The following is a 111,955-nucleotide window of genomic DNA, read 5'->3' on the forward strand; positions in this document are numbered from 1 at the left end:
CCCCGATTTCGCCGAAAAGTTCCTGGCCTTCGTGGTCAAGGAGGTCATCCGGCACCACCAGTCGATCGCGGCGACGCACGAGTCGGCGACCGACACCGAGAGAAAGTAAGACCATGGCCCTCAAGATCCGCCTCACCCGCGGCGGCGCCAAGAAGCGCCCCTACTACCGCATCGTCGTCGCCGACGCCCGCGCCCCGCGCGACGGCCGCTTCATCGACAAGGTCGGCGCCTACGACCCGATGAAGGCCAAGGACGATCCGGCCCGCATCATCCTCGACAACGAGAAGATCCAGAGCTGGCTCGCCAAGGGCGCGCAGCCGACCGACCGCGTCCTGCGCTTCCTGGATCAGGCCGGCCTCGCCAAGCGCCCGACCCGCAACAACCCGCAGAAGGCCGAGCCGGGCGAGAAGGCCAAGGAGCGCGCCGCCAAGCGCGCCGAGAAGGCCGCGGCGCCCGCTGAGGACGCCGCCGCGTAAGGCGCTCCGGTCATGGCGCGCCGCCCCGCAGGTCCCTCTCCCCGCGACGGCGGCCGCCGCGGCCGCACGAGTACGGCGGTCGGCGCGATTGCGCCGGACGCCGCGACCTCGCCCAAGGCGCCGGCCCCGAAGCCGGCCCCGAAGCCCGTGGCGGTCGACCCGAGCCTCGTCCTCCTGGGCGAGTTCGGGCGCGCGCACGGGCTGAACGGCGAGATCCGCCTCAAATCCTATACCGGCGACCCACTGGCGATCGCCGATTACGGCGCCCTGCTGACCACGGACGGGCGCACGCTGACCCTCGCCGACGTGCGTCCCGCGCCGGGCTCCTCCCCCGACATGCTGATCGCCCGCGTGACGGGCGTCACCGGCCGCAACGCCGCGGAGGTGTTGAACCGCGTCGGCCTGTTCGTGCCCCGCGACCGCCTGGCCGCCTCCGAGGACGCGGACGAGGTCTACGCGGCCGACCTGATCGGCAGCACGGCGGTGGACGCGGCCGGAACCCCGATCGGGACGGTCGTGGGCGTGCCGAATTACGGCGGCGGCGACCTCCTGGAGCTGCGCCCCCTGGGCGGCGGCGCCACCGCGCTCCTGCCGTTCACCAAGGCCTTCGTGCCGGTGCTGGATCTGGCCGGGCGGCGCGTCACCGTCATCGCGCCGGAGGATTTGTTCGCGCCGGCCGGCGAGAAGCCGGCGGACGATCCGGGCTGAGCGCGCGACGCCGGGATCGCCCGCTACGGCGCGGGCCCCGTCACGGCCGCCCGCGCGATGATCAGCGGCTCGGCGCTCATCGCCAGCGGGCCGTCGAACGGGCGCTCGTGCAGGGCGATCAGGCCGAGGGTCGCCACCATCGCCAGCGAGAACGTCGTCAGGACCGTCGCCTGTGCGGGCCGGTGCTCCGTATGGACGAGGCCCAGGGCGACAAGGGTCAACGCCGCCAGGATCAGCAGGGTCAGCCATTTCGTCCCGTCGCTCGCGGTCTGGCTCAGCGCCAGCCGCTCGCCGCGATCGGCCCTGAGCGCCATGGCGGCGCTGAGCAGGGCGGCGTGCGTCGGCGCGCCCGCCTCCGCGGTGATCTTCGGATCGGAGACGGCCTCGAGCAGGTGCCGCAGCCCGCTTCCGGCCTGGGGCGCGTAACCGCCCTCGCCCATGCGGGGCCATTCCTGCGTGATCACCAGATCGAGATACTCGGCCAGCGCCGTCCGGATGTTGTGCATGTCGGACACGGAGGCGAGGCTGAGGTCGTAGAGCGCCAGGGCATTGGCGCGCTCAGCCTGCAGCGTACGCGCGGCCGAGCGCTGACGCTCCCAGGCGTCGTTGGCCACGAAGCCGGTGAGCAGGGCCAGCAGGGTCGCGAGCGCGGTGAAATAAGTCGGCACCATCCCGGCGCCGAGCCGGACGATCAGCGGGCGGGTCCGGCGCACGTGGGCAGCCAAGCACAGGAGGGCGCTGAGGGTGGCGAACGGCACCGCCAGGAGGGCGAAGATCGCCCAGACGGGCTGATCGAGCCAGAGTCCGAAGAGCATGCGTCAGCCCGCACCGAGAACGACGGAGCGCGATCCTGAGGCTCGCGGGCTGAGAAAGCATGAAGACGGGACGGCGGCCGTGGAACCGGAGCGCTGGAGTGCTCGCCGCCGAACGGGACACCGGTCCGGCCCGAGCGCGCCGGAACCAAGCCGCAGCGCAGTGCCCGGCTGCGCTGCGACCGAGGATCGCCCTAGCGCGGCGTCGCCGCATCCCGGCAGGGACGGATCGTCTCCGGCCTCGGCTGCTCGTCGGGTGCGGGTGCGGCGAAGACCGCGAGGTAGGCCCCGTCCTTCAGGGGCTGAAACGCGGTCTCGCGGTAGCCTGCGGCCTTGAGTTCGCAGCGCAGGAGCGCCGGCGGGGTGCCGTGCCGAGAGGGGATGGTGTCGGCGTCCACGATGCCGACCCGGCCGCCGGGGCGCATCGCGGCCGCGAGATTGTGGAGCAGCCCGAAGGGCTGGGTGATCTCGTGGTACATGTGGACGAGGATCGCCGCGTCGACGGAGGCCGCGGACAGGCGCGGATCGTGCGGCTCGCCCTGCACCACCGTCACGTTGGCGCGCCCCGCCACGCGCTTCTCCAGGGCCGCGAGGTAATCGGGCGTGACGTCCTCGGCCAACACCCGGCCGCCCGGCCCGACCCGCTGGCTCAGCCGCACCACGTAGTAGCCGCTGCCGGCGCCGATATCCGCCACCGTCTCGCCGGCCGCGATGCCCATTCCCTGCGCCACGGCCTCGAACTCGCCGGCCCGGTCGCGCTCGGCCTCCGAGGACCAGCGCGGGGCGACGATCTCGGCCACCGGCCGGTCCGGCTTCGGGAACGCGCCTGCGGGCGCGCCCGGCGGCGCCATCGGCTCCGCGGCGAGAACCGGCCCTGCAAGGAGCAGGGCGAGGGGAATGGAGAGCGAGGCCACGGCGCGGATCATCGCCGACAACCGGCGAGGGACCCGATCGGTGCCGGCGCCGTTGACCGTGCCGCACCCCGCGCGCGATCAAGCGGCATGACGCGCACGGACACGCCCTGGCGGGCCACGATCCTGACCCTCTACCCGGAGATGTTTCCGGGCCCCCTCGGCGTGTCGCTCTCGGGCGACGCGCTCGCCCGGGGCGACTGGACGCTGGAGGCGCGCAACATCCGGGAGCACGGCCTCGGTCGCCACCGCTCGGTGGACGACACCCCGGCCGGCGGCGGCGCCGGGATGGTGCTGCGCTGCGACGTCCTCGCCGCCGCGATCGACGCGGCCACGGGCGAGCAGGATCGACGGCCCCGGCTGCTGATGTCGCCCCGCGGACGTCCCCTCACGCAGGCGCGGGTACGCGCCCTGGCCGAGGGTCCGGGGGCGCTGATCGTCTGCGGACGTTTCGAGGGGGTCGACGAGCGGGTGATCGCCGGGCGCGGCCTCGAGGAGGTGTCGATCGGCGACTACGTGCTCTCCGGCGGCGAGGTCGCCGCTCTGGTGGTGCTCGACGCCTGCGTGCGGCTCCTGCCCGGCGTGATGGGCAAGATGGCCTCCGGCGTCGAGGAGAGCTTCGAAGGCGGCCTCCTCGAATACCCGCATTACACGCGCCCCCGGGACTGGGAGGGGCGTGCGATTCCCGACGTGCTCTCCAGCGGCAACCACGCCGCCATCGCCCGCTGGCGCCGGGCGGAAGCCGAGCGCATCACCGCCGAGCGGCGCCCGGACCTGCGGGGCGGGAGCGCACCCGATCAGGCCGGCTCCAAATCGATCACCGGGCCGTCGCGGTCGTAATCGATCGGGTCGAGGCACAGCGGCTGCGGCGCCGGGCGTCGGAGGCGGCTCGGGAGCGCGGCGTGGGCCGTTAAGGCTCCAATAACCACAAGCAGAACAGACCAGACCGCCAATATCGCGGCGCTGTGGATAGTCATAGGCGTACCTCGAACACAACACGGCACGCCATTAAGGCTAACGCTCCAGGCTTAATCGTCTGTTCCGCGCCCGCGGAGAGGCTGTCCCGACCAGGGGCATGGGCCGAAGACTGCCCGCCCGGCAGCCGCTTGCCAGCCGCTTGCCAGGCGCGCGGTTTGGGCGCATGCGCGGGCTCGGGAACTCCTCCCCGCCGAGGAGCGCCCATCTGCAAGGATGGACCGTCATGACCAGCCGCCCCGCGCAGCGCCCGCGCGTGCCCCATTTCTCCTCAGGCCCCTGCGCCAAGCGCCCCGGCTGGACCCCCGCCGCCCTGTCCGACGCCGCGCTGGGCCGCTCGCACCGCTCCCCCATCGGCAAGGATAAGCTCGGCCGCGCCATCGACCTGACGCGCACCGTGCTGCAGGTGCCGGCCGATTACCGCATCGGGATCGTGCCGGCCTCCGACACCGGCGCCGTCGAGATGGCGATGTGGACGATGCTCGGGCCGAAGCGCGTGGAGGTCGCCGCCTGGGAGGCGTTCGGCAAGGAGTGGGTCACCGACGCGCTCAGGCAGCTCAAGATCGCGCCGCGCATCCACCAGACGCCCTACGGAATCCTGCCGGACCTCGCGGCGATCGACACGAAGCGCAGCGACGTGGTCTTCACCTGGAACGGCACGGCGGCGGGCGTGAAGGTCCCGGACGGCGCCTGGATCGCCCCGGACCGCGAAGGTCTGACGATCTGCGACGCGACCTCGGCGGCCTTCGCGCAGCCGCTGCCGTGGGACAAGCTCGATGTCGTGACCTTCTCCTGGCAGAAGGTGATGGGCGGCGAGGCGGCGCACGGCATGCTGATCCTGTCGCCCCGGGCGGTGGAGCGGCTGGAGAGCCACACCCCGTCCTGGCCGCTGCCGAAGGTCTTCCGCCTGACCAAGGACGGCAAGCTGATCGAGGGCATCTTCAGGGGCGATACGATCAACACGCCCTCGATGCTGGCCGTGGAGGACTACCTCGACACCCTGGCCTGGGCCGAGCGGATCGGCGGCCTGAAGGCGCTCCACGCCCGGGCCGACGCCAATGCCAGGACGATCTACGACTGGGTCGCCCGGACGCCCTGGATCGCACCGCTGGCGGTCGACCCGGCCACGTACTCGAACACGGGCGTCTGCCTCGTGATCGCCGATCCGGACGTGCTGGCCCGCGGCGACGCGGCGGTCGCGGCCTTCGCGGCCGGGATCGTCGGGCGCCTCGACCGGGAAGGCGTCGCCCTCGACATCGGCGCCTATCGCGACGCCCCGGCGGGCCTGCGGATCTGGTGCGGCGCCACCGTCGAGACGTCGGACCTGGAGGCGCTCACGCCGTGGCTCGACTGGGCTTTCGCGGAGGAGAAGGCGGCTCTGAGCCGGGCGGCGTGAGGCAGCGGATCGTGAGCACCTGATCTTCGGCTCCCTCGAGTGCGCCGCGAAGAAGCCGTCCCGACAGCACCGCACTCCCTGGAGCCCTCCTTCGCGGACTCCGCTGCGCACAGGCGCCTCCGGATGAGGGCGTGGCCGCAGCCTTCCCCCACCGGCCCGCGCCTCGGCAAAGAAAAACCCCGGCCCACATGGAGCCGGGGTTTCCCATGCCGGGGACGCGGCCCCGTCGGACCGCGCGCCGTCCGATCTCAGTAGTTGTAGGCGCGCTCGCCGTGATCGGCGATGTCGAGGCCCTCGCGCTCCTCCTCCTGCGTCACCCGCAGGCCGATCGTCAGGTCCACGAGCTTGTAGAGGATCGCCGAGCCGATGCCCGACCACAGCAGGGTCAGGCCGACCGCCTCCGCCTGCACGATGAGCTGGCTCATCATGTCGTAGGCGCCCACGACCATCTCGCCCGGCTTCGAGCTGTAGTCCGGGATGCCGACGCCGCCGAGGTTCGGGTCGACCAGGATGCCGGTCGCCAGAGCGCCCAGGATGCCGCCGACGCAGTGCACGCCGAAGACGTCCAGCGAGTCGTCGTAGCCCAGCGCGTTCTTCACCGTGGAGCACATCACGAAGCAGACCACGCCGGCCACGAGGCCGAGCACGATCGAGCCCATCGGGCCGGCGAAGCCGGAGGCCGGGGTGACGGCCACGAGGCCGGCCACCGCGCCCGACAGCATGCCGAGAAGCGAGGGCTTGCCCTTGAGGGCCCATTCGGCGAACAGCCAGGCCACCGCGGCGCCGCAGGTCGCCACGAAGGTGTTCAGCATCGCCAGCGCGGCGGTGCCGTTGGACTCGAGGTTCGAGCCGGCGTTGAAGCCGAACCAGCCGACCCACAGCAGCGAAGCGCCGATCATCGTCATGGTCAGGGAGTGCGGGGCGAGCAGGTCGCGGCCGTAACCGATGCGCTTGCCCATGATCAGGCAGCCGACGAAGCCCGCGATGCCCGCGTTGATGTGCACCACGGTGCCGCCGGCGAAGTCGAGGGCGCCCTTCTGGAAGAGGAAGCCCGCATCCTTGTTGACCGCGTCCAGAGCCGCCTGCGCGGCCGCCTTCGAGGCGTCGTCGGTGGCGGCGGCCAGCGCCTTCGCGGCGTTGCCGACGGCATCCGGTCCGCCCCAGTACCAGACCATGTGGGCCATCGGGAAGTAGATGACCGTGACCCAGAGGATCGTGAACACCACCAGGGCGGAGAACTTCATCCGCTCTGCGAAGGCCCCGACGATCAGCGCGGGCGTGATCATGGCGAAGGTCATCTGGAAGCACAGATAGACGTATTCGGGGATCACGACGCCGTTCGAGAAGGTTGCCACCGTCGAGTTCGCGTCGATGCCCTTCAGGAACGCCTTCGAGAAGCCGCCGACGAAGTCGTTGATGCCGCCGCCGTTGGTGAAGGCGAGACTGTAGCCGTAGAACACCCAGAGCAGTCCGACGATCGACACGATCGCGAACACCTGGGTCAGCACCGAGAGCATGTTCTTGGTGCGCACGAGGCCGCCGTAGAACAGGGCGAGGCCCGGAACGCTCATCATCAGCACCAGGGCCGAGGAGATCAGCATCCAGGCCGTGTCACCCTTGTTGGGGATCGGGGACGGCGGGGGCGACGCGGCTTCCGGTACCGGGGTCTGGGCGAGGGATGGCTCGATCAGGAGGGCGGCGACGGCCGCCCCGCCCAAGCCGAGCATGAGGGCATGACGAAGTTTCATGGGCACGTGGCTCCAGGTCTCAAGTCCGTGTTGGTTCAGGAGGTCTACGGTCCGGGCGCGCCGGGCCGCGGGTCAGAGGGCGTCCGCGTCGGTCTCGCCGGTCCGGATGCGCACCGCCTTCTCCAGCGGCATCACGAAGATCTTGCCGTCGCCGATCTGGCCGGTGCGGGCGGCTCCCGCGATGGCATCGATCACGCTCGACGTCAGGTCGGAGGCGACCGCCACCTCGATCTTCAGCTTGGGCAGGAAGCTCACCGCGTATTCCGCCCCGCGATAGATCTCGGTGTGGCCCTTCTGGCGGCCGTAGCCCTTCACCTCCGTCACCGTCAGGCCGTGGACGCCGATGCCGGTGAGCGCGTCGCGCACCTCCTCGAGCTTGAACGGCTTGATGATGGCCATCACGATTTTCATGGGCGACGCCCCCTTCGAAGTCCCTGGGAACCGTTGCCGTCGCCCGGCCTGCGGACGACCCGGCCCGGATCGTCCGCGGGGACGGGAAGGCCCGCGGTTGGACGCCGCTATTCAAGGACTATGCCACGCAAGCTTGACCGCGACTGAGGCCGCGCGGCACCGGTCTGCCCACGGATTAGCCGCGCGCGACCAGATTCAGGGCACGCCTCGGAGAAAATCTGCCGTCGAAATAAACAACTTGCTCAAAAATGCGCATTCCGCCCTGTGGCGGATACGCAACGCACGCGCAGCAAACGACTTTAATCCCGGATCGGACGGATCAAACCCTCCTGCGCCACGGACGCGACCAGACGGCCGGCGCGGTCGAAGATCTGCCCGCGAGCGAATCCGCGGGCGCCCCCGGCCGCGGGGCTGTCCTGCGCGTAGAGGAGCCAGTCGTCGATTTTCACGGGGCGGTGGAACCACAGCGCGTGGTCGAGGCTCGCCGCCTGGATGGTGGGATCGAACACCGACCGGGCGTGCGGGATCAGCGAGACGTCGAGCAGGGTCATGTCGGAAGCGTAGGCGAGAACTGCCCGATGAAGGGCCGGATCATCCGGCAGGGCCGAGGCGGCACGCAGCCAGACGTTGAAGACCGGTTCCGGCGGGCGACCGCCCATCCCGGCCGCGATGTAGCGGTTGAGATCGACCGGCCGCAGCGCGATCGGCCGCTCGCGGCCGAAATAGGCGGCGATCGCCTCGGGCATGCCGGTACCGCCGGCCGCCGCCAGGGCCTTGCCGTCGAGGAGCCCGTCCGGCCCCGCCACCGCCGGCATCGCGGGCTGGTGCGTCAGGCCCTCCTCGGCGACCTGATAGGAGACCGTCGTGGCGAAGATCGCCCGCCCGTGCTGGATCGCCTTGACCCGGCGGGTGGTGAAGCTCCGCCCGTCCCGGATGCGCTCGACCTCGTACACGATGGGCGTCCGGGGATCGCCCGGCAGCAGGAAGTAGGCGTGCAGCGAGTGCGCCGGGCGATCGTCCGGCACGGTCCGGGTCGCGGCGACCAGCGCCTGTGCGACGACCTGTCCGCCGAAGACGCGCCGCCACCCCGTCTTCGGGTTCTGGCCGCGGAACAGGTCGACCTCCAGGCGCTCCAGGTCGAGGATGGCGATCAGCTCGGCGACGGCATCCGTCACCGCATCGGTATTGGCGTCGGTCATGGCCCGCGGGGTTTCCGTTCGTTGCCCGCGTGCGACATAGGCGTTTCCGACGAACCAATCCACGCGTCCCGCACGCGGGAGCCAAGGAGATCCGCCACGATGACGGACGAGACGCCCCGCCCCGGCAGCCGCAACCTCCTGATCGCCGGCGGCGGCCTGCCCAGCCTCGCCCTCGCGCTCGCCCTCAAGCAGGCCCACGGCCCGGCCCTGGCCGTGACGGTGATCGATCCGGGCGCCGCCGATCCCGCGCGGCACCGCGGCCGCGCCTACGCCCTCGCGGCGGGCGGACGCCGGATGCTGACCCAGCTCGGCCTGTGGACGCGCGTGGCGCGCGCGGCGGAGCCGATCGCCGAGATGGTGATCAGCGACAGCCGCCTCGCCGATCCGGTGCGGCCCGTCTTCCTGACCTTCGGGCGGGAGGACGAGGATGCGCGCGCGGCCGACGAGCCCTTCGCCCACATGGTCGAGGCGGAGCCCCTGGCCGAGGCGCTGGCGGAGGCCTGCCGGGCGGTCGGGGTGGCCTTCGTCACGGCAGGGGTGGAGCGCGCCGTTCCGGAGGGCACGGCGATCCGCGCCCGCCTGACGACCGGCGAGAGCCTGCGGGGCGACCTGCTGGTGGCCGCCGACGGCGCCCGATCGCGCCTGCGCGAGGCGGCGCGGATCGGGTGGGTCGGCTGGTCCTACCCACAGGTCGGCATCGTGGCGACCATCGGCCATGCCCGACCGCACGAGGGACGCGCCGTCGAGCATTTCCTGCCCGCCGGTCCCTTCGCGATCCTGCCGCTGCGGGACGGCGGCAATCTGGGCCACCGCTCGTCCATCGTCTGGACCGAGCGGGCGGACGAGGCCGACGCCCTGCTCTCCGGAGACGCCGACGAGGTGCTGGCCGAGATCGAGCGCCGTTTCACCCTGGATCTCGGGGTGCTCGCGCTCGAGCACGGCCCGAGCCGGCACCCCCTGGCCTTCGGCCTCGCCCGCGCCTTTCGGGCCGAGCGCTTGGCCCTGCTGGGCGATGCCGCCCACGTGATCCACCCGATCGCCGGCCAGGGCCTCAACCTCGGCCTCGCGGACGCCGCCGCCCTGGCGGAGGCGGTAACCGGGGCGCTGCGCCTCGGCCTCGATCCCGGCGGCCCCGACGTCCTGCGCGCCTACGAGCGCGCCCGCCGCTTCGACAGCTTTGCCATGGCGGCGGCCACCGACGGGCTGAACCGCCTGTTCTCGAACGATGCCCTTCCGCTGCGGCTCGCCCGCGATCTCGGCCTCGGGATCGTGGACCGGTTGCCGGGGTTGAAGCGCTTCTTCATTGGCGAGGCCGCGGCCGCGCGCGGGTCGCGGCCGCGGCTGATGCGGGGGGAGGCGCTGTAGCGACGCGCAGCGGCGGTGGGCCGAGGCGGCTTCCTCCCGACATGGCGATGCTCGACACCGGCATGGTCACGACGCCGATGACGGCCCGCGACAGCCGCCCTCTCCCAAGCGGGAGCGGGGCTCGACGCCGCTTCGCGCTACCGGGCGCGCCGGGCTGAACGCAGCTCTCAGACCGCCTCCACCCGCAATTCCGTGATCCAGCGCGTCGCGTCGGCCCGGGGCGCGACCACGTCGGTGTCGGTCCGCAATTGCGGGCTGTAGGCGGGATCCTCCGCCAGCACGTCGTGCCAGCGCCGCAGGAAGCGCGCGGTCTGCGAACCGGGCGCGAAGCTGGCCTGCCGCGAGGCGCTCTCGTGGTGCGCCATCTCGGCGAAGGGCGTGTAGACGATGCGGTAGCCGAGCTGGCGCATCTTCAGGCACAGGTCGACGTCGTTGAAGTCGAGGGCGAAGCCCTCGTCGAAGCCGTTCACGGCCTCCAGCACCGCCTTGCGGGTGGCGAACAGCGCCCCGGTCACCGCCGAGCAGTCGCGCTGCGCCAGCGCCCAGTCGCCGTAGGTCGGCTCGGCCGCGTCCCGGTTGTACCAGGGGTGGGCGAACACTTCGAAGATGCCGCCGGTCATGCCGGCATGCTGGATCTTGCTCGTGGGGAACAGCAGCCGGCCGCCGGCGCCGCCGACGCCGCGGTCCAGCGCGAAGGCCAGGAGCGCCTCGATCCAGCCGGGCCGGCGCACGACGAGGTCGTCGTTCATCAGGATGACCAGCTCGGTCTCGGCCGCGCGCCAGAGCGTGTTCATCTTGGCCGCGTAGTTGAACCGCTCGCCCGGGGCCCGGGTCGTCAGCAGGCGGGTCACGGCGAAGCGGTCGGAACGCCCGCGATAGATCGCGTCGTCGGCCACGTCGTCGCCGATCAGCACGCGGATCCTGTCGGCCGGGTAGGTGCTGCGGCCGAGGCTGTCCAGCAGGTTGATCACGTGGGGCTTGGCGCCCTCCACGGCGCGGCCCTGATCGTCCTTCGGGCGGCTCTGATTGGTGGGCACGACCAGGGTCACGGCCGGCCGCGCGTCGAAGCTCCGGCGGATCTCCAACGTGTCCGCAGTCAGCCCGGGGGCGGCGCGGAGCGGCAGGCCGGACGTCTCGAACCACCGGTCGAGGGCGTGGGCGCGCGCCGTGCGCGTCGCCTTCGGGCGCTCCAGCGGCGAGGCGATCAGGGTCTGGGGGATCCGGTCGATGCCGATCCCCGCGGAGATCGCGCCGAGCAGGAACCGGAACCACGCGGCGCTGCCGTGGCGCAGGCCGAAATCCGGGCTCAGACCGGCCAGGGCCGAGACGCGGACGAGGAGCGGGAAGCCGATATAATCGTCGGCCATGAGGAGGGCCGGGTTGAAGGCCGGCTTGCAATGGACGCTGCGGATCTGGCCGGCGCCGTCCACCACGGCGTCGTCGCCGTAGAAGATGCCGATATCGGGCCGCTCCGCCAGCGCGCGCGTCAGGTGCCCCACGAGGTCGGGGCGCAGCTCCGAGGCCGCGGGGGCGACGAAGATCGCCCGGCAGGCGGGGAGCTGACCGGCCGCGACTTGGCCGAGCCGGCGCTCGTCGACGGGGCGGAACTGGGCGTCGAGGGGCAGCGGCAGGATCGCGTCCGGCCACGGGAGCGTGCCCCACGAGGCCGACGGGGCCGGAACCGGCTTCTTCTTCAACACGGGTCGCGTCTCCGGGACGTCAGGAACGTTCGGCCGCCAGCAGACGGGTCAGGCTCGCCTCCATGGCGGAGGCCACCGCGCTGGTGGACAGCCGCTCGCGGATCCGCGCCCGGGCAGCGGCGCCGATCCGGGCCGCGTCGCCGCCGGTCACTGCCCGGGCCGCGTCGTTGAGGGCCCGGGTCAGGTCCGCCTCGTCCACCTGGCCCCACTCGGCGCCGCGCAGGTACGGGCCGTAGGTCTGTTCGAGGGCCGTGACCTCCGCCTTCACGGGGAAGCCGCAGGCGGCGTCGAGGAAGTCGCGGCAGCCGCCGTAATCGGTGGCGACCACGACCTTGCCCATCTCCATCGCCTCGGCGATCGTCAGGCCGAAGCCCTCCGAGGAATGCGACGACGCGTAGACCGCGCAGAGATCGAACAGCGCGCCGAGCTCGTTCTGGGAGAGCGGCTGGTCGATCACCACCACGTCGCCCGACGTGCCCACGAGGTCGAGGAGCTTCTTGCCCTCCTCCGGCAGGTCGAAGACGTGCTTGGTCTTGAGCACGAGCTGCCAGCCCGCCTGTCCCAGGCCGGCCCCCCGGAAGGCCCGGATCAGCGCGTGCGGGTTCTTGCGGGCGAGGTAGCTCGAGCCGTCGAAGGCGTAGAGAATCACCCGCTTGGACGGGTCGATCGCGAAGGCCTTGCGCAGGTTGGCCTTGGCGGCGGCGCTCGCCGGCTCGCCGGCTTCGTTCTCGACCACGTAGGGCACGACGTCGACCGGGATGTCGGTGATCTGCCGGAAGATCGACGCGCAGAACTCCGTGGGCGCCCAGATCGCGTCGAGGCCGTCGACGGTCTGCAGCCAGCCGCCGGGCACGTGGGAGGTCTCCCAGACGAACAGCCCGATCTTCAGCCGCGCCTCCGCGGCGGTCGCCCGCTGCCGGTCGCTCATCAGCGAGTGCCAGCTGTCGCCGTTGAAATGCACCAGGGCGACGTCGGCGGGCCCCGAGAAGGTCCGGGCCTGCCACGCGGGCGCCACCCGGGCATGGACGTGGAACGGCCGCTCCATCGGGTGGACGTTCAGCGCGAAGGGCGCGCGGTGCAGGGCGCGGGCGTAGCTGCGGGCCGCGACGCCGAGCCCGTTGGCGTAGTTCATCGGCGAGACGTAGGCGACGCGCAGCGGCCGGTCCGGCGCCTGGGGCCTGCGCAGGTCCGCCCAGATCCGCCCGCCCGGATACGTGTAGGTGACGTCGAGCCGGTCGAGGTCGAAACCCCGCTCGGCGATCGCCTCGCGCACCGCAGCCCCGCCGATCGCGGCGTGCTCGCCCAGCAGCGAGCGCTTCACGAACGGGAAGCCCTGGCTGAGCATGTTCTCCCAATCGAACAGGGTGCGGTTGTTGCGCGGGTCGTTGACCAGCGACATGTGCTTGTTCTGGGCCGAGAACAGGCTGCGCATGCCGAGTCCGGCCGCACGCATCCGTCCCGAGAAGGTCAGCTCGTACTCGGTGATGACCGCGTTCTTGTCCGGCCAGTTCGCGACGGACAGGAGGAACTGGCTGAACGCGTAGGAGGACAGGCAGCGCCTCTTCAGGGCCAGGAAGAAGCTCTGCAGGTGGTGGCTGTAGTAGAAATTGTCGGCGAGCCCGATCACCGCCTCCGGGAAGGCGTCGATCTTGGCGAGCAGGCCGGCGAAGTCGCCGCGGTCGAGGGGCCCGACGAGGCTGTCGTTGGCGAGGTAGAGCGTCTCGGAATCCAGGAGGTCGGTATCCTCCAGCAGGACATGCGCCCAGGCCGCGAAATCGAACCCGCGGTTGTCGCGCAGGTAGACGGAGGCGCAGAGGTCCAGGATCGCCTGCGGCACGGCGTTCTTCTGCTGGTCGGCGGCGATGATCAGGACGATGTCCGCGCCGTTCTCCGCGAAGGCCCTCAGGTAGGGCTCGACGTGGCCGCGGATCCGCCCCTCGGGGCAGTGGGTGATGAACAGGGCCGTGCGGCCGTGCTGGCGCCTCTCGCGCTTGAGGCACGAGAGGCGCGCGTCGGAGGCTTCCGGCACCGCCGCGCCGGGGACGCGGCGGGTCAGGCGGCCCGCCTCCAGGCCGGTGGTGACGTAGTCGACCAGCGGGTTGAGGCCCAGGGCGGCGACCTTCGGGTAGCGGGCGCGGTACCAGGGCGCATCGAAGCGCGGCGATGGGCTCATCGTGCGCCCGCCATCGGCGAGGAAATGCGCCAGCGGGTTCTGCCCGGCCGCGTCATCGGCCGCGGGGTTCGCCAGGTAGGTCTCGGTGTACCAGCGCGTGTCGAACCAGGGCCCCGGGTCGAGGCCCTCGGCGGCGCCGTGCTCCAGGTAATGGACCAGGGGGTTGAGGCTGTCGGCCCGCACGGCGGCGGATTGGGCCGCGTACCAGTCGGGATCGAACAGCGGATGGGGCGCGGTGCGGCGGTAGCCGCCGGCCATCACGTAGTGCTCCAGCGGCTCGAGCCCGCTGGTCTCGGCCTCCGGGCAGCGGCTGCGGTAGAACGCGGCGTCGAACAGGCCCGACTGGCGGATCAGGTCGACGTGCCGCGACAGGCCGGCGAATTCCTCCGGGTTGCGCAGGTAGCCCTGCTTCCTTCCGGTCTCGAAGAAGTGGCTGAGGGCGCTGCCGCCGGCAGCGCGGGCATCCGGGTAGCGGGACAGGTACCAGGCGGTGTCGAACAGCGGCGACGGGTCGGTGTCGGTCCGGGACAGGAAATCGGAGAACGCCCGGGCGCGGTGCTCGGCGCCGCCGAGATAGCGCGTCGCGTACCAGTCCGGGTCGAACAGCGGGTTGGGCCGGATGCCCGCTGCGGCACCGCGATCGATGTAATGGAGCAGCGGGTTGATGCCCTCGGCCCGGAGCCCCGGAACGGAATCGAGGTAGAGGTCGCCGTGGAACAGCGGGTGCGGCCAGCGCCCCTCGCGCCCGCCATGGACCGCGTAGTGGACCACCGGGTCGATCCCTTCGCCGACCACGTCCGGATAGCGCCGGGCGTACCAGGCCGGATCGAACAGGCCGGATTCCTTGACCGCACAGACGAGGTCCGCCTGGCGGGGCTCGCTGCGGCGGCGACCCTTGAGGCGCCGTGTCAGCGGGCGCGCGAGGGATTGCGCGGCGCCGGCGAGGCCGGCCTTCTCCGACGATCCGACGACGAACACATCTCGAAGGCGCATGGTCAGGTCCGGATACGCGGGAAGCCCGCAAAGCTGCCCACACCGCGATCCGCGAGAGACATCAGAGGGTTCGGCCGGTGGACGGGTCGCGGGCGGAACCGCTCCGGCTTGGGCGCCTTCCTAATGGCCCGGGTCGCCCGCGCCAAGACCCGGGGTTAAGACCCGGGGCGGATCCCCGCGCCGCGGCCGGGGTTGCGGACGAGGTGCGGCGATGTCGGTGGACGGCCGTGCCCGATCCGATCGCCTGCTAAGGGGAGCATCCCCGACCGGCATGCGCTACGACGACCGCGACATGCCCGATCGGGCCGCAACCCAGGGAGCCAATCTCAATGAGTGAACGCATCATCCTCCGCGCCGGCGAAGCACTCGTGGCGGGCGGACCGCCCAACACGGCCTCCGAGCCGGAAGTGATCATCGGCGAGCTCGACGGTCCGGTCGGCACGGCACTCGCCACGCTGACGGGCGACCAAGTGGTCGGCCACAGCCGCGTCTTCGCCCTGCTCAACACCGACATCATGGTCCGCCCCGTGACGCTCTGCGTCTCCAAGGTCAGCGTGACCGAGAGCAAGTACACGTCGATCCTCATGGGCACGGTGCAGTTCGCCATCGCCAACGGCGTGCTCGACGCCGTGCGGGCGGGCTACATCCCGAAGGAGAAGGCCAACGACCTCGGCATCATCTGCTCGGTCTGGCTGAGCCCCGGCGTGATCCAGGCCGAGACGGTCGACCACAAGGCGCTGTTCGAGATCCAGCGCAAGGGCATGACCGAGGCGATCCGCAAGGCCATGACCAACGAGCCGTCGATCGACTGGCTGCTGGAGAACCAGGATAAGATCGTGCACAAATACTACACGATGGGGCTTGAGGGTAAGATCTGACCTTCGACGTCCCTATGATGCCGGGAGCGGTCCGGGCCCGGAGGCCGACCGCTCCCCGATCCGTTACGAACCCGGATGAGCCTGGCGGTCCGCGGCTCCGGGCGGAACGCCGACGACCGCCGCGGACCGCGCTTCCGCGTGCGGCGATCCCGACCTTGCCAGCCCGGTACCATCCGCCCCACACTCACCCGATTCACCCGGGGGCCTTTCCGAAGGCCCGGGCAGGAGATGGACAGCGGCATGACGCAGGGGATCAACCCGGCCACGACCCTCGACGACGGCATCGTGGCGACCGCGGAGAGCTGCCTCGCCGCTGTCGGCGCGGCGCGGGACGCGATCCACGGGGTGATCTTCGGGCAGGAGAAGGTCGTCGATCTCGCCCTCGTGACCATCCTGGCGGGCGGACACGGCCTTCTGGTCGGCCTGCCGGGTCTGGCCAAGACCAAGCTCGTTGAGACGCTCGGTACCGTGCTGGGACTTGACGCACGGCGCGTGCAGTTCACCCCGGACCTGATGCCTTCGGACATCCTCGGGACCGAGATCCTGGAGGAGGATGCCGAGCGCCGCCGCGCCTTCCGGTTCGTGCAGGGGCCGGTCTTCACGCAGCTCCTGATGGCCGACGAGATCAACCGGGCGAGCCCCCGCACCCAGTCGGCCCTGCTTCAGGCCATGCAGGAGGGCCACGTGTCGGTGGCGGGCGCCCGCCACGACCTGCCGCGTCCGTTCCACGTCCTCGCCACCCAGAACCCGATCGAGCAGGAGGGCACCTACCCCCTGCCGGAGGCGCAGCTCGACCGGTTCCTCCTGGAGATCGACGTCGGCTACCCCGACCGCGCCGCAGAGCGCCGGATCCTGATCGAGACCACGGGCGTCGACGAGGCACGACCCCGCGCGGTGATGACGACCGAGCAGCTCCTCACCGCCCAGCGCCTCGTGCGCCGTCTTCCGGTGGGTGAGGCCGTGGTCGAGGCGATCCTCGACCTCGTGCGCGCCGCCCGCCCCGACGGCGGCGACGCCCTGGTGAAGGACAAGCTCCTCTGGGGTCCCGGCCCCCGCGCCAGCCAGGCGCTGACGCTCGCCGCCCGCGCCCGGGCGCTGATCGAGGGCCGGGTCGCGCCCTCCGTGGCCGACGTGAAGGCGCTCGCCGAGCCGGTGCTCAAGCACCGGATGGCGCTGAGCTACACCGCCCGCGCCGACGGCGAGACCATCGAAGGCCTGATCGCCAAGCTCGCGGAGAAGCTCTGACTTTGGTCGCGACGCACGCCCTCGACGCCGGCAGGCGCACCCCCGGCCGGCGCGAGAGCGAGGGCGCGACCGCCCTCTCCGACAGGATGCCCCGCCTCGTCCTGGAGGCGCGCCGCGTGTCCAGCCTGCTGGCCCACGGCCTCCACGGCCGCCGCCGCGCGGGGCCGGGCGAGAGCTTCTGGCAGTTCCGCCCCTTCGTCACCGGCGAGGCCGCCGCGCGGGTCGACTGGCGCCGCTCGGCGCGGGACGACCGGCTCTACGTGCGGGAGCGCGAATGGGAGGCGGCCCACAACATCTGGCTCTGGATCGACCGCTCCGCCTCGATGGGTTTCTCCTCGGACTTGGCTTCGGCGCCGAAGGTCGAGCGCGCCCTCGTCCTCGGCCTGGCGCTGGCCGACGCCTTCGTGGAAGGCGGCGAGCGGGTCGGCCTCCTCGGTCTCACCCGGGCGACGGCCTCCCGCGGCATCGTCGAGCGGCTGACGCAGGCGCTCGTCGCCGACAGGGCCGGCCTCGCGCAGGACCTGCCGCCGCGGGCGAGCCCGGCGCGCTTCGACGAGGTGGTGCTGATCGGCGACTTCCTCACCGAGCCGGACCGGATCGCCGCCTCCGTGCAGAGCCTCGCCGGCCGCGGCAGCCGCGGCCACATCCTGATGATCGTCGATCCGATCGAGGAGACCTTCCCGTTCACCGGGCAGGCCGTGCTGCACGACCTCGAAGGCAGCCTCAGCCTCGATATCGGCGACGCCGACGCCTGGGGCGCCCGCTACCGCGCCCGCATCGGGGAACACCGGGCCGCGTTGGCCTCCATCGCGCGCGGGCAGGGCTGGACCCTGACGATCCACCGCACGGACCGGCCCGCGAGCGAGGCGGCGCTGCGGCTCGCCACGCTGATCGCCGCCCGCGGCACGGAGTGAGGCCGCCATGCTGGGTCTGACCTTCGCCGCCCCGCTGGCGCTCGCCGCCCTCATCGGCCTGCCGGCCCTGTGGTTCCTGCTGCGGGTGACCCCGCCGCGCCCGCGACGGATCAACTTCCCGCCGCTGAAGCTCGTCGCCGACCTGATCCCGCAGCGGCAGACCCCTGCACGTACCCCGCCCTGGCTGCTCGCCCTGCGCCTGCTGATCGCCGCTGCCCTGATCCTCGCGGTCGCCGGGCCGGTCTGGAACGCCGGGGGTGTGGGAGCCGGGGGCGGCCGCAGCGCGCTGCTCGTGCTCTTCGACAACGGCTTCCCGGCCGCCCACGATTGGCGCGCCCGCCTGCGCGTCGCCACCGACGCCGTCGAGGGCGCCGCCCGCGATGGCCGGCCCGTGGCGGTGATCGGGCTGGCCGACGCCGCCGCGGCCTTCGAGGCGAAGACGCCGGCCGCCGCCCTGGAGCGCCTGCGCGCCATCGCGCCGCGCCCGATCCTGCCCGCCCGCGACGCGCATCTCGCGGCGATCGAGACTTTTCTGGAGAAGAACCGGGGTGCCGGCCTCGTCTGGATCAGCGACGGCGTCGCCGGCGGGAGCGACGAGCGCTTCGCCAAGGGCCTCGCCGACCTCGCGGGCGGCAGCGGCGCCGCGCTCACCGTGCTGCGCGCCGACAAACCGCCCGCGCTCGCCCTCACCGCCACCGAGAAGGCCGGCAAGCTCGTCACGCACGCGCTCCGCGCGACCCCGAACGGGCGCGATGTCGGCGTCATCCGGGCGCTCGACCAGAAGGGGCTGCCGCTCGCCGAGCGCGATTTCGCCTTCGCGGCGGATGCCACGGAAGCGGACGCGACCTTCGAGATGCCCGTGGAACTGCGCAACAGCATCAGCCGCCTGGAAATCGCGGGCGAGCGCTCGGCCGGTGCCGTGGTGCTGCAGGACGAGCGCGGCAAGCGGCGCCGGGTCGGGCTCGTCTTCGGCGGCACCCTCGATCAGGCCCAGCCTCTGCTGGCGCCGACCTACTACCTGTCGCGGGCGCTCCAGCCCTTCGCGGACGTTCAGGAGGCCCGGGGCGCCAAGGGTACGGCGGAGTCGATCAACCAGCTCCTCGACAATCAGGTCTCGGTCCTCGTCCTCGCCGATGTCGGCGCGCTGGACGAGAAGACCACCGCCCGAATCGAAGGCTTCGTGAAGGACGGCGGCATGCTGCTGCGCTTCGCCGGGCCCCGCCTCGCGGCCGGCAACGATCCGCTGGTGCCGGTACGCCTGCGCCGGGGCGGCCGGACGCTGGGCGGCACCCTGTCCTGGGACAGCCCCAAGACGCTGGCGCCGTTCCCGCCCGAGAGCCCGTTCGCGGGCCTCACGCCGCCGGCCGATATCGGCGTGCGCCGGCAGATCCTGGCCGAGCCGGACGGCGACCTACCGAACCGGACCTGGGCCTCCCTCCAGGACGGCACCCCGATCGTCACCGCGCAGAAGCGCGGCCAGGGCACGATCGTGCTGTTCCACGTCACCGCCGACACCACGTGGTCGAACCTGCCGCTCTCGGGGCTGTTCATCGACATGCTCCGGCGGGTCGTGGCGCTGGCGGGCGCCTCGGCCCCCGTCCAGGGCGAGACCCCGCGGGCCGCCGCCCCGGTGCTCGCCCCCCGGGTGACCCTCGACGGGTTCGGCGCACTGGGCTCGCCGCCGGCCTCGGCCACCGCGGTCTCGGCCGACTACGCCGAACGCGCGACCATGGAGCACCCGCCGGGTTTCTACGGACCGCCGGACGGAGGCATCAGCGTGAACGCCCTGAAACCGGACGACCGGTTGAAGCCCCTCGACATCGCGGCGATCGCGGACGCCCGCACCGGGTCCCTCGCCGGGGCCGAGACCGTGGACCTGCGCCCGAGCCTGTTCACCCTGGCGCTGCTGCTGCTGGCCCTCGACACCCTGGCGGGCCTGTGGCTCGGCGGCTTCCTGCGCCGCGGCGGCCTCGCGCGCCGCCTGCGCGGCCGGCCGGCGATGCTGGCCTTCGCGGGCCTGCTGCTGTTCGCGGCGCTGCCGGCCTTGCCGGTTCGCGCCGAGGAGCCCGCAGCCAACCGGCCAAACGGCATCGAATCGGCGCTGGTCACGCGCCTCGCCTACATCATCACGGGCGACGCCGCCCTCGACGAGGCGAGCCGGACCGGGCTCACCGGCCTGACCCAGATGCTGTCGTCCCGCACCGCCCTGGAGCCGGGTGAGCCGGCCGGAATCGACCCGGCCAAGGACGAGCTGGCCTTCTACCCGCTGATCTACTGGCCGATCGCGCCGTCGCGGCCGCAGCCGTCGGAAGCCGCGATCCGCAAGATCGACGCCTTCATGCGCAACGGCGGCACGGTCCTGTTCGACACCCGCGATGCGCTCACCGCCCGGCCGGGCGGGCCGCCCTCGCCGGAGGCGACGTATCTGCGCACGATGCTGGCGACCCTCGAGGTGCCGGAGCTGGAGCCGGTGCCCCTCGACCACGTGCTGACCAAGGCGTTCTACCTCGTGGACAGCTTCCCGGGCCGCTACGCCACCGGCCAGACCTGGGTGGAGGCCCTGCCGCCCGCCGCCGAGGGTGCCGAGCGCCGTCCGGCCCGCGCGGGCGACGGCGTGAGCCCGATCATCATCACCGGCAACGATCTCGCCGCCGCCTGGGCGGTGGGCCGCCGCGGCGAACCGCTCTATCCCGTGGTCGGCGGCGACCAGCGCCAGCGCGAGATGGCGTTCCGCGGGGGCGTCAACATCGTGATGTACACGCTCACCGGCAACTACAAGGCCGATCAGGTCCACGTGCCCGCGCTGTTGGAACGGCTGGGACAGTGATGTCTCCTCGAGACGACGCGCGCGACGCCGCTCCCCCTCCCCCCTCTGCGGGGACCACTCCCCTGCGCGACAGGAGGGGCGAAGACGGTCATGAAGGCCGGCCCGTTTCCTGCGCCGTCGGCCCCTTCTCCCGACCCGGCCTGACGGCCGGGCCGCCCTCCTCCGCAGACGGGGAAGGGAACGGTGGTGCCCCATGCTGAGCCTCAGCTTCACACCCCTCCTGCCGTGGCCGGCCATCGCCATCCTGGGCGTGATCGTCGCCGTGCTGGCGGTGTTCGCCGTCCTGGCCCGGGGGCGGACTGCGCTGCTGCGCGTCCTCGTCCTCGCCCTGGTGCTGGCGGCGCTCACCAACCCCGCGCTCGTGCGCGAGGACCGCGAACCCGTGAAGGACGTGGCGGCCATCGTGGTCGACCGGTCCGGATCGCAGGCCCTGGGCGACCGGCCGCAGATGACCGACGCGGTGCGTGCCGAGCTGCAGCGGCGCTTCGGCGCGCTGACCAACATCGAGCCGCGCTTCATCGACGTGCCGGATTCCAAGGACGGGGACGACGGCACCAAGCTGTTCACGGCGCTCGGCCAAGCCCTCGCCGACGTGCCGCCGGAGCGCCTCGCCGGCATCGTGATGCTCACCGACGGCGTGGTCCACGATATCCCGGCCTCCATGGCGCAGCTCGGCATCAAGGCGCCGCTGCACGTCCTGGTCACCGGCCATCCGGACGAGCGCGACCGGCAGATCAAGCTCCTGGAAGCGCCCCGCTTCGGTATCGTCGGCAAGGACCTGACAATCCGGGCCGAGGTCATGGAGCGCGGCGGAACCGGCCACGCCATCGTCACCATCCGTCGCGACGGCGAGGAGATCGGCCGCCGGGACGTCGTCACCGACAAGGCGTTCTCGCTGACCACTCGGATCGAACACGGCGGGCCGAACGTCGTCGAGATCGAGGTCGAGCCCCTGCCGGGCGAACTCACCACGGTCAACAACCGCGCAGTCCTGCCCATCGAGGGCATCCGCGAGAAGCTCCGGGTGCTCCTCGTCTCCGGCGAGCCGCACCAGGGCGAGCGGACGTGGCGCAACCTGCTGAAGTCGGACGCCAACGTCGACCTCGTCCACTTCACCATCCTGCGCCCGCCGGAGAAGCAGGACGGCACGCCGATCTCCGAACTCTCGCTGATCGCCTTCCCGACGCGCGAGCTGTTCGTCCAGAAGATCAAGGACTTCGACCTGATCATCTTCGACCGCTACGCCAACCAGAGCGTGCTGCCGCAGGCCTATTTTGACAACATCGTCCGCTACGTGCGCGAGGGCGGCGCCCTCCTCATCGCGGCCGGCCCCGAATTCGCCGGGCCGGCGAGCCTCGCCCGCACCCGGCTCGCCGGCATCCTGCCGGGCGACCCGGACGGGCGGGTTGTCGAGAAGCCCTACAAGGCGACGCCGACCCAGACCGGCCAGCGGCATCCGGTGACCCGCGCGCTGCCGGGTTCGGACGCGAACCCGCCCGCCTGGGGCGACTGGCTGCGCATCGTCGAGGCGCGGACCCGCGCCGGCATCCAGCCGATCCTGTCGGGGGCCGAGGGACTGCCGCTGCTGGCCCTGTCGCGCGAGGACAAGGGTCGCGTCGCACTGCTGCTGTCCGACCACGCGTGGCTGTGGGCGCGGGGCTATCAGGAGGGCGGTCCCTATCTCGACCTGCTGCGCCGCCTCGGCCACTGGCTCATGAAGGAGCCGGCGCTGGAGGAGGAGGCGCTCCGGGCGCAGATGACCGGGCACGGTCGCGAGGTGCGCGTCGAGCGCCAGACCATGGCGGATCAGGCCGAGCCCGTCACCGTCACCGGTCCCACCGGCAAGGTGACGACGCTGCCGCTGAAGCCCGGCGAGCCCGGCCTGTTCACCGCGACGTTCGACGCCGAGACACTGGGGCTGCACACCCTGCGCTCGGGCAACCTCGTCGCCTTCGTCAGCGTCGGCCCGGCCAACCCGCGGGAACTCGCCGACGTCTTCAGCGACACCGATCGCCTGAAGACCGTGGCGGAGGGATCGGGCGGCTCGGTCCGCCGGGTCGCCGAGACCGGCGGCGGCCTCCAGGTCCCGCGCCTCGCCACCGTGCGGAGCGGGCGCCTCGCGGGCGCGGACTGGATCGGCTTCCGGCCGAGCGACAGCGCCAACATCCGCGGCGTCGAGGTCTACCCACTCGCGCTGGGCCTCGCCGCCCTGGCGGCGCTGGCGGCGGCGGTCCTCGCCATGTGGCTCGTGGAGGGCCGGCGGGGCCGGGCCGCGTGAGGGGGTTTTCCGCGCGCTGCCCTGCCCCCGCAGGCGGGGAGAGAACCCGCGCCTCTCACGCCCCTCGGCGGGGGAGCCAGCGCGCTCGACGGGCGGGGCTCCCCCGGCCTATGAGCCACGGTACTCATCCGCGCTCCGCGCGGCCCGACACAACGGAGACAGCCTGCCCGTGACAGCGCAGACCGCCACCGGACGCCTCCTCGCCGCGACGCTCCTCGTCGCCTGCCTCCAGTTCACCCCTGCGCGCGCGCAGGAGCCGGTCGCGATGCCGTCCACGCCCGCCGCGATGCCGGCCGCCAACGGGCAATGGACCCACGCGATCACGCTGATGGGTCAGCCGAAATACGGCCCCTCCTTCAAGCATTTCGATTACGCCGACCCGGCCGCGCCCAAGGGCGGCATGGTCCGCTTCGGCGCGCAGGGCGGCTTCGACAATTTCAACATCGTCGTCACGGGCCTCAAGGGCGACCTCGAGGGCGGCATCCAGCAGATCTACGATTCGCTGATGACGGAATCGGCGGACGAGCCGTTCACCTCCTACGGTCTGCTCGCCGAGGCGGTGCGGATCGCCCCCGATCTGGGCTCGGTCTCCTACCGGCTGCGCGAGGACGCCCGCTGGCACGACGGCAAGCCGATCACCCCCGAGGACGTGGTCTGGTCCTTCGACGTGCTGAAGGCCAACAGCCCGTTCTACGCCGCCTATTATCAGACCGTCGCCAAGGCCGAGGCGAGCGGGCCGCACGAGGTGACCTTCACCTTCTCGGAGACCGGCAATCGCGAGTTGCCGCAGGTCATCGGGCAACTCCGGATCCTGCCCAAGCACTGGTGGACCGCCAAGGATGCCAGCGGCCGGCAGCGCAGCGTCACCGAGACGACCCTGGAACCGCCGCTGGGCTCCGGCCCTTACCGGCTGGCGAAGTTCGAGCCCGGCCGCACCGCGACCTACACCCGCGTGCCGGATTACTGGGGCAAGGACCTACCGGTGAATGCCGGCCGCTACAACTTCGATACCGAGCGCTACGAGTACTTCCGCGACGGCACCGTGCTGGTCGAGGCGCTGAAGGGCGACCTCTACGATTATCGTGTCGAGAACATCGCCCGGAATTGGGCGACGGCCTACGAGGATTTCCCGGCGGTGCGGGAAGGACGCCTGATCAAGGAGGCGTTCCCCGACCGCGGCATGGGCCTCATGCAGGCCTTCACGTTCAACACCCGCCGGGAGAAGTTCAAGGATCCGCGCGTCCGCCGAGCCTTCAACCTCGCGATGAACTACGAGGAGATGAACAAGGCCCTGTTCTACGGCCTCTACAAGCGCATCAACTCCTACTTCTTCGGCTCGGAACTGGCCTCCACGGGCCTGCCGGAAGGCGACGAGAAGGCGATCCTCGAGAGCGTCAGGGACAAGGTCCCGCCCTCGGTCTTCACCACGCCTTACGCGAACCCGGTGAACGACAGTCCGGAGGCCGTGCGCAAGAACCTCCGCGAAGCCGTCGGCCTGCTGCGCGAGGCGGGTTACGACCTGCGCGGCGGCAAGATGGTCAGCAAGGCGACCGGCGAGCCGCTGACCGTCGAGTTCTTGGAGTTCCAGAGCACCTTCGAGCGCGTGATCCTGCCGTTCTCGGCACAGCTGAAGCTCATCGGCATCGACGCGACGCTGCGCGTGATCGACCAAGCGCAGTACCAGAACCGAATCCGCAACTTCGACTTCGACATCACGACGTCGAACTGGGGCGAGTCGCTGTCGCCCGGAAACGAGCAGCGCGAGTACTGGGGCTCGGCGGCGGCCGACAAGCCCGGTTCGCGCAACCTGATCGGGATCAAGGATCCCGGCATCGACGCGCTGATCGAGAAGGTGATCTTCGCCAAGGACCGGCCCACGGTGATCGCCGCGACCCGGGCGCTCGACCGGGTGCTGCTGGCCCACGATTACGTCGTGCCGCAATGGGCCTCCGACCAGCAGCGGACCCTGCGCTGGAACCGGTTCGGCCACCCGGCGATCCTGCCGCTCTACGCCAGTTCCGGCTTTCCGACGACGTGGTGGTACGACGAGAAGCTCGCCGCCAAGACCGGGGCGCCCCGTTGAGGCGGATCTGGACGCCGAGCCGCCGCGCCCTCGTCCTCGGCGCAAGTGCCCTCGCGGCGATCCGGCCCGGCCGCGCGGTCCGGGCCGCCGATGGGGAGCGGCACGGCCTCTCGAGCTTCGGCGAGCTGAAATACGGCCCGGATTTCGAGCGCTTCGCCTACGTCAATCCGATGGCGCCCCGAGGCGGCCGGTTCTCGGGCCAGCTCGCCGCGTCGATCGGCAATCAGGCACTCAACACCTTCAACACGCTCAACATCTACGTGCTGCGCGGCGAGGGCGCGGCCGGGATGAACCTGACCTTCGACAGCCTGATGGTCCGCGCCCTCGACGAGCCGGACGCGGTTTACGGCCTCGCGGCGCGCTCGGTCGCGGTGAGCCCGGACGGCCTGACCTACGTGTTCTCCCTCCGCCCGCAGGCCCGGTTCCACGACGGCTCGCGGCTCACCGCACGCGACGCGGCCTTCAGCCTCAAGCTCCTGCGGGACAAGGGGCACCCGGAGATCGCCGAGGTAATCCGCGCCATGACGGATGCCCGCGCCGAGGACGACGCGCGGCTGGTCGTCACCTTCGCGCCGGATCGCGCCCGGGATCTGCCGCTGTTCGTGGCGCAACTCCCGATCTTCTCCGCCGCCTATTACGGCGGCCGCGACTTCGAAGCTTCGACCCTGGAGCCGCCCCTGGGCTCGGGCCCGTATCGGGTCGGCACGGTCGATTCCGGCCGCTCCATCGGTCTGGAGCGCGTGCCGGATTACTGGGCCGCGGACTTGCCGGTGAATGTCGGCCAGAACAACTTCGACGCGATCCGCTACGAGTATTTCCGCGACCGCACCGTGGCGTTCGAGGCGTTCAAGAGCGGCGCCTTCACCTTCCGCGAGGAATTCACCGCCCGAGTCTGGGCGACCGGCTACGACTTCCCGGCGCTGGCCGAGGGCCGGGTCGTCCGCGAGACGGTGCCGGATGCCCGACCCAGCGGCACACAGGGCTGGTGGATCAACACCCGCCGCGCGGCGTTCCGCGATCCCCGGGTCCGCGAGGCGATCGGCCTGTGCTTCGACTTCGAGTGGTCGAACCGGAATCTGATGTACGGCGCCTACGCGCGCACGGCGTCGTTCTTCGAGAATTCCGATCTCAAGGCGACAGGCAAGCCGTCGTCCGAGGAACTGGTTCTGCTGGAGCCGCTGAAGGATCTGCCCCCGGAGGTGTTCGGCGAGGCCTGGACGCCGCCCGTCTCGGACGGGTCCGGCCAGGACCGCGCCCTGCTCAAGCGCGCCGACGCGCTGCTGCGGGAGGCGGGCTGCACCCGCCAGGGCGGCAGCCTCGCGCTGCCCGGCGGGCAGCCCCTGACCCTGGAGGTGCTGGACGAGGACCCGGTCTTCCAGGCGGTCACGCAGCCGTTCATCCGCAACCTGGGCCTGCTCGGGATCAAGGCGACGCAACGCACGGTCGATCCGTCGCAGTATCAAGCCCGGCTCAAGGATTTCGACTTCGATCTCACGGCGCGCCGGTACAGCAGCGGCGTGACCCCGGGCGCGGAATTGCGCGAGACCTACGGCTCCCGGGCGGCCGGGACTGCGGGCTCCAACAACCTGTCGGGGATCGCGGACTCGGCCATCGACGCCCTGCTCACGGCGATCGCGGACGCCAAGTCGCGGGCGGATCTGACCACCGCCTGCCGGGCCCTCGACCGGGTCCTGCGGGCCGGCCGCTACTGGGTGCCGATGTGGTACGCCTCGACCCACCGCCTCGCCCTGTGGGACATCTACGGCCGCCCGGCCAACCCACCGAAATACGACCTCGGCGCGCCGGCCACATGGTGGTTCGACGCCGAGAAGGCCAAGCGGATCGGGCGGGACTGAGACCATGCTCGCCTATATCCTGCGCCGCATTGGCCTGATGATTCCGACCCTGTTCGGGATCATGCTGATCACCTTCACCATCGTGCAGTTCGCTCCAGGCGGCCCGGTGGAGCGGGTGCTGTCGCAGCTGCAAGGCCAGCGCGACGGCGCGATGTCGCGCGTGACCGGCGGCTCCGGCGACCTGGGCGGCGCCAGCCGGCCGTCGGCCGGTGGCGGCGAGGCGAGTTCCCGCTACCGCGGGGCCCAGGGCCTGAGCCCGGAATTCATCGCCAAGCTGGAGACGCAGTTCGGCTTCGACAAGCCGGCGCCCGAGCGCTTCGCCAAGATGCTGTGGGACTACGTCCGCTTCGATTTCGGTCGCAGCTACTTCCGCGACGTCACCGTGATCCAGCTGATCAAGGAGCGCCTGCCGGTCTCGATCTCGCTCGGCCTGTGGATGACGCTCCTGTCCTACGCGATCTCGATCCCGCTGGGCATCCGCAAGGCCGTGAAGGACGGCGAGCGCTTCGACCGCTGGACGTCCTTCGTGGTGATCATCGGCTACGCGATCCCGGGCTTCATGTTCGGCCTGATGCTGATCATCCTGTTCGCGGGCGGCTCGTTCTATCAATGGTTCCCGCTGCGCGGCCTGACCAGCGAGGGCTGGGAGGGCTTCTCGGCCTGGCACAAGGTGACCGACTACACGTGGCACATGGTGCTGCCGCTGACCGCCCTGGTGATCGGCGCCTTCGCGACCTCGACCCTGCTGACCAAGAACTCGTTCCTCGACGAGATCCGCAAGCAGTACGTGCTGACCGCGCGGATGAAGGGCCTGTCCCAGCGGCGCGTCCTCTACGGCCACGTCTTCCGCAACGCCATGCTGATCGTGATCGCGGGCTTTCCCGGGGCCTTCATCTCGGCCTTCTTCACCGGCTCGCTGCTGATCGAGACGATCTTCTCCCTGGACGGCCTGGGGGAACTGTCCTTCCGGGCGATCGTGGGCCGCGACTACCCGGTGGTGTTCGCCACCCTCTACATCTTCTCGCTGCTTGGGCTCGCGGTGAACCTGCTGTCCGACCTGATCTACGTCTGGATCGACCCGCGGATCGACTTCTCGGCGCGGGCGACCTGACCCCAAGGGGTGCGGGTCGTCAGCGGTCCGGCAGGCGCAGGGCGCCGTCCGGCGTGGGCGGCTCGCCGTGCGTCGGTCCGGCCAAGCCCAGCAGCGCCGCGATCGCCTCCCCGTCCGGCGCGCCGAGGAGATCCGCCAGGGTGTAGCGGTCGAGGACCGCGAGGAACGCAGCCAGGGCCTCGCCCAGCACCCGCCGGAGCCGGCACGGGGCCGTGATCGCGCAGGCGCCGCCGCCGAAGCACTCGACCAGTGCCAGATCGTCCTCGGTCTGACGCACCACCGCCCCGACGACGATCTCCCCCGGCGGCAGCGCCAGCCGGAGTCCGCCGCCCCGCCCGCGGATCGTCCGGATCAGGCCGAGCCGGCCCAGTTGATGGACCACCTTGTTCAGGTGGTTCTCCGAGATGCCATAGGCGCGCGCGATCGCGGCGATCGAGCTCTGCTCGGGCTCATGGAGGCCGACGTAGATCAGGGTGCGCAGAGCGTAGTCCGTATAGCGGGTCAGACGCATCTCAACTCCAGAAGCCGATCCCTGCCGGGGGATGCACCGTGCGCCACGGGTTCGATCCGTAAGCCGTGAGGATGGCGGGCACCACCGTCGACCCGGTGACAGATGTCGTATCCATAAGATGTATTCCGCTTGCACCTTTTCGAGGGCCGCGCTAAAAGATGCATGTCAGATACACCTTTAGAGCTGTGACATGCCCGCTCCGCTGTCCCCCGCCACCATCAGCCTCATCAAGGCCACCGTACCGGCCCTGGAGGCCCACGGCCTCACCATCACGAAGCGCATGTACGAGCGCCTCTTCGCGGATCCGGCGATGCGCGACCTCTTCAACCAGTCCCACCACGGCGAGACCGGTTCGCAGCCGAAGGCCCTGGCCCAGGCCGTGCTCGCCTACGCCCGCAACATCGACAATCTGAGTGTCCTGGCGGGCGCGGTGGAACGGATCGCGCAGAAGCACGTCGCGCTGAACATCCTGCCGGAGCACTATCCCTTCGTGGCCGACGCCCTGCTCGGCGCGATCGGGGACGTGCTCGGCGAGGCCGCCACGCCCGAGATCGCCACCGCCTGGGGGGAGGCCTACTGGTTCCTGGCGGAGCTGCTGATCGGCCGGGAGGCCGCGATCTACCGCGACCACGCCGGCAAGCCCGGCGGCTGGAACGGCTGGCGCGACTTCGTGGTCGAGAGCGTCGCGCTGGAGAGCGAGACGATCCGCTCCTTCGTCCTGGTTCCCGCCGATGGCGGTCCGGTGCTGCGGCATCGGCCGGGACAGTATCTCGGCTTTCTCCTGGATCTGCCGGGCCGCGGCGTGCTGAAGCGGAACTACTCGATCTCCTGCGCGCCGAGCGACCGGGCCTACCGCATCACCGTCAAGCGCGAGGTCGCGCCGGGTCGCCCGGCCGGAATCGCCTCGAACTGGCTGCACGACCACGCCCGGCCCGGCACCGTGTTGAAGGTGGCCGCGCCCGCGGGCGACTTCGCCCTCGACGGGCAGAGCGACGAACCCGTGGTGCTGGTCAGCGGCGGCGTCGGGCTGACACCGATGATGAGCATGCTGGAGACGATCGCGACGGCCAGCCCGGACCGGCCGACCTGGTACGTCCACGGGGCCCTGTTCGGCCGCGTGCACGCCCTGCGCGATCACGCCCGGACGCTCGCGACGCGGGCCGGCAACACGAAGCTCGCGACCTTCTACGCGGCGCCCGAACCCGCGGATCGGCACGGCGAGGATTACGACGTTCAGGGCCTGATCACGGCGGACTGGCTGGTGCAGAACACGCCGCACGACCGCGCGACCTACTACCTCTGCGGTCCCAAGCCGTTCCTGCGGGATCTCGTCACCGGGCTGGCGCGCCACGGCGTCCCGACCGAGCGGGTGAAGTTCGAGTTCTTCGGGCCGGCTGACGACCTCGTCGAGGAACCCCGCCAAGCGGCCTAGACGGCGCTCACGCGGCCCCGTCGCCACGGGGCGGGCGCTCCGGACCGAGCACCCGCGCCACGGTCGTCCGCAGGGCCTGCGCGCTCCGATACCCGACGGCCGCCGCGACCGCCCGCGGCGGCCGGCCCTCGGCCGCCAGGGCCAGCGCCCGGATCACCCGGGCCCGGGCCCGCCAATCGCCGAAGCTCAGGCCCGTCTCCGCGCGGAAACCACGCGTCAGGGTCCGCCGGCTCGCCCCGGCGCGGTCGGCCCAGGCATCGAGATCCGACGCCTGGGCCGGATCCTCGATAATCCCCAGGCAGACCCGGCGCAGGCGCGGGTCGCGCGGCAGCGGCAGGGTCAGAGGCGTCGCGGGGGCGCGGCCGATCTCGTCGAGCACGAGGGCGGCGAGATGGCCGCCGCGGCCGTCCTGATCGTACAGCACCGGCTCTTCCGCCAGCGCGGCCAGCGCGGCGGCGAGCAGCGGCGACACCGCGATGACCCGGCAGCCCGTCGGGAAGTCCGCGACGGTATCGGGGTCGAGGTAGGCCGAGCACATCGCCACAGCGCCGTGCGTCGCCACCGCGTGGGGCAGGCGCGGCGGGATCCAGAGGGCGTGGCCCTCGGGCACGACCCAGGTCCCGTCCTCGGCGGACGCCATCATCAGGCCGGTGGTGGCGTAGAGGAGTTGCGCCCGCGGATGGAAATGCCGGTCGAGCCTCATCCCGGCCGCGTAGGCCTTCGGCATCACCGCGACGGCGCGGGGCACGTCCTGATAGTCGGCGGCATTCGTGGAACGCCCGTCGGGACGCGCCAGGCCCGGGGAGATTGGCCCGTTCGCATTCATATCCGGCCCGACACCTCCATCGGGTCAGGCTATCAGGGTCCGATCCCGGAGGATACGCCGCGATGGATTCGGACACGCTGTCCCGCCGTACCCTGCGCTTCGTCAACGTCGCGCACGCCCTCGACCATTTCGTACTGCTGATCTACCCGACCGCGGTCATCGCCATCGCGGTGCAGACGGGCCTGGGCTACGGCGAGCTGATCGGGCTCGCCACCGGCGCCTTCGTAGCCTTCGGCCTGTGCTCGCTGCCGATGGGCTCGCTCGCCGACCGGTTCGGGCGGCGCAACATGCTGGCCCTGTTCTTCTTCGGCTACGGCCTGTCCTGCCTCGGCGTGGCGAGCGCCTCGACGCCGCTGGGATTCGCCGTCTGGCTCTGCGTGCTCGGGCTCGCCTCGGCGATCTACCACCCGGTCGGCTCGGCCATGCTGGTGACCCATGCCCGCCGGCTCGGCCGTGATCTCGGCATCAACGGGGTCTGGGGCAATTTCGGCGCGGCCTCGGCGTCCGGTATCACGGCGTTGCTCGCGGCGACCGCCGGGTGGCGCGCGGCCTTCGTGGTGCCGGGCCTCGTCTGCCTCGCCTGCGGGGCCGCCTTCGTGGCGATGGTGCCGGACGACGGCGAGGCTTCGGCCAAGAAGGCCGGCGGCGCGGCCGTGATCCCGGTGACCCGTCCCTGGGCGCTGATGGCGATGTTCGGCCTGTCGATCTTCGCGGGCGGCCTGACCTTCAACCTGACCACGATCAGCCTGCCTAAGGTGATCGACGAGGGCATCGGCCACGCCCTGCCGCTGGCGCTCATCGGCTCCCTCACCACCGGGGTGTTCCTGTTCGGCGCCCTGATGCAGCTCGCCATGGGCCGCCTGATCGACCGCTACAGCCTGCCGTCGCTGTTCGTGGCGCTCTCGGTGCTGCAGCCGCTGGGCCTGGGGATCGCCGCCCTCTCCACCGGCCTGCCGCTGCTGGCCGGGCTCGTGCTCGCCATGACGGCGATCTACGGACAGGTGGTGATCAACGACGCGATGATCGCCCGCTACGTGCCGCCCGCCTATCGGGCCCGGGCGTACAGCGTGCGCTACTTCGTGGGCTTCACGGCGAGCGGCTTCGTGGTGCCGGCCATCGCGCTGCTCCACGATCGGGGCGGGTTCGCTCTGGTCCTCGGCGTCGCCTCCGCCTGCGGGGCGGTGATCTGGCTCTCGGCCGTCGGCTTCCTGAAGCTGACGCAGGGCGGCGCGCGACCCGGGCTCGCGGCGGCGGAGTAGCGCCGTGGTTTGCGGGTCGGGGCCGACGCTGCTACGCGGCGCCGGTCCGATCGGCATCATCCCCTGAACCCCCGTGACCGCTTTGTCCCTCGTCATCCGGCCCGAGCGGCCGGAGGATGCCCCCGCCATCGAGCGCCTCCAGGCCCGCGCCTTCGGCCCCGGGCGCTTCGCCCGCACCGCCTATCGCCTGCGCGAGGGGGCGGACGAGCGGATGGATCTCGGCGTCACCGCCTCGGTGGGCAGCTTTCTGGTCGGCTCGGTGCGGATGGGTCCGGTGCGGACCGGGGCCACGCCCTTCGTGATGCTGGGGCCCCTGGCGGTCGATCCGAGCTTCGAGGGCCGCGGCATCGGCGGCACCCTGACTCGCGCGGCGATCGAGGCGGCGCGGCAGGCTGGCGACGGGCTGGTCATCCTCGTGGGGGACGCACCCTATTACGCACGGTTCGGCTTCACCGTCGTGCCGCCCGGGCGCCTGAGCCTGCCGGGCCCGGTCGATCCCGCGCGGCTCCTGTGGCTGGAACTCAGCCCCGGCTTCGGTGCGGGCGCGGCCGGCCTCGTCGAGGCGGTGCGCGCCGGATGATCATGCCCGACGCAGGGCCAGCGCGGCGATCAGCCCGGCCGCGAGCAGCGCCAGCGCCACGGGCGTGGCCGAGGTCGCGGGCCACGCGGAGGCGGCGGCGGTGAACACCGCCCCGAAGGTCATCTGCGTGAAGCCGTAGAGGCTGGAGGCGGAGCCCGCCGCGTGGGGATCGACGTTCATCAGGCCGGCCACCGCGTTGGGGCTGAGCAGGCCGACGCCCACCGCGTAGGCGAAGAGCGGCACGATCAGGCTGACGACGCCGAGCATCCCGGTCCGGTCTACCACCAGCAGCGCCAGCGCGGCCGCGATGCAGAGGAGGTTGCCGCTCCGCGCCGCCCTGCGGATCGGCACCCGCGCGGCCAGCCGGCTCGCCAGCACCGCGCCGCCGACCATGCCGAACACCACGATCAGGCAATCGAACCCCACCTCCTGCGAGGAGCGGCCGAGCCGGTCCACGAGCAGGAACGGCGCCACCGCCAGGAAGGCGTAAAGGCTGGTTCCGCCGCAGGCCCCCGCCACCAGATAGGCGCGGAACACCGGAACCCGCACCAGCCGGAGATAGCCCGCCAGCACCGCCACGACGCCCGGCAGCGCCACCTTGTGCCGGTTGGTCTCGGGCAGCGTGAACACCACCAGGGCGCCCAGCACGGCGACGAGGGCGGCGAGCACCACGAAGACGGCGCGCCAGCCGAAGGCCTCGTTCACCACGCCGCCGATCGCGGGCGCCAGGGCCGGCGTGAGCGTCATCGCGGTGGTCAGGATCGCGAGCTTCCGGGCCGCGTCCTCGCGGGTGGAGACGTCGCGCACCATGGCCCGGCCGATCACCAGCGAGCCGCAGGCGCCGAGCGACTGCAGGACGCGGGCGACCAGCAGCACGCCGACGTTCGGCGCGGGGATCGCGAGCAGCAGGCCGGCGAGGTAGAGGCCGAGGCCGCCAATCAGGATCGGGCGCCGACCGTAGCGGTCCGAGAGCGGGCCGTAGAGGAGCTGCCCGCCCGCGAGGCCGACGAGGTAGACGGTGATGGTGAGTTGCGCGCCCGCCGCGTTGGTCCCCAGGTCGGCCGCAACGGCGGCGAGCGCCGGCACGAAGATGTGCAGGGCGACCGTGCCCGTCATGGTGACGGCGACCAGAAGCGGCAGGGGCGCCCGGCGCTCGCCCGCTTCGCGACTTCGCTCTGGCAAGAGCCTTCCTTCGCGGTTCCTCGACCCCGACGGACGACGGGTCACGGCCGCTCTTAGGCAAAGGCCGGGCCCAGAGCCATGCCGCCGGGGCGCACCCACCCCGGGGCGTTCGCGGGACGGCGGGCTCCTTCGCCCGTTCGGACTACTCCTTCGGGGTCGGCAGCGGCGCGTTCAGATCCTTGGTCGGAACACCGACCTCGAGATCCTTCGCCCGGTCGACGGCCTCCGGATTGGCCTTGGCCGCAGGCTCCTTGGCGGCCGGGGCCGACGGCGCGGTCGGCTCCGCGGGGATCACGCTCGACGGCGTGCCCTGCTGGTCGCCGTCATGGGCGTTGGCCGGCGGCGTCGGCGCGTTGCGGTCGCTCGACTCGCTGGGCGCCCGCGGGCTGCCGGGGGACTTCTCCTCGACGGGCTTGGCGGTGCTGGTATCGGCAGGCTTGGCGGGGCTGTCCTTGCCCTCCGACGGCTTCGACGCCGCAGGCTTGTCGGCGGTCGGCTTCTCAGCGGCGGGCTTCTCGGGGGCAGCCGCGGGCTTGTCCTCAGGCTTGGCCGCCGCGGGCGTGGCGGCGGGCGCGTCGCCCTTCTCGACGGCGGGCAGCGGCTTGGGATCATCCGCGTTCGAGCGCAGGTAGGCGATGACGTTGGCGCGCTCCTGCGGCGAGGCGATGCCCGCGAAGGCCATCTTGGTGCCCTTCACGTAGCCCTTCGGGTTGGTGAGGAACGCGTCCAGATCCTCGTAGGTCCAGGCGCCGCCCTTCTCCTTCAGGGCCGCCGAGTACTCGAAGCCCGCATGGCCGCCCTTCGGACGCTCCACGACGCCGTAGAGATCCGGGCCCACCTTGTTGGGGCCGCCCTTCTCGAAGGCGTGGCAGGCGTGGCAGGCCTTGGTGCCGGCCTCGCCCTTCTCGGCGTTGGCGCTGGCGAGGCGGACCGCGATCGGCTCGACCTTGGCCTCCGGCGCCGCGGCGGCGGCCTGGGGCTCCGGCTCGGGCAGGTCGTAGCCGGCTTTGCCCGCCGGTCGCGGGTGGTAGATCAATTCGGCCACGAACCCCGATCCAGCCGCGAACAGCAGGGCGCCGAGGACGGCACCCAGGACCTTGTTCACCTCGAATGAGTTCATGCTCTTCTCACGACTCGGCCGGGCCCGACGCGCGCCTGACACGGGCCAGCAGACTCGGACGCCGGACATTGGAAGATTTCGAGGTTGCCTTAGCCGTTCCCGGCGGTTCCTGACAATGCCGAGAGCGCCATCCGCGTCGCTCAGGCGCAGGATTGTTTCACCGAATTGCCCAGCTTGTCACCGGCCGCCCCGCGATCCGGCCTGTCCGACCCGGCCGGGGCCGGGGGACGACAACCGGGGGCGGGCCTGTTAAGCAGCCGCCCGCCGCCTGGCGCGACCGCCGGGTTCGCGTGCCCAGGCCTGAAGTCCCATGTCCGATCCCCTGGTCTTGATCCCGGCCCGCCTCGCCGCGACGCGCCTGCCCCGTAAGCCCCTGGCCGACATCGCCGGGGAGGCCATGATCGTGCATGTCTGGCGCCGCGCCGTGGAGGCCGGCATCGGCCCGGTCGTCGTGGCGACCGACACGGACGAGATCGCCCGGGCCGTCGAGGCGGTCGGCGGCCTCGCCGTCATGACCCGCGCCGACCATCCGTCCGGCTCCGACCGCCTCGCCGAGGCGCTGGAGATCGTCGATCCGGAGGGCCGGCACGACGTGGTGGTCAACGTACAGGGCGATCTGCCCACCATCGATCCGGCGATCATCGGCGCCTCCGTCCTGCCACTGGCCGACCGCACCGTCGACATCGTCACCCTGTGCGCGCCGATCACCGATCCGCACGAGGCGGACAACCCGAACGTGGTCAAGCTCGTGGGCCACGCGGTCGGCCCGGGGCGCCTGCGCGCGCTCTACTTCACCCGGTCGCGCGCGCCCTGGGGCGATGGCCCGCTCTGGCATCATATCGGCCTCTACGCCTACCGGCGGACCGCGCTGAGCCGGTTCGTCGCCCTGCCGCCGGGCGAGTTGGAGGTGCGGGAGAAGCTGGAGCAGCTCCGCGCGCTCGAAGCCGGCATGCGCATCGACGCCGTCATCGTCGACGACCTGCCGCTGGGCGTCGACACTCCCGCCGACCTGGAGCGCGCCCGCGCCCTGCTCCAGGGCCGGCGCCTGAACTGACTCCCAGACGAAACCCGACCGCCATGACAGACCGCACGATCGCCTATCAGGGTGAGCCCGGGGCCAACTCGCACATCATCTGCGCGGAGGCCTATCCGGACTGGACCCCGCTGCCCTGCGCGACCTTCGAGGACGCCTTCGCGGCGGTCACCGAGGGCCGGGCCCAGCGGGCGATGATCCCGATCGAGAACTCCATCGCGGGCCGGGTCGCCGACATCCATCACCTGATCCCGCTCTCGCCGCTGCACATCGTGGCCGAGCACTTCCTGCCGATCCACTTCCAGCTGATGGTCCTGCCGGGCACGGGGATCGAGGCTCTGCGCAGCGTCCACAGCCACATCCACGCGCTCGGCCAGTGCCGCCGGATCATCCGCCGCCTGGGGCTGAAGGCCGTGGTGGCCGGCGACACCGCCGGGGCGGCCCGCGAGGTCGCCGAGATCGGCGACCCGAGCCGGGCCGCGCTGGCGCCCGCGCTCGCCGCCGAGGTCTACGGCCTCGACATCCTGGAGCGCGACGTCGAGGACGAGGTGCACAACACGACCCGGTTCGTGGTGTTCTCCCCCGAGGCCGAGCCGGTCGCCCAGGGGACCCAGGCCTGCGTGACGAGCTTCGTGTTCCGCGTCCGCAACATCCCGGCGGCCCTCTACAAGGCCCTCGGCGGCTTCGCGACCAACGGCGTCAACATGTCGAAGCTCGAGAGCTACATGATGGACGGTGAGTTCACGGCCACGCAGTTCTACGCTGAGGTGGACGGCCACCCGGAGGATCCCGGCCTCGCCCGCGCGCTCGACGAGCTCGGCTTCTTCTCCCGCGAGCTGCGGGTGATCGGCACCTACCCGGCCCACCCGTTCCGGGAGGCCGCGCGTCCGGCGGCGGAGTAGGCCCCGCCTACTCCCGCCGCATCAGCCGGTCGACGGCCAGATCCGACCAGAAGCCCGGCCGGAAGTCGCGCTTGAGCGCCTCCGGGTCGTAAAGGGTCTCGACCCAGGTCAGGAAGTCGATCCCCTTGGCCTCGCCCTCGACGCGGTAGCGGACGAAGAACGCGTCGAGGATGCCGGTCTTGGCGAAGCGGAGATGGCCGTAGCGGGCCGAGAGCTGCCGGGCGGCCTCGGCGACCGGGCGGCCCTCGTGCAGGATCAGGTACAGGGCCGAGGCGAGGCCGGCCCGGTCGGCGCCCGACTTGCAGTGCATCACCGCCGGATACGCGATGCCGTCGAAGAACGCCTTGGCCCTCAGGATGGTATCCCGGTCCGGCGCCTCCCGGGAGCGCAGCACGAACTCCTTCAGGATCAGGCCGTTGCGCTCGCAGGCCTCCCGCTGGAGCGGCCAGGACCCGTGCTCGCGTCCGCCGCGCAGGGAGATAATCGTCCGCACGCCCTCGGCGCGGAACCGGGCGAGCTGGTGCGGACCGGGCTGGGCCGATCGCCAGAGCGCGCCCGAGCCGACCCGGTGGCGGTTGAGGTAGACCAGCCGGAACACGCCGTGGTCCATCAGCAGCATGTTGGCCCAGGCCTTCAGCCGGTCGCCGGGGCCCGCGATCGGCCGCTCGAAGCGGGCGATCCGCGCCATGCGCCGCGCGTAGCGCGTCTCGGGCTTGAGGAAGCGGTTGAACACGGCGGTGCTGCCAAGGGGAGGAGCGCGGGCTCTACCAGCCGTCCGGGAGGCCGGCAATTCGCGGCTGCGGGGACGCGGCGCCGATCTTGCCTTCACTCCGCCCGGATCGGCATCGAACCTGGGCGGGCCGCACGGGTTGTACGCCGGTCGGACGACGGGAGGCCCGAAGCCCATGAGCACGCGCACCACGAGCATCCGCCGGGCCCGCGAGGCCGACATCGGCGGCTTGTCCAAGGTGTTCGATGCCGCGTGGCGCGAGGCTTATCGCGGGATCATCCCGGGCGTCGCCCTGGAACGCCTGATCGCGGACCGCGACCGCGCTTGGTGGCGCGGCGCCCTGCGCCGCGGGCGGCCCGTGGCCGTGGTGGAGACCGGCGACCTGCTGGTCGGCTACGCGTCCTACGGCCGGGCCCGCAGCCGAGCTCTCGGTACCGAGGCCGAGATCGACGAACTGTACCTGCTGCCGGAGTACCAGGGCATCGGCCTCGGCCGGCGCCTGTTCCGGGCCGTGCGGAACGACCTCGCGGACCATGGCCTGACCCGGCTCGGCGTCTGGAGCCTCGCGGACAACGACCGCGCCGGCGCGTTCTACGAGGGCCTCGGAGGCCGGCCGGGCCCGCAGGCCCTCGACCGCCTGGCGGGCATCGCGCTCCCGAAGGTCGGCTACATCTTCGGCTGAATCGTCGGCTGACGTTTTCCAGCGCTCGTTGCCGAGCCGCAACGTCGACAGATTTGCAATGCCGGGCCGCGCCTCTAAGAGGTCCTGGAAGCGGAGCTGACCGCGTTCCGGGACCGATACGCCATGAAGATCGACGCCATTCCGCTCGGCAAGAAGCCGCCCCACGACGTCAACGTGATCGTGGAGGTGCCGCTCGGCGGCGAACCGATCAAGTACGAGATGGACAAGGAGTCCGGCGCGCTGGTCGTCGACCGGTTCCTGTACACGCCGATGTTCTATCCCGGCAATTACGGCTTCATCCCCCACACCCTGTCGGGCGACGGCGATCCCTGCGACGTGCTGGTGGCCAACACCCGCGCGGTGCTGCCGGGGGCGATCATCAGCGCGCGCCCCGTGGGCGTGATGGTGATGCAGGACGAGGGGGGCGAGGACGAGAAGGTCATCGCGGTGCCGTCGCGCCACCTGACGAAGCGCTACGACCGCGTGGAGAATTACACCGACCTCCCCGACATCACCATCCAACAGATCCAGCACTTCTTCGAGCACTACAAGGATCTGGAGCCCGGCAAGTGGGTCAAGTTCGTCCGCTGGGGCGACAAGGAGGAGGCTCACCGGCTGATCGAGGAAGCGATCGAGCGGGCCAAGGCCAAGAAGTAGGCGACCCGGCCGCTCCCGCCCGGGGGCGGCCGTTCCGCTTCAGCCGTCGATCCGACGCAGCCCGGCCCGGTAGCGCCGGGCGTTCTCGACGTAGCGCAGGGCGGCCTGTCGCAAGCCCGCGACCGCCTCCTCGTCGAGAGTGCGCACCGCCCGCGCGGGCGCCCCGACGATCAGGCTGTGATCCGGGAAGGTCTTGCCCTCCGTGATCAGCGCGTTGGCCCCGACGAGACAGCCGCGGCCGATCACGGCGCCGTTGAGCACCGTCGCGCCCATGCCGATCAGGCTGCCGTCGCCGATCGTGCAGCCGTGGACGATCGCCCCGTGGCCCACGGTGACGTCCGACCCGATGCTGACGGGGAAACCGGGATCGACGTGCATGATCACGCCTTCCTGCACGTTCGTCCTGTCGCCGATCCGGATCGGCTCGTTGTCGCCGCGCAGGGCCGAACCGAACCAGATGCCGACGTCGAGGCCGAGATGGATGCGGCCGATCACCTGCGCGTCGGGCGCGATCCAGACCCGGTCGGGATCGGCAAGCTGCGGCACGTATTCGTCGAGGGCGTAGAGCGGCATGATTGGCTTCCGTGGGCTCGCATCCGTAGGCATGCGCGCGCGGGCTTCCGGCGGCTCCGGGCCCCGCGACGGGATCGGATCGCACGATCCTGTCGCGGGAATGGCACAGGCATCGGCAGCCTGCCAATGCTAACAGCGTACGCGAAGCGGCAAACGACCCGACAGGCGTCACCGCGCCCCCGGACGGGCGCGCCGGCCCTGTCCTCCGGTACGGCCGCGGCAACCGGATTGAGGCGGATGCGGCGGCTCTCGGTATCGATCTGCCCTCCGCGTGCCCTGGGCGTTCTGGTCCTCTCGGGCCTCCTGCTGGCGCAGGCCGCGGCGGCGGACCTGCACGCGGCGCGACCCGGATTCAGCGGCTTCCGGGCGACCTGCGAGGATCTCGGCACCTTCTGCTTCGCCGACGGCTGCGGGGCAGATCAGATCGACGCGGAGCAGAAGTGCCGGGCTCGCTGCCCGAGCGCCGCGATCATGAGCGTCGTACCGTCCGCCTGCCGCCGGGCGACGCCGGGAGCCATCGTGCTGCGCAACCGGGGCTGAGCGGCGGAGCGGCCGCGATCAGGTCCCGCCGCGTCCGGGAACAAACCCCTCGCCAGCGGCCGCGCCGTGCAGGAATCGGCGCTCGCCCGTCGGGACGCAGAACGACGCGGGCTCCACCAAGCCCCGCCGGAGGCGTCACGACGCGAGGCGGACGACCAAGAGCAGCGTCGCCAGCACGGGGACGGCGGCGGCGAGCCAGAGGGCTCCCGGATGGAAGCTCTCCGGCCCGGTGAACCGGAGCGAGCGCGTCACGCCGGGGCGCAACGGTTGCCCTCGCCCGATTCCGATCCCGACTGGCATCCGCGGCCTCCCCGATACCCGGGGAGTGAGGCCCGACCTCCGTCAAAGCCTTCTGAATCCGCGGCCGCCTTCGTGCGGCGTGGTGAACCGGCCCTTAAAGGGCGCGGTCGAACTTGAGTTCGCCGTTCGGGCTCTTCAGGACGAGCTGCGAGCCGACCAGATCCCACACGGCCGCGGTCCGCAGCGCGACGAAGAAGGCCTGCTCGACCGAGGCGAGCCCCTTGTCGCAGCTCTTCTTCGTCAGCGCGAGCGGGCCGACCGCGATGTGCTGCTCCTTGAGCGGGAAGGCGGTGGCCGCGAAGGTGTTGCAGCCGCCGTAGCCACGGGCGCGATACTGCTTGTCGATGATGAAGCTGGGCCGGTCGCCGCCCGTGAACGGCTTGCCGTTGAGGCTCACGGCCGTCCAGGTCGAGTCGAGCGGGAAGATCTTCTCGCTGGCCTTTGCGCCCGGCACGTACTGAGGCTTCTTCTCGTCCTCACCACCGGGACGGCGGTTGCCGCGGCCGAAGCCGGTCGGAGCCCCGCCCATCTGAGCCTGCGCCTGCGTCGCCGCGGACAGGTCTGCGGCCAATACGGCGCAGGCCAAGGTCGCGATCAGCACCCCTCTCATCGTTCAGTCCCCATCTCGCGCTCAGTGCTCGGCTCAGAACCCAGGTCGGGGGATGCAGCGCCGCGGCGCATGCCGGCCCTGCGCGGAGGCCGCCCCGAATCCATGCGCCTCAGCGGATGCGACAGGAATTCAGCACAATTATGGTCGTGCGGTCCCGCGACGGGTTTGGAAACGATCGGGCGGGAGCGCCGTTATCTGACATCGCGGGTCGGGAGGGTGATGTTGGTCGGATCTGACGAAGGCGCGCAGAGCGGCGCGAGCGGACCGGCGATGAGTCCGGCCCAGTCGCGGGCGGCCCGGGGCCTGCTCGGCTGGTCCGAAGCCGATCTCGCCGCCAAGGTCGGCGTCGACGAGAAGCTGGTGCGCGATTTTGAAGGCGGCTACGGCGATCCGCCGAGCGGGCAGATCGAGGCTCTGCGGAGCGCGATGACCACCGCCGGTGCCGTGTTCACCGACGCTCCGAATGCCGGGGTCCATTTGAGCGAGCGCCGCGGCGCCGACGAGGGAACCCGTCTCGGCGCCCTGACCACCGAGAACGACCGGTAGCGGCGGCGCGGTCGGCCGGTCGCGCCGCTCATGGCGCGTTCAGGCGCCGGAGCCGATAGCGGGCGGATCGACCTGCCTTCCGTTCCGGGAGCGATCCGTGACCGAGCCATTCCGCCGCGCCTCCCACGCCTGCGCGTCTCCCGCGCCCGCGACGGTAGCGGCGTCACGTTGATGCGTGCCGACGCCTTTCTCGCCGCCGCCGACAGGTTGCCGGTCGCGAGCCTCGACGATCTGGCGGGACCCGGTGGCCTCGTGGTCGTCGCCCCGCACCCCGATGACGAGAGCCTGGGCTGCGGCGGCCTGATCGCTGCGGCGCGGGCGGCCGGGCGGCGCGTGCACCTGATCGTGGTCAGCGACGGTTGCGGGTCCCACACGCAGTCCCGCCTGTACCCGCCCGAGGCCTTGCGCGCGCTGCGCGAGGCCGAGACCCTGCGGGCCGCGGCGATCCTCGGTCTCCGTCCGGAAGATATCACCTTCCTGCGCCTGCCCGATGCCCATGTGCCGAGCGCCGGGCCCTCCGCCGAGGCGGCCGCCGAATCGGTCGCGCAGGCGGCCTCCCGGTGCGGTGCGGGCGCGGTGTTCGTGACGTGGCGGCACGATCCCCATTGCGACCACAGGGCTGCGGCCCTCATCGTTGCGCTGGCCCGTCCCCGCATGCCGGGTGTGCGGGTCTATGAATATCCGGTCTGGGGCTGGACCCTGCCCCCCGAGACCGAGGTCGGCCCGGAGCCGGCCGGCCTGCGCCTCGACGTCTCCGCGCAGCGCGGAACCAAGGCCCGGGCGGTCGCCGCGCACGAATCCCAGACCACCAACCTGATCGCGGACGATCCGCAGGGCTTCCGTCTGGAGCCCGCGATGATCGACCGGCTCTGCGGCCCCTACGAGCGCTTCGTGGCGGTACCGGCATGAGCCGGCGCACCGAGACCGTGCCGGATGATTATTTCGCCGGCATCTACGCCAGCGAAGCCGATCCCTGGCGCTTCACGACCTCGCCCTACGAGCGCGACAAGTACGCGGCGACGCTCGCATCCCTGCCGCGGGCGCGCTACCGCGCCGCCTTCGAGCCGGCCTGCTCGATCGGCGTCTTCACCCACGCCTTGTCGGAGCGGTGCGACCACCTGCTCGCGACCGACCCCGTCGCGACGGCCGTGCGGGCCGCGCAGGCCCGTTGCGCCGACCGACCCCATGTCGAGATCCGCCGGGGGGGCGTGCCGGCCGACTGGCCCGAGGGCCGGTTCGACCTGATCGTGCTGTCCGAGTTCCTGTACTTCCTCGCGCCGGAGGATCTCGCCACGCTGGTGCGCCGGGTCGGAGGAGCGGTCGAGCCCGGCGGCGACATCGTGCTGGTGCACTGGCTCGGGGAGACCGATTACCCGCACTCGGGCGACGGGGCCGCCGAGGGTTTCATCGGGTTGGCCGCACCCTTCGCCCGGGTCCTGCACCAGTCTCGGACACCCGAATACCGGATCGACCTGCTGCGCGCAGGGACCGCGCCGTGAGCACGGCGGTCATCACCCTCAACAAGGGCCGGCGCCCGCATCTGACGCGCCTGCTCGAAGGGCTCGGGCGGGGCGCGCCGCCGGATGCCGGCATCGTCGTGGAGATGGGCGGGGACGACGCGCCCCTGCCCGCCCTGCCCTTCCCGGTGAAGCGCGTCCCGTTCCCGCATCCCGGCCTGCCGCTGGCGGCGGCGCGCAATGCCGGCCGCCGGGCGGCCACGGCCGACACGCTGATCTTCCTCGACGTGGATTGCATCCCGTCTGCGGGGCTCGTCGCCGGCCTGTCGCGGGCGGTGGCCGAGCAGGACGGCTTGATCTGCTGCGAGATCGGCTACCTACCGGCCGGAGCGGTCACGGACGGCTGGCAGGAGACCGATCTGGAGCGGCTGGGGCAGCCACACCCGGTGCGGACGTTCCCACCGGCGGACGCGGTTGCGCCCGCGCCGCAGCCCGGCCTGTTCTGGTCGCTCGCCTTCGCGGTACGCGCCGCCACCTACGACCGTCTCGGCGGCTTCGACGAGAATTTTACGGGCTACGGGGCCGAGGATACCGACCTCGCCTTCCGGGCCGACGCGGCGGGGGTCCCGATCCTGTTCCTCGGCGGCCCGCGGGCCTATCACCAGCACCATCCGGGCTACGACCCGCCGCTCCAGCATTTTCGCGACATCGTGGCCAACGCCACGCGGTTTCATGCCCGACACGGCCTCTGGCCGATGGACGGCTGGCTCGACGGATTCGCTCGGCTGGGGCTGATCGATGCGGACAGGTCCGGGGGGATCATGGTCCGGCGTGGTCCGACGCCCGAGGAAATGGCGGCGGCACGGCTACCGGACGAGCGGCCGCTCTGACGGGATTGCGGCGCGGCCGGTGATCCGGGTCGCGACGCGCTCGTTCTTCCGCGCCGGCTGCGGCGCGCACAGATCTCCTTTAGGAACAGGCACTCTCTGCTCCGCACGCCCCGCCCTCCCCCTCTGCGGGGGAGGGCGAGCGTCGCGGCTTCGCAAGCTCGTCTCCGCTGATGGAGGCGTGTGGATCCGGCAGCCCTCCCGGGAAGGGAGAGAACGCTCACGCCTTCATGGCATTGGCCTTCTCGATCAGTGCCTCAGCCATGCGGATCGACGCGATGTCGATGAGGCGCCCATCCAGCGAGACGGCGCCGCGGCCCGCCTTGGCGGCCTCTTCCATGGCCTCCAGGATGCGGCGGGCCTTGGTGACCTCGGCCTCGGACGGGGTGAAGACCTCGTTGGCGAGATCGATCTGCGACGGGTGGATCGCCCACTTGCCTTCGAATCCGAGGGCGGCGCAGCGCCGGGCCGCCGAGCGGTAGCCATCGGGATCCGAGAAGTCGCCGAACGGTCCGTCGATCGGACGGAGGCCGTAGGCGCGGCAGGCCACCAGCATGCGGTTCTGGGCGAACAGCCACGGATCCTGCCAGTGGGTCTGGCGGTTGCCGGCCTCGTCCTTGTCGGTGAGCACCGAGAAGTCCGGGTTCACGCCGCCGATCACCGTGGAGCGGGCGCGGGTCGAGGCGGCGTAGTCGGCCACGCCGAAGGACATCGCCTCCAGACGCTTCGACGACTGGGCGATCGCCTCGACATTGGCCATGCCGAGCGCCGTCTCGATCAGCACCTCGAAGCCGATCTGCTTGTCGCGCTTCTTGGCCTGCTCGATCTGCGTGACCAGCACGTCGATCGCGTAGACGTCGGCCGGCACGCCGACCTTGGGGATCAGCACCATGTCGAGGCGCGGGCAGGCTTCGACGATGTCGACCACGTCACGATACATGTAGTGCGTGTCGAGACCATTGATGCGGATCATCATGGTCTTGCTGCCCCAATCCAGGTCGTTGAGCGCCTGGATGATATTGGTGCGGGCCTTCTCCTTGTCGTCGGGGGCGACCGCGTCCTCGAGGTCGAGGAAGATCACGTCCGCCGCCGAGGAGGCCGACTTCTCCATGAAGGTCGGGTTCGAGCCGGGGACGGCGAGTTCGGACCGGTGCAGGCGCGGCTTGGCCTGCTGGATCAGGGTGAAACTCATGGATGTTCCTCTCTCTGTGTGTCGGTTCTGATGCCGTTGCGGGGTAGGACCCGCCCAGCGGTGAAGATGGCGCTCGCGTCGCGTGGCGACAGGGCGCACGGCGGCGTTTCAGAGGGCGTCCTCAGCTCGCAACACCTGCGCGCGCCCTTCCCCGGCAAGGCAGAGGGCCTGCGCGTGCGGGTGCCCGATCGCCTCATCCCGTCGCCCCGAAACCGACCGCGATGCAGTTGATCGACAGGAGCAGGGCCGACTTGACCGCTTCGCGCCGGTCCTCGTCGGTCTCGGCGCGGTACCGGGCGAGCAGTTCGACCTGCTCGCGGCCGACCTGGTTGATGGTCGGCAACCGGCCCTTCAGGCGGTCGCGGAACAAGGGGAAGCGCTCGGCCAGGTCGGTGCCGCCGCTCACCCGCAGGACCATCTCCCGGGTGAGCGCGTATTCGGCCTCGATCATGCCGAAGATCCGGTCCCGGACGCCGGCATCCGGCACCAGGCCGGCATAGGCGCGGGCGATGTCGAGATCGACCATCATCAGGGTCTTCTCGACCTCATCGAGGACGAGGCGCAGCACCCGGGATTCCTGGAACAGCCGCTTGAGCGTCGCCTCGCCCTCCCGGCCGCGCACGTCGAGGAAGCTCGCCAGCCCCGAGCCGACCCCGTACCAGCCGGTGATCACGTGCCGGTTCTGGGACCACGCGAACACCCACGGGATCGCCCGCAGGTCCGAGAGCGAGCGTGCGCCGAAACGCCGGGCCGGACGCGAGCCGATGTTCAGGAGCGCGATCTCGTCGAGCGGGCTCGCGGCCTGGAAGTAGTCGACGAGGCCGTCGGTCTGGAGAAGCTGGACATAGGCGGCCCGGGACGCACCGGCCAGGGCCTCCAGGGCGTCGTCGTGGCCGGGCCCCGCCCGCTCACCGTCGCCGGCCAGCGCGTGCTCGAACACCGAGGCCGCCAGCAGCTCCATCTGGTAGGCGGCGGTGCCGCGGTTGGCGTACTTGAACGAGACGACCTCGCCCTGCTCCGTGGTGCGGAACCGGCCGCGGATCGAGCCCGGCGGCTGGGCCATGATGCCCCGGTGGGTCGGGACGCCGCCGCGGCTCACCGAGCCGCCGCGCCCGTGGAAGAAGGCGATCCCGACGCCGAGTTCCTCCCCCAGCCGGGTCAGCTTGCTCTGCGCCTTGTACAGCTCCCAGTTGGCGGCGACGAAGCCACCGTCCTTGTTGGAGTCGGAGTAGCCGATCATCACCTCCTGCACCCCGCCCTGCCAGCGGGTGGAGCGGCGCACGACCGGCACGTTGAGCAGCGCCCGCATGATCGCCGGAGCGGCGCGCAGGTCGTCGATCGTCTCGAACAGCGGCACGATCGGCAGCGGGCAGATCTCGGTGCCGGCCGCATCGAGGAACACCCCCGCCTCCTTGGCGAGCAAGTAGGCGCCCAGCACGTCCTCCACCGAACGGGTCATCGACAGCACGAAGGCGCCGAACGCCTCGCGATCGAGGGCCTCGCGCATCTCGGCGACCAGGGCGAAGGTGGCGAGCGTCTCCCGCGCGGCGTCGGGCAGATCCTCGAACGACCGCTCCGGATCGCGCGGCCGGGCCAGTTCCGTGTCGAGCCACTGGCGCCACCCGGCCGAGCCGAGGGCCGGCGGTTCGCCTTCGCCGTTGCGCTGGCGCCAGAGGGCGTGGAGCGTATCGGTGGTCCGGGTCGTGTTCTCGCGCAGGTCCAGGCGGACCGTCGAGAACCGGAAGATCTCCACCATCCGCCGAACGGGCCGGACCAGGTCGCGGGCGAGCGCCGCGCACTTGGCCTCCGCCAAGCCGCGCTCCAGAACGCGCAGGTCTTCGATCAGCCCGTCCGCGCTGGCGTAGTCGGGGCCGGACGGGTGCTCGCCCTCGTTTCGGGCGATCGTCGCCTCGATCTTGCGCGAGACGCAGCTCAGGTACTGGCGGTAGGGCTCGCCGGGATTGCGCCGGGTGATCGCCCGCTCCTGCCCGCTCTCGGCGAGTTGCCGATCGAGTTCCGCGCGGAAACTTTCCGGGAGCGGCAGGGAGCGCTCGGTGAGCGACAGGGTCCGGCCCAGCTCGCGCACGCCATCCTGGTAGCGGGTGAGCGAGGCCAGCGCGTTGCGGTGGAGGGTCTGCCGGGTCACCGCGGCCGTCACGTAGGGATTGCCGTCCCGGTCACCCCCGATCCAAGACCCGAACTGGAAGAAGGGCGGCACTTTGAAGTCCGTGCCCGGATAGGTCTCGGCGAGCGTCTCCTCCAGGGTCTCCAGAGTCTCGGGCAGCATCTCGAACAGGGTCTCGTCGAAGAAATGCAGCCCCCAGGCCACCTCCCGCTCGACGGTCGCCTTCTCCAGATGCAGTTCGCCCGTCATCCAGACCAGCTCGATCTGGTCGCGCAGCTCGTTCATGAGCCCGTTGCGCTCACGATCGGTCCAGCGCGGCATCTCCAGCTCGCGCAGCACGAGGTAAATCCGCCGGAACTTCTCGAGGACCGTCACCCGCTTGCCCTCGGTCGGATGGGCGGTGAGCGTCGGCCGGATGCGCAGATCGCTGAGCAGCGCCTGGATCTTCTCAGGGGGCACCCCCTGCTTGCGGGCGTCGGAAAAAACCTTGGCGAAGGAGCCGCCGAGCGCGGCACGGCCCTCCGTGCGCTCCACGTGGCGACGGCGGCGCATCGCGGCGTTCTGCTCGGCGATGGAGATCAGCTGGAACCAGATGCCCTGCACCTGCAGGGCACGCGCCAGCATCTGCGGCGAGAAACGCGAGATGTCGGCCGTGCCGTGCAGCACCGCCTCAAGGTCGGGATCGTGACGGCGGGCGACGTCGAGCAGCGCCTGGAACAGGATGTCCAGCGCCTGCTCCGACGACGTGCCGACGATCACCGGCGGCGCGAAGGCCGTGGCATCGACGAGGCCGGGGGTTGCATGAAGGGTACGGGTCATAGGGCCACCTCGTGGCACAGGGTACTTCCAGGGGTCGGCGCGACGCACCCGCCCTTCCCCTCTGCGGGGACGGGTGGCCACTGCGTCAGCAGCGGTCGGGAGAGGGGGGCGCCCTGTCCGGAGAGGTCGCGACGGGAGCCGAAGCCCGCACCGTCGCGCTGCCCCTCTCCCGCCCCGCCTCCGCGGGGTCCCCTCCCCCGTACAGGGGAGGGCTGAGATGCGGCTACGCCGCCCGGGCCAGCACGTCGGCCACCGTCTGACCGAAGCTGCCCGGATCCGGCGCCACCGTGAGACCATACGAGCGCATGATCTCGGCCTTCTCGGCGGCGCTGTCGCCGGCCGCCGAGATGATCGCCCCGGCATGGCCCATGCGCCGGCCCTTCGGCGCCGTGAGCCCGGCCACGAAGCCGATCACCGGCTTCGACATGTTCTCGCGGATCCAGGCCGAGGCCTCGGCCTCCTGCGGGCCGCCGATCTCGCCGATCATCAGCACCGCCTCCGTGTCCGGATCGGTCTCGAACAGGGCGAGGTGGTCGAGGAACGACGAGCCGTTGATCGGGTCGCCGCCGATGCCCACCGAGGTCGAGATGCCGAGGCCGAGTTCCTTGAGCTGCGAGGCGGCTTCGTAGCCCAGCGTCCCCGAGCGGGAGATCACCCCGACATTGCCCTGCAGGTAGATGTGGCCGGGCATGATGCCGAGCATCGACTTGCCGGGCGAGATGATGCCCGCGCAGTTCGGGCCGACCACCATCGTCCGCTTCTCCTTGGGGTAGCGGTAGAGGTAGCGCTTCACCCGCATCATGTCCTGGGCCGGGATGCCGTCGGTGATCGAGCAGACCAGACGCAGGCCGGCATCGGCCGCCTCCATGATGGCGTCCGCCGCGAAGGGTGGCGCCACGAAGGTGATCGAGGTGGTGGCCCCGGTCGCCGCCACCGCCTCCTTGACGGTGTTGAACACCGGCAGGCCGAGATGGGTGCGCCCGCCCTTGCCGGGCGTGACGCCGCCGACGACGTTCGAGCCGTATTCCAGCATCTCCTTGGCGTGGAAGGTGCCCTTGTCGCCCGTGATGCCCTGGACGATGATCGGGGTGGTCTCGTCGATGAGAATGCTCATGGCGCGGTCTCCCCTTTCAGTGCTGCGTCTTGGCGGCGGCGCAGGCTTCGACCGCCTTCCTGGCCGCCTCCGACAGGGTGTCGGCGGTGATCAGGTCGAGGCCGCTCTCGGCCAGGATCTTCTTGCCGGCCTCCACGTTCGTGCCGGCGAGGCGGACCACCAGGGGCACGTCGATCTTGACCTCGCGGGCCGCCTGGATGACGCCCTCCGCGACCCAGTCGCAGCGGTTGATGCCGGCGAAGATGTTGACCAGGATCGCCTTGACGTTGCGGTCCGAGAGGACGAGCCGGAAGGCCGTGGCGACCCGCTCCGGGGAGGCACCGCCGCCGACATCCAGGAAGTTCGCCGGCTCGCCGCCCGCGTGCTTGATCATGTCCATGGTGGCCATGGCCAGTCCGGCGCCGTTGACGATGCAGCCGATCTCGCCCTCGAGGCCGATGTAGCTGAGGTTGTGCTCGGCGGCCTGGGCCTCGCGGGGATCGCCCTGGGACGGGTCGTGCATGTCGGCGATGCCCGGCCGGCGGAACATGGCGTTGTCGTCGAAGCTCATCTTGGCATCGAGCGCCAGCACGCGGTCGTCCTTAGTGACGACGAGCGGGTTGATCTCCAGCATGGTGCCGTCGCAGTCGCGGAACGCCCGGTAGGCGTTCATGATGGTCTTCACCGCGGCCGAGACCTGCTTGATGTTGAGCCCGAGCTGGAAGGCGATCTCGCGGGCCTGGAATTGCTGCAGGCCCACCGCCGGCTCGACCACGACCTGGATGAGCGATTCCGGCTCCTTGGCGGCGATCTCCTCGATGTCCATGCCGCCGCGCTGACTGGCGATGACGCGGACGCGCTCGGCCTTCCGGTCGAGGACGTAGCCGAGGTAGAGCTCGCGCTCGAAGGGATCGGCGGTCTCCACGTAGACCCGCTGCACCGGCTTGCCCTCGGGGCCGGTCTGGATGGTGACGAGGCGCTTGCCGAGGAGGTCCTTGGCGGCGTCGCGGACCTCGTTGTAGGTCCGGCACAGCTTGATGCCGCCGGCCTTGCCGCGGGCGCCCGCATGGATCTGAGCCTTCACGGCCCAGAACGAGCCGCCGAGTTCGGTGGCGGCGTAGACCGCCTGATCCGGGCTGAACGCGATGGCGCCTTTGGGGACGGCCACGCCGAAGCTCGCAAGCAGCTCTTTGGCCTGATACTCGTGGACATCCATTCGGCGCCTCCTCCGCGGTTCGTTGCCGCCGTTGATGCGCTGTACTTTAGTTGAGTCGAAAGATTACGCCCGTCAAATTTTTTGATCCGTCGCTTCACGACGACTTTTTCGCAATCGCAACACAGATCGAATTCGATGCTGCAACGCAGCATACTGAAAAACAACGAGGCCGGGGCAAGATGCACCCGGCCTCGACTATCGATGCTTTGCCGGCGCGAGGACCGCGCGCGGCGCGCGTCAGTTCACCTTCGCCTTCACCACCCCGTAGATTCGTTCGGTGAGCGCCCCGGCCTCGGACAGCAGGCCCTCCAGTTCCTTCAGCCGTTCGTCGGCGAAGTCACGGTCCTCCAAGCCCTTCGCGTTGACGTAGACGTTGAGCGCCGCGCTGCGCAGCCCGGCATAGGCCGAGAGCACCGCGACACCCGCATCCGACACGACGTTGAGATTGCCCTTGTCGGCGGTGATCGCCGCAAGGTCGATCACCGCGCGACAGGCGCGACAGCAGGCGAGCGGCACGTCGCAGGCGGTCTTCAGCGCCGCCTGGATCTTCCCGGCGCGTACCGTCTTCTCGTCGTCGGTGGCCTTGGGCAGGCCGTAGGCGCCCATCACGGCGTCGAAGGCCTGCACGTCCTCGCCGATCATGCCGGTGAGCACGACCCGCAGTCCCTCGGACTTGGCCAGCACGTCCTTCAGCTCGGCCTCGACCTCGACGTACTTTTTCTTGCCGATGGTGAGGTTGCAGACCATCGACACCAGGGCCGCGCCCATCGCGCCGGAGATCGCCGCCGCGCCGCCCCCGCCGGGTGTCGGGGCGGCGCTCGCCAGCTCCGTGAGGAAGGTTTGGATGGTCGCGTTCTCAGGCGATTGCGTGTCCGACATGGGCGCCTCTCCGGTCAGGCCATCTTCTTGGCGAGGGCGTAGATCTCCTCGGCGTCGAGCATCTGCTCGGTGCTCTCGAAGAGCTGACCCACGCAGGCCCGGTGGAGCTTGAGCTTCAACCCGCCGATCCCGAGCGCGCCGAACGCCTTCTTGCCGTTGCGGTCCTTGCCCTTGTCCATCACGTCGATGCCGCCGATGCCGGTTGGGGGCTGGGCGTTGTAGTCGGCGACGAACTCGATGGACGATTCCTGCGCCCAGGCGGCCTCGGGCAACAGCTCGACGCCGATGGCGCCGGCGGTGAACACCAGGTTCGTGCCCTTCACGAGGGCGACCCGCGAGGCCTCATCGGGGGTCGCGGCGGCCTTCACCTCGACCTTGAAGCGCTTGTTGATCTGGTCCGCGGCGGCCTGTGTCTTGTCGAGGGCGCGGCCCGCGATCGTCACCTCGGCGCCCTCGCCGGCGAGCAGCGCCGCCGAGCGCATGCCGACCGGGCCGGTGCCCGCCAGCACGACGGCCTTCTTGCCCTGGAGGGAGCCGGCGGCCTTCGCCACCAGCGCCACGCCGGCGGCCGCCGTGGTGTTCGAGCCGTTCGAATCGAGCATGCACGAGACGCGGAACGGGCCGAAGAAGCGCTTCTTGACCGCGGTGAACAGCGCCTCGCCGGCCGCCATGCTGCCGCCGCCGACGAAGATCGCGGTCGACTTCTTCTCGGAGCCGCCGCGGGTGTAGATCGTCCCGTCCACGAGCGCGCCGACGTTGTCGGGGTTCACGCCGCCATATCCGGTGATGTGATCGGCACCGCCGTCGTAGCCGACCACCGTGTCGAACACGTTCGGCACCGCATCGGTATCGAAGAGGAACAGCAGCTTCTTCGTCATCTCTTTTCGGACCTTTCCGTGGCGCCTGCGTAGCGCCGTCGTGGTGTCTTCCGATCCGTTCCCGATCTTGAGGGAAGCGGAGATATCCAATGCGGGGACCCGATCCGCGCCTCCCCCGCCCTCACCTGCGGGAGAGGGCGGCGCGCGAAGCGGGTCCGGGAGCGGGGAGCCACGGTGCAGAACGGGCACCGGCCTTCACGTCTGCGCGTCCGTCTTCGGAGGCCGGATTCCCCTCGCCCGGCCCCTGCTCACGCAGGGGTCGGCCGCCCTCGCAGAGGGGAGGGCGAATGGCGCTTCAGCTCTCGACCACGTTCTGCGGCTTGCCGGCCACGAAGGCCTCGACGTTGTCGACGAGCTGATCGGCCAGGATCTGCATCGCCTCCTTGCTCGCCCAGGCCACGTGCGGGGTGACGATCAGGTTCGGCAGGTCGGCCTCGCACAGGATGTTGCCGTCCTTGGGCGGCTCCTGGGCCACCACGTCGAAGCCGGCGCCCGCGATGGTGCCGTCCTTGAGCGCCGCGAGCAGGGCCGCCTCGTCCACGAGCCCGCCCCGGGCCGTGTTGATGAGGATGGCGCTCTTCTTCATCTTCTTGAGCTCGGCGGCGCCGATCATCCCCTTTGTGTCGGGGGTCAGCGGCACGTGCAGGGTGATCACGTCGGACTGCGTCAGGATCGTCTCGAAGTCGACGAGCCCGTCCTGCGGGAAGACGTCGAAGGCTAGGACTTTCATGCCCAGCGCCTCGGCGCGCTTGGCGATGGACTTGCCCAGCGCGCCGTAGCCGACGATGCCGAGCGTCGAGCCGGCGATGTCGTAGATCGGATAGTCGAAGTAGCAGAACTGCGTGGACTTCGCCCAGTCGCCGCGCCGCACCGAGTTGGCGTACGGCACGATCGCCCGGCGCAGGGCGAACATCAGCCCGACCACGTGCTCCGGCACGGTGTTGAACGCGTAGTTGCGGATGTTGACGACCGTGATGCCCTGCGCCTTGGCCTGGGCCTTGTCGACCACGTCGGTGCCGGTGGCCGCGACCGCGATCAGCTTCAGGTCGGGGAGCTGCTTCAGGGTCTCGGCCCGCATCGGGACCTTGTTGATCAGCGCGATCTCGGCGCCCTTCAGGCGGGAGACCGTGTCCTCCGGCGTCCAGGTCGAGTCATGCTCGACGTATTCGTGCGGGAAATTGAACGGCCGGACCGTCGCGTCGAGGGACTCGCGATCCAGGAATACGATCTTCTTTGTCATAGATCCCCTCTCGGACGAAGGCGGTTTCCTCGGGATTCTTGTTCTTACTTGTCCGCCGGGGCGGAACCGGCAACCCGGCCCCGTCCCGGCGGCGCGAACGGATCACGCCTTGTGAAGCGGATTCTCGCGCAGGTAGCTGGAGGCGGCGGCGACGCCCGACCCCGGCGTGACCTTCACGCCGCAGTCGATGAGCGCCATCTCGGCACCCGCGATGGCGCCGAGCAGCGACAGCTCGTTCAGGTCGCCGATATGGCCGATCCGGAACACCTTGCCGGCAACCTTGGACAGGCCGCTGCCGAGGGACAGGTTGTAGCGCGCGTAGGCGTGGTTGATGACCTTGACGGCGTCGACGCCCTCCGGAACCAGGATGGCCGTGACCGTGTCGGAGTTCCACTTCGGCTCCTTGGCGCAGGGCTTGAGGCCCCAGGCCGCGACGGCCTGACGGGTCGCCTCGCCGAGCACGTGATGGCGGTGGTAGATGTTCTCCAGCCCCTCCTCCTTCACGATCTCAAGGGCCTCGCGCAGGCCGTAGAGCAGCGGCAGAGCGGGCGTGTAGGGGAAGTAGCCGGTCGCGTTGGTGGTGAGCTGGTCCTTCCAGGCGAAGTAGACGTGCCCGAGCCGGTCGTTGCGTCCGGCGCCGCCCTCGGCGACCTTGAGCGCCTTGGGGCTGATGCAGATCAGGCCGAGGCCGGCCGGCAGCATGAAGCCCTTCTGCGAGCCCGCGATGGCGCAGTCGACCTTCCACTCGTCCATCTTGAACGGCAGCGAGCCGATCGACGAGATGCCGTCGACGAACAGCAGCGCCGGGTGGCCGGCGGCGTCCATCGCCTTGCGCACCGCGCCGATGTCGCTGGTGACGCCGGTGGCGGTCTCATTATGGACGACCATCACGGCCTTGATCTTGTGATCCTTGTCGGCCCGCAGGGCCTCCTCGATCTTCTGGGGATCGGCGCCGGTGCCCCACTCCTCGTCCTGCACGATGACCTCGAGGCCGAGGCGCTGGGCCATGTCGACCCACAGGTGGCTGAACTGGCCGTAGCGGGCGGTCAGCACCGTGTCGCCGCGGCACAGGGTGTTGGAGAGGGCCGACTCCCAGATGCCGGTGCCCGAGGACGGGAACAGGATCACCGTCCCGTTGGTCGAGCCGAACACCATCTTCACGTCCTGGAAGAGGGGCTTCACCAACTCGGGGAAGCTCGGCGAGCGATGGTCCTCGGACGGCACGTGCATCGCGCGCAACACCCGGTCCGGGATGTTGGTGGGGCCCGGGATGAACAGGTGGTTGCGACCGGGGCGACGGGTGGCGGCCATGATGTTTCCTCCGAATAGTCGTCTGTGCGCGGGCTTGGCTCGCGCCGGGTTGTCCAAGCGTCGTCGGGAGTCGGTCGGGCATCGGCGGAAGCGGCTCGCGCCGCGCACCCTCGAACGCCTTCCAGTGCCGTGGATCGGGGGGCGTCACGGAGCGGCAGGCGGCCTCGCGCCGCTCGCGTCGCGGCACGCCCCCGCGCACCGGTCGCCTCCGAATTGCCGTCCCGTTCAACGGCCCCAGGGCCGTCCTCGCCGCCTTCCTGTGTACGCCCGACCCAGCGCATGCCGAGCCGTGAGTTCCTGGTATTATGAGGCGGCGTAGTTCGAAAGGAAAACCGGAAAAACTTCCGGAACTTGGCAAAAAAATTTTTTGTGCAGCGCAGCGATGGCGATCGCCGGTTGAGAACCGTCGCGGCGACGCACGTGTATCCGGACCGGACGCGCAGCGCGCGTCATCAAACTGAGACGTGATCGCGCACAGGCTTCCGGCACCGTACAGCCGCCGGGAGAGGATGCCGTGGCCGAGGTTGAGGAGATGCCGGTCCGCGTGCGGACTCTGTTCCTGTCCTATCTGCATCTCGGCACGCGTGGCTGCCAGGCCGGCCTGCTGCTCTCGTTCCTGAGGGATTACGACGCCGACACAATCTACCTCGTCGGCGACATCGTGGACGGCTGGCAGCTGCGTTCCGGCTGGTACTGGCCGCAGGATCACAACGACGTCGTCCAGAAGCTCCTGCGCAAGGTCCGCAAGGGCGCGCGGATCGTCTACCTGCCCGGCAACCACGACGAGTTCCTGCGCGACTACGTGGGCACGAGCTTCGGCGGCATTGAACTCGCCGAGACCGCGATCCACCAGGCTGCGGACGGGCGCCGCTACCTCGTGATCCACGGCGACCAGTTCGACATGGTGGTGCGCCATTCGCCCTGGCTCGCCCATCTGGGCGACGGCGCCTACACGCTGGCGCTGACCCTCAACACGGTCATCAACCGGGCGCGGCGCCGGCTCGGGCTGTCCTACTGGTCGCTCTCCGCCTGGGCGAAGCTGCGGGTGAAGAACGCCGTCAGCTTCATCGGCCGGTTCGAGACGATCCTGGCCGAGGAAGCCCGCCGCCAGGGCGCCGACGGCGTGATCTGCGGGCATATCCACCACGCGGCCGACCGGTCGATCGGCGACCTGCGCTACCTCAACACCGGCGATTGGGTGGAATCCTGCACCGGGTTGGTGGAGCATTACGACGGTCGCCTCGAGGTGCTGCACTACCCGAGTGTCCTGCGGGCCCGCGCGGCCGAGGCGGAGCCGCAGGCGCTGCCGGGCCGGCGCGCGGTGGCGTGAGGGGGCCGGCGTGAAGCTCCTCATCGCCAGCGACGCGTACCACCCCCAGGTCAACGGCGTGGTGCGATCCCTGGAACAGATGGTCCGCCGCGCGCCCGAGCACGGCTTCGAGACGGCGCTGCTCACGGTGGCGGACTTCCGCTCGCTGCCCCTGCCCGGCTACCCCGAGATCCGCTTGGCGTATGCCGGCCGGGAGCGGGTGGCGGCGCGCTGGAGAGCGGAACGGCCGAGCCACGTCCACATCGCCACCGAGGGCCCGGTGGGTCTGGCCGCCCGGCGCCACTGCCTCGCCCACGGCCTGCCCTTCACCACGAGCTACCACACGCGGTTTCCCGAGTACCTGGCCGCCCGCGCGCCGGTGCCGGAGGCGTGGTCCTATGCCTACCTGCGCCGCTTCCACAGCGCCGCCCGGGGCACGATGGTCAGCACGGCCTCGCTCCAGGACGAACTCTCCGCCCGAGGCTTCCCCCGGCTGATGCGCTGGACCCGCGGGGTCGACACTGGCCGGTTCCGGCCCGCCGATCCCGGGGCTCCGGTGCCGGCGGAGCTCGCCGCTCTGCCGCGGCCGCTCTTCCTGTATGTCGGGCGGCTGGCGGTGGAGAAGAACGTCGCGGCCTTCCTCAGCCTCGACCTGCCCGGCACGAAGGTCATGGTCGGTGACGGACCGGACCGGGCACGGCTGCAGGCCCTCGCGCCCGGAGCCCGGTTCCTCGGCACCCGCACCGGACCCGCCCTCTCGGCCCTCTACGCCGCCTGCGACGTCTTCGTGTTCCCGAGCCTCACCGACACGTTCGGCATCGTGCTCCTGGAGGCCCTGGCCAGCGGCCTGCCGGTGGCGGCCTTCCCGGTGCCCGGGCCCAACGACGTGGTCGGCGGCACCCGGGTGGGCTGCCTCGATCGCGACCTGCGGGCCGCGGCGCTGGCCGCCCTCGCCCTGTCGCGGACCGAGTGCCGCGCCGAAGCCCTGCGCTGCGGCTGGGACGTGAGCGCGCGGCAGTTCTTCGGCAACATCATCGCGGCGCATCGCGGCGAGCGGGAAGACCGGGACGCGGCCTGACCGGTGACGGCGCCCGCGCGGGGTGGCAGGAGGGAGTATGCCGCCCGTCCGGAAGCCAGCCGCCACGACCCTGCCGTTCGACCCGGCTCGCGCGACCGATTACCCCGCGGTGATCGGCTGCGACGAGGTCGGCCGCGGCGCGCTCTGCGGGCCGGTGGTGGTGGCCGCGGTCTGGTTCGACCCCGCGGCGATCCCGCCGGACCTGCTCGGCACCCTCGACGACAGCAAGCGGGTGCCCGAGCCGGTCCGCATGCGGCTGGCACCACTGATCCGCGCCCATGGGCGCGTCGCCGTGGCGGCGGGATCCCGGGCGCTGATCGACCGGATCAACATCCGCGCCGCGACGCTGGACGCCATGGGGCGCGCGGTCGCCCGCCTGGGGATCACGGCCCCGGTGCTGGTGGATGGGCGGGATGCCCTGCCCGGCCTGTCGGGCCGCGCGGTGGTCGGGGGCGACCGGCTGGTGCCGCAGATCGCCGCCGCCTCGATCGTCGCCAAGGTGTTTCGCGACGACCTGATGCGGTGCTTGGCTGCGCGTCATCCCGGCTACGGCTGGGAGCGCAATGTCGGCTACGGGACGGCGGTTCACCGGGCCGGCCTGATGAAGCTGGGCCGCAGCCCGCATCACCGGCTCAGCTTCACCCGGGGGTTCGGGCCTTAGAGCCCGCCCCGAACGACTCGCGGGGGACCTGGAGCCGGCGGATCAGAGCAGCGTCAGCTGCGCCCCCGGCCTGCGGAACGCAGTCCGGTCCAGCTCCATCCGCCCGAAGGCGAAGCCGAGGCGGGTGCCGGCGAGCCTGACCCGCTGGCCGATCATCGCCGCGTAGGGGCCCTCCCCGCGGAAGCGGTGACCGAAGCGGGGATCGTTCTCGCGGCCGCCGCGCGCCTGCGTCAGGAGCCCGAAGGCACGGTCCTTCCGCTCGGGATAATGCTCGGAGAACCAGTCGGCCATGAGGTCGGCGACCTCGCCCGGCAGCCGCAGCAGCGCGTGACCGATCCGGCCCGCGCCGCTCTCCCGGGCGCGGCTCAGGATCGTCTCGATCTCGTGGTCGGTCAGACCCGGGATGATCGGCGAGATGTTGACCATCACGGGCACGCCCGCCTCGCTGAGGCGACGCATCGCGGCGAGCCGCTTCTCCGGCCGCGGCGCGCGGGGATCGAGTCGCCGGGCAAGGTCCGGATCCAGGGTCGGAAGCGAGAGCGCGACGAGCACGAGGTTCCGCGCGGCCATCTCGGCGAGGATGTCGAGGTCGCGCAGCACGAGGTCGGACTTGGTGGTGATCCCGACGGGATGGCGCGCCTCCCGCAGCACCTCGAGCACGCCGCGGGTGATGCGATGCTCGCGCTCGGCCGGCTGATAGGGGTCGGTGGCGGTGCCGAGGGCGATCGTCTCCGCACGATAGCTCGGCGCCGCGAGTTCGCGGGCGAGGAGCCGGGGCGCGTCGGGCTTGGCGACGATCCGCGACTCGAAATCGAGCCCCGGCGACAGGCCGAGCCACGCATGGGTCGGGCGGGCATAGCAGTAGATGCAGCCGTGCTCGCAGCCGCGATAGGGGTTGATCGAGCGGTCGAACGGGATGTCCGGCGAGGTGTTGCGGGCGATGATCCGGGCGGATCGTTCCGGGGTGACCTGCGTGCGCAAGGCGAGCGGTTCATCGGATTCCCAGGTGGAATCGTGGAACGCCTCCCGCTCGGCCGCCTCGAAGCGGCCGGCCGGGTTGGCGGTCGCCCCGCGTCCGCGCCGCGCGCCCGCCGGTGGTGTACTGGTGCCGAGCCGCGCCGAGGCGTCGGGTCTCGATCCGTCCCCTGGCCGCACCATGACGAGTCGCTCCTGTCCCCCGACGGGAACATAGAGCGAACGCAGAGCGCATGCGACGCTCTTTTTTGAGGCAATCCACGTCTGAGCGCGCTCCTCGGTCACACCAGCGCCTTCCGGAGACGGATCAACGGTTTACGGCCGCGCAAAATCGTCTATGCGCGCTCATGCTCTCCGCGGTGACCTATCTGGCCGACCCGGCCGATCCGGACGCGATCGATCGTCTGGCCGACACGCTCAGCGTGCTCGTCTCCGGCGTGGCCGGCGGCCTGATCGGCGACGCCGTGATCGTGACGGGCCGGGAGAGCGAGGCGGTCACGGCCGTGGCGGAGGCCACCGGCGCCACCCTCGTCCTTCATCGGGACGGCAATCCCTACGCGGCGGGTGCGGCCGCGGCCCGCCGGGACTGGGTCCTCTGCCTGGAAGCTGGCGACGTCCTCGGCGAGGGCTGGATCCGCACCCTCGACCGCTTCGTCGGGACCGCCCGCCCGGAGATCGGCCTCGGACGCCTGCACCGACCGGCCGCCGGCTGGCGCCGCCGCCTCGTCGGTGGGATCGAGGTCCTGGCCGGTGCCCGGCAGGCCCGGGCTGGAGACGTCGTGCGGCGGGCGGCGCTGCGGGCCGGGAACGCCTTCGCGCCTCGCCTCAGGATCAGGCCGCTGATCGCGCGGATCGACCGGGCCTGATCGGCAGAATCTATCCGTGTCGCTCGTTGTTGTCGGACATTCCTCCTCTACAACACCCCGTTCAGGGAGGAAGATTTGCCGTCTTCTCGCCTGCGAGCGGACGCTGACCTGATCCCAGCCTGGAAGGATTGCCCAATGGATTCGTCAGGCCTGATGGGTCGGAAGTCGGTCGACGACATCCTTGAGAGCGGCGAGGGCGAGCAGCAGCTCTCGAAAACGTTGGGCGCCCTCTCGATCACCGCCATGGGGGTCGGCGCGATCATCGGCGCCGGCATCTTCGTCCTCACCGGCACGGCGGCGGCGCAATATGCCGGGCCGGGGATCATGCTGTCCTTCGTGCTCGGCGGCATCGCCTGCGCCTTCGTGGGCCTGTGCTACTCCGAGATGGCGGCGCTGATCCCGGTGGCGGGATCGAGCTACACCTACACCTACGCGACCCTCGGTGAGTTCTTCGCGTGGCTGATCGGCTGGGACCTGATCCTCGAATACGCCATGGGCGCGGCCACGGTGGCGGTGGGCTGGTCCGGCTACGTCACCAGCATCCTGAAGGACGTCGGGATCGTGATCCCGGCTCAGTTCGCCCACGCGCCCGGCACGCCGATCGACGGTGGGGGCACCGCCCTGTTCAACCTGCCGGCGGTGCTGATCGTGGCCCTGATCACGATGCTGCTGATGCGCGGCACCAAGGAATCGGCGCGCTTCAACAACATCATGGTGGCGGTGAAGCTCACCGTGGTGGTGGCCTTCATCGCGCTGGGCTGGGGCCATGTCGACTCGGCGAACTGGCACCCGCTGATCCCCGACAACCACGGAACGTTCGGAGAATTCGGCTACAGCGGCATCCTGCGCGGCGCCGGCGTGGTGTTCTTCGCCTTCATCGGCTTCGACGCGGTCTCGACCGCGGCCCAGGAAGCGCGCCGCCCCCAGAAGGACATGCCGATCGGCATCCTGGGCTCGCTCGCCGTCTGCACGATCCTGTACGTGCTGGTGGCCGCCGTTCTCACCGGCCTCGTCCCCTACAAGGACCTGAACGTGCCCGATCCGATCGCCAAGGGCGTCGACGCGATCGGCATCGGCTGGTTCTCGATCGCGATCAAGCTCGGCGCGCTCACCGGCCTGACGACGGTGATCCTCGTGCTGCTCTACGGACAGAGCCGGATCTTCTTCACCATGGCGAGTGACGGCCTGCTGCCGAAGATGTTCTCGCAGGTCCACCCGACCTACCAGACGCCCTACCGCAGCCAAGCGCTCATCGGGGCGCTGGTCGCCCTCGTGGCGGCCCTGGTGCCGATCAACATCCTGGGCGAGATGGTCAGCATCGGGACCCTGGCCGCCTTCATCCTGGTCTGCGGCTCGGTGATCTACCTGCGCCGCACCGACCGTCACATGAAGCGCCCGTTCCGCGTCCCCGCCGTGCCGGTGGTGCCGATTCTCGGCATTCTGCTCTGCCTGCTGCTGATGATCGGCCTGCCCCTCGATACGTGGCTGCGGCTGGTGATCTGGATGGCGGTCGGGCTGGCCGTGTACTTCTTCTACGGCCGCAAGCACTCGGTGCTGCGCCGCAAGGAGGGGAATGCGGCGTAGCGCCGTTCGATGCGCGAAGTCCCCGGCCGTATCGGGTGCGGCTCTACCGCGACGATCTGGGAGTGACGGCGTCGCGATCCTTCACACCGACACGCTCGCCCCGCGCCGCAGGTGCTCGTCGAGCCGCGGCATGATCTCCACGAAGTTGCAGGGCCGGTGCCTGTAGTCGAGTTGCTGGGCCAGGATGCCGTCCCAGGCGTCCCGGCAGGCCCCGGGGGAGCCCGGCAGCACGAACACGTAGGTCGCCCGCGCCACCCCCGCGGTGGCGCGGGATTGCAGCGTCGAGGTGCCGATCTTGTCGTACGAGATCCGATGGAAGACGGCCGAGAACCCGTCCATGCGCTTCTCGAACAGCGGCTCCAGTGCCTCCGGCGTCACGTCACGGCCGGTGAAGCCCGTGCCGCCGGTGGTGATCACGACATCGACGTCCGGGTCACGCAGCCACGCATCCACCTGACCGCGGATCGCCGGGATCTCGTCCGGCACGATCGCCCGGCCCGAGAGACGGTGCCCCGCCTCGATGAGGCGCTGGCTCAGCGTGTCCCCCGAACGGTCGTCCTCCGGGCGGCGGGTATCCGACACGGTGAGGACCGCGATGTTGAGGGGAATGAAGCTGCGCGGGGCGGTCTGGTCGGCCATCGTTCGGGGTCTCCGGGTCACGGCCTCGATATGGGCCGGCCGGTTCCGGTTGTCGCCCCCACGGGCGCCTCCGAGGCCCCGCCCCTTGCGGCGCGACGCAAACTCGGCTGTGCTCCCCCGACCTCGCCGGAGACCCTTCCCCCATGCACATGTACGGCAACTGGCGCTCGGCCGCGGCCTTCCGGGTGCGGATCGCCTTGAAGCTGAAGGGCATCGCCTTCGAGGAGACCTTCATCGACCTCGACGCGGGCGACCAGCACGAGCCGGAGTTTCGCAAGATCAATCCGCAGGGCGCGGTGCCGGCGCTGTTCGACGGCGACGGGCCGCCGCTCACCCAATCGCTCGCCATCCTCGACTATCTGGAAGAGACGAGGGGCGGCGTGCGTCTCCTGCCCGAGGAGCCCCGGGCCCGGGCGCGGGCGCGTTCCCTGGCGCAGGTGGTCGCCTGCGACACCCATCCCCTCTACGTCCCCCGGGTGCGCACCTTCCTGATGGAGCAGTACGGCCTGCCCCGGGAGCGGATGCTGGACTTCCTGCGCAACGCCTTCGAGACCGGGCTCAAGACCCTGGAGACGCGGCTCGGCACGGAACCGGGGACCGGCCGGTTCTGCCAGGGGGATGCGGTGAGCCACGCCGACCTCTGCCTTGTCAGCCTCTGGGTCGGCACCGGCATCTTCGGAATCGATACGGCACCCTACCCCCATGTGGCGCGGATCGCCGAAGCCTGCCTCGCCCTGCCCGAGGTCGCCGAGGCACACCCGTTGCGTCAGCCCGGCGCCCCGGGCGTCTGATCGCTTTGTCGCGCCGGGCCCGCGCCTTCTGGTAGCGGGTGCCCCCGGCAGGCAGATGTGGCAATCGGACACCCGGTGTGTGTAAGCAGGCCGGCGTTTCAATCCCGGTTCGGGGGCAGAAAGAGTGTCGATGGTACCCGTCGAGAACGAGTCCGGCCTGCATCGCGTCGTCGTGGTCGGTGGCGGCGCCGCCGGGCTCCAGTTGGTGACGAAGCTCGGAGACAAGCTCGGCCGCGGTAAGCGTGCGCACGTCACGCTGGTCGACCGCGCGCGCACCCACATCTGGAAGCCCCTGCTCCACGAGGTCGCGGCCGGCAGCCTCGACGTCGGCCATCACGCGGTGGATTACCTGCACCACGCCCACACCCACGGCTTCCGCTACCGGATCGGGCGGATGACCGGACTCGACCGGGAGGGGCGCACCATCCAGCTCGCGGCGAGCCACGACGCCGAGGGGCGCGAGGTCACGCCCGAGCGCTCCGTCCCCTACGACACCCTGGTGATGGCGGTGGGCTCCACAACCAACGATTTCGGCACGCCGGGCGTCGCCGAGCACGCCATCGCCCTCGATACCCAGGACCAGGCGGTGCGCTTCCACCAGCGCCTCGTGAACGCCTCCCTGCGGGCCCATACCCAGGACGGACCGGTCCGGCCTGGCCAGCTTCACGTCACGGTGATCGGTGCCGGCGCCACCGGCACCGAGCTCGCCGCCGAATTGCACCGGACCCTGCGCCACGTCGTCTCCACCGGCCTCGACAGGATCGACCCGGGCAAGGATATCCGCATCACCCTCGTGGAAGCGGCCGACCGGATCCTGCCGGCGGTGCCGCAGCGCCTCTCGTCCGAGGTGATGCAGCTCCTCAACAAGATCGGCGTCGACGTGCGCGTGAAGGCACGGGTGACCGAGGTCCGCGCCGACGGCGTCCAGCTCGCTGACGGCACATTCGTCCCGTCGGAGCTGGTCGTCTGGGCGGCCGGCGTGAAGGCGCCGCCGTTCCTGCAGGGCATCGGCGGTCTGGAGACCACCCGGACCAACCAGCTCGTGGTCACCCCGACCCTGCAGACCACCCGCGACCCCGACATCTTCGCGCTCGGCGACTGCGCCTACTTGGTCGAGGCGGGATCCGACACCCCGGTGCCGCCGCGCGCCCAGGCCGCCCACCAGCAGGCCAGCCATCTCATCGGCCAGATCCAGGCCAAGATCGACGGCAAGCCGCTGAAAGCCTTCAAGTACAAGGATTTCGGTTCGCTGGTGTCGCTCGGCGAGTACTCGACCGTGGGCAGCCTGATGGGCTTCGTGCGCGGCAAGAACATGCTGATCGCCGGCCTGTTCGCCCGGATGATGTACCGCTCGCTCTACAAGATGCACGAGCAGGCGCTGCACGGGACCGCCAAGACGGCGCTCGACACCCTGGCGCGCGCGCTCACCCGCCGCACCGAGCCGCGGGTGAAGCTGCACTAGCTCTCACGGCGCGCTGCGATCGCGGGCGCCCGGGCGACCCACATGAAGGAGATCACATGATCCTGGTAAGCGTGATGTACCCCGCCGGCCCGAGCTTCGACATGGGCTACTATCTCGGCCACCACATGCCGCTGGTGCGGGAGCGCTGGTCCTCGCTGGGCCTGCACGACGCGAAGGTGATCAAGGGCACCGGCACCCCGGACGGCGGAGCCGCTCCGTTCCAGGTGATGGCGCTGCTGACCTTCGAATCGGTGGACGCCTTCAAGAAGGCCGTGGCCGCCCACGGCGAGGAGATCTTCGCCGACATCCCGAACTTCACCCAGGCGCAGGCCCAGGTGCAGATCAACGACTTCGCGGAAAACCCGTGATCGACATCGTCAAAGCCGTGCAGGAGGCGGATCTCAGCCTGGGCAGCTACGTCATCGTGCTGCGGGGTGATTCCCGCGCCCTCGACGGTCCGGAGCGGCTCACGCCGGACGCACAGGCCTGGATTGCGCAGAACGCTCCTGGCGGCCGCGTCGCCCGCGTGCGGATCCAGCTCGCCCCCTATCCGGGGGCGGTGCCGGCCGAGCGCGAGGTGACTGTGGCGGCCTTCGCGGACGCCCGGGAACTCGCCGCCTTCGCCACGACCTGGACGGTGGATCCGCTACCGGAGGATTCCGAGGAACCGGTCTGATCGGGCTGCTCCGTTCGTCCCCGCTCTCCTAAAGGGCGGCGCCCCCCTTGAGGGCGTCCTCCGCCTCGCTTCGGCGCCGCGGGGGGATCGAAGCACCGGAACCCGGCGCACGCGCCGGGTTCCGGACCATCCCGTCGAGGCGCCGCTCAGGCCGCCCGTAACTGCCGGATCGCCCGCAGGGCCGTCGCCCGTTGCACCTCCAGGCGCCGGATCAGCGGCATCAGGTCGGCGCCTGCATGGGCGGCGGCCTCGACCTCCCGGCACAGGCTCGACAGCCCGACGAAGCCGAGGAGCCCGGCGGCCGCCACCAGGGCGTGGGCGTCGTGGGCGATCTGAAGCCGGTCGGTCTCCGTCGGACGGAACCGCTCCGACAGCTCGTTGGCCAGGAGATCGAGGAGTGCGGCCACCCGGTCCGCGCCGAAGCTCGCCCTCATCTCGGTAAGCACGGCGGCGTCGAGGACGGCGGAATCAACCTCCGGGACGCGGCAGGCTTCCTCCGCTCGCGTCGGACGACGTGCCCCGGGGGCGGTCCAGCGGCTGATCGTGGCGAACAGGTCGGCCCGGCGGAACGGCTTGCCGACATGATCGTCCATCCCGGCCTCGCGCAGCTCCTCGATCTGCGCCGGGAGGACGTTGGCGGTCATGGCGACGATCGGGATGTCGCAGGCCGGGGGCGCCAGGGCGCGGATGCGGCGGGTGGCCGTCAGGCCGTCGACGCGGGGCATCTGCACGTCCATCAGCACGAGGTCGTAGGCGCGGCCCGAAGCCACGGATGTTCCGACCGCCGTGATCGCCTCGGCGCCGTCGCCCGCCACGTCCACCGCGTAGCCCTGCGATTCCAGCACCGCGCAGGCGAGTTCCTGGTTGAGCGGCACATCCTCCACGAGCAGCAAGCGGAGTCGCGGCGCGGGAGCGGGCTCAGGACCGGACGCCGGCGCCGGCGACCGCAGCGGCGCCGTGCCGGTCTCCTCCACCGGGGCGCCGTGCGTGCCGACGGTCTCGGCGCTCCGCGGGAGGACGAGGCGGAACCAGAAGGTTGATCCCTCGCCCTCGCGGCTCTCCACGCCGATCTCGCCGCCCATCAGGGTCACGAGGTGCCGCGATATGGCCAGCCCGAGCCCGGTACCGCCGAAGCGCCGGCTGATGGAGCCGTCCACTTGGCTGAAGCGCTTGAACAGGCGGTCCTGCTGCGTCGGCGCGATGCCGATGCCGGTATCGGTCACGGCGAAGCGCACGATGTCACCCGGGTTGCCGTCGGGGGCGATGCCCTGGCCCTCCCGCTCCACGATCACCGTGACGGAGCCCTCGGAGGTGAACTTCACGGCGTTGTTCAGCAGGTTGAGCAGGACCTGCCGCAACCGGCTGGCATCGCCGACCACGAAGTTCGGGAGCGCCGGATCGATCCGGGCCCCGATGGTGAGGCCGCTCCGGAGTGCGCTCCCCCGGACGATCGACACCGTGGCGTCCACCGTGGAGACCAGCGGAAACGACACCGGATCGAGGACCAGTTCGCCGGCCTCGATCTTCGAGAAATCGAGGATGTCGTTGACGACGGTGAGCAGGGCCGCCCCGGAGCTCTGGATCAGTTCCAGGCGTCGCCGATCCTCGTTCTGGATCGCGCCCTCCTCGAGGAGCAGGTCGGCGTAGCCCAGGATGCCGTTCAAGGGCGTGCGGATCTCGTGACTCATCGCGGCCAGGAACTCGCTCTTGGCCTCGCTCGCCCGCTCCGCCTCGGCGCGGGCCGCCTCCGCGTCGAAGGTGGCGGCCCGCAGAGCCGCTTCGGCCGACTTGCGCTCGGTGATGTCGAGGTGGAGGCCGACCATGCTCTGCGGCTGACCCTCGGCGCCGGAGAGCGTGCGGCCGCGAGCGTACAGCCAGCGGCCGCCCACGCGGAACTCCGCCGTGTAGGGCGTGGAGGTCTCGACCGCGCGCCGGATCTCGTTCCAGACGTCCGAGACGTCGTCGGGATGCAGGAGTGCCGTCCACTCGGCGGCGGTGACGGCGCGGGGTGCGTCGGATTCCGGCAACCCGTGCATGCGCGCGCTCTCCGGGCTGAGCGTGGCGAGTCCGGTGCGCATGTCCCAATCCCAGGTGCCGGCCTCCGCGGCGTCCAGGGCGATCCCCAACAATCCGCGGGCTTCCTCGACGGCGAGGCGCGCGGTCACGATGTCGTCCACGTCGAGGGCGGTGCCGAGCCACTCCGCCACGGCGCCGTCCGCGGCATCGAGGCGGATCGGAATCAGCGAGATCTTGTGCCACCGGAAGACGCCGTCGTGGCGCCGGATCCGCCACTGGCCGCTGAAGCCCGTGCCGGTCTCGACCGCGCGGTTCCAGGCCGCCTCCATGGCGGCGGCATCCTCCGGATGGTTGCGGGCGAGGCGTTCGGCCCGCTCCGGTCCGAGCGCCCCGTAATAGGCGTGGAACTGCGCGTTGGCGTAGGTCGCCCGCCCGTCGCCGACCCGCATGGTCCAGACCAGGAGCGGCAGCGTCTCGGCCAGGCCCCGGTAGCGCAGCTCGCTCCGGCGCACCTCGTCCTCGGCGCGCCGCCGCTCGGTGACGTCGATGAGCACGCCGACGAGGCCGGCCGCCGCGCCCTCCCCCCGGCACAGGCCCCGGACGACCACGTCGCGGATGGCGCCGTCGGGCCGCAGGAGCCGCGCCTCGAAGTCGAAGCTGGCGCGGCGGGCGACGGCATCGGCGACGATCGCTTCCAGGCGGGCCCGGTCGTCGGGATGGTAGATCAGCGCGAAATCCGCGAGGCAGGGCGGCGGCGACCGCGGGTCGCGGCCCGCGATGGCGTAGAGGCTGGCCGACCACACCGGCTGGCCGTCGGAGAGCTCCACGCGCCAGTTGCCGATATGAGCGAGCTGCTCGGCCATGGTCAGCTGGTGGTTGGCCGCCTCCTGGGCCTTCGCGCGGGCGTTGATCTCGCGGTGCTGCTCGCGGATCAGGGCCTCGCGGATCGTCGCCTGTGCGATCTCGCGATCCCGGCGCGCGTTGGCCTCGGTGAGCCGAAGGTGGGCAAGGACGACCTCGGCGAGATCGCGGAAGGCGGCCACTTCGGCCTCCGAGAGCCCGGCGCGGGGCTCCGGATCGATCAGGCAGAAGGTGCCGATCCGCAGCCCGGGCCGCAGGCTGAGCGGCAGGCCCGCGTAGAAGCGGAAGCCGTTCTCGGCGGTGACCCCCGGCAGGCCGCGGAAGCGCGGGTCGGTCCGGGCGTCGGAGACGACCAGAAGGGCGTCGCTGCGGATGGTGTGATGGCAGATGCCGTTCTCGCGCGGGATCGCCCCCGGCACGTCGATGCAGGGGGTCTTGGGCCACAGCTCGGTGTCGTCGATGAAAGCGACCAGGGCGCTGCGCACGCCGAACAAGCGGCGGGCGGTGCGGCAGACCGCGTCGAAATGCGGCTCGGGCGCCGTCCCGAGGATGCCCACGGCGTTGAGAGCGGCGAGCCGGTCCCCCTCCCTATCCGGCTGTCTCGTCACGATCCGTCTCCGGGTGGGCATGCGCCGAGCGGTGTTCGCCTCCGCGGCGGGGGAGCGATGGCGCGGCTGGGCCCGGGTTTCAAGCGTCACCGACCTGCGGCGGCGGCGCGCGCAGCCGCGCCGCCTCCAGAGCCCAGACCATGCCGAGCATCATGTAGACGTGACGCCACTTCTCGATGTCGATCTGGAAGGCCTGCAGGAAGAACATCAGCAGCGCCGGCCACACGATCTGCGCGTGCGCCCGGACCGGCGACGGTCGCGCCAGCAGCCGGAAGCCGACGACGCCCGTGGTCAGCACGAGGCCGATGAACACCGCGCCGCCGAGCCAGCCGCCGTTGGCGAAGGAGCCGATGTAGGAATTGTGCGGCTCCAGCCCAAAGACCAGGCGCCAGTGCATCGGCCCCATCCCGAACGGGCGCTCCAGCAGCATCGCGAGGCCGCGCAGCTGATTGCCGAAGCGGCCGGTCTCGCCCTGGTCGTAGTCCTGCGCCAGGGACGCACGGATCTCGAACATCTTGCGCACGTGGTCGACCGAGAGCAGGGCGATCACCGCGACCGTGCCGAGCACGAGGGTCGCGACGGTCAGGAGCACGATCCGGCGGCGCAGGCGCAGCGAGGTGCTGCCCGCGTAGACCGACCCCACCATCAGCAGCACCGCGACGACGCTCCCCGCCCAGGAGCCCCGCGAGAACGACAGGAAGATGCCCGCCACGATGATCAGCAGGCCGACGAGCGCCGCCAGGGGCCGCCGCGCGGTGCCGGTGAGCAGGCCGTGCATCAGGTAGAGGGCGCCGAGCGTCAGGAACGAGCCGAACACGTTCGGATCCTGGAAGGTGCCGGAGGCCCGGTCGTACTTGTAGAAGAGGTCCTCGATCCCGAGCCACTGCAGGTAGCCGACGATGCCGAGCGCGGCCGAGAACACGCAGCTCGCCGTGTAGGCCTTCAGCGCCAGTTCCATCCGGGCGTGCGTGTCGTCCGCGAAGAACATGGCGAAGAAGATGCAGGTGACCGCGAGGTAGATCAGCTGGACCGTCCAGGTGACCGGGAAGTCCTCGTTCAGGTACGGGAGCAGCCCCATGACGATCGCCGCCAGGTAGACGAGCAGGAGCGCGAGCAGCGGCACCATCCCGCGGTGCAGCCGCACTCCGAGGCAGAGCCACAGCAGGATCGTCGGCAGCGCCACCGCGTCGTAGGGCGACGTCTCGGAGAACGCGAAGCAGGCGAAGAAGATAAAGGCCGCGAACAGCACCTTCGCCAGGCCCTGGACGGCCGCGAGGAGCGGGATGCCGCGCGGGATTCCATCCGTCAGCCCGGAGGGAACCGGGATTCCGGGCGCTGCGGTATGGGCCATGATACGCGGGCTCCGCAGGCCGGAGACGCGGGCCCGCAGCCGCTAGACTGACCGGGAATGGTTGAGAATCGACTTCGGGGGCGAACCGGGAGCCTCTTCGATTGCGACGTTAGCATCCCCGAGCCCTCACGCGTCGCCCTCCCCCGCGTGCGCGGGTGACCCGATGGGCGCCCTCGGCGCCAGCAGGGGTCGGGAGACGGGAACCCGGGTCCAGGCAGAAGCGGAGCCTTCAACGCAGGGCAGAGCCCTGTCCTGCACCGTGGCTCCCCCGGCTTGCTACGCAGGTCCTTCGCCCCCGCAGGGAGGGGCGGGAGAGCCGCGCCCTGCCCCTCCACGCCTCACACCCGGCAGCTCTCGAAACCCTCCCGGATCGCCGCCTCGTCGAGGTTTCGGCCGATGAACACCACCCGGGAGACCCGCTCCTCATCCGGCTTCCAGTCGCCCTGAACGTCCCCGTCGAGGATCATGTGCACGCCCTGGAAGACGAAGCGCTTCGGCTCGTTCGGGAAGGCCACGATCCCCTTGCAGCGCAGGATGTCGGGGCCCTGGACCTGGGTCAGGTTCGAGATCCACGGCATGAACTTCTCGGGATCGACTTCTCCCTCGATCCGCGCCGAGATCGAGCGGATGTCCGAATCGTGATGGTGGTGGTGCCCCTCCTCCAGGAAGTCGGGCTCGACGTCGAGGATGCGGTCGAGGTCGAAGGCGTTGCGCTCCAGCACGGCCTCGAGGGGTACCGCGCAGTTCTGGGTGCGGTGGAGCTTGGCCAGCGGGTTGATGGTGCGGATCTCGGCCTCGACCCGGTCGAGGTCGGCCGGCGCCACGAGGTCGCTCTTGTTGAGCAGGATCACGTCCGCGAAGGCGATCTGGTTCTTCGCCTCGGGAGCGTCTTTCAGGCGGGCGGAGAGCCACTTGGCGTCGGCCACCGTCACCACCGCGTCGAGGCGGGCGGCCTCGCCCACGTCCTGGTCGACGAAGAAGGTCTGGGCCACGGGCGCCGGGTCGGCGAGGCCGGTGGTCTCGACGATGATCGCGTCGAACTTGCCGCGGCGCTTCACCAGCCCGTCCATGATGCGGATCAGGTCGCCGCGTACCGTGCAGCAGACGCACCCGTTGTTCATCTCGAACACTTCCTCGTCGGCGCCGACGACGAGATCGTTGTCGATGCCGATCTCGCCGAACTCGTTGACGATCACGGCGTAGCGCTTGCCGTGGTTCTCGGTGAGGATCCGGTTGAGGAGCGTGGTCTTGCCGGCGCCGAGGTAGCCGGTCAGCACGGTCACGGGGATCTTGCCGGCGGTCGATCCAGCAAGTGATGCCCCTTGGGCAGAGGCGGCGCTCGTATCGGTCATGACGGGTTCTTCGTGGCGGAGAGGATCGGGCAGGCCGTGTCAGGCGAGGCACGCCCGCGACCGTTGTCATATTGTAACAGATTCCGTCAAAGGAAGACGGGGCCACACGGTTTCGCGACCGGGGCTGCCGGTCGATTGCGAGTCGGAGAAGCTTTGCTCTAGGCAGATCGCGTCACGCGGAATGTTCCGCACGCTCTGCCATAGAAAAGCACCTGCGGTCGCATTGATGTGAGCGGCGTCCCGACGCGGCGCGTGTCTTCGTCGGTCAGCCCGGTTCCTGAAGATCATCCCATGGACGCCCGAAACCCGCTGGAACAGGACGAGGCCATCACCGCGCCCAGGCGCCGGTGGCCGGCCCTCGTGGTCGCGCTGGTGCTCGTCGGAACTGCGGCCGGCTTGGCCTTCGCCTTCCCGGACCGCGCCCGCGAGGCCGCGTCCGGGCTCGTCGCCTCGCTGACCGGGCTGTTCGCGCCGAGCAACCCCGATCCGGGCCTCGACATGCAGAAGGCCGGCCCAGTCGAACGGATCTTCCGGCCCACCAAGGAGCAGCGCGCCGCCTTCGAGATCCTGCCGGTCGCCACGCAGGTGTTCCGGCCGGAGGGATCGGCCGAGGGGCGCATCGCCCTCAACGACGACGACAACGTGCCGGTGGTCTCGCCCTACGCGGGCCGGGTGACCAAGGTTCTGGTCCGGGCGGGCGACGACGTGAAGGCCGGCGACGTGCTCCTGACGCTTGAGGCCACCGATATGGTCCAGGCGCAGAACGATTATCAGGCGGCGCTGAACAACCTGCAGAAACAGCAGGCGCTGCTGAAGCTCGATCAGACCATCGCGGCGCGCCAGCAGGAGCTGTTCCAGGCCCATGCGGTGGCGCTGAAGGACTACCAGTCGGCGCAGAACGACGTGATCGCCGCCCAGAGCGACCTGAAGACCGCCGAGGCCGCCCTCGACGCGGTGAAGAACCGCCTGCGGCTGCTGGGCAAGTCCGACGCCGAGATCGCCGCCTACGAGAAGAAGGGCACGATGAGCCCGGAGACCCAGATCCGGGCACCGATCCCCGGCACGATCGTGCAGCGGAAGGTGGGCATCGGCCAGTATCTCTCGGCCTCCAGCGATCCAGTCTTCGTGATCGGCGACCTGTCCACGGTCTGGCTGGTCGCCAATGTCCGGGAGAGCGAGATTCCGAAGATCCGCATCGGCCAGGAGGTCGAGGCGAAGGTGGCGGGCTTCGGCGCGCGGGTCTTCAAGGCGCGGGTGAACTACATGGCCGCCAGCCTCGACGCGGCCACGCGGCGGCTCGCCGTGCGCAGCGAGGTCGACAACCCCGACCGGGTGCTGCGCCCCGAGATGTTCGCCACCTACACGATCGTCACCGGCAAGGGCGAGCCGGCCCCCAGCATTCCCGTGGCCGCCATCGTGTACGAGGGGGACCGCACCCATGTCTGGGTGGCCCGGCCGGACGGGGCCGTGGAGGCGCGCGACATCAAGCTCGGCCTGATCAACGGCGACAACGCCCAGGTCACACAGGGGCTGCGCGCCGGCGAGCAGGTCGTCACCCGCGGCGCGCTGTTCATCGACCGGGCCGCCACCGGCGACAAGGCGTCCTGAGCGGGGATCCGGTCCGATGAACGCCCTGATCGCCTTCTCGCTGCGCCAGCGCGTGCTGGTCGTGCTGCTGTTCGTGATGATGCTGGGCATCGGCTACGGCGCCTACACGCAGCTCAACATCGAGGCCTATCCCGATCCGGTTCCGCCGCTCGTCGACGTGATCACCCAGAACCCGGGCCAGTCGGCCGACGAGATCGAGCGCTACATCACCATCCCGCTGGAAGTGGCGCTCGCCGGCATCCCCAACGCCCAGGTGGTGCGGACGATCTCGCTGTTCGGCCTCTCCGACGTGAAGGTCCAGTTCAACTACGAGTACACGTACGAGCAGGCGCTGCAGCGGGTGCTCAACCGCCTGTCGCAGGCGCCGACGCTGCCCAACGGGGCGACGCCGCAGATCTCGCCGACGAGCCCGGTGGGCGAGATCATGCGCTACAAACTCGTCGGCCCGGCGGGCTACTCTCCGATGGACATGAAGACCCTGCAGGACTGGGTGCTGCAGCGCAGGTTCAAGGCGATCCCCGGCGTGGTCGATGTGACCGCCTTCGGCGGCAAGGCCAAGGAATACGAGGTGGCGGTCGACCTGAACCGCCTCCAGGCCCAGGGCCTGACGCTCGTCCAGCTGACGACGGCGCTCAACAACGCCTCGATCAACGTCGGCGGGCAGACGCTCAATGTCGGCCAGCAATCGGCGGTGGTGCGCGGCATCGGCCTGATCCGCGACATGGACGACATCAGGGATACGATGATCAGCCTCGTCAACGGCACGCCGGTGCTGGTGCGGGACGTGGCCGAGGTGCGCGTGTCGAACGCGCCGCGGCTCGGCATCGTGGGCCACGACGACGCGTCCGACATCGTCGAGGGCATCGTGCTGATGAGCCGCGGCGGCCAGAGCCTGCCGACCCTGCAGCGCGTCGAGGCCGAGATCGACAAGATCAACGCGTCCTCGATCCTGCCGCCCGACGTGAAGATCGAACGGATCTACGACCGGTCCGGCCTGATCCACACCACGACCCACACCGTGATGCACAACCTCGTCTTCGGCGTGGTGCTGGTCTTCGTGGTGCAGTGGCTGTTCCTCGGCTCGCTCACCAGCGCGATCATCGTGGCGGCCACGATCCCGTTCGCCCTGGGCTTCGCGATCCTGATCCTCGTCGTGCGCGGGGATTCGGCGAACCTGCTGTCGCTCGGCGCCATCGATTTCGGCCTGATCGTCGACGCCACCGTGATCATGGTCGAGAACGTGTTCCGGCACATCGCCGAACCCGACCACGTGAAGGGCGAGGCGCCTCCCGCCGGCCTGACCGGCCGGCTCGGCACCATCGCGGTGGCCGGGCGCGAGGTGAACCGGGCGATCTTCTTCTCGGCCACGATCATCATCGTCGGCTTCCTGCCACTGTTCACGATGACGGGCGTCGAGGGCCACATCTTCGGGCCGATGGCCAAGACCTACGCGTACGCCCTTCTGGGCGGGCTGCTGGCGACCTTCACGGTGTCGCCCGCCCTCTCCGCGCTGATCCTGCCCAGGAAACTGGAGGAGCGCGACACGCTGATCGTGCGGCTCCTGCGCTTCGGCCACAAGCGCATCCTGGCCTTCGGACTGCGCAACCGCATCCTGTCGCTCGCGGTGATGCTGGCGATCCTGCTGGCCTCGGGTCTCGTGGCGCGCAATCTCGGCCTGGAGTTCCTGCCGCGCCTCGAGGAGGGCAACCTGTACGTGCGCGGCACGATGCCGGCCTCGATCTCGCTGGAGGCCGGCAACGCCTACGTCCAGCGCATGCGCAAGATTTTCCAGGAGGTCCCCGAGGTCGTCACCGTGCTGTCGCACCAGGGCCGGCCGAACGACGGCACCGACGCCACCGGCTTCTTCAACGTCGAGCTCCTGGCGCCGCTCAAGCCTATCGACCAGTGGCGGAAGGGGCTCGACAAGGAGACCCTGATCCAGACCCTGAGCAAACAACTAGGAGACGAATTTCCAGGCATCGAGTTCAACTTCTCGCAGTATATCGAGGACAACGTCCAGGAAGCGGCCTCGGGCGTGAAGGGCGAGAACTCGGTGAAGGTCTACGGCAACGACCTCGCTCAGCTCACCAAGACCGCCAACGCCGTCAAGGCGGCGCTCGGCACCGTCCAGGGCGTCACCGACCTGTCCGTGTTCGAGTCGCTGGGCCAGCCGACGGTGCGGATCGACGTCGACCGTCACAAGGCCGCCCGCTACGGCCTGTCGATCGGCGACGTGAACACCACGATCCAGGCGGCGATCGGCGGCCAGACCGCGGGCGACCTCTACGAGTACGGCTCCGACCGGCACTTCCCCATGCGGGTGCGCCTCGCCAAGGAGTACCGCTCGTCGCTCGCCGGCATCCGCAACATCGCGGTCGGCGCGCAGAACCCCAACGGCGGCGTCATCCAGGTGCCGCTCTCCGAGATCGCCGACGTGGACCTCGTCTCGGGCGCCTCGTTCATCTACCGCGAGGATCAGGAGCGCTACATCCCGGTGAAGTTCTCGGTGCGCGGCCGGGACCTCGGCAGCGCCGTGATCGAGGCGCAGCGCAAGGTCGCCGACGCGGTGGACCTGCCGCCGGGCTACCGGCTGGAATGGGTCGGGCAGTTCACCAACCTGAAGGAGGCGGCGGCCCGCCTGAGCCTCGTGGTGCCGCTGACGCTGCTGCTGATCGCGCTGCTCCTCTACATCAACTTCTCGTCGGTGGCCGACATGCTGCTGACCCTGTCGGTGATCCCGATGGCGATGATCGGCGGCATCTTCGCCCTGTTCCTGACCGGGACGCCGTTCTCGATCTCGGCGGCGATCGGCTTCATCGCGCTGTTCGGCATCTCGACCATGGAGGGCGTGATCCTGCTCGCCTACTACAACCAGCTCCTCGACGAGGGCTGGAAGCGGCAGGAGGCGGTCTGGCAGGCGGCCGTGGTGCGGATGCGCCCGGTGATGATGACCTGCGTGGCCGCCTGCGTCGGCCTGCTGCCGGCGGCGGTCTCCACCGGCATCGGCTCGCAGGTGCAGAAACCCCTGGCGCTCGTGGTGGTGGGCGGCATCATCCTGGCACCGAACCTGATCCTCGTGATCGTGCCGGTGCTGATCGCCCTTTTCTCCCGCCGCCAGCCGAATCCGGATGCCCGGGCGCGGACCGAGCACCGGGCCGCCGCGTGAGCCGGTTCCGGATGGGCAGGCGGCGCGTTGCAGGGGGGCCACAACGTCCCGGTCGCGCGCGTGGCCCGGCGGCGGCCGCATTGACTCGGACGCGCCCCGCGCCGCTCTACCGGGGTGGGGTTTTCGGGGGCGGGATGGTGAGCTTTGCGCCGAGCCGGTGCGGACGGGCGGCCGCTTTGCTGGCCGCATCCCTGTGCCTGTCGGCCTGCGCGGTCGGCCCGAACTTCGTGCCGCCCGAGGCGCCTCCGGTCGGTCGCTACACCCGGGAGCCCCTGCAGAATCCGTCCGCGGCCGACAACATCCGCACCCGCCAGGGCGGCTCGGCGGACCAGAGCTTCGTCTCCGGCGCCGACATTCCCGGCCGGTGGTGGACCCTGTTCCACTCGAAGGCGCTGAACCGCATCGTCGAGCAGGCCCTGGCCAACAACCCGACTCTGGAGGCCGCGCAGGCCTCGCTGCGGGTGGCGCAGCAGAATACCCTCGCCCAGAAGGGCACGCTCTACCCGAGCCTCACCGCGACGCCGCAGATCCAGGGCGCCCTGGCGCCCGGCCTCGACCTGCAATCGCCGCTCAACAACCAGACCCAGTATCTCTACAGCCTGTCCACGCCGCAGGCGGTGGTCTCCTACAATCCGGATGTGTTCGGCGGGAACCGCCGCCAGATCGAGTCGCTGGAGGCCGCCACCCAGAACCAGCGCTTCCAGCTGGAGGCGGCCTACCTCAGCCTCACCGCCAACGTCGTGGCCGCCGCCATCCAGGAGGCGGCCCTCCGGGCGCAGATCGACGCGACCCGCAAGGTGATCCAGGCGCAGACCGAGGTGCTGCAGCTCTACAACAAGCAGCTCTCGCTCGGGCAGATCGCGGGCGCCGACGTGGTGCAGCAGCAGGCCGCCCTGGCGCTGTCGCAGCAATTGCTGCCGCCGCTGGAGAAGGCGCTGGCCCAGCAGCGCAACCTGCTGACCGCGCTCGCCGGTCGGCTGCCCTCCGACGAGATTCCCGAGACCTTCGACCTGTCCGCCCTGCGGCTGCCGACCAAGCTTCCGGTGAGCCTGCCGTCGCGGCTCGTGCAGCAGCGGCCCGACGTGAAGGCCGCCGAAGCCCTGGTCCAGGAGGCGAGCGCCAATGTCGGCGTCGCCGTGGCCAACCGCCTGCCGCAGTTCAGCCTGACCGCCACGGGCGGATCCAGCGCGACGCGGATCGCGCAGGTGGCCGCACCGGGGGCCGCGTTCTTCACGATCATCGGGCAGGCGACGGCGCCGATCTTCGATGCCGGCACCCTGTTCCGGCGCCAGCGCGCCTCCGAGGAATCGCTGACGCTGGCGCAGGCGCAGTACAAGGCGACCGTCATCACCGCCTTCCAGAACGTGGCCGACGCCCTGCGGGCGCTCCAGGCCGACGCCAGGGCGGTGGCCGCCGCCGACGCCGCGGTGAGCGCGACGAACCAGAGCCTCGGCCTGATCCGCAAGCAATACACGGCGGGCGCGGTCACCTCCTCGCAGGTTCTGATCGCCCAGCAGGGCTACCTCTCCGCGCTGGTGACCTCGGCGGGCGCGCGCGCCACCCAGTACGCCGACACCGCGGCCCTGTTCGTGGCCCTGGGCGGCGGCTGGTGGAACCGCGCCGACGTGGCGCCGCCCCCGCCCGAGACGGATCCGCTGAAGTTCCTGTGACGGGCCCCCGGCCGCGTCAGGTGTACATCGCGATGGCGTCCTGCAGCATCTGGTCGGTGGTGCTCATGACCTTGGTGTTGGCCGTGTAGGCCTGCTGGGTCTCGATCATCTTCGAGAACTGGTCGGAGATGCCGGCGTTCGATTGCTCCACCGAGCCGGGCGTGAGGGTCGCGCCGTTGAGGCCGTAGCTCGGCGTGCCGGACCGGCCATTGGCCACGTAGGTCCCGCCGTCGAGGGAGGTCAGATTGTCCTGCAGGCCGAACTGCGCGAGCGTCAGCGACCCCAGCGCCACGGGGCTGCCATCCGCGGCGGTGCCCGTGAGGGTGCCGGCCGGCGAGACCGCGAGACTCGACAGGGTGTTGGCGCCGGTCGGGACTTGGACCGGGGTCGTCGCCGAGGGTCCGGCGAACAGGTAGTAGCCCGCGCCGTTGGTGAGATAGCCGCTGGCATCGGGCGCGAAGTCGCCGCGCCGCGTGTAGCCGGTCTCGCCGGTGAAATCCGGGCTGTCGGTCGTCCCGTTGTTCTCTCGGACGATGAAGTAGCCGTTGCCCGAGATGGCGAGGTTGGTCGACACGCCGGTCGACTGCACCGTGCCCTGGATGTTGAGGGTGTTGCGCGTGCTCGAGCCCACGCCGCCCGCCGGCTGCGTGCCGCCCTCGGTTTGGGCCAGCAGGTCGGCGAAGTGCGTCTCCGTGGTCTTGAACCCCGCCGTCTGGGTGTTGGCGATGTTCCCGGAGATGTTGTTCAGGGCGAGCGACTGCGCCGAGGCGCCGGAAATCGAGTTCGAGAGCGCGGCGAACAGGCCCATCGGGGATCTCCCTTCGCGGGATCGGGACAGACCGATCCGACGGGGGATCATAAGCGCGCCCTATGGTTAACCGGCGGTGTGTGACGGCATGTTGCCGATCCGGCGCCCGGGTCCAGGTCCGCGGCGTGACGCACGCGCCGTCGTGGCGAGCGGAGCGGCGCGATCCCGCGGCGCCATGTCGGCCGGTGTCGTGCGGCCCGGGATCGCTTCGCCGCGCCCGCGATGACGGGGACGAGGGGGAGCCTCACGCCCCGATCACGCTCAGCACGATCTCCCGCCGGTGCGGCCGGTCGCGGTGCTCGATCAGGTAGATCCCCTGCCACGTGCCGAGGGCCAGGCGCCCGTCGATCAGAGGGACGGTCAGGGCCGAATCGGTGATCAGGGTGCGGATATGCGCCGGCATGTCGTCCGGCCCCTCGGCACCGTGGACGTAGCCGGCATGCCGCGGCGCGAAGCCGTCCAGAGCGGCCATCAGGTCGGTCTGGACGTCGGGGTCGGCATTCTCCTGGATGGTGAGCGAGGCCGAGGTGTGCCGGCAGAACACCGTCACCAGCCCGTCCCGGACGCCGCTGCCGCGCACGAACGCCACCACGGCGGCGGTGAAATCCGTGAAGCCCGGCCCCGCGGTCGCGATGGTCAGCCGCCCGCTGGCGTGCCGCTCCACCGGACCTGCGGCCATCGTCTCCACCGGACCGATCTTGCCCTGCTTCATGCGGAGGTCTCCATCAGGGTCGCCCCCGGAGCGATCTCCCGTTCGCCCCGGGCCAGGATCCGCTCCAGCACGTCGATCCGGTCGGCCTCCGCGGGCGGCTTGTCCCAGCGGATGCGGCTGACCCGCGGGAAGCGCATCGCCACCCCCGATTTGTGCCGGGTCGAGCGCTGCACGCCCTCGAAGGCGATCTCGAGGACGAGACCCGCCTCGCGGCCGTGGGCGACCTCGCGCACGGGGCCGAAGCGCTTGGTGGTGTTGTTGCGGACGTAGCGGTCGAGCTTGGCGAGTTCCGCGTCGGTGAAGCCGTGATAGGCCTTGCCCACCGGCACCAGCTCGTCGCCGCCTTCGGGGGCCGCCCGCCAGACCCCGAACGTGTAGTCCGAGTAGAAGGACGAGCGCTTCCCGTGCCCGCGCTGGGCGTACATCATCACGGCGTCGACGATGTGGGGCTCGCGCTTCCACTTCCACCACGGTCCCTTGGGACGGCCCGGCAGGTAGGGGCTGTTCAGGCGCTTGAGCATGACGCCCTCGATGGCGTCGGCGTCCTCGCCGGCGCCGACCGAGGCCGGGTCCGCGCGGGCGGCCGCCAGCGCCTCCCAATCGGCGAAGGGCACGAGCGGCGAGATGTCGATCCGCGCGTGGTCGAGGCGGGTCACCAGCGCCTCCAGCTTCTCCCGTCGGACCGCGAAGGGCTCGGCCCTCAGGTCGTCGCCCGCGAGGGTCAGGAGGTCGTAGGCACGGACATGGGCGGGGAACTCCTCCAGGAGCTTAGCCGTCACCGCCTTCCGGTTCAGGCGCTGCTGGAGCACGTTGAAGCTCTGCACGCGGCGCTCGCGCAGGATCAGCAGCTCGCCGTCCAGCGACCCCGTGAAGGTGATGGCCTCGGCGAGATCCGGGAACGCCCCGGTGATGTCCTCGCCGGTGCGGGAATAGACCTTTCCGACCTGCTGGCCGGCCTTGTCGCGCCCGCCGACGAGCTGGACGCGGATGCCGTCCCACTTCCACTCGGCCGAGAAGGCGTCCGGCTCCAGCTTCTCGAGGTCGGCCTCCTCCTCGATCGGGTGGGACAGCATCGGCGGGCGAAACGGGGCGGGGTTCAGGGTCTCGGGCCGCGCGGCCCGGCCCTCGACCCAGGCGAACAGGGTCTCGAACGGCGGCGTCAGCCCGTGCCAGACCTCCTCGACGGCGTCGGCGTCGTGGTCGCCCAGTGCGCCCACCGCCGTCTTGGCGAGCCGGGCCGAGACGCCGACCCGCAGGTTGCCGGTGACGAGCTTCAGCAGCGCCCAGCGCCCGGTCTCGTCGAGGGCGTCGAGCCACTCGGCGAGGTGCCGGGGCAGTTCGCGCTTGGGGATGGTCGCCAGCGTCCCGACGACCTCCGCCAGGGTCGGGACCTGCGGCGGCGGGTTGTTGTGGCCGGGGCCCGGCTCCCGCGGCGCCTCCGCCGGTCCCGGCCAGATCAGCGCCGTGGTCTCCGCGAGATCCCCGACGTAGTTGTGCGAGAGCCGGAACAGCACCGGGTCGATCCGCTCCTCCACCAGCCCCCGGATCAGGGCCGGCTTGGCCTCGCGAAAGCTCAGTGTGCCGGTCATGGCGCCCAGCGCGTAGCCGCGCTCCGGGTCGGGCGTGCGGGAAAAGTAATCCTGCAGCATCCGCAGCTTGGCGTTGCGGCGCGGCTCATAGGCGAGGCGGTCGAGCAGATGGGCGAAATCGTTCATGCCGCCGTCTCCGCCTCGGAGACCGCTTCGGCCTCCCCGTCGTCGCCGTAGCCCAGCAGATGCAGCGGCCGGGCCTTGATCCCCTGCGTTCCGCACCAGTGGACCAGGGCGTCCTCCTGCCCGTGCGTGACCCAGACCTCTTCGGCGCCGGTCTCGCGGACGGTGCGGCACAGGTCCGGCCAGTCGGAATGGTCGGAGATCACCAGCGGCAGCTCGACGCCCTTCTGGCGGGCGCGGGCGCGGACCCGCATCCAGCCCGAGGCGAAGCAGGTCACCGGATCGGGGAACTTGCGCGACCACAGATCCTGGATCGACGAGGGCGGGCAGATCACGATCGCGCCGTGCAGGTCCTTGCGCTCGGCTGCGACCACCTTGGGGGTTTCGCCCAGCGGCACGCCCTCCTCCTTGTAGAGGGCGGTGAGCTTCTCCATCGCCCCGTGGAGGTGGATCGGCCGGTCCCAGCCCTCCTCCCGCAGGAGCGCCATCACCCGCTGCGCCTTGCCGAGGGCGTAGGCGCCGACGATGTGGGCCCGCTCCGGGAACAGCCGGACCGATTCGAGGAGCTTGCGGACCTCGTCCCGCGTGTCCGGATGGGTGAAGACCGGCAGGCCGAAGGTCGCCTCGGTGATGAACACGTCGCACGGCACCACCTCGAAGGGCAGGCAGGTCGGGTCCGGCGCCCGCTTGTAGTCGCCCGAGACCACCACCCGGGCCCCGTCCCGCTCGATGGCGATCTGCGCCGAGCCGAGGACGTGGCCGGCGGGCGCGAAGCGCACGGTGACGTCGCCGACGCGGATCGCCGCGCCGAGCCGCGCCTCCTGCCGCTGGCGGCAGAACTCCGCGCCGTAGCGCACCGCCATGATCCGCAGGGTCTCGGGCGTCGCCAGCACTTGGCCGTGGCCCGCCCGGGCATGATCGGCATGGCCGTGGGTGATGAGCGCGCGCTCCACCGGCCAGGTCGGATCGACGTGGAAGCGCCCGAGGGGGCAGTAGAGACCCTCGCGGGTCAGGGTGAGGAGGTCGCTGGCGCGTGTCGGCATCGGGCCCGTGCTGCCGGTGGTATCCGCCGGTGGCCCCAGTATATAGGCACCCCCGACCCGGCAGACGCATGGCCTCGCAGCTCAGTTCCGGCGACATCCTCGCCGATCGCCGCTATCGCTACGCGGAAGCCTGCTTGGCCGAGGGCGATTACGGCGGGGCCGCCGACCTCGCCGCGCAGGCCCTGGAGATCGCGCCGCGCTACGCGCCGGCGTGGCTGCTCCTCGGGCGGGCCCGGGAGGGACTGGCGGCGGCGGGCGGGTCGCCGGACCTGCGCGACGCGGCGGTCCGGGCCTACGCGTGCGCCCTCGACATCGACCCGGACGACACCCTGGGCGTGCGGGCGCACCTCGCCCGCCTGGGCGTCGCCGACGGCCGGCCGATCCTCACCCCCGCCTACGTCAGGGCCCTGTTCGACGGCTACGCGCCGCGCTTCGAGCGCCACCTCGTCGACGGCTTGACCTATGTCGGTCCCGAACTCGTCCGGAACGCCCTGCCGCCGGAACCACGGCTTTTTGCCCGGGTGCTCGACCTCGGCTGCGGCACGGGCCTGATGGGCGCGGCGATCCGCGACCGGGCCGGTCACCTCACGGGCGTCGATCTCGCGCCCGGGATGCTGGCGCTGGCGCGCGCCAAGTCCCGGGAGGGCCGGCCGCTCTACGACCGCCTGGCCGAGGGCGAGTTGACCGCGTTCCTGGCCGGCGAGGCGGCGGCCTCCGCCGATCTCTGCATGGCCGCCGACGTCCTCATCTACGTGGCGGATCTGGCGCCCGTCGTGGCGGAGATGGGCCGCGTGCTCCGGCCGGGCGGCCTCGCCGCCTTCACGGTCCAGTCGCACGACGGACCGGGGGTCGCGCTCGGCGCGGACGGCCGTTACGCCCACGCGGATGCCCATACGGAGGCGGCAGCCCGCGACGCCGGCTTCGCGCTCCTCACGCTGGAGCCCGCCGCGGTTCGGACGGAGGCCGGGCGGCCGGTGCCGGGCCGCGTCGTTGTGTTGCGCCGCACAGCGGCATGAAACCGCTTGGCTGTTCGTCCATTGTCAGTCGGTCGCGACAGGCGCGGCCGCTGTATCGGGGGATCAGCATGGCGAATTACGGCAGTCGGACAGGTCGGGAGACGCCGGAGCGAAGACCCGATCCGCCGGCGGACAAGTCCTTTCCGGCCGATCCGCGAACCCGGATCCCCTTCGCCATCGCCCTGGCCACGCTGGCGGGCTGCGCCGACTCCATCGGCTTCCTGGAATTCTCGCAGCTCTTCATGTCGTTCATGTCGGGCAACACCACGCGCTTCGGCGTGGCGGTGTCGAACGGCGACTGGGAGAACGTCACCCGGGTCGCCAGCACCATCAGCATCTTCTGCTTCGGCGCCTTCCTGGGCACGCTGATCGCCGCCTGGGTCGGGCGCTGGCGCCTCGCCGTCCTCCTGACCCTGCAGGCGCTGCTGCTCGCCGGCGGGCTGCTGATGCCCTGGGGCACCTTCGCCTACCCGCTGCACGCCTATCCGATCGTGCTGGCCCTCGGGCTCCAGAATGCGACGCTTCAGGACGAGGGCGGCCGTTCCCTGGCGCTCACCTACGTCACCGGCGCGGTCGTGCGCTTCGGCACCGGCTGCGCCAACCTGCTGCTCGGCACCGTGGCCCCGTCCTTCTGGATCCAGGCGCCGCTCTGGGCGGGCCTCAGCACCGGCGCGGTGATCGGCGGCCTGCTCGACATCCGCTACGGCGAGTCGGCCTTCCTGTTCCCGGCCGCGCTGGCCGCCGTCCTGGCGCTGATCGCGATCGCCCTCACCCTCGCCAAGCCGGGCAGCACCCTGGTGGCGGGCTCGTCCCCCGCCCCCGACGCGAGCCCGAAGGCCCAGGTGATCGACGCGATCCACTGAGACGGGCGGCGACGCGTCTCAGCCGTCGGAATCGCGGAAGCTGCCCCGGCCCTGCTTGATCGTGGCGCGGTTCTTCTTGGCGCCGATCCGCCGCTCCTGCGAGCCCCGCGTCGGCTTCGTCGGGCGGCGGATCGGTGGCGGCGGCTTGGCCGCCTCCGCCACGAGATCGACGAGCCGCTGCAGGACGTCGGCCCGGTTGCGCTCCTGCGTCCGGTGCCGCTGCCCGGCGAGGACGAGGACGCCGTCCTTGGTCATGCGCCGGCCGGCGAGCCGCACGAGGTTGGCCTTCACCCGCTCGTCGATGGCGGTCGAGGCGAGCGCGGCCCAGCGGAGCTGGACCGCGGTCTCGACCTTGTTGACGTTCTGGCCACCCGCGCCGGAGGCGCGCATGAACGACAGCTCGATCTCGTCGTCCGCGATGGCGATGCGCGGCGTCACCCGCAGGGACATGGCGGCCTCCCGGATGCGGCGACCGCGCGGGACGCCGGATCGTCCGGCGCGAGGCCGACGACCCGGCAGGTGCAGATCGGTGCGCCCGTCACCATATCCCGTCCGTGATCCGCTGCCTGCTCAACGCGCCCGTCTGGAATGGTCCGCGGCGTCATCGCGGGCGCCGCGAAGCGCCCCGGTGGAGCCCGCCGACGACGGCCGCGCCGCGCAAGCTCGAAGCGCGGCTCGCCGAACGCCCGCGGGACCGGTTCAGGCGGCCTCGGCGGGCGTGCGGGCCCGGAGCGCAAGGGCGTGCAGCCCCCGCTTGAACGCGTCGTCGAGCAGCGCGTTCACCAAGCGATGCCGCTCGACGCGGCTCTTGCCCTCGAACGCCGACGCGACGATGTCGAGCCGGTAATGGGTCTCGCCCCCCGGCCGTGCCCCGGCATGGCCGGCATGCAGATGCGACTCGTCGATCACGTCGAGCCGCGCCGGCGCGAGCTGCTCCTGCAGCCGCGCCTCCATCCAGTCCCGCAGGGTGCCGCCCGCGCCCACACCGTCAGCCATCGTGCCCTCGCGTCGTGTTCGTCGGCTGCCGTCAAGCCCGATCCCGCGCATGCGTCATCAGGCCCGGTGCCCTTGTGTCTCAGGTCCGCCCCCTCATAATCGGCCCGTCATGGATCTCAACTCGCGCCTGTTCGACAGCATCCGGATCAAACCGTCCTGCGACGAGCCGAAGGCCGCCGCCGAGACCGGCTGCGAGAGCCCGGGCTGCACGCAGCCGGGCCTGTACCGGGCGCCGAAGGGCCGCAAGGCCGAGGGCCAGTACTGGCGCTTCTGCATGGATCACGTCCGCGCCTACAACGCCACGTACAACTACTTCGACGGCATGAACGATGCCGCCGTGCAGGCCTACCAGAAGGACGCGATCATCGGCCATCGCCCGACCTGGGCGATGGGCGTGAACCGGACGGGCGAGGCCAAGCCGGCCGACGAGCCGGTCCGCGACTGGGCCTATGTCGATCCCCTCGGCATCCTGCGCGGCGAAGGCGTCGGCGAGGCCCGCCGCCGGGCCCGCGAGCCCGAGCCGCAGAAGCCCCGCCACTCGGCCGCGGTCCGCCGGGCCCTCGACGTGATGGGTCTCGAGGAGGGCGCCGATACGGCCGCCATCAAGGCGCAGTACAAGACCCTGGTGAAGCGCTTCCACCCGGACGCCAACGGCGGCGACCGCTCCTTCGAGGAGCGGCTGCGCGACATCATCCGCGCCCACGACGTGCTGCGCGGGGCCGGCCTCTGCTGACGCGGCACGAAGGATGCAGGGCGGTTCGCATCTAGGATAGGGCAAACCACGCGGCGCAGCCCTATATGAGGGCGAGGCCGGTCGGTGGCGCACCCGCGCGCCGCCGTCTAAGGATGGCTCCGCCCCGCCGCGGAGGCCCGGCTCGACGTTCTTCCGCGCGGATGCTTCACTGTTTGGGAGTGGAGCGCCCGCGCCTCACGAGGTTCCGAATGCTCTCTGACGATACGCCCGCCGCGCAGCCCGACCGCACCGTCTCCGTCCGCGAGGTCTTCGGCATCGACCTCGACCTCAAGGTCCCGGCCTACGCCGAGGCCGAGGAGCACGTCCCGGATCTCGATCCCGATTACATCTTCGATCGGGAGACGACGCTCGCCATCCTGGCCGGGTTCGCCCGCAACCGCCGCGTGATGGTCACCGGCTATCACGGCACCGGCAAGTCGACCCATATCGAGCAGGTCGCCGCCCGCCTGAACTGGCCCTGCATCCGGATCAACCTCGACAGCCACGTGTCGCGCATCGACCTCGTCGGCAAGGACGCCATCGTCCTGCAGGACGGCAAGCAGGTCACCGCCTTCCAGGACGGCATCCTGCCCTGGGCCCTGCAGAACAACGTCGCCCTCGTGTTCGACGAGTACGATGCCGGCCGCCCGGACGTGATGTTCGTGATCCAGCGCGTGCTGGAGCTGTCGGGCCGCCTGACGCTTCTGGACCAGAAGCGCGTCATCCGCCCGCACCCGGCCTTCCGGCTGTTCGCCACCGCCAACACGGTGGGCCTGGGCGACACGTCCGGCCTCTATCACGGCACGCAGCAGATCAACCAAGGCCAGATGGACCGCTGGTCGATCGTCACCACGCTGAACTACCTGCCGCACGACCGCGAAGTCGACATCGTGCTGTCGAAGGCGGTCCACTATCGGGGCGACCAGGGTCGCGACATCGTCAACCGGATGGTGCGCGTGGCGGATCTCACGCGCAACGCCTTCATGAACGGCGACCTCTCCACCGTCATGAGCCCGCGCACGGTGATCACCTGGGCCGAGAACGCCGACATCTTCAAGGATATCGGCTTCGCCTTCCGGGTGACCTTCCTCAACAAGTGCGACGAGCTGGAGCGCACGCTGGTGGCGGAATTCTACCAGCGCGCCTTCGGCAAGGAGCTGCCCGAGAGCGCGGTGAACGTCGCGCTGAGCTGACCCGCATGGCCGAGTTCGTGGCGGAGTTCGTGGCGCGTGGGACCGGGGCGAGTTCATCGGGCTTCGCCCGCCCTGCCTCGGTCCCGCGCCGCGCCGCTGCTTCCCTTTGCTGGGACGGGATCCTGAACCGCCCCTTCGCGTCCGACGACCGGTAGCCGCGCATGTCCATCTCCAACCGCAAGCCCGGCGAGCGCCGCGAACCCGTGGCCGAGCCCCTGAAGCGCTCGGTGGCGGTGTGCCTGCGCGCCATCGCCCGGCGCTCCGAGGTCGAGGTCACCTACGCCACCGACCGGCCGGCGCTCACCGGCGACAAGGCCCGCCTCCCCGAGCCGCCGCGCAAGCTGTCGGCCCAGGACGTCGCGGTGCTGCGCGGCAACGCCGACGCCATGGCTTTGCGCCTGGGCTGCCACGACGTGGCGGTCCACCGCCGGCTCGCCCCCGAGAACGCGGCGGCGCGTGCCGTCTACGACGCGGTGGAGCAGGCCCGGGTCGAGGCGATCGGCTCGCGCCGGATGGCGGGGGTGGCCAGCAACATCACGGCGATGCTGGAGGACCGCTACCACCGCGGCGGCAAGTACGAGACCATCACCGACCGGGCCGACGCCCCGATGGAGGATGCCGTCGCCCTGATGGTGCGCGAGCGCCTCACCGGCCAGAAGCCGCCGGAGGCCGCGGCCAAGATCGTCGCGCTGTGGCGCGAGCACATCGAGGCCAAGGCCGGCCCGAACCTCGACGGGCTCATCGGGTCCATCGAGGACCAGCGCAAATTCGCCCGCTCGGTGCGCGACCTCCTCACCTCGCTGGACATGTCGGACGAGACGCCGTTCGACGCCGAGGACGACGAGAACGACGACGAGAACGACGCCCAGGACGACGAGCAGAGCCCGAGCGAGGGTGATTCGGAGGAGAAGAGCCAGGGCGAGCGCGCCGAGATCGAGACCTCCGAGGAGGCCTCCGACGAGATCGAGGACGGCGCGCAGGAATCCGCCGACGCGCCGTCGGGCGAGCTGCCGGATGAGTCCGAGGACGCGGAATCCGAGGAGGCCTCGGAGGCGTCGCGCCCGCCGCAGCGGCAGGGCAACGAGGCGCGCGGGCCCGAATACCGGGTGTTCAACGCCCGGTTCGACGAGGTCATCCACGCCGAGGAGCTGTGCGACGCCGACGAGCTGTCGCGCCTGCGCTCATACCTCGACAAGCAGCTCTCCCACCTCCAGGGCGTGGTCGGCCGCCTCGCCAACCGGCTGCAGCGGCGGCTGCTCGCGCAGCAGAACCGCGCCTGGGACTTCGACCTGGAGGAGGGTCAGCTCGACCCGGCGCGGCTCGTGCGGGTGGTCATCGATCCGTACCAGCCGCTCTCCTTCAAGCAGGAGAAGGACACCAACTTCCGCGACACGGTGGTGACGCTGCTCCTCGACAATTCGGGTTCGATGCGCGGCCGGCCGATCACCGTGGCGGCGACCTGCGCCGACATCCTGGCGCGGACGCTGGAGCGCTGCGGCGTGAAGGTCGAGATCCTCGGCTTCACCACCCGCGCCTGGAAGGGCGGCCAGAGCCGCGAGGCGTGGCTCGCCGCCGGCAAGCCGCCGAATCCCGGCCGCCTGAACGACCTGCGCCACATCGTCTACAAGTCGGCGGACGCCCCCTGGCGCCGGGCCCGGAAGAATCTCGGGCTGATGATGCGCGAGGGGTTGCTCAAGGAGAACATCGACGGCGAGGCGCTCGACTGGGCGCACAAGCGCCTGCTCGGGCGGCCCGAGCAGCGCAAGATCCTGATGGTGATCTCGGACGGCGCCCCGGTGGACGACTCGACCCTGTCGGTGAACGCCGGCAATTACCTGGAGCGGCACCTGCGCTGGATGATCGAGGAGATCGAGACGCGCTCGCCCGTGGAGTTGCTGGCCATCGGCATCGGCCACGACGTGACCCGGTACTACCGCCGCGCCGTGACGATCATCGACGCCGAGGAGCTCGGCGGGGCGATGACCGAGAAGCTCGCGGAGCTGTTCGAGGAGGACGGCGCGTCCGCGCCGACGGGCCGGATGCTGCGGGCGGCCGGCGGGCGGCGCTGATCCGGGCCTCGCTCCGCGGGCCCCGTCCGGGCGCGGGCCCATCCGATCCGCAATCTCGTCCTGAGACGCCGGTCCGCAATCTCGTCCTGAGACGCCGGAGCGCAGCGGACGCCGCGCAGGAGGCTCCCGGTCAACCGCGCGGTCCCCGGAGCTCTCCTTCGAGGCCGGCTGGTGCGGACGCCCCTGGATCAACTCGCGCGCGGGATCGTCCGGATCAGCCGGTCTGCCGCGCGCAAGCGCAAACCGCCGGGCCCTCGGAGGGCCCGGCGGTTTGCAGGTCCGATGTGGCGCGTGGCGCCCGGAGGCTCAGGCCGCGACGGCCGGAGCCTCGGCGAGCTTCTTGTGGATCTCGCGCTTGAGCAGGCGGGCGGTCTGCGACAGGTCGCACTCGCCGGCCTTGATCAGGAAGGCGTCGAGCCCGCCGCGATGCTCCACCGAGCGCAGGGCGTGCGCGGTGACGCGCAGGCGCACCCGCTTGCCGAGCGCGTCGGACTGGAGGGTGACGTTGCACAGGTTCGGCAGGAACCGGCACTTGGTCTTGCGGTTCGAGTGGCTCACGAGGTGGCCGACCTGAACGGCCTTGCCGGTGAGTTCGCAGCGGCGCGCCATGATGACTTTAGATCCCGTCTCGTTCCGCCCGAACAGACCCGATCGCGGCCGGCGCGATCATCGTCGCAGCGGGCGGCGCCCATTGCGTGTTCCAGGTCCAGCGGAGTCCCGTTGAAGGCGCGAGCCTATAGGCGACTGTGCCCCGATGCGTCAAGGTGCGACGCTCCACGGCGTCCCCGCCGATCCGCGGGCGGGCGCCGAACGGTCTGTTAACCACGCTGCCGGGATATAGCCTTCATCCGCCCGCAGAAAGGCTCTCCCTTCTGCGACGGCGTCGGGAGGATGCCGTCGAGCAGGTGTGTTCGAGAGGGTGTCTTGGCCCGCCTTCCCTGGGATGCGATCCGGATCATGAGCGCCACGCCTGTCCGTCGAATGATCAAGCCCGTGACGCGCCGCCCCGTCGGGCGCGCGCTCGGACGCGCGCTCGGCAGCGTCCTCGCCGTCGCGGCCCTGGCCGGCCCGGCCGAGGCGCGATCGCGCGCGAAGCGGCCGGGAGCGAGCGCCCCCGCCACGGTGGCGGTCGATTACGGCATCAACCTCGCCGGGCTGCCGATCGGCACCGCGCGGCTCGCCGGGTCGTTCGAGCGCGACCGCTACGTCATGGACGTGTCGGCGGTGCTCACCGGCCTCGTCGGCGCCATCACCGGCGGCAAGGGCTCGGCGCGGGCCTCCGGGACCTTCGCGGCGGCGCCCCAGCCCGGCGCCTTCGCGATCGCGACCCACACGGCGAGTTCCGGCATCGCCGTGCGCATGGCGCTGGCGCACGGGACCGTGGTCCAGGCCGAGATCACCCCGCCGCTCATCGACATGCAGGACCGGGTGCCGGTCACGGCCGCCAACAGGCGCGGCATCATCGACCCGGTGAGCGCGCTGCTGATGCCGACGCAGGGGCGCGGCGAGGCGCTCGATCCGGAGAATTGCAACCGGACCCTGCCGGTCTTCGACGGCGCCACCCGCTTCAACGTGGTCCTGAGCTACGCCGAGACCCGCCCGGTGCAGAAGCCCGGCTATGCCGGCCCGGTTCTCGTCTGCACGGCCCGCTACCAGGCGGTGGCCGGCCACCGCCCGGACCGGCCGGGGGTGAAATTCATGGAGGAGAACCGCGAGATGTCGGTCTGGCTGGCGCCCGTCGCGGGGACGCGGATCCTGCTTCCGCTCCGCATCTCGGTGCTCACCACCATCGGCACCAACATCATCGAGGCGACGCGCTGGACCCAGAGCGGCGGCGCGGACGCCACCGGGACCGCGGGCGCCAGCGTCGCGCAGGCGAGCCTGACGGGGCAGTAGGGGGCCTTTGACCGGCGGCTGGTTTCCCGGCACTTCCGCCCGGCGCGGCAGCCGCGCCAGGGAGGCCAGCCAGTGCCCAAGGGCTACATCATCGTCCGGATGACGGTCACCGACCCGGACGCCTACAAGGACTACGCCGCCATGGCCTCGGAGGCCATGCGCCAGTACGGCTGCACGCCGCTGGTCCGCGGCGGCCGCAGCGAGGCGCTGGAGGGCGAAGCGCGGCCGCGCAACGTCGTGCTGGAATTCGAATCCTACGAGGCGGCGCGCGCCTACTACTTCTCGCCCGAGTATCAGGCAGCCGTCGAGAAGCGCCGCCCCGCGGGGATCGGCGAGGTGGTCTTGGTCGAAGGCGTGGATTGATGGGACCTCGGAACGACGCCTGCGCTCGCGGCGCCGCGCTCCGCTCGCAAAGCCGGCGGCGGTGGACGAAATCTTCACGGGATGCGCGATAATCCGCGGATGCGCACAGCCCGGCCCCGAATCGTTCTGGCCCTCGCCCTCACGGGGCTCGCCGGCCCGGCCAGCGCCGAGCCGCTGACGGCCGGCACCGGGGCGTCCGGCTGCGGCGGCGACGCCTTCTCGTCCGCCGAAATCGTCGGGCATCGCGCGCCGCGCCGTGGGCCCCTGGTGGCGGTCCCCGAAACGCTCTGCGCCGATGTCGCACCCCAGCCCGGGACGCCGTCGGTGCAGGTCGACGTGTACCCGCTCGTCACGCCGCAGGTTGGACCTGGAGGCGGCGGCATCCCATATGGGGAACGATCGGTCCGGCCCTACCGTCCCTGACGCGACCGGCCGGTCGTACCCGCCTCCCCCGCCCGCGCCGTGCCGGCGCCGCGACGGCCTTCCCATCCGAAGGAACCGCCGACCATCGACGCGCTGCTCCGCCCCTCGCCCAGCCGCTCGCTGCCCCGCGACGTCCGCGCCCGCGGCGTCACCGCGGTCCTCGGGCCGACCAACACCGGCAAGACGCATCTCGCCATCGAGCGGATGCTCGCGCACCCGACCGGGATGATCGGACTGCCCCTGCGGCTGCTCGCCCGGGAGGTCTACCTGCGCGTCGTCGCCAAGGTCGGGCCCGAGAAGGTCGCGCTCGTCACCGGTGAGGAGAAGATCAAGCCGGACCGGCCGCGCTACTGGATCTGCACCATCGAGGCGATGCCCCGCGACCTCGACGTGGCCTTCGTGGCCATCGACGAGATCCAGCTCGCCGCCGACATGGACCGCGGCCACGTCTTCACCGACCGCCTGCTCTACGTCCGCGGCCGCGAGGAGACCCTGCTGATCGGCTCCTCGACCGTGCTGCCGCTGGTCCAGAGCCTGATCCCGAACGTCCACACCACGACCCGGCCGCGGCTGTCGCAGCTCTCCTTCGCGGGGGAGAAGCGGCTGTCGCGCCTGCCCCGGCGCACCGCCATCGTCGCGTTCTCGGCGGAAGAGGTCTACGCGATTGCCGAGCTGATCCGCCGCCAGCGGGGTGGGGCCGCGGTGGTGCTGGGCGCCCTCTCGCCGCGGACCCGCAACGCCCAGGTCGAGATGTACCAGGCGGGCGACGTCGATTACCTCGTCGCCACCGACGCGGTCGGGATGGGCCTCAACCTCGACGTCGACCACGTCGCCTTCGCGGCGAACTGGAAATACGACGGCACCCGCTTCCGCAAGCTCACCCCCGCCGAGATGGGCCAGATCGCCGGCCGCGCCGGGCGCCACCTCGCGGACGGCACCTTTGGCTCCACCGGCCGCTGCCCGCCCTTCGAGCCCGAGCTGGTGGAGCGGCTTGAGAGCCACGACTTCGATCCCCTGCGCATCCTGCAGTGGCGCAACCCGGATCTCGCCTTCGGCAGCCTGGAGGCGCTGCAGGCGAGCCTGGACGAGCACCCGCGCGAATCAGGCCTGACCCGCGCGCCCATGGGCGAGGATCAGCAGGCCCTCGAGATCCTGATGAAGGAGGACGACATCCGCGACATGGCGCGGAGCGCCGCCACGGTCCGGAGGCTGTGGGACGTCTGCGGCGTGCCGGATTACCGCAAGGTCCACCCGCAGGTGCACGCCGACCTGGTGGCCCAGCTCTATCGGTTCCTCATGAAGGGGATGGCCGGCCGCATCCCCGACACGTGGTTCGCCGAGCAGGTGGCGATGATCGACCGCACCGACGGCGACATCGACACCCTGTCCCGACGGATCGCGCAGGGGCGCACCTGGACCTTCGTGGCAAACCGTCCCGATTGGCTGCGCGACCCAGAACATTGGCAGGGCGAGACGCGTCGGGTAGAGGACAGGCTGTCCGACGCCCTGCACGAACGCCTCGCGAGCCGCTTCGTCGACCGGCGCACAAGCGTCCTGATGCGGCGCCTGAGAGAGAACACGATGCTCGAAGCCCAGATTACCACCGACGGTGACGTCACCGTCGAGGGTCAGCATGTCGGCCACCTTCACGGGTTCCTGTTCGTTCCCGATGCCACCGCGGAGGGGCATGAGGCCAAGACCCTGAGGAGCGCCGCCGAGAAGGCGCTCGCCGGGGAGATCGAGGCGCGGGCCGAGCGATTCGCCACGACGGCCGATTCGACCCTCGTGCTGTCGCACGACGGCACGATCCGCTGGACCGGTGCCCCCGTCGCCAAGCTCACGCCCGGCGACAAGCTCTTCGCCCCGCAGATCCGTCTGCTGGCCGACGACAGCCTGACCGGTCCGCACCGCGAGAAGGTCGAGGCGCGCCTCGATGCGTGGCTGAAGGCCCACATCGTGCGCCTGCTCGGTCCGCTCATGGAGATCGAGACCGCGGCCGACCTCACCGGGCTTGCCAAGGGCATTGGCTATCAGGTGGTCGAGGCGCTCGGCGTGCTGGAGCGCTCGAAGGTCGCGCAGGAGATGCGCACCCTCGACCAGGACGGCCGCGGGGCGCTGCGCCGCCACGGCGTCCGCTTCGGCGCGTACCACATCTTCCTGCCGGCCCTGCTGAAGCCGGCGCCCCGCACGCTCGCAGCTCAGCTCTGGGCCCTGCGCAACGGCGGCCTGGACCAGCGCGGCCTCGACGAGATCGCGCATCTCGCCGGCTCTGGCCGAACCTCGATCAAGGTCGATCGCGAGATCGCCAAGGGTCTCTACCGCGCGGCCGGCTTCCGGGTCAGCGGCGAGCGGGCGGTGCGCGTCGACATCCTGGAGCGGCTCGCCGACCTGATCCGCCCGGCGATCGCCTACCGGCCCGGCACGACGCCGGGCGCCCCGCCGGACGGCACCGCGGACGGCGACGGCTTCGTGGCCACCGTCGGCATGACCTCGCTCGTCGGCTGCTCGGGCGAGGATTTCGCCTCGATCCTGAAGTCGTTGGGCTACAACGCGGAGACGCGGTCCGGCCCGGCCATCACGGTCCCGCTCATCCCGGCAGCGGCCACGGCGCCGGCTGCCGCACCGGTCGCCGCCGAGGCGTCCTCCGAGGAGGCTGTCGCCGCGCAGGCGGACGCGGCCGAGCCCGTCGGCGAGGAGACCGGAACCGACGAGACCGCACCGGCCGAAGCAGCGGGATCCGTCGCGGACGAAGCAGACGCGCCGGCGGACGGAGCCGTTGCGGTCGATGCGGAGGCGGCGCCTGCCGGGTCCCAGACCCCGGAGCCCGGGGCCGATACGACCGGCGAGGCGCCTTCCGAGGCGACTTCCGAGGAGCAGGTGGCGGAAGGTCCCGACGCCGGGGAAGCCCTTGGATCGGACCAGCCGGCCGAGGCATCGGCCGAGACCCCCGAGACTGCGGCGATCCACGACGCGGCAGCGTCCGAGCCTGCGGTGCAGGAGTCCGCGGTGCAGGAGTCCGCGGTGCAGGAATCGGCAGTGCAGGAATCCGGGGAGCCCGGGTCCGGGGTGCCGGCAGACCCGGCGGCGGCCGACGCAGAGCCGGTCGAGGCTGCCGCGGAGGGCGATGCCGGGGCCGCGAGCCCGGAGGGCGAGCAGACCGCCGAGATTCCCCAGATCGAGGTCTGGCGCCTGCAGCGTCATCAGCGCCCGGCCCATCAGCGTCCGCAGAACCGCCCCCGCGGCGGGGCCGGCCGGGGCCGCGACGGCGGCCAGCAGGGGCAGCATCCCGGCCAGGGCCAACAGGCCGGACAGGGGCGTCCCGAAGGTGGCCGGCCGGAGCATCGCCGCGCCGAGGGCGGCGACGGCGCCCCGCGTCCCGGTCGGGATCGCGGCCCCCGGCGCGAGCGCTTCGAGGGCGGTCGGCCGGAACGGCGGGATGACCAGCGCGGCGCCGAGCAGCGCCATGCCGGGCCGCGGCCCGACCAGCGGCCCCCGCGACGGGAGCGGGCGCCGGACCCGGATTCGCCCTTCGCCAAGCTGGCCGCGCTCAAGGCGCAGCTCGAAGCCGGCGACGGCGGGAAGCGCTGACCCCCGCCGCGGATGCGGGAAGATCGGCAGCGGCTCGACAAGTGGCTGTGGTTCGCGCGCTTCGCGCGAACCCGCTCCCTGGCCGCGCGGCTGGCCTCGGACGGTTTCGTGCGGGTGAACGGCAACCGGGCCGAGAATCCGGCCAAGGGCATCGGCATCGGCGACGTGGTGACGGTGGCGGCGCCGCACGCGACCGTGGCGGTGCGGGTCCTGGATCTCGGCCTGCGGCGGGGGCCGGCGCCCGAAGCGCGGCTGCTCTACGACGACCTCTCGGGCGGCGCCCCCCCGGACGTGCCCGAAGGGTGATGAGGCCGGGCCACAGCGGCCCGGCGAGCGCCCCAACGTGACCGCCATGCGGCGCTCACGCGCTTGTCAGCCCGGAAGGCAGGGTCTAGAGCCGTGGCCTCCGAAGCCCGGTTTTGGCGCCGGGCCTCACCGGCGTCCCCCTTCCGAGCGCCACCCGGGCCTGCGGGCCGCGTCACGGCTCCGCCCGGGCCAAGTCGTGTTTTAGGACGAAGACATCCGATGACCTACGTCGTCACCGACAATTGCATCAAGTGCAAGTACACGGACTGCGTCGAGGTCTGTCCGGTGGACTGCTTCTACGAAGGCGAGAACATGCTCGTCATTCATCCGGACGAATGCATCGATTGCGGCGTCTGCGAGCCCGAATGCCCGGCCGAGGCGATCAAGCCGGACACGGAGTCGAACCTCGACACGTGGCTGAAGCTGAACGCCGACTACGCCAAGACCTGGCCCAACATCACGCAGAAGAAGGAGGCTCCGGCCGACGCCAAGGAGTGGGACGGCAAGTCCGGAAAGCTTGAGGCGCACTTCTCGGCCAACCCCGGCTCCGGCGACTGAACCCGCCGGTCGGCCCGCAGGATTTCTCAGCACCCCGTCATGATCCGGAAACGTGAGGCAAGTTCCTCCGAACGGGTCGCCGGATGGGCGATGGCAAGAGACCTGCAAAACGCGAAGCCCTGATCCGCCGCACGGGCATTTCTGTCCCGCCGCGCCGGTGTAAAACTCTTTCCCTCAGCGCCGGGTTCGGGCGCGCGTCTTCAGGGATGCTTTGATCTGTGCGCCGGATTGTGGTAGACAATCCGTCTGCCGTCGCATGCGCCTGACGTGCTTCCTCCAATTGAAACGCCTTCGATCTTCGTGGGTTGGGAGTGGTACGCGATCGACCGCCGAGGGATCCTTCGGCGGACGATCCAGGCTTTTGCACGGTCGCGCCGGGGACTGTCCTGGATCTCGCCTCGGGCGAGGTTATCGGGAGCGGCGAGGCAAACCGGGTGTCCCGCCCGGAACAACACGGTTTCGCGCGGCCTTGAATGGCTGCGCGCCAGTGGAGGCCCTTCTCGCATGACCACAGCCAAGAAGACGACGACCCCAGGCCGGCAAGGTTTCAAGACCGGCGAGGCCGTCGTGTATCCGGCCCACGGCGTCGGTCGCATCACGGCGATCGAGGAGCAGGAGATCGCGGGCTACAAGCTTGAGCTGTTCGTGGTGTCGTTCGAGAAGGACAAGATGGTCCTGCGCGTGCCGACCGCGAAGGCCAACAGCGTGGGCATGCGCAAGCTCGCCGAGCCGGAGCTGGTGAAGAAGGCCCTGGACCTGCTCACCGGCCGTGCCCGGATCAAGCGGACCATGTGGTCGCGCCGGGCCCAGGAATACGAGGCCAAGATCAACTCGGGCGACCTCCTGGCCGTCACCGAGGTGGTCCGCGACCTCTATCGCTCCGAGGCTCAGCCCGAGCAGTCCTATTCCGAGCGTCAGCTCTACGAGGCGGCCCTCGACCGGATCGTGCGCGAGATCTCCTCGGTGAACCGCATCACCGAGACCGAGGCCCTGAAGCTCATCGACCAGAGCCTCGCGAAGTCGCCCCGCCGCGCCAAGAGCGAGGCTGAGGCCGAGCCCGAGGGCGAGACGGAAGGCGACGACATCCAGGAGGAAGCCGCCTGAGGCTTCCTTCCTCCGGTACGTCCGATCAAACCCGGCCCGTTGCGGCCGGGTTTTTTCGTGGGCGGCGCCGGTGCGGTCGCAACATCGGCGGGGCCTCTCCGGCCTCCGCGGGGCTGGACACGACCGCGCCTGCGCCCATGTCACCTCAACTGCACACGCGATCGTGGCCGGCCCGTTGTCGCATTCTGGGGCATCGGGGCGGAACTTTCGCGTTTTGCCTTCCGTTGTCGGTTGCCTGGCGTCACCCCTGGGAGGCGCCTGCGCGCCGGACCAGCAGGTCCGGCGCCGCAACAGCACTCGACAACAAGAGGCAGGCGGGATGGCTGAGATCGCGGGAATTCGACGGCAGTTCATACGGACTGCGATGGAGGCACCCTTCCTGGCCCGGGAGGAGGAGCGCGGCCTCGCCGTCCGTTGGAAGGATGCCCGCGATGAGCGCGCCCTTCACCGTCTGATCTCAGCCCATATGCGCCTCGTCATCGCCCTGGCGGGGCGTTTCCGTCACTACGGCCTGCCGATGGCCGATCTCGTTCAGGAAGGCCACGTCGGCCTGATGGAGGCTGCCGCCCGCTTCGAGCCGGAGCGGGATGTCCGATTCTCCACCTACGCGACGTGGTGGATCCGGGCCTCGATCCAGGACTACATCCTGCGCAACTGGTCGATCGTGCGCGGCGGGACCTCCTCGGCCCAGAAGGCCTTGTTCTTCAACCTGCGCCGTCTGCGCGCCAGGCTGATGCAGTCCACCGAGGAGCATGTCGGCGACGAGATCCACCGGCGCATCGCCACCGCCATCGGCGTCTCGCGCGACGACGTCGCCCTGATGGACGCGCGCCTCTCCGGCCCCGACATGTCGCTGAACGCCCCGGTGGGCGAGGACAGCGATGCCTCCTCGGAGCGGATGGACTTCCTGGTGGACGGCGCCGACCTGCCGGACGAGACGGTCAGCGCCACCGTGGACGGCGAGCGTCGCCTCAGCTGGCTTCAGCAGGCCCTCACGGTCCTGTCCGAGCGCGAGTTGCGCATCCTGCGCGAGCGGCGCCTCGCCGAGGATCAGGCGACCCTGGAGGCTTTGGGCCAGCGCCTCGGCATCTCGAAGGAGCGGGTCCGCCAGATCGAGAACCGCGCCCTGGAGAAACTCCGCCGCGCCCTGGCCGACCGGTTCCCGGCCGCGACCGGCAGCCCGCATATCGGCTGATCGGCGACGACACGGCTATCCGATCGGAGCCCGGCCCCCGGCCGGGCTTTGTCGTATCGCATTGCCCGTCATCGCGGACGGCAGCCGGGATCGCCGTGCCGGATCCCGGCCAAGCCTAGGCGCCCTGAATGGCCGCGCTTTGCCGCTCCCGTCGGCGCCGCCGTCGGCCCGGTTCGGGCGTCGCGTCGAGCCAGATGACGAGGGCGAGGGCGACGAGGGCCGGCACGCCGAGCGCCAGGAACGATCCGGTCCAGCCGAACAAGCCGTAGGCCAGACCGCCGTACCAGCCCGACAGCGCGCCGCCCACGCCCTGGACCGCGTTGACGCTGCCGAGGGCCGTCTGCGTGCGCCCGGACCCCCAGGTCAGGTCGGCGATGACCACCGGCACCGCCACCCCGACGATCCCGGAGGCGACCCCGTCGAGCACCTCGGCCGAGATGAGCCAGACCGGATCGTCGATCAGGCCGGAGAGGAGCGCCCGCACGGGCAGCACCGCGAAGGCGACCATCAGGAGCTGCCGCCGCCCCCGCCGGTCCGCCAGGGATCCGGCGAACAACGCCACCGGCACCATCACGAGTTGCGCCACCATGACGTAGCGGGCTGTCCAGGTCGTGGCATCGGCGGCCGTGGCCACGAGCTTCTGGCCGAGCAGCGAGAGCATGCCGCCGTTGCCGAGGTTGAAGAGGGTCAGGGCCACCGTCAGCACCAGGAGGCGGCGGTTGCCCAGCACCTGCCGGATGCCGCTGCGCGCCGGCTCGTCCTCCTCGTCCTCCTTCCAGCCGACCGCGCGGCGGCGGTTCCAGGCCCCGGCCGGCGTGGTCAGGGTGGCGACGATCGCGGCGACCGCCATGCCGCCCAGTACCCAGAACGCGATCGCGGGTCCGAACGTGCTGGTGCCCAGGCTGATACCGCCGGCCGCGACCAGGATGCCGACATGGTTGAAGGCCTGATTGCGACCCTGCTGCTTGGGAAAGCCGTCCTTCCCCACGATTCCGAGGGTGAGGGCGGCGACCGCCGGAAGCAGCAGGGTGCCGCCCGCCGCGGCGAGGAGTTGCGCGGCCAGAACGGCGGGGACGCTGCGCGCCGGAAGCAGCAGCAACGTTCCGGCCAGGATCGCACCGCAGGCGAGCGCGATGAGCAGGCGGGGGCGCGGAAACCGGTCGACCAGTGCGCCGAAGGGACCGCTGAGGAACAGGGTCCCGAATCCGACCAGCGTGATCACGAAGCCGATCCGGGCCGGGCTCCATCCGGCGGCCTGCGCCAGCCACGTCCCGAGAAACGGACCCAGGCCACCCTGGATGTCGCCGATGAACAGGTTGATCAGGGCGAGGTGAGCGGTGGGAGCCATGCGATCCAGGAGCCGTTGCGGGCCCCGCACCTGAACGTGGGACCTGCAACGGTCAAGCCCAGACGCCGGCGAGCGTCGCCGCAACGGCCGGTGGCCGTGCCGACCGGGATCGGCGGGTCCCGCGCTCAGGGTTGCGGCGGCCCGTACGACATCAGCCCGTCCCCGAAGGACCAGTTCTCCGGGGCGACCTCGATGAGGTTGACCAGAACATCCCCCGGCTTCACGCCCGGGTCGCGCGCGAGGTTGCGGGCGATGGCCGCGTAGAGATCCCGCTTCTGCGCGGTCCCCCGGGTGGCGTTGGCGGTGATCTGGATAATCACGAGCCCGTCGCCGCGCGGGCTGCCGAGGTAGTCGGGGTCGAAGGCGAAATCGGCCGCCTCGTGCTGGTGCACGAGGGTGAACAGATCACCCTGCGGAACCGAAAAGGCTTCGCGCATCGCGTCATAGATTCCGGTGACGAGGGCGGCGCGGTAGGCGTCGGTCGTACCGGCGCGCAGGGAGATGCGGGTTATCGGCATGGTCTTCCTCCGGGCTGGGGATCAGAGACGGCGCGCGGCCGCGAGGCCGGGGGCTGCGAGAGGGGCGATCGCGGCCGCGGAGATGTCCGCGACCGGCGCGGCCCGAAGGGTAAAGCGTGTCAGCCGCCAAGTGCCCGCATCGAGGCCGCTGGCGGATGCCAGCACGTCGCGCTGACCGGCAATCTCACGTCCGCGGGCCACCTCACGCGCCCGCAGGCTCTCCAGATCCGCGTCCGTTGCGATGAGCCGCGTCTCGTCGGCTAGGAACCGGCTCGTGATAGCGGTGCCGAAGCTCACCGCCCAGGCCAGCCAGACGTCGATCCGGGGCCGGCCGAAGCTGTCGACCACGGCTTGGAAGCCGGAGCTGCCGAGGAAATCCGCGGCCGCCCCGGTGTCCCGCCACAGGTAGAGCGCGCTGCAGGCGTTGGCCGAGGCGCCCCGCGCCCGATCCTCGATCGTGACGGCCCTTGAAGACGAGGCCCGGCATCCCGTCCCAGGCTGGGGCGCGCGCCGTGACGCGATCGCGGATCCAGGCCATCGGATAATCGGCCGGCAGACGGTGCCAGTATCGGGCGATGAGCATCGTGCACTCCCTGTTCGCACCGACAGGCTTGCACGCGATGACGATATCATCGAGATATCGCCACTGATATCTAAGATAACGAATCATTATGGTGCACGCGCGTCCCCTGGATCTCGAGGGCGTCCTCGCCTTCGTCCGGGTGGTCGATCTCGGCAGCTTCACCCGGGCTGCCGCGGCGCTCGATACCTCGCAGGCCGCGATCAGCCTTCGTCTGAAGCGCCTGGAGGATCGGATCGGCACGCGCCTCCTCGATCGGACGCCGCGGCACGTGGCGGTGACCCGGGAGGGCGAGCTGTTCCTGCTGGCAGCGCGGCGCCTGCTGGAGGCCCATGACAGCGCCCTGGCCGACGTGGCGGGCGCAGCTCCGGCCCGGCTCAGCCTCGGCATCAGCGATCACGTCGCCGGGCCCGATCTGCCTGACCTGCTGCGGCGCCTCGGCTTGGCCCAGGCAGGGCTCGTCGCCGAGGTGCGGATCAGGCCCTCGCGGGATCTCGCAACAGCCTTCGATTCACCCGGCGAGGGCGGCTTCGACGCCGTCATCCTCCGCACCGAGGAGCCCGCGGAACGGGGCGGAACGGTCCTGGCCGAGGAACGCCTGGGGTGGTTTGCCGCGCCGGACTTCCCCGCCCCGCGCGCGGGCGAGCCCCTGCGGCTCGCCGGGCTGGCGGGTCCCTGCAACGTCCGGGGGGTGGCGACCCGCGCCCTCGACGCTGCGGGTTTGCCTTGGACGGAAATCTTCGTCGGGGGCGGCGTGATGGCGGTCGGGGCCGCCGTCATGGCCGGGCTGGCCGTCGCGGCGCTGGCGCCAAGCACCGCGCCGCCGGGCGCCCTGGAGATCGGCGGCGCGTTCGGACTGCCCGAATTGCCCCGCACCTGGATCGTGCTGCGCGCCCGCCGCCTCGACGGGCGTGCCGCGGAGGCGCTGCGCACGCTCACCGCGGCCTACCGAAGTCCCGGCGGTCGCTGACCGACCGCCGATCGTCGCATCAGGAGGCGAGCGGACCCTGCGCACCCTGCTGTTCCACCATCTTCTGACGGTAGAGGCCGACGAAGTCGATCGGATCGATGTACAGGGGCGGGAAACCGCCGTTGCGCACCGCCTCCGCCACGATCTGACGGGCGAAGGGGAAGAGCAGGCGCGGGCACTCGATCATCACGGCCGGATGGATCTGATCGGCCGGGATGTTCAGCAGGCGGAACACGCCGGCATAGGTCACCTCGAAGGCGAACAGCACCTCGTTCTGGATCTTGGCGTCGCCTTCGAGCTTCAGCTCGACCTCGAAGTCGGTCTCGGAGAGCTGCGCCGCGTTGACGTTCACCTGGATGTTGATCTGCGGTCCCTGGCCTTCCTTGGGCTGCAGGGAGCGGGGCGCGTTCGGATTCTCGAAGGAGAGATCCTTCGTGTACTGCGCCAGGGCGTTGATCGTCGGCACATCGCCCTGCGGCATGCCGCCGCCGTTACCGTTCGCTGCCGGGGAGTCGGCCATGCGGATCATCCTTCTCGATCGGCCGGCATGGCCGGCGCGGGTTGTCTCAGCGGGAGCCGCTGGATCGCGCCGCGGAACTGCGCAAACTGCAGGGCCGCTAACACGGGCATCGAGCCTGGACAAGCGAGCTGGCGTGGCGCTGGCGGTGACGGCCCCCGCGACCCATATCGCATCGGGAGCGGGATCGGATCCCGCACTGGTACAACCGGCTCGCTCCCGGCGCGTTGGTCGGATATGAGTCGCCAGGACCCATGCGCGCTTAGCCGGCGCCGCACCGCGCACGACCTGAGCAAGGGGCACAGGGTCTCGCCGCGGCCACCATCGGATCGGTGATGCAGGACAGTTTCGACATTACGACGATCATCTTCCTCGCGCTGGCCGTCTTCGTGATCTGGCGGTTGCGCTCGGTGCTCGGCCAGAAGACGGGGGCGGAACGCTCACCCTTCAAGCCGGTCGACCGCAGCCGCACCGAGCCCCAGGCCCGGACCGACGGGGACAACGTCGTGCGGCTGCCCGGCGCCGACCGGGTGCAGGCCGCCTCGCCACCCGCCGCCGCGCCGCGCGACTGGCGCGGGATCGCCGAGCCCGGCTCGGAGGTGTCCCGAGGGCTGGAGGCCTGCGTCCAGGCGGAGCCCAGCTTCGATCCGCGGGCCTTCCTGGAAGGCGCCAAATCCGCCTACGAGGCCATCATGATCGCGTTCGCGAAGGGCGACCGGAAGACCCTGCGCGGGCTCCTCTCCAAGGAGGTCGGCGAGGCGTTCGAGCGGGCGATCGTCGAGCGCGAGCGTAACCGGCAGACCCTGGAGACGACCTTCGTCTCCATCGACAAGGCCGAGATCGTCGCCGTCGAGGTGCGCAACCGGGTGGCGCAGGTCACCGTGCGCTTCCTGTCGAACCTGATCACCGCCACCCGCAACGCCGAGGGCAAGGTCGTGGACGGCAGCGCCGAGACGGTGGTCGAGGTGCCGGACGTCTGGACCTTCGCTCGAACCCTGGGGGCGCGCGATCCGAACTGGCAGCTCGTGGCCACCGAGGCCGGCGCCTGACTGCGTGACAGCCTTGCCGTGTCGATCCCGCGTGCCTTGTCCGGAATCGTCCCGGCCGCCCTCCTCGCTCTGCTGACTCACGCGTCGGCCGCCACGCCCGTGGCGGTCGGCGGCGCGATCCTGACGCCTGTCGCCCTCGATGCGCTTCCGGGATTTCCCGGCCGGACGCCTGTCGCTGCGCTGGATGCGTTCCGCCGGGTCTGCGCCGCGCCGCCCCCCGCCCTGCCTCAGGCCGCGGGCGTCGCGGGCGATCCGGCCGCCCTGGCCGAAGCCTGCGCGGCCGCCGCGGGGGATGTGGCGGACGCCGCCGCCTTCTTCCGGGAGCGTTTCGAGGCCTTCCGCGTCGAGCTGCCCGGATCCGAGCGGCCCGGCTTCCTGACCGGCTACTTCGAGCCGGAGTTGACGGGCTCCCTCGCTCCGGGACCGGACTTCCCGACGCCGGTGCTCGCCCGGCCGGACGACCTCGTCTCCCTCGGCCCCGGGGAGAGCCGCCCCGGTCTCGACCCGGGGTTGCGCGCCGCCCGCGCTACGGAGGACGGGTTCGTGCCCTACCCGGACCGCGCCGCGATCGACGACGGGGCGCTGGGCGCGCGCGCGCGCCCGATCCTCTGGCTGCGCGACACCGTCGATCTGCTGGTCCTGCAGGTGCAAGGGTCCGGGCGGGTCCGCCTGCCGGACGGAACCGTCGTGCGTGTCCTCTATGACGGTCGGAATGGGCGGCCCTACACCGCAGTGGCGAAGCTGATCGTGCAGGAGGGGCACCTGCCCCTGGAGGGCCTGACGCTGGCCCGCTGGACGGGGTGGCTGCGCGATCACCCGGAGATCGCCAAGCGGCTGATCCGTGCCAACGCGTCCTACATCTTCTTCCGCCTTGCCGCAGTGACGGATCCGGCCCTCGGGCCGCCCGGAGCCGCCAACGCGCCCCTCAGCCCCGGCTGCAGCCTCGCGATCGATGCGACCCTGTGGCGCTACGGGCTGCCCTTCTGGCTCGCCGGCCCGATCCCCGGCGGCGCTTCCGGCGAGGTCGGGCGGCTCGTCGTCGCGGCCGATACGGGTTCGGCCATCGTCGGCCCGGCCCGGGGCGACCTCTTCGTCGGCACCGGCGCGCAGGCGGGCGTGACGGCCGGGAACCTGCGGGACGCCGTCGGCTTCGTGGTCCTCCTGCCGAAACGCGGTGCCGCCCCGGAGAACGCGCCGTGAGGCCGCCCCGCCGCGGGCGCCGCCTCACCGCCGGCGAAGCCCGGCTCTGGGACGCGATCGCCCAGTTGGTGACGCCGCTGCCCAGCCGCGCCCCCCCGCATCCCGAGATCGTGCCCGCTCCGGCGGCGCCGACCGCCACCATGCCGGTGCTCACGGCGCCGATCCTGAAGCCCAGCGCCCCCCCGATCACCAAGAGACCGCGCGCCAAGTCGCCACCGATGACGGTGCCGGAGCCGCCGCGATCGCCGACCGCCGCGCCCTACCAGGCGCCGCCCCAGCGCCATGCCCCGAGCCCGGGCCTGGAGCGGTCCGCGAAGGTCGGCCTGCGGCGTGGGCGGCTGGCGATCGAGGCGCGGATCGACCTGCACGGGATGGTGCAGGTGGAGGCGCACGCCGCGCTGACCGGCTTCCTGCTCCGGGCGCGGGCCGCCGGCCATGCCTACGTGCTGGTCGTCACGGGCAAGGGCGGGCCGGGCTATTCCGAGGCCTTCGCCGAGCGCGGGGTGCTCCGCCGCAGCGTCCCGCACTGGTTGCGCGGGCCGGAGTTGCGCGGCATCGTCCTCGGCTTCGAGGAGGCCGCACGCCACCATGGCGGCGGCGGCGCGCTCTACGTGCGGCTGCGGCGGCGATAGGGATTTCGGATCCGCCGGGCCCCACGCGCCGAGCGCGGCAAACCGCGCGACACCGGCACCGTTGCCATGGCGGCGCGCCCCGCCGATATCCGGAGCCGGCGCACAGGGCGCCGTGCAGGCAAGCCGCGAGAGAGATGCCGGAGCTTCCCGAGGTCGAGACGGTGCGGCGGGGCTTGGCCCCCGCGATGGTCGGCGCCCGGTTCAGCCGGGTCACCCTCCGCCGGGCCAACCTGCGTTTCCCGTTCCCGGAGCGGTTCGCCGCGCGCCTGGAGGGGCGGACCGTCACCGGCCTCGCCCGCCGGGCGAAATACCTCACGGCCGATCTCGACTCGGGCGAGACGCTGGTGATGCATCTCGGCATGAGCGGCCGGTTCGACGTGGCACTGCCCGACGGCAGCAACCTCTCGCCCGGCGACTTCTATCTGGAGGGGGCTCAGGGTACGCCGAAGCACGACCACGTCGTCATGGCGATGAGCACCGGCGCCACCGTGACCTACAACGACGCCCGCCGCTTCGGCTTCATGGACCTCGTGCCGAGCGCGGGACTCGCCACCTGCCGCCACTTCGCCCGGATGGGGATCGAGCCCCTCGACGGGCTCACCGGCGCGGTCGTCGCCCAGCTCTTCCGCCACAAGATCGCGCCCCTGAAGGCCGCCCTGCTGGACCAGCGCCTCATCGCGGGCCTCGGCAACATCTACGTCTGCGAAGCCCTGCACCGGGCGCGCCTGCATCCGGAAGCCCCGGCCGGGAGCCTCGCGAAGGCCGACGGACGTCCGACCGCGAAGGCCAACGCCCTCGCGAAGGCGATCGTCGCGGTTCTGGAGGAGGCCGTGGAGGCAGGCGGCTCGACGCTGCGCGACTACGCCCACACGGACGGCAGCGCGGGCGCGTTCCAGCACGCCTTCCGGGTCTACGACCGGGTCGGGCTGCCCTGCAGCCGGCCGGGCTGCGGCGGGTCGATCGCCCGCATCGTCCAGGCGAACCGCTCGACCTTCTTCTGCGCGGCCTGCCAAACCCAGGGCTGAGGGCGACGAACCCTGCGTCGCCGCGCCGCAGGACGGCATTTTCGCCACAAACCCGGCTAGGGTCTCCGTCTCGACGTGCGCACCCGGTTGCGGGCAGCCGATCCCGGCCCGCGACGCGTATCGGGTCGCGCGGGCCCAGACAGGATCCCGATGTTCTTCCGCCGCTCCAAGCTGCCCCCGCCCGAGCGCATCGCGCAGGACCCGACGGACGAGCCCGCCCTGCCGCAGCGGCTCTCGCCGCGCTCCCCCGGCGAGGCGATCAAGCCCACTGTCGCGCCCCCGCCCCCGGAGAAGCCCGAGCGCGAGCGGAGCGGCCTCGTGGGCATCGTCAGCGGCGCGCTGACCTTCGCGGTCGTCATCGCCATCGCGGCGATGATCGGCATCACCCTGTTCCAGCGGCAGGTGCGCGAGCCGGGTCCGCTCGCGGCCGACAAGGTCGTGGTGATCCCGACGCACAGTGGCACCGGTGAGATCGCCGAGACCCTGAAGCGCGAGGGGGTGATCGACCACACCGGCCTGTTCGAGTTCGCCGCGCGCTTCGGCGGCCGGCCGGCGCTCCGGGCGGGCGAGTACGTGTTCAAGGCGCATGCGAGCATCGCCGACACCCTCGACACGATCGCCACCGGGCGGCAGGTGCAGCACGCCGTCACCTTCCCGGAGGGTCTGACCTCCGAGCAGATCGTGGGCCGCCTCAACGACAACGACGTCCTCACCGGCGAGATCAACGAGATCCCGCCCGAGGGCTCGCTCCTGCCCGACACCTACAAGTTCGAGCGCGGCGCCACCCGCCAGCAGATCGTCAACCTGATGAAGGCCAAGCAGCGCGAGGTGCTGAACCAGATCTGGCTCCGCCGCAGCGCCGACGTGCCGGTGCGGACCCCGGCCGAGATGGTCACCCTCGCCTCCATCGTCGAGAAGGAGACCGGCCGGGCCGACGAGCGGCCGCGGGTGGCCGGCGTCTTCATCAACCGCCTCAACAAGCGGATGAAGCTGCAATCCGACCCGACCATCGTGTACGGACTCGTGGGCGGCCGCGGCACCCTCGGCCGCGGCATCCTGCGCTCCGAGATCGACCGGCCGACCCCCTACAACACCTACGTGATCGAGGGCCTGCCCCCGGGCCCGATCGCCAATCCCGGCAAGGCCGCCCTGGAGGCGGTGGCCAACCCCTCGCGCACCAAGGACCTCTTCTTCGTGGCCGACGGCAGCGGCGGCCACGCCTTCGCGGACTCGCTCGAGGGGCACCAGCGCAACGTCGCCCGCTGGCGCGCGGTCGAGAAAAGCCGCCAGGCCCCGCCGGACGCCGTCGACAAGGTCGAGCCGGGTCCCGACCCGGCGACGCCCGGACGGGCCTCGGCCTACGCGCCGGGCAACGGCGTCAACACGAACGCCGCCTTCGCCCTCGACGCCGGCACGCCGGGCTCGCGCGCCTTCGACGCGTCGGAGGGCACGCGCCTCGATCCGCTGAAGAACCGCAGCTACGACCTGGGCTCGCCCAAGACGGTGCCGGCGCTCGGCGAACCGGCCGTGGCGCCGCGCGGCCGGCGTTGACGGTCGTCACGCCAGTTCGTCACGCGGGACCCCGTCGCTCCAGGCCACCTCGGCCGGACCGGGGCTTCGCGGTGCCCATCCGTGGAGAGCGGACACGGCTCGGGCGCACGCGGAGGCCGGCGCATTCCCGTTAAGGGAGGGAGAGCGCGTCCCTCGCCGTAGGGGGACGGGGATGTGACCGCTCGGGCGGAGGTTCGCCCCGCACGCGCCCCGAGGCCCGCCCCCGAAGCTCCCCACCCCGCCCCTCGCCTGCACGGGAGAGGAGCGCCGTACTTCCCGCCAGCGGCGTGACCGAACCTGCGCAGCCCGCGGAAGAGTGGAGAGGGACACATGCCCAGGATGATCTTCGTCAATCTGCCCGTCGCCGACGTCGAGCGCTCGGCCGGCTTCTACGCGGCTCTCGGCGCGAGCCGGGATGCCCGCTTCTCGCAACCCGATACGGCCGCCGCGATGGTGTTCTCCGACACGATCGTGGTCATGCTGCTGAGCCACGCGCATTTCGCAGGCTTCTCGCCGCGCCCGATCGCCGATGCCCGGGCCGCCACCGAGGTGCTGATCTGCCTGTCCGAGGACAGCCGGTCCGCCGTCGACGGGAGCGTGGAGCGCGCGGTCGCCGCCGGGGGGCGCGCCGACCTTCGGCCGAAGCAGGAGATGGGCGATGTCATGTACGGCCGGAGCATCGAGGATCTCGACGGCCACGTGATCGAACTGATGTGGATGGACGTCGAAGCCATGATGAAGGGCCGGCCGGCCGATTGAGGCTGCGGGCCGGGCGCCCGTCCCGACGCCGTGCCGCGCGCCGTCCGCGACGGCATAGGCCGACCGGCCTCTTCCCTCGGTGAGGATCCGTGCTACAGGCCCCGATCTTCACGGGGACAGGGGTCGCCATGGCCCAGATCGCGAGCATGACCGGCTTCGCCCGTGCGGCGGGCACCACCGGTCCGGTCCACTGGGCCTGGGAGGTCCGCAGCGTCAACGGGCGCGGGCTCGACGTGCGCACCCGCGTGCCCGCCGGCTATGACGGTCTCGGCGAGACCGCCCGCACCGCCCTCCAGAAAACCCTGAGCCGCGGCCAGTGCCAGCTGACGCTGACGCTCACCAAGCCGGAGGCGGCCGCCCGGGTGCGGATCAACGAGACCCTGCTGGCGAGCCTCGCACAGGCGGTGGCGCGGGTGCCGGTGCCGGAGGGCGTGGCCCCCGCAACCCTCGACGGTCTCCTCGGCGTGCGCGGCGTGATCGAGGTCGAGGACGAGGCGGCCGAAACCCAGTCCCTCGCCCACGACCTGGCCGAAGGGGTCGTCCGGCTGGTGGCCGACCTCGTCGAGGCCCGGCGCACGGAAGGGCGGCAGCTGGAACAGGTCGTCACCGGTCAGGTCGACCGGATCGCCGCGCTGACCCAGGCGGCCGACGAGAATCCGGCGCGCCGGCCCGAGGCGGTGCGCGCGCGTCTGACGGCGGCCGTCGAAGCCCTGGGCGGCAGCGGTCTCGATCCGGACCGCCTGCATCAGGAGGCCATGCTGCTCGCCGGCAAGGCGGATGTCCGCGAGGAGCTGGACCGGCTCCGCGCCCACGTGGCGAGCGCCCGTGAACTGATGGCGGCGGGCGGCGCGATCGGCCGCCGCCTCGACTTCCTGGCGCAGGAATTCGGCCGCGAGGCCAACACGCTCTGCGCCAAGGCCAACGACATCAGCCTGTCGCGGATCGGACTCGACCTCAAGGCCGTGGTCGAGCGGTTCCGCGAGCAGGTCCAGAACATCGAATGACGGGACGACACGTGAGGATACGGATGCGAAATGCCGCGGAGCCACGCGCATGACCGAGCCGGCCGGGGGCACCTCCGAACCGATCGCGCGGCGCGGGTTGATCCTGATCCTGTCCTCGCCCTCCGGAGCGGGCAAGACCACGCTGACCCGGGCGATCGCGCAGGATCCCGCCTGGGCGCTCGACCTGTCGATCTCGGTGACGACCCGGGCCCGACGCCCCTCGGAGATCGATGGGCGGCACTACCACTTCATCGATCGCGAGGCTTTCGAGGACCTGCGCAGCCGCGACGACCTGCTCGAATGGGCTGAGGTCCACGGCAATTTCTACGGGACGCCTCGTCGGCCCGTCGAGAAGGTGCTCGGCGCCGGCCGCGACATGATCTTCGACATCGACTACCAGGGCACCCGGCAGGTGCGCTCCAAGCTCGCCCAGGACGTCGTCACGGTCTTCATCCTGCCACCCAGCATGGCCGAACTGCGCCAGCGCCTGGAGCGCCGGGCAGAGGACTCGACCGAGACGATCGAGAAGCGCCTCGCCAATGCCCGGACGGAGATCCAGCGCTGGGTCGAGTACGATTACGTCATCGTCAACGACGACCTGCAGAACGCCTTCAGGTCCCTCCAGGGAATCCTGGCCGCCGAGCGGTTGAAGCGCGCCCGCCGGACCGGACTTGCCGAATTTGTCGACGGGCTGTTGGCCGAGACGCCCTAAGGTCGGACCGCCGCGGCGCTGGGCTCCGGGCAGCCGCACGTCGGCCGGTCCATCGCGCAGCTTGAGGCGGAACTCGGCTTCCAGCACTTCGTGCGCGGCCACGGCAGTGCGGTGACGACCCAGGAGGGCGAGGCCTTCGCCCACGAGGTCAAGCAGACCTTCGCGGGCCTGGATTACCTCGGCCATGCCGCGCGCCGCATCCGGGACCGGGGGCCGGATTGCCTGCCCGTGGCCTGCCAGCCGTCCCTGGCCTCACGGCGGCTGCCTCGCTTCGACGCCGAATGCCTCGGATTGCGGGTCTCGGTTCACGTGCCGAGCCCCGACGCGATCTGGTCCTGAGCCGCGTCGGGCCCGTGCGATCTCGGTCTCGCACGCCACTGACGGGGCTGCCGATGATCCTGCGCCCGTTCCGCCCGGAAATTTCGATCGCGACTTTGCTGCTGCGCCCGGCGGAGCGGCCGGTGAGCCGTCTGGCTGAACGGCTGAGCGTCCCTCTGCGAGCGCAGCGGGACGCGCAGCGCTGAGCCGATCCCGTTCGTCAGTCCGCAACCCGCGGGGCGCAGAGCCACGCGCGCATGGCCGTGAAGGTGGTTGCCGCCGCTGCGGTGAGGGACGCCTCCGCGGCGGGATCGGTCCCGAAGGTTTCGAGGCGCGCCCGGAAGGCGGCCCACATCGCGCCTGCCGCGGCGCCGTGCGCCCGGTAATAGGCAAGCCCGTCGCCCGTGAAGCCGTGCAAGCCGGCGATGTGACGGCCGATCAGCGCCCCCCCCAGCGTCGAGCCCTCCAAGACGTAGAGCGCGCCCGTCGCCGCGGCGGGGCCGTCGAGGCGCGGCGCGGCCGGCCGCGGCAGCGCCGCAACCGCACCCCGGGCGAGGCCGAGATGGTCGAGGTCGGCCGCGACCCGGGCGAGGCGACGGCGCGGCGCCAGGAACGGCTCGTCGCCGAGTTCGGCCCCGATCGCCGGCTCCCAGATCGCGTGGAAGCCGTAGAGCCGCGCCAGCAGGTCCCGGTAGCCGGGCAGCGTCGCGACCCGGCCCCGCCAGTCGAGGCTGTCCTCCAGGGCGCGATGGGCCGGATCGGTCGCCGCGCGCAGGCGTGCATGCACGCTGTCGCGGCTGTGCGCGGGATCTCGGCTCACGCGGTGATCGTGAAGCAGGCGCCGGGATTGTTGGCGACGTCGAGCCGGGCGTTGATCTGGTCGAGCATCGCCCGGATCAGCTTCATGCCGAGGCCCGATCCCTTGCTGCGGGCCCGGGCGTCGGCCCAGTCGGCGGGCAGACCGGCGCCGTCGTCGCAGACCCGCAGTTGCACCTCACCGGGACCGGACGCCGAGACGCTGACCTCCACCCGTCCGCCGCCCGTCGGGTTCGCCGCGTACTTGAAGGCGTTGGTGACGAGTTCCGTGGCGATCAGCGAGAGCGCCACCGCCTTTCGGTAGGGCACCATCAGGCCGGGCTCAGCGGTGAGATCGACGGCATGGCCATCGCCTGCGAGGCCCGCGAGATCGTTGCACAGATTCTCGATGGTCTGGCCGAGATCGACCTCGTCGACGCGGTCGGCCTGGTACAGGCTGTCGTGCACGCGCGCGACGCTCATCACCCGTGCGGAGGTGTCGGCGAAAGCCTGCCGTGCCTCGCCGTCGGCGATCTGGCGCCGCTGCATCTGCAGGAAGGCCGAGACGATCTGCAGCGAGTTCTTGACCCGGTGGTCGATCTCCCGGGTCAGCAGATCCTTCTGTTCGAGCAGGCGCTCCTTCTCGGCGAGGAGGCTGGTCAGCTCGTCGATCTTGCGGCGTTGGCGCAGCACGACGCCCTCCACCGCCTCCGCCAGGGAGCCGGCGAGCTGGAGCTGCCAATCCGCCCAGGGGTTGGCGAAGCCGGTGCGCTCCTCGATCCAGCGCTCGAACGAGCGCCGGGGCAGGACCGCTACCGGGCCGCTGCCCGCCAGCACGGGCTTGCGCGGGTCGCCGCCCCAGGTGACCGTGCTGGGCACTTCGGGGCGGAACCAGAGGAGCAGGTTCTCCCGCGATTCGTCCAGGAAAGCCGCCAGCAGGCCGCTGGCGATCTCGCGATAGGGAGCCGCCTCCAGGTACTCGGTGGTGAAGCTGTTGCTGCTGTAGCCGGTTTCACCCTCCCCCACGCGCGTCCGCAACCAGCCGGTGATCGCCGTCACTATCTCGGGCGGGGGCGTCCGGCCGATC

General features: G+C 71.1%; 102 protein-coding genes and 1 pseudogene (2 of these 103 running past the window's edge). 61 read left to right on the top strand and 42 right to left on the bottom strand.

The window, feature by feature from the left end; genetic code table 11:
* The 3 genes in view from MFF58_RS08885 to rimM are tightly spaced (at most 12 nt apart) and all read left to right on the top strand, a layout consistent with a single transcriptional unit that may run on beyond the window.
* Positions 1 to 109, top strand: the end of a protein-coding gene (locus MFF58_RS08885) for a chorismate mutase (RefSeq protein ID WP_238286711.1). Its footprint begins 224 nt before the window's first position; 109 of the gene's 333 nt are visible here — the last part of the coding sequence; the start codon falls outside the window, past its left edge; its stop codon occupies positions 107 to 109.
* A gap of 4 nt (positions 110 to 113) precedes the next feature.
* Positions 114 to 476, top strand: a complete 363-nt coding sequence (gene rpsP, locus MFF58_RS08890) for a 30S ribosomal protein S16 (RefSeq protein ID WP_192706308.1) — start codon at positions 114 to 116, stop codon at positions 474 to 476.
* Between the two features lie 12 nt (positions 477 to 488).
* Positions 489 to 1,184: a ribosome maturation factor RimM gene (gene rimM / locus MFF58_RS08895; protein WP_238286712.1), complete on the top strand. Its 696-nt coding sequence runs from the start codon at positions 489 to 491 to the stop codon at positions 1,182 to 1,184.
* Between the two features lie 23 nt (positions 1,185 to 1,207).
* Here rimM and MFF58_RS08900 read toward each other — a convergent pair whose 3' ends face one another.
* The gene (locus tag MFF58_RS08900; protein WP_238286713.1) at positions 1,208 to 1,999 is read right to left on the bottom strand and encodes a bestrophin-like domain; all 792 of its coding nucleotides are present in this window, start codon (positions 1,997 to 1,999) and stop codon (positions 1,208 to 1,210) included.
* A 191-nt stretch (positions 2,000 to 2,190) separates the two neighbouring features.
* Complete coding sequence (locus tag MFF58_RS08905; RefSeq protein ID WP_238286715.1) at positions 2,191 to 2,922, bottom strand: class I SAM-dependent methyltransferase; 732 nt, start codon at positions 2,920 to 2,922, stop codon at positions 2,191 to 2,193.
* 75 nt (positions 2,923 to 2,997) lie between these two features.
* Between MFF58_RS08905 and trmD the strand changes: the two genes are divergently transcribed.
* Both trmD and MFF58_RS08915 read left to right on the top strand, forming a co-directional pair.
* Complete coding sequence (gene trmD, locus MFF58_RS08910; RefSeq protein ID WP_238286717.1) at positions 2,998 to 3,747, top strand: tRNA (guanosine(37)-N1)-methyltransferase TrmD; 750 nt, start codon at positions 2,998 to 3,000, stop codon at positions 3,745 to 3,747.
* A 361-nt stretch (positions 3,748 to 4,108) separates the two neighbouring features.
* The gene (locus MFF58_RS08915) at positions 4,109 to 5,278 is read left to right on the top strand and encodes a phosphoserine transaminase (protein WP_238286719.1); all 1,170 of its coding nucleotides are present in this window, start codon (positions 4,109 to 4,111) and stop codon (positions 5,276 to 5,278) included.
* Between the two features lie 248 nt (positions 5,279 to 5,526).
* Here the strand turns inward: MFF58_RS08915 and MFF58_RS08920 are convergent, their stop codons facing one another.
* The 3 genes from MFF58_RS08920 to tesB all read right to left on the bottom strand — a co-directional run bounded on the left by MFF58_RS08920 (position 5,527) and on the right by tesB (position 8,636).
* Positions 5,527 to 7,026 carry an ammonium transporter gene (locus MFF58_RS08920; protein WP_238286721.1) on the bottom strand — a complete coding sequence of 500 codons (1,500 nt, stop codon included), beginning with the start codon at positions 7,024 to 7,026 and terminating at the stop codon, positions 5,527 to 5,529.
* 72 nt (positions 7,027 to 7,098) lie between these two features.
* On the bottom strand, positions 7,099 to 7,437 hold the full coding sequence (locus tag MFF58_RS08925) for a P-II family nitrogen regulator (protein WP_010683623.1): 339 nt from the start codon (positions 7,435 to 7,437) through the stop codon (positions 7,099 to 7,101).
* Positions 7,438 to 7,736: 299 nt separating this feature from the next.
* Complete coding sequence (gene tesB, locus MFF58_RS08930; protein WP_238286723.1) at positions 7,737 to 8,636, bottom strand: acyl-CoA thioesterase II; 900 nt, start codon at positions 8,634 to 8,636, stop codon at positions 7,737 to 7,739.
* Positions 8,637 to 8,735: 99 nt separating this feature from the next.
* On the opposite strand from tesB, the gene MFF58_RS08935 reads away from it, so the two are divergent.
* A complete protein-coding gene (locus tag MFF58_RS08935) occupies positions 8,736 to 10,001 on the top strand; it encodes an FAD-dependent monooxygenase (RefSeq protein ID WP_238286725.1) in 1,266 nt (421 codons plus the stop codon).
* Positions 10,002 to 10,168: 167 nt separating this feature from the next.
* On the opposite strand, the gene MFF58_RS08940 is transcribed toward MFF58_RS08935, so the two are convergent.
* Entirely contained in the window at positions 10,169 to 11,701 is a 1,533-nt protein-coding gene (locus tag MFF58_RS08940) for a glycosyltransferase family 2 protein (protein ID WP_238286727.1), read from the bottom strand.
* 19 nt (positions 11,702 to 11,720) lie between these two features.
* Positions 11,721 to 14,867: a rhamnan synthesis F family protein gene (locus MFF58_RS08945; RefSeq protein ID WP_238286729.1), complete on the bottom strand. Its 3,147-nt coding sequence runs from the start codon at positions 14,865 to 14,867 to the stop codon at positions 11,721 to 11,723.
* Between the two features lie 329 nt (positions 14,868 to 15,196).
* On the opposite strand from MFF58_RS08945, the gene MFF58_RS08950 reads away from it, so the two are divergent.
* From MFF58_RS08950 to MFF58_RS08985, 8 genes are all read left to right on the top strand, one after another.
* Positions 15,197 to 15,745, top strand: coding sequence for a formaldehyde-activating enzyme (locus MFF58_RS08950; protein WP_091718756.1), 549 nt, complete (start codon positions 15,197 to 15,199; stop codon positions 15,743 to 15,745).
* A 240-nt stretch (positions 15,746 to 15,985) separates the two neighbouring features.
* Entirely contained in the window at positions 15,986 to 16,990 is a 1,005-nt protein-coding gene (locus tag MFF58_RS08955; protein WP_238286731.1) for an AAA family ATPase, read from the top strand.
* Between the two features lie 2 nt (positions 16,991 to 16,992).
* Positions 16,993 to 17,904 (top strand): DUF58 domain-containing protein, encoded by a 912-nt coding sequence (locus tag MFF58_RS08960; RefSeq protein WP_238286733.1) that lies wholly within the window; start codon positions 16,993 to 16,995, stop codon positions 17,902 to 17,904.
* Positions 17,905 to 17,911: 7 nt separating this feature from the next.
* On the top strand, positions 17,912 to 20,731 hold the full coding sequence (locus MFF58_RS08965) for a DUF4159 domain-containing protein (RefSeq protein WP_238286734.1): 2,820 nt from the start codon (positions 17,912 to 17,914) through the stop codon (positions 20,729 to 20,731).
* A 193-nt stretch (positions 20,732 to 20,924) separates the two neighbouring features.
* Positions 20,925 to 23,009: a hypothetical protein gene (locus tag MFF58_RS08970; RefSeq protein ID WP_238286736.1), complete on the top strand. Its 2,085-nt coding sequence runs from the start codon at positions 20,925 to 20,927 to the stop codon at positions 23,007 to 23,009.
* A gap of 169 nt (positions 23,010 to 23,178) precedes the next feature.
* Positions 23,179 to 25,092 carry an extracellular solute-binding protein gene (locus MFF58_RS08975; RefSeq protein ID WP_238286738.1) on the top strand — a complete coding sequence of 638 codons (1,914 nt, stop codon included), beginning with the start codon at positions 23,179 to 23,181 and terminating at the stop codon, positions 25,090 to 25,092.
* Positions 25,089 to 26,948 carry an extracellular solute-binding protein gene (locus tag MFF58_RS08980; RefSeq protein WP_238286739.1) on the top strand — a complete coding sequence of 620 codons (1,860 nt, stop codon included), beginning with the start codon at positions 25,089 to 25,091 and terminating at the stop codon, positions 26,946 to 26,948. The genes MFF58_RS08975 and MFF58_RS08980 overlap by 4 nt, the downstream gene beginning before the upstream one ends.
* Positions 26,949 to 26,952: 4 nt before the next feature.
* The gene (locus MFF58_RS08985) at positions 26,953 to 28,059 is read left to right on the top strand and encodes a microcin C ABC transporter permease YejB (protein ID WP_238286740.1); all 1,107 of its coding nucleotides are present in this window, start codon (positions 26,953 to 26,955) and stop codon (positions 28,057 to 28,059) included.
* 19 nt (positions 28,060 to 28,078) lie between these two features.
* Here the strand turns inward: MFF58_RS08985 and MFF58_RS08990 are convergent, their stop codons facing one another.
* Entirely contained in the window at positions 28,079 to 28,570 is a 492-nt protein-coding gene (locus tag MFF58_RS08990) for an Rrf2 family transcriptional regulator (RefSeq protein WP_238286741.1), read from the bottom strand.
* Positions 28,571 to 28,760: 190 nt separating this feature from the next.
* Here MFF58_RS08990 and hmpA point away from each other — a divergent pair, with 190 nt between their 5' ends.
* The gene (gene hmpA, locus MFF58_RS08995) at positions 28,761 to 30,002 is read left to right on the top strand and encodes an NO-inducible flavohemoprotein (protein ID WP_238286742.1); all 1,242 of its coding nucleotides are present in this window, start codon (positions 28,761 to 28,763) and stop codon (positions 30,000 to 30,002) included.
* A 7-nt stretch (positions 30,003 to 30,009) separates the two neighbouring features.
* Here hmpA and MFF58_RS09000 read toward each other — a convergent pair whose 3' ends face one another.
* On the bottom strand, positions 30,010 to 30,828 hold the full coding sequence (locus MFF58_RS09000; RefSeq protein ID WP_238286743.1) for an AraC family transcriptional regulator: 819 nt from the start codon (positions 30,826 to 30,828) through the stop codon (positions 30,010 to 30,012).
* Between the two features lie 62 nt (positions 30,829 to 30,890).
* Between MFF58_RS09000 and MFF58_RS09005 the strand changes: the two genes are divergently transcribed.
* Together MFF58_RS09005 and MFF58_RS09010 are read left to right on the top strand one after the other, a co-directional pair.
* Positions 30,891 to 32,087, top strand: a complete 1,197-nt coding sequence (locus tag MFF58_RS09005; RefSeq protein ID WP_238286744.1) for an MFS transporter — start codon at positions 30,891 to 30,893, stop codon at positions 32,085 to 32,087.
* Positions 32,088 to 32,160: 73 nt separating this feature from the next.
* A complete protein-coding gene (locus tag MFF58_RS09010) occupies positions 32,161 to 32,667 on the top strand; it encodes a GNAT family N-acetyltransferase (RefSeq protein WP_238286745.1) in 507 nt (168 codons plus the stop codon).
* Here the strand turns inward: MFF58_RS09010 and MFF58_RS09015 are convergent, their stop codons facing one another.
* Both MFF58_RS09015 and MFF58_RS09020 read right to left on the bottom strand, forming a co-directional pair.
* Positions 32,668 to 33,849, bottom strand: a complete 1,182-nt coding sequence (locus MFF58_RS09015; RefSeq protein ID WP_238286746.1) for a multidrug effflux MFS transporter — start codon at positions 33,847 to 33,849, stop codon at positions 32,668 to 32,670.
* Between the two features lie 142 nt (positions 33,850 to 33,991).
* Complete coding sequence (locus tag MFF58_RS09020) at positions 33,992 to 34,969, bottom strand: c-type cytochrome (protein ID WP_238286747.1); 978 nt, start codon at positions 34,967 to 34,969, stop codon at positions 33,992 to 33,994.
* A gap of 310 nt (positions 34,970 to 35,279) precedes the next feature.
* Between MFF58_RS09020 and MFF58_RS09025 the strand changes: the two genes are divergently transcribed.
* Both MFF58_RS09025 and MFF58_RS09030 read left to right on the top strand, forming a co-directional pair.
* Complete coding sequence (locus tag MFF58_RS09025) at positions 35,280 to 36,023, top strand: 3-deoxy-manno-octulosonate cytidylyltransferase (protein WP_238286748.1); 744 nt, start codon at positions 35,280 to 35,282, stop codon at positions 36,021 to 36,023.
* Positions 36,024 to 36,046: 23 nt separating this feature from the next.
* The gene (locus tag MFF58_RS09030; protein WP_238286749.1) at positions 36,047 to 36,904 is read left to right on the top strand and encodes a prephenate dehydratase; all 858 of its coding nucleotides are present in this window, start codon (positions 36,047 to 36,049) and stop codon (positions 36,902 to 36,904) included.
* Between the two features lie 7 nt (positions 36,905 to 36,911).
* Here the strand turns inward: MFF58_RS09030 and MFF58_RS09035 are convergent, their stop codons facing one another.
* Positions 36,912 to 37,637 (bottom strand): tyrosine-protein phosphatase, encoded by a 726-nt coding sequence (locus MFF58_RS09035; RefSeq protein WP_238286750.1) that lies wholly within the window; start codon positions 37,635 to 37,637, stop codon positions 36,912 to 36,914.
* 172 nt (positions 37,638 to 37,809) lie between these two features.
* Between MFF58_RS09035 and MFF58_RS09040 the strand changes: the two genes are divergently transcribed.
* Entirely contained in the window at positions 37,810 to 38,316 is a 507-nt protein-coding gene (locus MFF58_RS09040; protein ID WP_238286751.1) for a GNAT family N-acetyltransferase, read from the top strand.
* A 123-nt stretch (positions 38,317 to 38,439) separates the two neighbouring features.
* The gene (ppa, locus tag MFF58_RS09045; protein WP_238286752.1) at positions 38,440 to 38,973 is read left to right on the top strand and encodes an inorganic diphosphatase; all 534 of its coding nucleotides are present in this window, start codon (positions 38,440 to 38,442) and stop codon (positions 38,971 to 38,973) included.
* A gap of 39 nt (positions 38,974 to 39,012) precedes the next feature.
* Here ppa and MFF58_RS09050 read toward each other — a convergent pair whose 3' ends face one another.
* A complete protein-coding gene (locus tag MFF58_RS09050; protein ID WP_238286754.1) occupies positions 39,013 to 39,546 on the bottom strand; it encodes a gamma carbonic anhydrase family protein in 534 nt (177 codons plus the stop codon).
* A gap of 237 nt (positions 39,547 to 39,783) precedes the next feature.
* Here MFF58_RS09050 and MFF58_RS09055 point away from each other — a divergent pair, with 237 nt between their 5' ends.
* On the top strand, positions 39,784 to 40,086 hold the full coding sequence (locus tag MFF58_RS09055; RefSeq protein WP_238286755.1) for a hypothetical protein: 303 nt from the start codon (positions 39,784 to 39,786) through the stop codon (positions 40,084 to 40,086).
* Positions 40,087 to 40,221: 135 nt separating this feature from the next.
* Here the strand turns inward: MFF58_RS09055 and MFF58_RS09060 are convergent, their stop codons facing one another.
* Positions 40,222 to 40,386, bottom strand: coding sequence for a hypothetical protein (locus tag MFF58_RS09060; RefSeq protein ID WP_238286758.1), 165 nt, complete (start codon positions 40,384 to 40,386; stop codon positions 40,222 to 40,224).
* 94 nt (positions 40,387 to 40,480) lie between these two features.
* Entirely contained in the window at positions 40,481 to 40,996 is a 516-nt protein-coding gene (locus tag MFF58_RS09065; RefSeq protein WP_238286760.1) for an META domain-containing protein, read from the bottom strand.
* Positions 40,997 to 41,266: 270 nt separating this feature from the next.
* Here MFF58_RS09065 and MFF58_RS09070 point away from each other — a divergent pair, with 270 nt between their 5' ends.
* The 4 genes from MFF58_RS09070 (at position 41,267) to MFF58_RS09085 (ending at position 43,889) form a co-directional block, all read left to right on the top strand.
* Positions 41,267 to 41,542, top strand: coding sequence for a helix-turn-helix domain-containing protein (locus MFF58_RS09070; RefSeq protein WP_308445430.1), 276 nt, complete (start codon positions 41,267 to 41,269; stop codon positions 41,540 to 41,542).
* A gap of 171 nt (positions 41,543 to 41,713) precedes the next feature.
* Positions 41,714 to 42,451 carry a PIG-L deacetylase family protein gene (locus tag MFF58_RS09075; protein ID WP_238286763.1) on the top strand — a complete coding sequence of 246 codons (738 nt, stop codon included), beginning with the start codon at positions 41,714 to 41,716 and terminating at the stop codon, positions 42,449 to 42,451.
* A complete protein-coding gene (locus MFF58_RS09080) occupies positions 42,448 to 43,041 on the top strand; it encodes an SAM-dependent methyltransferase (protein WP_238286766.1) in 594 nt (197 codons plus the stop codon). The genes MFF58_RS09075 and MFF58_RS09080 overlap by 4 nt, the downstream gene beginning before the upstream one ends.
* On the top strand, positions 43,038 to 43,889 hold the full coding sequence (locus tag MFF58_RS09085) for a glycosyltransferase family 2 protein (RefSeq protein ID WP_238286767.1): 852 nt from the start codon (positions 43,038 to 43,040) through the stop codon (positions 43,887 to 43,889). Before MFF58_RS09080 ends, MFF58_RS09085 begins: the two co-directional genes overlap by 4 nt.
* Positions 43,890 to 44,106: 217 nt before the next feature.
* Here MFF58_RS09085 and MFF58_RS09090 read toward each other — a convergent pair whose 3' ends face one another.
* The 8 genes from MFF58_RS09090 to MFF58_RS09125 form a co-directional block, all read right to left on the bottom strand.
* The gene (locus MFF58_RS09090) at positions 44,107 to 45,078 is read right to left on the bottom strand and encodes an HpcH/HpaI aldolase/citrate lyase family protein (protein WP_238286768.1); all 972 of its coding nucleotides are present in this window, start codon (positions 45,076 to 45,078) and stop codon (positions 44,107 to 44,109) included.
* A gap of 193 nt (positions 45,079 to 45,271) precedes the next feature.
* Positions 45,272 to 48,022 carry a phosphoenolpyruvate carboxylase gene (locus MFF58_RS09095; protein ID WP_238286769.1) on the bottom strand — a complete coding sequence of 917 codons (2,751 nt, stop codon included), beginning with the start codon at positions 48,020 to 48,022 and terminating at the stop codon, positions 45,272 to 45,274.
* A gap of 223 nt (positions 48,023 to 48,245) precedes the next feature.
* Positions 48,246 to 49,136: a succinate--CoA ligase subunit alpha gene (gene sucD / locus MFF58_RS09100; RefSeq protein ID WP_238286770.1), complete on the bottom strand. Its 891-nt coding sequence runs from the start codon at positions 49,134 to 49,136 to the stop codon at positions 48,246 to 48,248.
* 16 nt (positions 49,137 to 49,152) lie between these two features.
* The gene (locus tag MFF58_RS09105) at positions 49,153 to 50,331 is read right to left on the bottom strand and encodes a malate--CoA ligase subunit beta (RefSeq protein WP_238286771.1); all 1,179 of its coding nucleotides are present in this window, start codon (positions 50,329 to 50,331) and stop codon (positions 49,153 to 49,155) included.
* A 237-nt stretch (positions 50,332 to 50,568) separates the two neighbouring features.
* Entirely contained in the window at positions 50,569 to 51,210 is a 642-nt protein-coding gene (gene fchA, locus MFF58_RS09110; RefSeq protein ID WP_238286772.1) for a methenyltetrahydrofolate cyclohydrolase, read from the bottom strand.
* A gap of 14 nt (positions 51,211 to 51,224) precedes the next feature.
* Positions 51,225 to 52,088: an NADP-dependent methylenetetrahydromethanopterin/methylenetetrahydrofolate dehydrogenase gene (locus MFF58_RS09115; RefSeq protein ID WP_238286773.1), complete on the bottom strand. Its 864-nt coding sequence runs from the start codon at positions 52,086 to 52,088 to the stop codon at positions 51,225 to 51,227.
* Between the two features lie 295 nt (positions 52,089 to 52,383).
* Positions 52,384 to 53,328 (bottom strand): D-2-hydroxyacid dehydrogenase, encoded by a 945-nt coding sequence (locus tag MFF58_RS09120; protein ID WP_238286774.1) that lies wholly within the window; start codon positions 53,326 to 53,328, stop codon positions 52,384 to 52,386.
* Between the two features lie 102 nt (positions 53,329 to 53,430).
* Positions 53,431 to 54,639: an aminotransferase class V-fold PLP-dependent enzyme gene (locus MFF58_RS09125; protein WP_238286775.1), complete on the bottom strand. Its 1,209-nt coding sequence runs from the start codon at positions 54,637 to 54,639 to the stop codon at positions 53,431 to 53,433.
* A gap of 514 nt (positions 54,640 to 55,153) precedes the next feature.
* Between MFF58_RS09125 and MFF58_RS09130 the strand changes: the two genes are divergently transcribed.
* Genes MFF58_RS09130 through rnhB form a run of 3 tightly spaced genes read left to right on the top strand, consistent with a single transcriptional unit; the run spans position 55,154 to position 57,687 of the window.
* Positions 55,154 to 55,969: a UDP-2,3-diacylglucosamine diphosphatase gene (locus tag MFF58_RS09130; protein WP_238286776.1), complete on the top strand. Its 816-nt coding sequence runs from the start codon at positions 55,154 to 55,156 to the stop codon at positions 55,967 to 55,969.
* A 10-nt stretch (positions 55,970 to 55,979) separates the two neighbouring features.
* Positions 55,980 to 57,026 carry a glycosyltransferase family 4 protein gene (locus MFF58_RS09135; protein WP_238286777.1) on the top strand — a complete coding sequence of 349 codons (1,047 nt, stop codon included), beginning with the start codon at positions 55,980 to 55,982 and terminating at the stop codon, positions 57,024 to 57,026.
* Between the two features lie 37 nt (positions 57,027 to 57,063).
* The gene (rnhB, locus tag MFF58_RS09140) at positions 57,064 to 57,687 is read left to right on the top strand and encodes a ribonuclease HII (protein WP_238286778.1); all 624 of its coding nucleotides are present in this window, start codon (positions 57,064 to 57,066) and stop codon (positions 57,685 to 57,687) included.
* 42 nt (positions 57,688 to 57,729) lie between these two features.
* On the opposite strand, the gene MFF58_RS09145 is transcribed toward rnhB, so the two are convergent.
* Entirely contained in the window at positions 57,730 to 58,845 is a 1,116-nt protein-coding gene (locus MFF58_RS09145) for a PA0069 family radical SAM protein (RefSeq protein WP_238286779.1), read from the bottom strand.
* Between the two features lie 164 nt (positions 58,846 to 59,009).
* Here MFF58_RS09145 and MFF58_RS09150 point away from each other — a divergent pair, with 164 nt between their 5' ends.
* Both MFF58_RS09150 and MFF58_RS09155 read left to right on the top strand, forming a co-directional pair.
* Positions 59,010 to 59,528, top strand: a complete 519-nt coding sequence (locus MFF58_RS09150; protein WP_238286780.1) for a hypothetical protein — start codon at positions 59,010 to 59,012, stop codon at positions 59,526 to 59,528.
* A 135-nt stretch (positions 59,529 to 59,663) separates the two neighbouring features.
* Complete coding sequence (locus MFF58_RS09155; RefSeq protein WP_238286781.1) at positions 59,664 to 61,112, top strand: amino acid permease; 1,449 nt, start codon at positions 59,664 to 59,666, stop codon at positions 61,110 to 61,112.
* An 81-nt stretch (positions 61,113 to 61,193) separates the two neighbouring features.
* On the opposite strand, the gene moaB is transcribed toward MFF58_RS09155, so the two are convergent.
* Entirely contained in the window at positions 61,194 to 61,751 is a 558-nt protein-coding gene (moaB, locus tag MFF58_RS09160) for a molybdenum cofactor biosynthesis protein B (protein WP_238286783.1), read from the bottom strand.
* Between the two features lie 143 nt (positions 61,752 to 61,894).
* Here moaB and maiA point away from each other — a divergent pair, with 143 nt between their 5' ends.
* From maiA to MFF58_RS09180, 4 genes are all read left to right on the top strand, one after another.
* Positions 61,895 to 62,542, top strand: coding sequence for a maleylacetoacetate isomerase (gene maiA / locus MFF58_RS09165; protein ID WP_238286785.1), 648 nt, complete (start codon positions 61,895 to 61,897; stop codon positions 62,540 to 62,542).
* A 130-nt stretch (positions 62,543 to 62,672) separates the two neighbouring features.
* A complete protein-coding gene (locus MFF58_RS09170) occupies positions 62,673 to 64,004 on the top strand; it encodes an NAD(P)/FAD-dependent oxidoreductase (RefSeq protein ID WP_238286786.1) in 1,332 nt (443 codons plus the stop codon).
* A gap of 56 nt (positions 64,005 to 64,060) precedes the next feature.
* Positions 64,061 to 64,372 (top strand): EthD family reductase, encoded by a 312-nt coding sequence (locus tag MFF58_RS09175; RefSeq protein WP_238286788.1) that lies wholly within the window; start codon positions 64,061 to 64,063, stop codon positions 64,370 to 64,372.
* Positions 64,369 to 64,680, top strand: coding sequence for a hypothetical protein (locus MFF58_RS09180; protein ID WP_238286790.1), 312 nt, complete (start codon positions 64,369 to 64,371; stop codon positions 64,678 to 64,680). The genes MFF58_RS09175 and MFF58_RS09180 overlap by 4 nt, the downstream gene beginning before the upstream one ends.
* Positions 64,681 to 64,826: 146 nt before the next feature.
* Here MFF58_RS09180 and MFF58_RS09185 read toward each other — a convergent pair whose 3' ends face one another.
* The 3 genes from MFF58_RS09185 to MFF58_RS09195 all read right to left on the bottom strand — a co-directional run bounded on the left by MFF58_RS09185 (position 64,827) and on the right by MFF58_RS09195 (position 70,868).
* Complete coding sequence (locus MFF58_RS09185; RefSeq protein ID WP_238286791.1) at positions 64,827 to 68,186, bottom strand: GAF domain-containing hybrid sensor histidine kinase/response regulator; 3,360 nt, start codon at positions 68,184 to 68,186, stop codon at positions 64,827 to 64,829.
* A gap of 58 nt (positions 68,187 to 68,244) precedes the next feature.
* Positions 68,245 to 69,516: an O-antigen ligase family protein gene (locus MFF58_RS09190; protein ID WP_238286792.1), complete on the bottom strand. Its 1,272-nt coding sequence runs from the start codon at positions 69,514 to 69,516 to the stop codon at positions 68,245 to 68,247.
* 338 nt (positions 69,517 to 69,854) lie between these two features.
* Positions 69,855 to 70,868, bottom strand: a complete 1,014-nt coding sequence (locus MFF58_RS09195) for a CobW family GTP-binding protein (RefSeq protein ID WP_238286793.1) — start codon at positions 70,866 to 70,868, stop codon at positions 69,855 to 69,857.
* Between the two features lie 291 nt (positions 70,869 to 71,159).
* Here MFF58_RS09195 and MFF58_RS09200 point away from each other — a divergent pair, with 291 nt between their 5' ends.
* The 3 genes from MFF58_RS09200 to MFF58_RS09210 all read left to right on the top strand — a co-directional run bounded on the left by MFF58_RS09200 (position 71,160) and on the right by MFF58_RS09210 (position 77,312).
* The gene (locus MFF58_RS09200; protein ID WP_238286794.1) at positions 71,160 to 72,476 is read left to right on the top strand and encodes an efflux RND transporter periplasmic adaptor subunit; all 1,317 of its coding nucleotides are present in this window, start codon (positions 71,160 to 71,162) and stop codon (positions 72,474 to 72,476) included.
* 16 nt (positions 72,477 to 72,492) lie between these two features.
* A complete protein-coding gene (locus MFF58_RS09205) occupies positions 72,493 to 75,642 on the top strand; it encodes an efflux RND transporter permease subunit (protein ID WP_238286795.1) in 3,150 nt (1,049 codons plus the stop codon).
* 134 nt (positions 75,643 to 75,776) lie between these two features.
* On the top strand, positions 75,777 to 77,312 hold the full coding sequence (locus tag MFF58_RS09210) for an efflux transporter outer membrane subunit (RefSeq protein ID WP_243986260.1): 1,536 nt from the start codon (positions 75,777 to 75,779) through the stop codon (positions 77,310 to 77,312).
* 16 nt (positions 77,313 to 77,328) lie between these two features.
* Here the strand turns inward: MFF58_RS09210 and MFF58_RS09215 are convergent, their stop codons facing one another.
* The 4 genes from MFF58_RS09215 to MFF58_RS09230 form a co-directional block, all read right to left on the bottom strand.
* Positions 77,329 to 78,120 (bottom strand): flagellar hook basal-body protein, encoded by a 792-nt coding sequence (locus tag MFF58_RS09215; RefSeq protein ID WP_238286797.1) that lies wholly within the window; start codon positions 78,118 to 78,120, stop codon positions 77,329 to 77,331.
* A gap of 244 nt (positions 78,121 to 78,364) precedes the next feature.
* Positions 78,365 to 78,832, bottom strand: coding sequence for a secondary thiamine-phosphate synthase enzyme YjbQ (locus tag MFF58_RS09220; protein WP_238286799.1), 468 nt, complete (start codon positions 78,830 to 78,832; stop codon positions 78,365 to 78,367).
* Positions 78,829 to 80,547: a cisplatin damage response ATP-dependent DNA ligase gene (locus MFF58_RS09225; protein ID WP_238286801.1), complete on the bottom strand. Its 1,719-nt coding sequence runs from the start codon at positions 80,545 to 80,547 to the stop codon at positions 78,829 to 78,831. The genes MFF58_RS09220 and MFF58_RS09225 overlap by 4 nt, the downstream gene beginning before the upstream one ends.
* Entirely contained in the window at positions 80,544 to 81,587 is a 1,044-nt protein-coding gene (locus MFF58_RS09230) for a ligase-associated DNA damage response exonuclease (RefSeq protein WP_238286802.1), read from the bottom strand. Before MFF58_RS09230 ends, MFF58_RS09225 begins: the two co-directional genes overlap by 4 nt.
* A 68-nt stretch (positions 81,588 to 81,655) precedes the next feature.
* On the opposite strand from MFF58_RS09230, the gene MFF58_RS09235 reads away from it, so the two are divergent.
* Both MFF58_RS09235 and MFF58_RS09240 read left to right on the top strand, forming a co-directional pair.
* Positions 81,656 to 82,603, top strand: coding sequence for a class I SAM-dependent DNA methyltransferase (locus tag MFF58_RS09235; RefSeq protein WP_238286804.1), 948 nt, complete (start codon positions 81,656 to 81,658; stop codon positions 82,601 to 82,603).
* Positions 82,604 to 82,671: 68 nt separating this feature from the next.
* Positions 82,672 to 83,466, top strand: a complete 795-nt coding sequence (locus MFF58_RS09240) for a YoaK family protein (RefSeq protein ID WP_238286806.1) — start codon at positions 82,672 to 82,674, stop codon at positions 83,464 to 83,466.
* An 18-nt stretch (positions 83,467 to 83,484) separates the two neighbouring features.
* Here the strand turns inward: MFF58_RS09240 and arfB are convergent, their stop codons facing one another.
* Both arfB and MFF58_RS09250 read right to left on the bottom strand, forming a co-directional pair.
* Positions 83,485 to 83,916, bottom strand: a complete 432-nt coding sequence (gene arfB / locus MFF58_RS09245) for an alternative ribosome rescue aminoacyl-tRNA hydrolase ArfB (RefSeq protein WP_238286808.1) — start codon at positions 83,914 to 83,916, stop codon at positions 83,485 to 83,487.
* A gap of 249 nt (positions 83,917 to 84,165) precedes the next feature.
* On the bottom strand, positions 84,166 to 84,462 hold the full coding sequence (locus tag MFF58_RS09250; RefSeq protein ID WP_238286809.1) for a BolA family protein: 297 nt from the start codon (positions 84,460 to 84,462) through the stop codon (positions 84,166 to 84,168).
* A gap of 109 nt (positions 84,463 to 84,571) precedes the next feature.
* Between MFF58_RS09250 and MFF58_RS09255 the strand changes: the two genes are divergently transcribed.
* The 3 genes from MFF58_RS09255 (at position 84,572) to cobT (ending at position 88,457) form a co-directional block, all read left to right on the top strand.
* Positions 84,572 to 85,195 carry a J domain-containing protein gene (locus MFF58_RS09255; RefSeq protein ID WP_238286811.1) on the top strand — a complete coding sequence of 208 codons (624 nt, stop codon included), beginning with the start codon at positions 84,572 to 84,574 and terminating at the stop codon, positions 85,193 to 85,195.
* A 209-nt stretch (positions 85,196 to 85,404) separates the two neighbouring features.
* Entirely contained in the window at positions 85,405 to 86,388 is a 984-nt protein-coding gene (gene cobS / locus MFF58_RS09260; RefSeq protein WP_238286812.1) for a cobaltochelatase subunit CobS, read from the top strand.
* A gap of 161 nt (positions 86,389 to 86,549) precedes the next feature.
* Positions 86,550 to 88,457, top strand: coding sequence for a cobaltochelatase subunit CobT (gene cobT / locus MFF58_RS09265; RefSeq protein WP_238286813.1), 1,908 nt, complete (start codon positions 86,550 to 86,552; stop codon positions 88,455 to 88,457).
* Between the two features lie 306 nt (positions 88,458 to 88,763).
* Here cobT and rpmB read toward each other — a convergent pair whose 3' ends face one another.
* Positions 88,764 to 89,066 carry a 50S ribosomal protein L28 gene (gene rpmB, locus MFF58_RS09270; RefSeq protein ID WP_238286814.1) on the bottom strand — a complete coding sequence of 101 codons (303 nt, stop codon included), beginning with the start codon at positions 89,064 to 89,066 and terminating at the stop codon, positions 88,764 to 88,766.
* Between the two features lie 372 nt (positions 89,067 to 89,438).
* Between rpmB and MFF58_RS09275 the strand changes: the two genes are divergently transcribed.
* From MFF58_RS09275 to MFF58_RS09310, 8 genes are all read left to right on the top strand, one after another.
* Complete coding sequence (locus tag MFF58_RS09275) at positions 89,439 to 90,353, top strand: DUF3108 domain-containing protein (protein WP_238286865.1); 915 nt, start codon at positions 89,439 to 89,441, stop codon at positions 90,351 to 90,353.
* Positions 90,354 to 90,425: 72 nt separating this feature from the next.
* A complete protein-coding gene (locus tag MFF58_RS09280; RefSeq protein WP_238286815.1) occupies positions 90,426 to 90,716 on the top strand; it encodes a DUF1330 domain-containing protein in 291 nt (96 codons plus the stop codon).
* Positions 90,717 to 90,815: 99 nt separating this feature from the next.
* Positions 90,816 to 91,139, top strand: coding sequence for a hypothetical protein (locus MFF58_RS09285; RefSeq protein WP_238286816.1), 324 nt, complete (start codon positions 90,816 to 90,818; stop codon positions 91,137 to 91,139).
* 93 nt (positions 91,140 to 91,232) lie between these two features.
* Entirely contained in the window at positions 91,233 to 94,727 is a 3,495-nt protein-coding gene (locus tag MFF58_RS09290; protein ID WP_373323311.1) for a helicase-related protein, read from the top strand.
* Between the two features lie 12 nt (positions 94,728 to 94,739).
* Complete coding sequence (locus MFF58_RS09295; RefSeq protein WP_238286817.1) at positions 94,740 to 95,033, top strand: RNA-binding S4 domain-containing protein; 294 nt, start codon at positions 94,740 to 94,742, stop codon at positions 95,031 to 95,033.
* Positions 95,034 to 95,252: 219 nt separating this feature from the next.
* Positions 95,253 to 95,591, top strand: coding sequence for a ferredoxin FdxA (gene fdxA / locus MFF58_RS09300; RefSeq protein ID WP_238286819.1), 339 nt, complete (start codon positions 95,253 to 95,255; stop codon positions 95,589 to 95,591).
* 504 nt (positions 95,592 to 96,095) lie between these two features.
* Positions 96,096 to 96,695: a CarD family transcriptional regulator gene (locus tag MFF58_RS09305; RefSeq protein WP_238286820.1), complete on the top strand. Its 600-nt coding sequence runs from the start codon at positions 96,096 to 96,098 to the stop codon at positions 96,693 to 96,695.
* Between the two features lie 319 nt (positions 96,696 to 97,014).
* Entirely contained in the window at positions 97,015 to 97,890 is an 876-nt protein-coding gene (locus tag MFF58_RS09310; RefSeq protein WP_238286822.1) for an RNA polymerase factor sigma-32, read from the top strand.
* Between the two features lie 115 nt (positions 97,891 to 98,005).
* On the opposite strand, the gene MFF58_RS09315 is transcribed toward MFF58_RS09310, so the two are convergent.
* The 4 genes and pseudogenes from MFF58_RS09315 to MFF58_RS32555 form a co-directional block, all read right to left on the bottom strand.
* On the bottom strand, positions 98,006 to 99,238 hold the full coding sequence (locus MFF58_RS09315) for an MFS transporter (protein ID WP_238286824.1): 1,233 nt from the start codon (positions 99,236 to 99,238) through the stop codon (positions 98,006 to 98,008).
* Between the two features lie 125 nt (positions 99,239 to 99,363).
* Entirely contained in the window at positions 99,364 to 99,756 is a 393-nt protein-coding gene (locus tag MFF58_RS09320; RefSeq protein WP_238286825.1) for a tautomerase family protein, read from the bottom strand.
* Positions 99,757 to 99,777: 21 nt separating this feature from the next.
* Positions 99,778 to 100,389 carry a DUF4865 family protein gene (locus MFF58_RS09325; protein WP_283206430.1) on the bottom strand — a complete coding sequence of 204 codons (612 nt, stop codon included), beginning with the start codon at positions 100,387 to 100,389 and terminating at the stop codon, positions 99,778 to 99,780.
* A pseudogene (locus MFF58_RS32555) lies at positions 100,277 to 100,543 on the bottom strand (hypothetical protein); the annotation flags it as partial. The pseudogene MFF58_RS32555 and the gene MFF58_RS09325, both read right to left, overlap by 113 nt.
* On the opposite strand from MFF58_RS32555, the gene MFF58_RS09330 reads away from it, so the two are divergent.
* Positions 100,428 to 101,306: a LysR family transcriptional regulator gene (locus MFF58_RS09330; protein WP_238286827.1), complete on the top strand. Its 879-nt coding sequence runs from the start codon at positions 100,428 to 100,430 to the stop codon at positions 101,304 to 101,306. The pseudogene MFF58_RS32555 and the gene MFF58_RS09330 overlap by 116 nt on opposite strands.
* Positions 101,307 to 101,325: 19 nt before the next feature.
* Here MFF58_RS09330 and secB read toward each other — a convergent pair whose 3' ends face one another.
* Positions 101,326 to 101,826, bottom strand: a complete 501-nt coding sequence (secB, locus tag MFF58_RS09335) for a protein-export chaperone SecB (protein ID WP_238286828.1) — start codon at positions 101,824 to 101,826, stop codon at positions 101,326 to 101,328.
* Positions 101,827 to 102,158: 332 nt separating this feature from the next.
* Here secB and MFF58_RS09340 point away from each other — a divergent pair, with 332 nt between their 5' ends.
* From MFF58_RS09340 to MFF58_RS32460, 9 genes are all read left to right on the top strand, one after another.
* Positions 102,159 to 102,872: a Tim44/TimA family putative adaptor protein gene (locus tag MFF58_RS09340; protein ID WP_238286829.1), complete on the top strand. Its 714-nt coding sequence runs from the start codon at positions 102,159 to 102,161 to the stop codon at positions 102,870 to 102,872.
* An 18-nt stretch (positions 102,873 to 102,890) separates the two neighbouring features.
* Entirely contained in the window at positions 102,891 to 104,072 is a 1,182-nt protein-coding gene (mltA, locus tag MFF58_RS09345) for a murein transglycosylase A (RefSeq protein WP_373323305.1), read from the top strand.
* Complete coding sequence (locus tag MFF58_RS09350; RefSeq protein ID WP_238286830.1) at positions 104,069 to 104,704, top strand: Smr/MutS family protein; 636 nt, start codon at positions 104,069 to 104,071, stop codon at positions 104,702 to 104,704. Before mltA ends, MFF58_RS09350 begins: the two co-directional genes overlap by 4 nt.
* A 134-nt stretch (positions 104,705 to 104,838) precedes the next feature.
* A complete protein-coding gene (gene mutM / locus MFF58_RS09355) occupies positions 104,839 to 105,729 on the top strand; it encodes a bifunctional DNA-formamidopyrimidine glycosylase/DNA-(apurinic or apyrimidinic site) lyase (protein ID WP_238286831.1) in 891 nt (296 codons plus the stop codon).
* Between the two features lie 150 nt (positions 105,730 to 105,879).
* Positions 105,880 to 107,280: an endolytic transglycosylase MltG gene (gene mltG / locus MFF58_RS09360; RefSeq protein ID WP_238286832.1), complete on the top strand. Its 1,401-nt coding sequence runs from the start codon at positions 105,880 to 105,882 to the stop codon at positions 107,278 to 107,280.
* A 330-nt stretch (positions 107,281 to 107,610) separates the two neighbouring features.
* Complete coding sequence (locus tag MFF58_RS09365) at positions 107,611 to 108,039, top strand: VOC family protein (protein ID WP_238286833.1); 429 nt, start codon at positions 107,611 to 107,613, stop codon at positions 108,037 to 108,039.
* Between the two features lie 128 nt (positions 108,040 to 108,167).
* Positions 108,168 to 109,043, top strand: coding sequence for a YicC/YloC family endoribonuclease (locus MFF58_RS09370; protein ID WP_238286834.1), 876 nt, complete (start codon positions 108,168 to 108,170; stop codon positions 109,041 to 109,043).
* 49 nt (positions 109,044 to 109,092) lie between these two features.
* Positions 109,093 to 109,755: a guanylate kinase gene (gene gmk, locus MFF58_RS09375; protein ID WP_238286835.1), complete on the top strand. Its 663-nt coding sequence runs from the start codon at positions 109,093 to 109,095 to the stop codon at positions 109,753 to 109,755.
* A 90-nt stretch (positions 109,756 to 109,845) separates the two neighbouring features.
* Positions 109,846 to 110,094 carry a hypothetical protein gene (locus tag MFF58_RS32460; protein WP_308445428.1) on the top strand — a complete coding sequence of 83 codons (249 nt, stop codon included), beginning with the start codon at positions 109,846 to 109,848 and terminating at the stop codon, positions 110,092 to 110,094.
* A 199-nt stretch (positions 110,095 to 110,293) separates the two neighbouring features.
* Here MFF58_RS32460 and MFF58_RS09385 read toward each other — a convergent pair whose 3' ends face one another.
* Both MFF58_RS09385 and MFF58_RS09390 read right to left on the bottom strand, forming a co-directional pair.
* Positions 110,294 to 110,893, bottom strand: coding sequence for a biliverdin-producing heme oxygenase (locus MFF58_RS09385; protein WP_238286837.1), 600 nt, complete (start codon positions 110,891 to 110,893; stop codon positions 110,294 to 110,296).
* Positions 110,890 to 111,955, bottom strand: the 3' end of a protein-coding gene (locus MFF58_RS09390) for a histidine kinase dimerization/phosphoacceptor domain -containing protein (protein ID WP_238286838.1). Its footprint extends 1,550 nt past the window's final position; 1,066 of the gene's 2,616 nt are visible here — the last part of the coding sequence; its start codon lies beyond the right edge, outside the window; it ends in the stop codon at positions 110,890 to 110,892. The genes MFF58_RS09385 and MFF58_RS09390 overlap by 4 nt, the downstream gene beginning before the upstream one ends.

The organism is Methylobacterium longum (assembly GCF_022179385.1).
Taxonomy (GTDB): domain Bacteria; phylum Pseudomonadota; class Alphaproteobacteria; order Rhizobiales; family Beijerinckiaceae; genus Methylobacterium; species Methylobacterium longum.

What these genes read in the sequence shown, in the direction of transcription:
- rpsP (WP_192706308.1), top strand. Translation starts at nt 114, where the DNA reads ATGGCCCTCAAGATCCGCCTCACCCGCGGCGGCGCCAAGAAGCGCCCC.
- rimM (WP_238286712.1), top strand. Translation starts at nt 489, where the DNA reads ATGGCGCGCCGCCCCGCAGGTCCCTCTCCCCGCGACGGCGGCCGCCGC.
- MFF58_RS08900 (WP_238286713.1), bottom strand. Translation starts at nt 1,999, where the DNA reads ATGCTCTTCGGACTCTGGCTCGATCAGCCCGTCTGGGCGATCTTCGCC.
- MFF58_RS08905 (WP_238286715.1), bottom strand. Translation starts at nt 2,922, where the DNA reads ATGATCCGCGCCGTGGCCTCGCTCTCCATTCCCCTCGCCCTGCTCCTT.
- trmD (WP_238286717.1), top strand. Translation starts at nt 2,998, where the DNA reads ATGACGCGCACGGACACGCCCTGGCGGGCCACGATCCTGACCCTCTAC.
- MFF58_RS08915 (WP_238286719.1), top strand. Translation starts at nt 4,109, where the DNA reads ATGACCAGCCGCCCCGCGCAGCGCCCGCGCGTGCCCCATTTCTCCTCA.
- MFF58_RS08920 (WP_238286721.1), bottom strand. Translation starts at nt 7,026, where the DNA reads ATGAAACTTCGTCATGCCCTCATGCTCGGCTTGGGCGGGGCGGCCGTC.
- MFF58_RS08925 (WP_010683623.1), bottom strand. Translation starts at nt 7,437, where the DNA reads ATGAAAATCGTGATGGCCATCATCAAGCCGTTCAAGCTCGAGGAGGTG.
- tesB (WP_238286723.1), bottom strand. Translation starts at nt 8,636, where the DNA reads ATGACCGACGCCAATACCGATGCGGTGACGGATGCCGTCGCCGAGCTG.
- MFF58_RS08935 (WP_238286725.1), top strand. Translation starts at nt 8,736, where the DNA reads ATGACGGACGAGACGCCCCGCCCCGGCAGCCGCAACCTCCTGATCGCC.
- MFF58_RS08945 (WP_238286729.1), bottom strand. Translation starts at nt 14,867, where the DNA reads ATGCGCCTTCGAGATGTGTTCGTCGTCGGATCGTCGGAGAAGGCCGGC.
- MFF58_RS08950 (WP_091718756.1), top strand. Translation starts at nt 15,197, where the DNA reads ATGAGTGAACGCATCATCCTCCGCGCCGGCGAAGCACTCGTGGCGGGC.
- MFF58_RS08955 (WP_238286731.1), top strand. Translation starts at nt 15,986, where the DNA reads ATGACGCAGGGGATCAACCCGGCCACGACCCTCGACGACGGCATCGTG.
- MFF58_RS08965 (WP_238286734.1), top strand. Translation starts at nt 17,912, where the DNA reads ATGCTGGGTCTGACCTTCGCCGCCCCGCTGGCGCTCGCCGCCCTCATC.
- MFF58_RS08970 (WP_238286736.1), top strand. Translation starts at nt 20,925, where the DNA reads ATGCTGAGCCTCAGCTTCACACCCCTCCTGCCGTGGCCGGCCATCGCC.
- MFF58_RS08985 (WP_238286740.1), top strand. Translation starts at nt 26,953, where the DNA reads ATGCTCGCCTATATCCTGCGCCGCATTGGCCTGATGATTCCGACCCTG.
- MFF58_RS08990 (WP_238286741.1), bottom strand. Translation starts at nt 28,570, where the DNA reads ATGCGTCTGACCCGCTATACGGACTACGCTCTGCGCACCCTGATCTAC.
- hmpA (WP_238286742.1), top strand. Translation starts at nt 28,761, where the DNA reads ATGCCCGCTCCGCTGTCCCCCGCCACCATCAGCCTCATCAAGGCCACC.
- MFF58_RS09000 (WP_238286743.1), bottom strand. Translation starts at nt 30,828, where the DNA reads ATGAATGCGAACGGGCCAATCTCCCCGGGCCTGGCGCGTCCCGACGGG.
- MFF58_RS09005 (WP_238286744.1), top strand. Translation starts at nt 30,891, where the DNA reads ATGGATTCGGACACGCTGTCCCGCCGTACCCTGCGCTTCGTCAACGTC.
- MFF58_RS09020 (WP_238286747.1), bottom strand. Translation starts at nt 34,969, where the DNA reads ATGAACTCATTCGAGGTGAACAAGGTCCTGGGTGCCGTCCTCGGCGCC.
- MFF58_RS09025 (WP_238286748.1), top strand. Translation starts at nt 35,280, where the DNA reads ATGTCCGATCCCCTGGTCTTGATCCCGGCCCGCCTCGCCGCGACGCGC.
- MFF58_RS09030 (WP_238286749.1), top strand. Translation starts at nt 36,047, where the DNA reads ATGACAGACCGCACGATCGCCTATCAGGGTGAGCCCGGGGCCAACTCG.
- MFF58_RS09040 (WP_238286751.1), top strand. Translation starts at nt 37,810, where the DNA reads ATGAGCACGCGCACCACGAGCATCCGCCGGGCCCGCGAGGCCGACATC.
- ppa (WP_238286752.1), top strand. Translation starts at nt 38,440, where the DNA reads ATGAAGATCGACGCCATTCCGCTCGGCAAGAAGCCGCCCCACGACGTC.
- MFF58_RS09050 (WP_238286754.1), bottom strand. Translation starts at nt 39,546, where the DNA reads ATGCCGCTCTACGCCCTCGACGAATACGTGCCGCAGCTTGCCGATCCC.
- MFF58_RS09055 (WP_238286755.1), top strand. Translation starts at nt 39,784, where the DNA reads ATGCGGCGGCTCTCGGTATCGATCTGCCCTCCGCGTGCCCTGGGCGTT.
- MFF58_RS09060 (WP_238286758.1), bottom strand. Translation starts at nt 40,386, where the DNA reads ATGCCAGTCGGGATCGGAATCGGGCGAGGGCAACCGTTGCGCCCCGGC.
- MFF58_RS09065 (WP_238286760.1), bottom strand. Translation starts at nt 40,996, where the DNA reads ATGAGAGGGGTGCTGATCGCGACCTTGGCCTGCGCCGTATTGGCCGCA.
- MFF58_RS09070 (WP_308445430.1), top strand. Translation starts at nt 41,267, where the DNA reads ATGAGTCCGGCCCAGTCGCGGGCGGCCCGGGGCCTGCTCGGCTGGTCC.
- MFF58_RS09075 (WP_238286763.1), top strand. Translation starts at nt 41,714, where the DNA reads ATGCGTGCCGACGCCTTTCTCGCCGCCGCCGACAGGTTGCCGGTCGCG.
- MFF58_RS09080 (WP_238286766.1), top strand. Translation starts at nt 42,448, where the DNA reads ATGAGCCGGCGCACCGAGACCGTGCCGGATGATTATTTCGCCGGCATC.
- MFF58_RS09090 (WP_238286768.1), bottom strand. Translation starts at nt 45,078, where the DNA reads ATGAGTTTCACCCTGATCCAGCAGGCCAAGCCGCGCCTGCACCGGTCC.
- MFF58_RS09095 (WP_238286769.1), bottom strand. Translation starts at nt 48,022, where the DNA reads ATGACCCGTACCCTTCATGCAACCCCCGGCCTCGTCGATGCCACGGCC.
- sucD (WP_238286770.1), bottom strand. Translation starts at nt 49,136, where the DNA reads ATGAGCATTCTCATCGACGAGACCACCCCGATCATCGTCCAGGGCATC.
- MFF58_RS09105 (WP_238286771.1), bottom strand. Translation starts at nt 50,331, where the DNA reads ATGGATGTCCACGAGTATCAGGCCAAAGAGCTGCTTGCGAGCTTCGGC.
- fchA (WP_238286772.1), bottom strand. Translation starts at nt 51,210, where the DNA reads ATGTCGGACACGCAATCGCCTGAGAACGCGACCATCCAAACCTTCCTC.
- MFF58_RS09115 (WP_238286773.1), bottom strand. Translation starts at nt 52,088, where the DNA reads ATGACGAAGAAGCTGCTGTTCCTCTTCGATACCGATGCGGTGCCGAAC.
- MFF58_RS09120 (WP_238286774.1), bottom strand. Translation starts at nt 53,328, where the DNA reads ATGACAAAGAAGATCGTATTCCTGGATCGCGAGTCCCTCGACGCGACG.
- MFF58_RS09125 (WP_238286775.1), bottom strand. Translation starts at nt 54,639, where the DNA reads ATGGCCGCCACCCGTCGCCCCGGTCGCAACCACCTGTTCATCCCGGGC.
- rnhB (WP_238286778.1), top strand. Translation starts at nt 57,064, where the DNA reads ATGCCGCCCGTCCGGAAGCCAGCCGCCACGACCCTGCCGTTCGACCCG.
- MFF58_RS09145 (WP_238286779.1), bottom strand. Translation starts at nt 58,845, where the DNA reads ATGGTGCGGCCAGGGGACGGATCGAGACCCGACGCCTCGGCGCGGCTC.
- MFF58_RS09150 (WP_238286780.1), top strand. Translation starts at nt 59,010, where the DNA reads ATGCTCTCCGCGGTGACCTATCTGGCCGACCCGGCCGATCCGGACGCG.
- MFF58_RS09155 (WP_238286781.1), top strand. Translation starts at nt 59,664, where the DNA reads ATGGATTCGTCAGGCCTGATGGGTCGGAAGTCGGTCGACGACATCCTT.
- moaB (WP_238286783.1), bottom strand. Translation starts at nt 61,751, where the DNA reads ATGGCCGACCAGACCGCCCCGCGCAGCTTCATTCCCCTCAACATCGCG.
- maiA (WP_238286785.1), top strand. Translation starts at nt 61,895, where the DNA reads ATGCACATGTACGGCAACTGGCGCTCGGCCGCGGCCTTCCGGGTGCGG.
- MFF58_RS09170 (WP_238286786.1), top strand. Translation starts at nt 62,673, where the DNA reads ATGGTACCCGTCGAGAACGAGTCCGGCCTGCATCGCGTCGTCGTGGTC.
- MFF58_RS09175 (WP_238286788.1), top strand. Translation starts at nt 64,061, where the DNA reads ATGATCCTGGTAAGCGTGATGTACCCCGCCGGCCCGAGCTTCGACATG.
- MFF58_RS09185 (WP_238286791.1), bottom strand. Translation starts at nt 68,186, where the DNA reads ATGCCCACCCGGAGACGGATCGTGACGAGACAGCCGGATAGGGAGGGG.
- MFF58_RS09190 (WP_238286792.1), bottom strand. Translation starts at nt 69,516, where the DNA reads ATGGCCCATACCGCAGCGCCCGGAATCCCGGTTCCCTCCGGGCTGACG.
- MFF58_RS09195 (WP_238286793.1), bottom strand. Translation starts at nt 70,868, where the DNA reads ATGACCGATACGAGCGCCGCCTCTGCCCAAGGGGCATCACTTGCTGGA.
- MFF58_RS09200 (WP_238286794.1), top strand. Translation starts at nt 71,160, where the DNA reads ATGGACGCCCGAAACCCGCTGGAACAGGACGAGGCCATCACCGCGCCC.
- MFF58_RS09205 (WP_238286795.1), top strand. Translation starts at nt 72,493, where the DNA reads ATGAACGCCCTGATCGCCTTCTCGCTGCGCCAGCGCGTGCTGGTCGTG.
- MFF58_RS09210 (WP_243986260.1), top strand. Translation starts at nt 75,777, where the DNA reads ATGGTGAGCTTTGCGCCGAGCCGGTGCGGACGGGCGGCCGCTTTGCTG.
- MFF58_RS09215 (WP_238286797.1), bottom strand. Translation starts at nt 78,120, where the DNA reads ATGGGCCTGTTCGCCGCGCTCTCGAACTCGATTTCCGGCGCCTCGGCG.
- MFF58_RS09220 (WP_238286799.1), bottom strand. Translation starts at nt 78,832, where the DNA reads ATGAAGCAGGGCAAGATCGGTCCGGTGGAGACGATGGCCGCAGGTCCG.
- MFF58_RS09225 (WP_238286801.1), bottom strand. Translation starts at nt 80,547, where the DNA reads ATGAACGATTTCGCCCATCTGCTCGACCGCCTCGCCTATGAGCCGCGC.
- MFF58_RS09230 (WP_238286802.1), bottom strand. Translation starts at nt 81,587, where the DNA reads ATGCCGACACGCGCCAGCGACCTCCTCACCCTGACCCGCGAGGGTCTC.
- MFF58_RS09235 (WP_238286804.1), top strand. Translation starts at nt 81,656, where the DNA reads ATGGCCTCGCAGCTCAGTTCCGGCGACATCCTCGCCGATCGCCGCTAT.
- MFF58_RS09240 (WP_238286806.1), top strand. Translation starts at nt 82,672, where the DNA reads ATGGCGAATTACGGCAGTCGGACAGGTCGGGAGACGCCGGAGCGAAGA.
- arfB (WP_238286808.1), bottom strand. Translation starts at nt 83,916, where the DNA reads ATGTCCCTGCGGGTGACGCCGCGCATCGCCATCGCGGACGACGAGATC.
- MFF58_RS09250 (WP_238286809.1), bottom strand. Translation starts at nt 84,462, where the DNA reads ATGGCTGACGGTGTGGGCGCGGGCGGCACCCTGCGGGACTGGATGGAG.
- MFF58_RS09255 (WP_238286811.1), top strand. Translation starts at nt 84,572, where the DNA reads ATGGATCTCAACTCGCGCCTGTTCGACAGCATCCGGATCAAACCGTCC.
- cobS (WP_238286812.1), top strand. Translation starts at nt 85,405, where the DNA reads ATGCTCTCTGACGATACGCCCGCCGCGCAGCCCGACCGCACCGTCTCC.
- cobT (WP_238286813.1), top strand. Translation starts at nt 86,550, where the DNA reads ATGTCCATCTCCAACCGCAAGCCCGGCGAGCGCCGCGAACCCGTGGCC.
- rpmB (WP_238286814.1), bottom strand. Translation starts at nt 89,066, where the DNA reads ATGGCGCGCCGCTGCGAACTCACCGGCAAGGCCGTTCAGGTCGGCCAC.
- MFF58_RS09275 (WP_238286865.1), top strand. Translation starts at nt 89,439, where the DNA reads ATGATCAAGCCCGTGACGCGCCGCCCCGTCGGGCGCGCGCTCGGACGC.
- MFF58_RS09285 (WP_238286816.1), top strand. Translation starts at nt 90,816, where the DNA reads ATGCGCACAGCCCGGCCCCGAATCGTTCTGGCCCTCGCCCTCACGGGG.
- MFF58_RS09295 (WP_238286817.1), top strand. Translation starts at nt 94,740, where the DNA reads ATGCGGGAAGATCGGCAGCGGCTCGACAAGTGGCTGTGGTTCGCGCGC.
- fdxA (WP_238286819.1), top strand. Translation starts at nt 95,253, where the DNA reads ATGACCTACGTCGTCACCGACAATTGCATCAAGTGCAAGTACACGGAC.
- MFF58_RS09305 (WP_238286820.1), top strand. Translation starts at nt 96,096, where the DNA reads ATGACCACAGCCAAGAAGACGACGACCCCAGGCCGGCAAGGTTTCAAG.
- MFF58_RS09310 (WP_238286822.1), top strand. Translation starts at nt 97,015, where the DNA reads ATGGCTGAGATCGCGGGAATTCGACGGCAGTTCATACGGACTGCGATG.
- MFF58_RS09315 (WP_238286824.1), bottom strand. Translation starts at nt 99,238, where the DNA reads ATGGCTCCCACCGCTCACCTCGCCCTGATCAACCTGTTCATCGGCGAC.
- MFF58_RS09320 (WP_238286825.1), bottom strand. Translation starts at nt 99,756, where the DNA reads ATGCCGATAACCCGCATCTCCCTGCGCGCCGGTACGACCGACGCCTAC.
- MFF58_RS09325 (WP_283206430.1), bottom strand. Translation starts at nt 100,389, where the DNA reads ATGATATCGTCATCGCGTGCAAGCCTGTCGGTGCGAACAGGGAGTGCA.
- MFF58_RS09330 (WP_238286827.1), top strand. Translation starts at nt 100,428, where the DNA reads ATGGTGCACGCGCGTCCCCTGGATCTCGAGGGCGTCCTCGCCTTCGTC.
- secB (WP_238286828.1), bottom strand. Translation starts at nt 101,826, where the DNA reads ATGGCCGACTCCCCGGCAGCGAACGGTAACGGCGGCGGCATGCCGCAG.
- MFF58_RS09340 (WP_238286829.1), top strand. Translation starts at nt 102,159, where the DNA reads ATGCAGGACAGTTTCGACATTACGACGATCATCTTCCTCGCGCTGGCC.
- mutM (WP_238286831.1), top strand. Translation starts at nt 104,839, where the DNA reads ATGCCGGAGCTTCCCGAGGTCGAGACGGTGCGGCGGGGCTTGGCCCCC.
- mltG (WP_238286832.1), top strand. Translation starts at nt 105,880, where the DNA reads ATGTTCTTCCGCCGCTCCAAGCTGCCCCCGCCCGAGCGCATCGCGCAG.
- MFF58_RS09365 (WP_238286833.1), top strand. Translation starts at nt 107,611, where the DNA reads ATGCCCAGGATGATCTTCGTCAATCTGCCCGTCGCCGACGTCGAGCGC.
- MFF58_RS09370 (WP_238286834.1), top strand. Translation starts at nt 108,168, where the DNA reads ATGGCCCAGATCGCGAGCATGACCGGCTTCGCCCGTGCGGCGGGCACC.
- gmk (WP_238286835.1), top strand. Translation starts at nt 109,093, where the DNA reads ATGACCGAGCCGGCCGGGGGCACCTCCGAACCGATCGCGCGGCGCGGG.